At 60.0% G+C, this 86253-nt stretch carries 72 protein-coding genes and 3 pseudogenes; 24 read left to right on the forward strand and 51 right to left on the reverse strand.

The features are described 5' to 3' along the window. Positions 1 to 61: 61 nt before the first annotated feature. From DIE23_RS25975 to DIE23_RS26050, 16 genes and pseudogenes are all read right to left on the reverse strand, one after another. A pseudogene (locus DIE23_RS25975) lies at positions 62 to 1504 on the reverse strand (AAA family ATPase); the annotation flags it as partial. 408 nt (positions 1505 to 1912) lie between these two features. After that, positions 1913 to 3007 carry a porin gene (locus DIE23_RS25980; RefSeq protein ID WP_124614737.1) on the reverse strand — a complete coding sequence of 365 codons (1095 nt, stop codon included), beginning with the start codon at positions 3005 to 3007 and terminating at the stop codon, positions 1913 to 1915. Between the two features lie 243 nt (positions 3008 to 3250). Further along, complete coding sequence (locus tag DIE23_RS25985; RefSeq protein ID WP_124614738.1) at positions 3251 to 4438, reverse strand: glycerate kinase; 1188 nt, start codon at positions 4436 to 4438, stop codon at positions 3251 to 3253. 55 nt (positions 4439 to 4493) lie between these two features. After that, complete coding sequence (locus DIE23_RS25990; protein ID WP_185646532.1) at positions 4494 to 5825, reverse strand: MFS transporter; 1332 nt, start codon at positions 5823 to 5825, stop codon at positions 4494 to 4496. 109 nt (positions 5826 to 5934) lie between these two features. Then, positions 5935 to 7107, reverse strand: coding sequence for a dihydrodipicolinate synthase family protein (locus DIE23_RS25995; protein WP_124614740.1), 1173 nt, complete (start codon positions 7105 to 7107; stop codon positions 5935 to 5937). 9 nt (positions 7108 to 7116) lie between these two features. Then, positions 7117 to 8733 (reverse strand): GMC family oxidoreductase, encoded by a 1617-nt coding sequence (locus DIE23_RS26000; RefSeq protein ID WP_124614741.1) that lies wholly within the window; start codon positions 8731 to 8733, stop codon positions 7117 to 7119. Between the two features lie 11 nt (positions 8734 to 8744). After that, positions 8745 to 9524, reverse strand: coding sequence for a 3-ketoacyl-ACP reductase (locus DIE23_RS26005; RefSeq protein WP_124614742.1), 780 nt, complete (start codon positions 9522 to 9524; stop codon positions 8745 to 8747). Next, positions 9517 to 11058 (reverse strand): GMC oxidoreductase, encoded by a 1542-nt coding sequence (locus DIE23_RS26010; RefSeq protein ID WP_260436160.1) that lies wholly within the window; start codon positions 11056 to 11058, stop codon positions 9517 to 9519. Before DIE23_RS26010 ends, DIE23_RS26005 begins: the two co-directional genes overlap by 8 nt. An 11-nt stretch (positions 11059 to 11069) precedes the next feature. Next, positions 11070 to 12176, reverse strand: coding sequence for an ABC transporter ATP-binding protein (locus tag DIE23_RS26015; protein WP_124614744.1), 1107 nt, complete (start codon positions 12174 to 12176; stop codon positions 11070 to 11072). A 4-nt stretch (positions 12177 to 12180) separates the two neighbouring features. Beyond that, complete coding sequence (locus DIE23_RS26020; RefSeq protein WP_124614745.1) at positions 12181 to 13074, reverse strand: carbohydrate ABC transporter permease; 894 nt, start codon at positions 13072 to 13074, stop codon at positions 12181 to 12183. A 15-nt stretch (positions 13075 to 13089) separates the two neighbouring features. After that, on the reverse strand, positions 13090 to 14055 hold the full coding sequence (locus tag DIE23_RS26025; RefSeq protein ID WP_124614746.1) for a carbohydrate ABC transporter permease: 966 nt from the start codon (positions 14053 to 14055) through the stop codon (positions 13090 to 13092). Positions 14056 to 14126: 71 nt separating this feature from the next. Beyond that, positions 14127 to 15383 carry an ABC transporter substrate-binding protein gene (locus tag DIE23_RS26030; protein WP_124614747.1) on the reverse strand — a complete coding sequence of 419 codons (1257 nt, stop codon included), beginning with the start codon at positions 15381 to 15383 and terminating at the stop codon, positions 14127 to 14129. Between the two features lie 79 nt (positions 15384 to 15462). Continuing rightward, positions 15463 to 17004 (reverse strand): aldehyde dehydrogenase family protein, encoded by a 1542-nt coding sequence (locus DIE23_RS26035; RefSeq protein WP_124614748.1) that lies wholly within the window; start codon positions 17002 to 17004, stop codon positions 15463 to 15465. A 1-nt stretch (position 17005) separates the two neighbouring features. After that, positions 17006 to 17788 carry an enoyl-CoA hydratase/isomerase family protein gene (locus DIE23_RS26040; RefSeq protein ID WP_124614749.1) on the reverse strand — a complete coding sequence of 261 codons (783 nt, stop codon included), beginning with the start codon at positions 17786 to 17788 and terminating at the stop codon, positions 17006 to 17008. Then, positions 17781 to 19352 (reverse strand): acyl CoA:acetate/3-ketoacid CoA transferase, encoded by a 1572-nt coding sequence (locus tag DIE23_RS26045; RefSeq protein ID WP_185646535.1) that lies wholly within the window; start codon positions 19350 to 19352, stop codon positions 17781 to 17783. The genes DIE23_RS26040 and DIE23_RS26045 overlap by 8 nt, the downstream gene beginning before the upstream one ends. Before the next feature lie 46 nt (positions 19353 to 19398). Further along, the gene (locus DIE23_RS26050; RefSeq protein ID WP_124614750.1) at positions 19399 to 20418 is read right to left on the reverse strand and encodes a Gfo/Idh/MocA family protein; all 1020 of its coding nucleotides are present in this window, start codon (positions 20416 to 20418) and stop codon (positions 19399 to 19401) included. Positions 20419 to 20534: 116 nt separating this feature from the next. Between DIE23_RS26050 and DIE23_RS26055 the strand changes: the two genes are divergently transcribed. Both DIE23_RS26055 and DIE23_RS26060 read left to right on the forward strand, forming a co-directional pair. Further along, a complete protein-coding gene (locus DIE23_RS26055; protein ID WP_124614751.1) occupies positions 20535 to 21578 on the forward strand; it encodes a LacI family DNA-binding transcriptional regulator in 1044 nt (347 codons plus the stop codon). Positions 21579 to 22423: 845 nt separating this feature from the next. Beyond that, positions 22424 to 23365: a LysR family transcriptional regulator gene (locus DIE23_RS26060; RefSeq protein WP_124614752.1), complete on the forward strand. Its 942-nt coding sequence runs from the start codon at positions 22424 to 22426 to the stop codon at positions 23363 to 23365. A 259-nt stretch (positions 23366 to 23624) separates the two neighbouring features. On the opposite strand, the gene DIE23_RS26065 is transcribed toward DIE23_RS26060, so the two are convergent. The 4 genes from DIE23_RS26065 to DIE23_RS26080 all read right to left on the reverse strand — a co-directional run bounded on the left by DIE23_RS26065 (position 23625) and on the right by DIE23_RS26080 (position 28791). After that, on the reverse strand, positions 23625 to 24743 hold the full coding sequence (locus DIE23_RS26065; protein ID WP_185646536.1) for a porin: 1119 nt from the start codon (positions 24741 to 24743) through the stop codon (positions 23625 to 23627). Between the two features lie 109 nt (positions 24744 to 24852). Continuing rightward, positions 24853 to 25968, reverse strand: coding sequence for a branched-chain amino acid ABC transporter substrate-binding protein (locus DIE23_RS26070; RefSeq protein WP_260436166.1), 1116 nt, complete (start codon positions 25966 to 25968; stop codon positions 24853 to 24855). 373 nt (positions 25969 to 26341) lie between these two features. Further along, positions 26342 to 27409: a pyridoxal phosphate-dependent aminotransferase gene (locus DIE23_RS26075; RefSeq protein ID WP_409364254.1), complete on the reverse strand. Its 1068-nt coding sequence runs from the start codon at positions 27407 to 27409 to the stop codon at positions 26342 to 26344. A 449-nt stretch (positions 27410 to 27858) separates the two neighbouring features. After that, positions 27859 to 28791: a LysR family transcriptional regulator gene (locus DIE23_RS26080; RefSeq protein WP_124614756.1), complete on the reverse strand. Its 933-nt coding sequence runs from the start codon at positions 28789 to 28791 to the stop codon at positions 27859 to 27861. Between the two features lie 71 nt (positions 28792 to 28862). Between DIE23_RS26080 and DIE23_RS26085 the strand changes: the two genes are divergently transcribed. Beyond that, the gene (locus DIE23_RS26085) at positions 28863 to 29894 is read left to right on the forward strand and encodes an aromatic ring-hydroxylating dioxygenase subunit alpha (RefSeq protein ID WP_124614757.1); all 1032 of its coding nucleotides are present in this window, start codon (positions 28863 to 28865) and stop codon (positions 29892 to 29894) included. A gap of 2 nt (positions 29895 to 29896) precedes the next feature. Next, a complete protein-coding gene (locus DIE23_RS26090; protein ID WP_124614758.1) occupies positions 29897 to 30883 on the forward strand; it encodes a PDR/VanB family oxidoreductase in 987 nt (328 codons plus the stop codon). A 53-nt stretch (positions 30884 to 30936) separates the two neighbouring features. Here DIE23_RS26090 and DIE23_RS26095 read toward each other — a convergent pair whose 3' ends face one another. Next, complete coding sequence (locus tag DIE23_RS26095) at positions 30937 to 31461, reverse strand: SRPBCC domain-containing protein (RefSeq protein ID WP_124614795.1); 525 nt, start codon at positions 31459 to 31461, stop codon at positions 30937 to 30939. A 413-nt stretch (positions 31462 to 31874) separates the two neighbouring features. Continuing rightward, positions 31875 to 32743, reverse strand: a pseudogene (locus tag DIE23_RS26100) (alpha/beta fold hydrolase). A 145-nt stretch (positions 32744 to 32888) separates the two neighbouring features. On the opposite strand from DIE23_RS26100, the pseudogene DIE23_RS26105 reads away from it, so the two are divergent. The 7 genes and pseudogenes from DIE23_RS26105 (at position 32889) to tnpA (ending at position 40100) form a co-directional block, all read left to right on the forward strand. Then, positions 32889 to 33682, forward strand: a pseudogene (locus DIE23_RS26105) (DNA-binding transcriptional regulator). A 548-nt stretch (positions 33683 to 34230) separates the two neighbouring features. Next, complete coding sequence (locus DIE23_RS26110; RefSeq protein WP_124614759.1) at positions 34231 to 35244, forward strand: ABC transporter substrate-binding protein; 1014 nt, start codon at positions 34231 to 34233, stop codon at positions 35242 to 35244. 714 nt (positions 35245 to 35958) lie between these two features. Then, positions 35959 to 36378 carry a cupin domain-containing protein gene (locus DIE23_RS26115; RefSeq protein ID WP_124501121.1) on the forward strand — a complete coding sequence of 140 codons (420 nt, stop codon included), beginning with the start codon at positions 35959 to 35961 and terminating at the stop codon, positions 36376 to 36378. 207 nt (positions 36379 to 36585) lie between these two features. Then, positions 36586 to 37641 carry an Ldh family oxidoreductase gene (locus tag DIE23_RS26120; RefSeq protein WP_124614760.1) on the forward strand — a complete coding sequence of 352 codons (1056 nt, stop codon included), beginning with the start codon at positions 36586 to 36588 and terminating at the stop codon, positions 37639 to 37641. A 16-nt stretch (positions 37642 to 37657) separates the two neighbouring features. Next, on the forward strand, positions 37658 to 37960 hold the full coding sequence (locus DIE23_RS26125) for a putative quinol monooxygenase (RefSeq protein WP_124614761.1): 303 nt from the start codon (positions 37658 to 37660) through the stop codon (positions 37958 to 37960). Positions 37961 to 38018: 58 nt separating this feature from the next. After that, the gene (locus DIE23_RS26130) at positions 38019 to 39410 is read left to right on the forward strand and encodes an aldehyde dehydrogenase family protein (RefSeq protein WP_124614762.1); all 1392 of its coding nucleotides are present in this window, start codon (positions 38019 to 38021) and stop codon (positions 39408 to 39410) included. Between the two features lie 300 nt (positions 39411 to 39710). Beyond that, a complete protein-coding gene (gene tnpA, locus DIE23_RS26135; RefSeq protein ID WP_260436161.1) occupies positions 39711 to 40100 on the forward strand; it encodes an IS66-like element accessory protein TnpA in 390 nt (129 codons plus the stop codon). 187 nt (positions 40101 to 40287) lie between these two features. Here tnpA and DIE23_RS26140 read toward each other — a convergent pair whose 3' ends face one another. Both DIE23_RS26140 and DIE23_RS26145 read right to left on the reverse strand, forming a co-directional pair. Further along, the gene (locus tag DIE23_RS26140) at positions 40288 to 41589 is read right to left on the reverse strand and encodes an MFS transporter (protein WP_124614763.1); all 1302 of its coding nucleotides are present in this window, start codon (positions 41587 to 41589) and stop codon (positions 40288 to 40290) included. 132 nt (positions 41590 to 41721) lie between these two features. After that, positions 41722 to 42723 (reverse strand): GntR family transcriptional regulator, encoded by a 1002-nt coding sequence (locus DIE23_RS26145; RefSeq protein ID WP_260436162.1) that lies wholly within the window; start codon positions 42721 to 42723, stop codon positions 41722 to 41724. A 246-nt stretch (positions 42724 to 42969) separates the two neighbouring features. Here DIE23_RS26145 and DIE23_RS26150 point away from each other — a divergent pair, with 246 nt between their 5' ends. Together DIE23_RS26150 and DIE23_RS26155 are read left to right on the forward strand one after the other, a co-directional pair. After that, positions 42970 to 44043 (forward strand): lactonase family protein, encoded by a 1074-nt coding sequence (locus tag DIE23_RS26150; RefSeq protein ID WP_185646533.1) that lies wholly within the window; start codon positions 42970 to 42972, stop codon positions 44041 to 44043. A gap of 233 nt (positions 44044 to 44276) precedes the next feature. Then, positions 44277 to 45623: a 2-hydroxycarboxylate transporter family protein gene (locus DIE23_RS26155; RefSeq protein WP_124614766.1), complete on the forward strand. Its 1347-nt coding sequence runs from the start codon at positions 44277 to 44279 to the stop codon at positions 45621 to 45623. 253 nt (positions 45624 to 45876) lie between these two features. On the opposite strand, the gene DIE23_RS26160 is transcribed toward DIE23_RS26155, so the two are convergent. The 10 genes from DIE23_RS26160 to DIE23_RS26205 all read right to left on the reverse strand — a co-directional run bounded on the left by DIE23_RS26160 (position 45877) and on the right by DIE23_RS26205 (position 55881). After that, positions 45877 to 46578: an SDR family oxidoreductase gene (locus DIE23_RS26160; protein ID WP_124614767.1), complete on the reverse strand. Its 702-nt coding sequence runs from the start codon at positions 46576 to 46578 to the stop codon at positions 45877 to 45879. Positions 46579 to 46625: 47 nt separating this feature from the next. Continuing rightward, positions 46626 to 47075: a PaaI family thioesterase gene (locus DIE23_RS26165; protein ID WP_409364252.1), complete on the reverse strand. Its 450-nt coding sequence runs from the start codon at positions 47073 to 47075 to the stop codon at positions 46626 to 46628. Between the two features lie 3 nt (positions 47076 to 47078). Next, positions 47079 to 48260: an acetyl-CoA C-acyltransferase gene (locus DIE23_RS26170; protein ID WP_124614768.1), complete on the reverse strand. Its 1182-nt coding sequence runs from the start codon at positions 48258 to 48260 to the stop codon at positions 47079 to 47081. A 75-nt stretch (positions 48261 to 48335) separates the two neighbouring features. Beyond that, positions 48336 to 49604 carry an MFS transporter gene (locus tag DIE23_RS26175; RefSeq protein ID WP_124614769.1) on the reverse strand — a complete coding sequence of 423 codons (1269 nt, stop codon included), beginning with the start codon at positions 49602 to 49604 and terminating at the stop codon, positions 48336 to 48338. Positions 49605 to 49641: 37 nt separating this feature from the next. After that, a complete protein-coding gene (locus DIE23_RS26180; RefSeq protein ID WP_124614770.1) occupies positions 49642 to 50403 on the reverse strand; it encodes an Asp/Glu racemase in 762 nt (253 codons plus the stop codon). Continuing rightward, the gene (locus tag DIE23_RS26185; RefSeq protein ID WP_124614771.1) at positions 50400 to 50879 is read right to left on the reverse strand and encodes a thioesterase family protein; all 480 of its coding nucleotides are present in this window, start codon (positions 50877 to 50879) and stop codon (positions 50400 to 50402) included. Before DIE23_RS26185 ends, DIE23_RS26180 begins: the two co-directional genes overlap by 4 nt. Further along, positions 50876 to 52033, reverse strand: a complete 1158-nt coding sequence (locus tag DIE23_RS26190; RefSeq protein WP_124614772.1) for an FAD-dependent monooxygenase — start codon at positions 52031 to 52033, stop codon at positions 50876 to 50878. Before DIE23_RS26190 ends, DIE23_RS26185 begins: the two co-directional genes overlap by 4 nt. Next, complete coding sequence (locus tag DIE23_RS26195; protein ID WP_124614773.1) at positions 52030 to 52899, reverse strand: VOC family protein; 870 nt, start codon at positions 52897 to 52899, stop codon at positions 52030 to 52032. The genes DIE23_RS26190 and DIE23_RS26195 overlap by 4 nt, the downstream gene beginning before the upstream one ends. Positions 52900 to 52902: 3 nt before the next feature. Next, positions 52903 to 54597 carry an AMP-binding protein gene (locus tag DIE23_RS26200; protein ID WP_260436163.1) on the reverse strand — a complete coding sequence of 565 codons (1695 nt, stop codon included), beginning with the start codon at positions 54595 to 54597 and terminating at the stop codon, positions 52903 to 52905. Positions 54598 to 54633: 36 nt separating this feature from the next. Continuing rightward, entirely contained in the window at positions 54634 to 55881 is a 1248-nt protein-coding gene (locus DIE23_RS26205; RefSeq protein WP_185646537.1) for an alpha/beta hydrolase, read from the reverse strand. Between the two features lie 145 nt (positions 55882 to 56026). Between DIE23_RS26205 and DIE23_RS26210 the strand changes: the two genes are divergently transcribed. Beyond that, entirely contained in the window at positions 56027 to 56848 is an 822-nt protein-coding gene (locus DIE23_RS26210; protein WP_124501105.1) for a TetR/AcrR family transcriptional regulator, read from the forward strand. A 127-nt stretch (positions 56849 to 56975) separates the two neighbouring features. On the opposite strand, the gene DIE23_RS26215 is transcribed toward DIE23_RS26210, so the two are convergent. The 6 genes from DIE23_RS26215 to DIE23_RS26240 all read right to left on the reverse strand — a co-directional run bounded on the left by DIE23_RS26215 (position 56976) and on the right by DIE23_RS26240 (position 65360). Continuing rightward, positions 56976 to 58205, reverse strand: coding sequence for a porin (locus tag DIE23_RS26215; protein ID WP_124614775.1), 1230 nt, complete (start codon positions 58203 to 58205; stop codon positions 56976 to 56978). Between the two features lie 465 nt (positions 58206 to 58670). Next, the gene (locus tag DIE23_RS26220) at positions 58671 to 59507 is read right to left on the reverse strand and encodes a DNA-binding response regulator (protein ID WP_124614776.1); all 837 of its coding nucleotides are present in this window, start codon (positions 59505 to 59507) and stop codon (positions 58671 to 58673) included. Positions 59508 to 59650: 143 nt separating this feature from the next. Beyond that, positions 59651 to 61621, reverse strand: a complete 1971-nt coding sequence (locus DIE23_RS26225) for an acyl-CoA synthetase (protein WP_124614777.1) — start codon at positions 61619 to 61621, stop codon at positions 59651 to 59653. Next, the gene (locus DIE23_RS26230) at positions 61618 to 62574 is read right to left on the reverse strand and encodes a fumarylacetoacetate hydrolase family protein (protein ID WP_124501101.1); all 957 of its coding nucleotides are present in this window, start codon (positions 62572 to 62574) and stop codon (positions 61618 to 61620) included. Before DIE23_RS26230 ends, DIE23_RS26225 begins: the two co-directional genes overlap by 4 nt. Positions 62575 to 62609: 35 nt before the next feature. Further along, positions 62610 to 63680, reverse strand: a complete 1071-nt coding sequence (locus DIE23_RS26235; protein ID WP_124614778.1) for a VOC family protein — start codon at positions 63678 to 63680, stop codon at positions 62610 to 62612. A gap of 9 nt (positions 63681 to 63689) precedes the next feature. Next, entirely contained in the window at positions 63690 to 65360 is a 1671-nt protein-coding gene (locus DIE23_RS26240) for a bifunctional 3-(3-hydroxy-phenyl)propionate/3-hydroxycinnamic acid hydroxylase (RefSeq protein WP_124614799.1), read from the reverse strand. A gap of 162 nt (positions 65361 to 65522) precedes the next feature. Here DIE23_RS26240 and DIE23_RS26245 point away from each other — a divergent pair, with 162 nt between their 5' ends. Then, positions 65523 to 66269, forward strand: coding sequence for a TetR/AcrR family transcriptional regulator (locus DIE23_RS26245; RefSeq protein WP_124614779.1), 747 nt, complete (start codon positions 65523 to 65525; stop codon positions 66267 to 66269). A 45-nt stretch (positions 66270 to 66314) separates the two neighbouring features. On the opposite strand, the gene DIE23_RS26250 is transcribed toward DIE23_RS26245, so the two are convergent. From DIE23_RS26250 to DIE23_RS26285, 8 genes are all read right to left on the reverse strand, one after another. Beyond that, on the reverse strand, positions 66315 to 67040 hold the full coding sequence (locus tag DIE23_RS26250) for an OmpW family protein (protein ID WP_124501098.1): 726 nt from the start codon (positions 67038 to 67040) through the stop codon (positions 66315 to 66317). A gap of 55 nt (positions 67041 to 67095) precedes the next feature. Beyond that, positions 67096 to 68142 carry an amidohydrolase family protein gene (locus DIE23_RS26255; RefSeq protein ID WP_124614780.1) on the reverse strand — a complete coding sequence of 349 codons (1047 nt, stop codon included), beginning with the start codon at positions 68140 to 68142 and terminating at the stop codon, positions 67096 to 67098. A 134-nt stretch (positions 68143 to 68276) separates the two neighbouring features. After that, a complete protein-coding gene (gene dmpG / locus DIE23_RS26260) occupies positions 68277 to 69290 on the reverse strand; it encodes a 4-hydroxy-2-oxovalerate aldolase (protein ID WP_124614781.1) in 1014 nt (337 codons plus the stop codon). Positions 69291 to 69301: 11 nt separating this feature from the next. After that, on the reverse strand, positions 69302 to 70249 hold the full coding sequence (locus tag DIE23_RS26265; RefSeq protein WP_124614782.1) for an acetaldehyde dehydrogenase (acetylating): 948 nt from the start codon (positions 70247 to 70249) through the stop codon (positions 69302 to 69304). Then, a complete protein-coding gene (locus tag DIE23_RS26270) occupies positions 70246 to 71055 on the reverse strand; it encodes a 2-keto-4-pentenoate hydratase (RefSeq protein WP_124614783.1) in 810 nt (269 codons plus the stop codon). Before DIE23_RS26270 ends, DIE23_RS26265 begins: the two co-directional genes overlap by 4 nt. A gap of 25 nt (positions 71056 to 71080) precedes the next feature. Then, on the reverse strand, positions 71081 to 72844 hold the full coding sequence (locus DIE23_RS26275; RefSeq protein WP_124614784.1) for a bifunctional 3-(3-hydroxy-phenyl)propionate/3-hydroxycinnamic acid hydroxylase: 1764 nt from the start codon (positions 72842 to 72844) through the stop codon (positions 71081 to 71083). Continuing rightward, positions 72841 to 73851, reverse strand: a complete 1011-nt coding sequence (locus DIE23_RS26280) for a VOC family protein (protein WP_124614785.1) — start codon at positions 73849 to 73851, stop codon at positions 72841 to 72843. Before DIE23_RS26280 ends, DIE23_RS26275 begins: the two co-directional genes overlap by 4 nt. 15 nt (positions 73852 to 73866) lie before the next feature. Next, a complete protein-coding gene (locus DIE23_RS26285; protein WP_260436164.1) occupies positions 73867 to 74730 on the reverse strand; it encodes an alpha/beta fold hydrolase in 864 nt (287 codons plus the stop codon). A 153-nt stretch (positions 74731 to 74883) separates the two neighbouring features. Between DIE23_RS26285 and DIE23_RS26290 the strand changes: the two genes are divergently transcribed. Continuing rightward, the gene (locus tag DIE23_RS26290; RefSeq protein ID WP_124614787.1) at positions 74884 to 75591 is read left to right on the forward strand and encodes a TetR/AcrR family transcriptional regulator; all 708 of its coding nucleotides are present in this window, start codon (positions 74884 to 74886) and stop codon (positions 75589 to 75591) included. Between the two features lie 59 nt (positions 75592 to 75650). Here the strand turns inward: DIE23_RS26290 and DIE23_RS26295 are convergent, their stop codons facing one another. Further along, on the reverse strand, positions 75651 to 76529 hold the full coding sequence (locus DIE23_RS26295) for a GntR family transcriptional regulator (RefSeq protein ID WP_124614788.1): 879 nt from the start codon (positions 76527 to 76529) through the stop codon (positions 75651 to 75653). Positions 76530 to 76918: 389 nt separating this feature from the next. Between DIE23_RS26295 and DIE23_RS26300 the strand changes: the two genes are divergently transcribed. The 6 genes from DIE23_RS26300 to DIE23_RS26325 all read left to right on the forward strand — a co-directional run bounded on the left by DIE23_RS26300 (position 76919) and on the right by DIE23_RS26325 (position 82690). Further along, positions 76919 to 77842, forward strand: a complete 924-nt coding sequence (locus tag DIE23_RS26300) for an amidohydrolase (protein ID WP_124614789.1) — start codon at positions 76919 to 76921, stop codon at positions 77840 to 77842. Further along, positions 77839 to 79248, forward strand: a complete 1410-nt coding sequence (locus tag DIE23_RS26305) for an NAD-dependent succinate-semialdehyde dehydrogenase (protein WP_409364255.1) — start codon at positions 77839 to 77841, stop codon at positions 79246 to 79248. Before DIE23_RS26300 ends, DIE23_RS26305 begins: the two co-directional genes overlap by 4 nt. 27 nt (positions 79249 to 79275) lie before the next feature. Continuing rightward, on the forward strand, positions 79276 to 79701 hold the full coding sequence (locus DIE23_RS26310) for a cupin domain-containing protein (RefSeq protein WP_124614791.1): 426 nt from the start codon (positions 79276 to 79278) through the stop codon (positions 79699 to 79701). A gap of 15 nt (positions 79702 to 79716) precedes the next feature. Continuing rightward, a complete protein-coding gene (locus DIE23_RS26315; protein WP_124614792.1) occupies positions 79717 to 80790 on the forward strand; it encodes an isocitrate/isopropylmalate dehydrogenase family protein in 1074 nt (357 codons plus the stop codon). 174 nt (positions 80791 to 80964) lie between these two features. Then, positions 80965 to 82263 (forward strand): MFS transporter, encoded by a 1299-nt coding sequence (locus tag DIE23_RS26320; RefSeq protein ID WP_124614800.1) that lies wholly within the window; start codon positions 80965 to 80967, stop codon positions 82261 to 82263. A 133-nt stretch (positions 82264 to 82396) separates the two neighbouring features. Further along, complete coding sequence (locus DIE23_RS26325) at positions 82397 to 82690, forward strand: antibiotic biosynthesis monooxygenase (RefSeq protein ID WP_124612774.1); 294 nt, start codon at positions 82397 to 82399, stop codon at positions 82688 to 82690. 100 nt (positions 82691 to 82790) lie between these two features. Here the strand turns inward: DIE23_RS26325 and DIE23_RS26330 are convergent, their stop codons facing one another. Both DIE23_RS26330 and DIE23_RS26335 read right to left on the reverse strand, forming a co-directional pair. After that, the gene (locus tag DIE23_RS26330) at positions 82791 to 83075 is read right to left on the reverse strand and encodes a hypothetical protein (protein ID WP_409364253.1); all 285 of its coding nucleotides are present in this window, start codon (positions 83073 to 83075) and stop codon (positions 82791 to 82793) included. A 235-nt stretch (positions 83076 to 83310) separates the two neighbouring features. After that, complete coding sequence (locus tag DIE23_RS26335) at positions 83311 to 84039, reverse strand: hypothetical protein (RefSeq protein ID WP_260436165.1); 729 nt, start codon at positions 84037 to 84039, stop codon at positions 83311 to 83313. 126 nt (positions 84040 to 84165) lie between these two features. On the opposite strand from DIE23_RS26335, the gene DIE23_RS26340 reads away from it, so the two are divergent. Both DIE23_RS26340 and DIE23_RS26345 read left to right on the forward strand, forming a co-directional pair. After that, positions 84166 to 84393, forward strand: coding sequence for a hypothetical protein (locus DIE23_RS26340; RefSeq protein WP_124614793.1), 228 nt, complete (start codon positions 84166 to 84168; stop codon positions 84391 to 84393). A gap of 379 nt (positions 84394 to 84772) precedes the next feature. After that, the gene (locus tag DIE23_RS26345; protein WP_124614802.1) at positions 84773 to 86068 is read left to right on the forward strand and encodes an IS701 family transposase; all 1296 of its coding nucleotides are present in this window, start codon (positions 84773 to 84775) and stop codon (positions 86066 to 86068) included. The last annotated feature ends 185 nt before the right edge of the window (positions 86069 to 86253 follow it).

The following is an 86253-nucleotide window of genomic DNA, read 5'->3' on the forward strand; positions in this document are numbered from 1 at the left end:
CGGCTACGCCGCCTCCGACTCCTCACCACCGGCCAAAACAAACGTCAACGACCGGCCAACATAATTGTCGCCCCCCAGCCATGCTCTCGCTGAGAAAATCGAGAAAGGCCTCGGTCTCGCTGTCGAGCCACTGCAGATCCTCGATGATCAGCTCAATTGGCTCGTCCTGGCTCACACGCACGAGCAGCCGCCTGATCGCCTCGAAAGTGCGCAGCCGGCGGATCTGGGGATCCATCTGGGCCAGCGCCGCAGCCGGTTCCTCCCCCCCTAGAAGATAGAAAAGATAGGGCAGGCAGTCTTCCAGAGCACGGTCGAGCGTCAACACCTTGCCAGTCACTTTCTCGCGCCGACGGCGCTCGTCGTCCTGGGGATCGATCTGGCAGTAGCTTTTCAGCATTTCAATAAGCGGCAGATACGGATAGGCCTTGGCATGCGAAACCGAGACCGTCTCCAGCACCAGACAATTCTGCGGTGCCCGCAGTTTGAATTCATGAAACAGCCGGGATTTTCCGACCCCGGGCTCGCCGACCACGCCGACGATTGTCCCGTGTCCGGCCATGGCCTGCGAGAGCGCGTGCTGCAGGTGGCTGAGCTCCGCGCTGCGGCCCACGAAGCGGGCCAGTCCGCGGCTGGCCGAAACCTGCAGACGGGTGCGCAATGGGCCGAGACCGAGCACCTCGAAGACCGCCAGAGGCTCCGGCAGCCCCTTGACCGGCGTCGCGCCGAGAGCCTTGAACGAGAAATAACCCTGCGTCAGTTTGTGCGTGTATTCGCTCGCGACGATGGAGCCGGGCAACGCAACGCCTTCCATACGCGAGGCGATGTGGATCGTGTGCCCGACCGGGTCGTAGTCAGTGTGCAGGTCGTCGGTGCGGATCGCACGAACTACCACTTCGCCGGAGTTGATTCCGACGCGAATCTGCAATGCAATCCCCTGTGCCAAACGCACACGGTCGGCGTAGCTGCGCACCTCGTCCTGCATGCGCAGTGCCGCATAGAGGGCGCGTTGCGGATGGTCTTCATGGGCGATGGGTGCGCCGAACAGCGCCAGGATGCCATCGCCCATCGACTTGGCCACATAGCCTTCGTAGTGATGCACGGCCTCCATCATCAGGGCCAGCACGGGCTCGATCAGGGCGTGTGCGTCTTCAGGATCTAGGTCGTGAATCAGCGCGGTGGAACTAACCAAGTCCGCGAACAGCGCCGAGATCGTCTTGCGCTCACCGGCCAACGCCCCTCGCGCTTGCATCGCAGCCTGTTCCGCTCGAATCCGTGCGGCCAGGTAGGGCGGTGTGTATTCGACCGGTGACCTGGGGGCAGGTTTGGTGCCGATGGGAGCGTCCACGGGCGGTCGCGTCAACGGAGCCCCGCACTCGCTGCAAAACTTGGCAGTCGCGCTCATTTCGTGCCCGCAAGCCGGACAGGCACGCATCTGGCTTGCTCCACATTCCTCACAGAATTTGGCGCCTGTCGGATTCTCGAATCCGCAACTTCCGCAACGCATACAATTGGCCCCAAATCTCAGGGCTCTTCGCGGTAGATTATTTTAATCCTATCAGTTCGCCTCGCGCTGGCCGGATTTGCCCAACAACGCCGCCTATTTGTTCGAATATATCATAGTGTTTTACAACCAAGGTCGCCGTCACTTGTCGCTCGACTTTGTTTCTTCGAAGCGAGTCCTTCGGAACTGATTCAAAGCTCAGCAGACCAAGGAAGCGGCTGCATAACTCGGGACCGTTAGAAGACAAAATACCAGGGAAGCCTCACTGCTTCGCAAGGAGCGCATCGGATTTCATCTCCCTTCGAGTGCCGATCGAGGGGAAAAAAGTGCGACACCCTTACGAATGCCGCACGAATACGCGCTCTCGCAGCACGTGGAAAGCGTGGTGAATCTGTCCTCGAACCATCCAGCTTAGAACAAGTGCTGAATGCCCACATACACGCCAGACTGGCTATGACCCGGCAGCGGGTTGTCGTTCGTCGGCCCGCCCGGGCCGGCAGCATTCGCTTCTAGACCAAAGTTCGCGGTCTTGCTGTTTCGGACAGTCGCGACCTGGAAGTCGAGCAGCGTGCTCTTCGACAAGTTGTACGTACCGCCGACCGTGTAAATCGTCGCATTGCCGCCGCCGTTACTTGCGTTCACATGATAAACGGCGCCGGTCAGTGCCGCCGCCGGAGTGGCTTGCCACGTGACGCCGCCCCAGACCTGCTGAGCGGAGGTCGTTGGCGAGCCGTTCGCCGGCGAACCGTTCGCGTGCACGGCTTCATAAGCGGCTGTCACCTTGAACTGACCGAGGAACACGTTAACGCCCGCGAAGTAATCGCGCGAGAAATTGTACGCGTCGTCGAACCGGCCGTTGGCCGGATCGCGAATTTCGTCGTAGATCCCGCGGGCCTGGAACAGCTGATTCGTGTAGGTGATCTGCAAGCCAGCCTGGCGGCCCTGGCCGGCCGGATTGTAGTTCCAGTGCGTGCCGTTCGACAGCGAGTACTGGCCGTAGACGTCGAACCCATAGAACTTCGGCGACTGATACGAAATGGCGTTACTGGTTACCGGCCAGTTACGGCCGCGCAGTAGCGATGCCGCAGACCAGCTCGTATAGCCGAACGGATCGAAGTCCCAAATTCCAGTGTTGGTGATGTAAAGCTGCTGACCGAGCTTCAGTGTGCCGAGCCGATCATTTGCGAGGCCGACAGTAGCGCCGCGATTGAAGATCTGGTTCGCACCGCCAGTCATGGTTCCATTCATTGTGTTGAGGCCGCCCTCGAGGTGAAATACGGCCTTGTTGCCACCGCCGAGGTCTTCGACGCCGTTCATTCCCCAGAGGCTCGTGCCCCAATCACCGCTTTCCGCACGCCAGCGGCTCGTCGAGCCGCCGTTCGCGTTAACGAGTCCGCTCATGTATTCGATGCCGGCGTCGATTCGGCCATACAGCGTAACACTGCTTTGGGCATGAGCAGTGGCGCCAATCGCCAGCAGCGATGCAATCATCAAGGGCTTCTTCATATCTTCCTCCAAACCTATGGGCGTAATTTAGACAAATTTAAATTGAATTACCGTATTCAGCCCTCTGGATCAGAACTCTCAAGTATCACAAACCTACGAGGATCCGATGTTTTTATTTCGCACTACTAATACATAACTAAATTTTTACACCGACATTATGATTTAATGGCTACTTACCTCGGTTGTTTCGCTCTATTTTCATGCTTTATTCGAAGCCCGCGTGTGCCTCGCACGCTTGTATCATTAATTCGATACATTTGCGGTTGATCCCTCGTCGCTCGCCCTCAAGCGTCGTGTATAACGCATACGTACGAGCTGTTCTGACGCTTGCTCCAACAGCGTAGGTGCGCATTCGATCGCGCGTTGCAGTGTCATGGGCCCACAAATGGGCGAAAAGCACCCAGAAAAATGCTCATTCAATGCCGGCAATGATTCGGGATCGAGTGAGCCGGAAAGCAACGTCGCAGGCACATTCGCCGCGCCTGCGATACCGCAACACACGAACGGAGTCTTCCCACCCAACGTTTGTCGATCCGAACGGCCCTCCCCTGTTATCAACCAATCGGCATCTTCGAGCGCGGCTTCCAACGCGATTTCGCGCGCCACGATTTCCGCGCCCGATTCGAGGCGGCCACCGATCATCAACAATGCGAACCCAAGCCCGCCTGCTGCACCGGCGCCCGGCTCGTTTCGGCGCGAACAGCCAAGGCCAGCCTCCACGAGATCGGCAAAACGGGTAAGCGTGAAATCGTGGGCCGCAATTCGGTCGGCTGCCACGCCCTTTTGCTGTCCGAACACCGCCGTCGCACCACGCTCACCGGTCAGTGGATTGTCCACGTCGGACATCCCGACGATCGTTGCATCACGAAGCCGTTCGTCGAGCCCGGAAAATTCCGCGCGCTCGATTCGTGACAACTGGCTCAGCGTAGGCTCGAGCACAGTGCCGGCCGAATCGAATAACCGCATTCCCAACGCCGCCAGCATGCCTGCGCCGCCATCATTTGTACTCGTGCCGCCCAATGCGACGCAGATTCGACGAATGCCGAGATCGAGGCATGCATGAATGGCTTCACCCACACCGTATGTACTGCGCTCTTCGACAGTCGCCGACATCCCGACCGGGTCTGTGATCCCCACAATGCCCGCGGTTTCGACAATTGCGACACCGCTCGGCGTAATACCGATATCAGCCGTTTTATCTCGCCTACCGGCACCGCGCACAATTAAGTGCTTCCTTGTTCCGCTACAGCTCAACATCGCGTCCAGCGTGCCTTCTCCGCCGTCTGCCATCGGGCAGATTCGAACAACGGCGTTCGGCAGCGCACGATGAACGCCACGCGCCATCGCCTCTGCGACCGCTTTCGCATCAAGCGATCCTTTGAACGAATCCGGCGCAATGACGATGATCGGGCCTTGCGTGATTTCCGGCATGCGGGCTGCTCCTTTGTAGTCAGATGTTCGAGTCGCAACAAAAACCGTTTGCCGCTCAGGGACGCAGGCTGATCCCGCGCGTCTCCGGCGAGAAGAATGTCGCGACGAAGCTGATGCCGGCCAGCGCCGCAATATACGTCGCGATCGGCCAATACGCGCCCTGCGCCCATGCGAGCAGCGCGGCGGCAATGAACGGCGCGATACCGCCTGACGCGACCGCCGCGAACTCTTTGCTGACCGCGATGCCGGTGTAGCGGTAGCGGGCATTGAACAGTTCGGGGAAATACGCGCCCTGGATGCCGTACATTCCGAACACGCCGATGCCGATCGCGACCGACATGCTGACCACGATCAGCACAGGATCCCTCGTCGTGAACAGCCAGAACGCGGGAAATGCCCACAGGCATGTGAACAGCGCGACGACGCGATACATCAGACGCCGGCCGATCCGATCCGACAACCACCCCATCAGCGGAATCGTGAACACCGCGAGCGCAGCGGCGACGGTCAGGCCGATCGTGCCGACCGACTTGTCGACGAGCATCACCTTGGTCAGATAACTCAGCGCGAACACCTGATACAGATACGACGAGCCGTTCTCGCCGACGCGCAGGCAAAACGCGACCGCCAGCGTGCCACGCGCTTCCGTCATCAGATCTCTCACCGGACGCTTGCTCGCGTGCCCGGACTTCGCGATCTCCTCGAACACCGGGCTCTCCTTCACGCGCATCCGGATCACGATCCCAGCCACGATCACCGCCGCACTGAACAGGAACGGAATACGCCATCCGTACGCAAGAAACTCGTCTTTCGGCAAGCACTGGACCCATGTGAAAATTCCGTTTGCGAGCAGGATGCCGATAATGCAGCCGGCGAACGGCAGCGCCGCATAAAAGCCGCGGCGCTCCGGCGGTGCAAATTCCGAAACGATCAACGACGCGCCCGCCTGCTCCGCGCCGGCGCCAAAGCCCTGCAGCAAACGCAGCACAACAAGCAGCACGGCAGCCCATACGCCGACGTGTTCATAGGTCGGCAGCAGCCCAATGCAGAAAGTCGAGCCGCCCATCAGCAGTACCGTCGCGACAAGCACGCTCTTGCGGCCGTACTTGTCGCCGAGCCAGCCAAAGAACAAGCCACCAAACGGGCGTGCGAAGAAGCCTGCCGCATACGCGCCGAAAATCGCGAGCAGCCCGGCGGCCTTGTCCAGCCCCGGGAAGAACAGATCGGAAAAGATCAGCGCGGACGCGGTACCGTAAATGCTGAAGTCGTACCATTCCATCGCACTGCCCGCGACACTCGCCGCGATCACCCTGCGAAGATCCTGCGCCGTCACGCCCGCGGCGATGCCACGAGTCGATGCTATACCGTGTACTGCCTGCGTCGACATGTCTGCCTCCTTGTCCTTCAAACTTCCAAAACGTCCAAAAACTGGTCGCATCCCGTGGCCAAGCCGCGCCGCCCGGGCATCCCGGCGGCTCGCGTCGGCACCTCCACGCTCAGTCACCGATACCAGCGGTCACGCTCAAGAACGCACGCATCCGTGCCAACGCGAGCTTCGGTCGAATCAGCACCCCGGCCGCATCGGCCTTGCGAAACACGTCCGCGTAGTGCATGACGGAGCGTGCCGACTGCATGCCGCCCGCCATCGAGAAGTGCTGCTGATGGCCGTTCAGCCAGGCCAGAAACACGACGCCCGCCTTGTAGTACTGCGTCGGTACCGCGAATAGCTGGCGCGACAGGTCGACGGTTGGATCGATCAGGGCGCGGTAGCGATCGACCTGCCCGTCGGCCAGCGCTGCGAGCGCCTGCGATGCGACAGGAGCAATCGGGTCGAAGATGCCGAGCAGCGCGTGCGAAAAGCCGCTGTCGTCGCCGACGATCAGCTCGCCGTAGTTGTAGTCGTCGCCGGTGAACATCGCAACGCCTTGCGGAAGCCGCGACCGAAGCTCGCGCTCGTAGCCCGCATTGAGCAGCGACATCTTGATCCCCTCGATCTTGCCCTGATGCGCGCGAATGATATCGAGCACGGTATTCATCGCTGTCGGGATGTCGCGGCTACCCCAGTAGCCGGTGAGCGACGCGTCGAATGCATCGCCTAGCCAGTGCAGCAACACCTTGCCGCGTGCGCCGGAGATCACTGAGTCGTACACGCGCTTGTAGTCGTCCTCGGATCGCGCAGCCGCGCACAGCGCGCTGCTCGCCATCATCACCGGGCGGCCACCCGCCGCTTCGATCACTTCGAATTGCTGCTGATATGCGTGCACGATGTCGTCGAGCGAATGCACGCGTGACGAGTCGAGCTGGTCCGTGCCCGCGCCACACGCGAGGTCGGCGCCCGGGATGCTCCGCGCATGTGCGACGCTACGGCGGATCAACTCAGCTGCGGTCGGCCAGCCGATGCCCATCCCACGCTGCGCGGTGTCCATCGCCTCCGCGATCTTGAAGCCTAGGCTGTACAAATACGTGCGGTATGCGAGCGTCGCGTCCCAGTCGATTGCGGGCGCCGAACCGCGCGGCTCGTACGCGGCTGTCGGGTCGACGACGACATGCGCGGCGGCATACGCAATGCGGTTGAATTCAGGCGCGGCAACGGGTACGGGTGCATCGTCGCACCGCCGCATCGCGTATTCGCGGATCGAACTGTCGAGATCGGGCAGATTGATCTTCATGAAAGCCTCTCAATGTCTGGACTTGATGATCATGTCGGCCGCCTTCTCCGCGACCATGATCGTTGGCGCATTCGTATTGCAGGACGGGACAAACGGCATCACCGAAGCGTCAACGACGCGCAGCCCGTCGAGGCCTATCACACGCAGGTCCGGCGTCACGACGCTGTCGGGATCGTCGGCGCGCCCCATTCGGCACGTGCCGACCGGATGGTGATCCGTCTTCGCATTCGCACATGCGTACTCGAACAGTTCCTGATCGGTGTTCGCGCGCGGCCCCGGAAGCACCTCGCTCTGCACGTAGCGCCTCATCGCGGGCGCGCGCATGATGTCCCGCGCGAGCCGTAATCCCTTGATCGCCATCTCGCGATCGTGCGGATCGGACCAGTAGTTCGGGTCCAGCAGCGGCGCCGCCGCCGGATCTGCGCTCGAGAGCCGCACGGTGCCGCGCGAGCGTGGCCGCAGATACGCGGTATTGAGCGTCACGCCCGCGTTATTCAGCTTCGCCATGCCGGCCTCGATGCCGGAGCCGAGCCCGAGGTGGAACTGGATATCCGGCGAGCGATCGCGCGTGACCTGATCCGCATACCAGAACCCGCCAGTCTCGAACAGGCTCGACGCGACCGGTCCTTTCTTCAGCAGCAGGTACTGGAGCCCAGCCCATGCCGCGTGATGCGGCTTGTTGTACTTGTCGTACGTGTGATCGCCGGTGCATTCGGCGATCACGAACAGATCCAGGTGATCCTGCAGGTTTTCGCCGACGCCCTTCAGATCGTGGATAACATCGACCCCGACGGAGGCCAGATGTGCAGCCGGACCGATGCCCGATTGCTGCAGCAGTTTCGGCGAGCCAATCGCACCGGACGACACGATCACGTCGCGCACCGCACGCACGGTCTGCACGTTGCGGCTATTGCCGGTGACGTATTCGACGCCGACCGCCCGCGTGCCCTCGACGAGCACGCGCAGCGTCCGCGTCTGCGTCCAGACGGTCAGGTTCGGCCGGCCGAGCACCGGCTTCAGGAAGCCGGTCGCAGTGGAACTTCGGCGTGCGTCGAGCTGCGTGAGCTGGTAATAGCCGAGCCCTTCCTGGCACGCACCGTTGAAGTCCGGATTGAACGGGATACCAAGCTCCTGTCCGGCCTGAAAAAACGCCTCGCAAATCGGCAGTGGGCTGATCGGATTCGATACACCGAGCGGCCCGCCGTACGCGTGATATTCGTTCACGAAGCGCTGGTTATTTTCCGACTTCCTGAAGTACGGCAACACGTCTTGGTACGACCAGCCCGTAGCGCCGGCCTTCCGTTCCCAGTCGTCGTAGTCGGCTGGCACGCCGCGGGTATAGAGCTGCGCGTTGATCGACGAACCGCCGCCGATCACCTTCGCCTGCGTGAAGCGCAGCACCCGGTCGTTCAGATGCTTTTGCGGCGTCGTGTACCAGCCCCACGAGCCGATGCCCTTCGTCATCTTCGCGAAGCCGGCCGGCATCGCGAAGAACGGGTGACGATCGGAGCCGCCCGCCTCGAGCAACAACACGCTGACAGAGGGATCGGCGCTCAGGCGATTCGCGAGCACGCAGCCTGCCGAGCCGCCGCCGACGATCACGTAATCGTAACTTTCGGATTTCACGACGATCACCTTCAGAATGCAGATATCGAAAGGCCGCCGTCCACGTGCAGCACGCTGCCTGTCGCGAACTGAAGGCCACCTGCGGCGAGCTGGCCGACCGCTCGCGCGATATCGTCTGCTTCGCCCCAGCGCTTCATTGGAACGAGTCCTTCTTCAAAGCGCGCTTCGTATTTCGCGGCGACGCCGGCCGTCATCGGCGTGCGGATGATGCCCGGGCGCACCTCGAATACCGGAATGCCAGCCTCGGCAAGCCGCAACGCAAAGAGACTCGTCATCATCGGCAACGCCGATTTCGACAGGCAGTACTCCGCGCGCTCGGGCGACGCCATCGTCGCCGACACTGACGACACAGTGACGATCGCTCGGGGCTGTTTCGCCGACACGTCGAGCATGTGCCGCGCCACCTCCTGCGTCAGAAAGAACGTGCCGCGCAAATTGATGTCGAGCACCGAATCGAACCCCTCCGGCGTGACGTCCAGCAAGTCGCCGCGCGCCGGCGAGCCAATGCCCGCGTTGTTCACGAGACAATGAAGCGCACCGCACCAGTCAGTGACCGTCCGCAGGGTCGCGGCATGCGATGCCACGTCCTGGAGATCCGAGCGCACGAACAGCGCGCGCGCACCCTGTTTTTCGACTTCGCTCACCGTGACGCGCGTCTCGTCGTCGACGACGACGTCTGTGAACGCGACGTCGAATCCGAGCCGCGCGAGTTCGACCGAAATGGCCCGCCCGATGCCTCTGCGTCCGCCGGTCACCAGTGCCGCGCGGCGCGCGATCGTCCGATCAACCATGTCCGCCTCCTTCCAACCCCTGATCGATAGGCGATCCCGTCTTGCCGACGAGATGCGCGCGAATGTGCTCGCCAACGCGCAGCGCCTGCGCGGCGACCGTCAGCGCCGGATTCACCGCGGCGGACGAGGGAAAGAAACTCGCATCCACGACATAGAGGTTTTCGTGGTCGTATGTCTTGCACAGTGGATCGAGCGGAGCGGCGCCTGGATCGTCACCAAAGCGAACCGTGCCGCACTGATGCGACGGCGTGTCGTCACCAAAGCGACGGCTCACGACGATGGGATAACCAGCTCGCTTCAGAATGCGCTTCGTCAATTGCACGAATCGCTCATGCGGCTTCAGGTTCGTGCGATGCCAGGTCAGTTTGATCTCGCCGGAAGGCATCACCTCGACCCGACTGTCCGGGCTCGGCAGGTCTTCGGACATCGTATAGAGATCGACGCTATGTCGGCTGACGTACTCGAGCACACGCCGCGGCACATGGGGAAGCACGCCCCGAAGCATCGGCTCGCGGATCTTTCCGAGCATCTGCAGATTCCCGAGCGGCCAGCGGTCGTCGGCTCCGCCGAAGTAGAAGTCGTTGACCGAAAGCGTCTTCGGAAAACGCGTATCGTTCACGCGCCACGGATCGATCGCGAGCACCGCCGTGCAGTTGTGGTTCATGAAGTACCGGCCGACAGCCCCCGACGAGTTCGCCAAACCTCGCGGAAACTTGTCGTTCGCGGAGGCCAGCAACAGTGCCGCGCTGTTGATCGCGCCGGCAGACAGCACAAACGTGCCGCCCGTCACGGTGACGGACCCATCTTTTGTCCGCACTTCAGCTGCGTAGATCCGGCGCCCCGTTTCGTCCGTCAGCAGCCGCGTCACGCGAGCGCCCGTCATCAGGGTCACGCCGCCCTTCTGTATAGCCGGACGCAGCAGACACATTTCCGCATCGCCCTTCGCATCGATCCGGCAAGGAAACGCATCGCACGTTCCGCAGCGCACGCATTTTCCGCCGTCGCCATAATCAACCGATGCCGGCATCGGAAACGGATGAAGCCCCTGCGCCTTCAGCTTGTCGCGCAAACGCGCGATCACCGGCTCGTCCGGAATCGGTGCATGCTGGTACGGGCGCGATCTTGCGGGATCGGTCGGATCCTGGCCGGCCGCGCCGCGCACGCCAAACAGCACTTCAGCCATGTCGTAGTACGGTTCGAGATCGCGGTACGAGATCGGCCACGCAGGCGAAATCCCCTCCTCGTGCTCGAGTGCCCCAAAGTCCGCTTCCCGCAGCCGGAACATCGCGGTACCGAAGAACTTCGTGTGCCCGCCGACGAAGTAATACTGTCCGGGCCGGAAGCGCTCACCTCGCCCGTTCAGCCAGGTGTCGCGCGTGCGATAGCGCAGTTCTCCGAAAACCGCCTCGGCATCCCAGTTCTGCATTTCACGAGGCAGGTTCTCGCCCCGCTCGATCACCAGAACCTTGGCTCCCGTGCCCGCGAGCTGGTAAGCAACCGCGCCGCCGCCGACACCGGAGCCGATCACGACCACGTCCGCATGCATCACGCGATCCTCTCTTCCGTTTGCGCGTCGAACAGCACGAGCTTCGACAGATCGACGCGCAGCGTGCAGATTTCGCCCGGCATATGCGGCACGTCGGCAGCGAGGCGTGCATCGACTTCGACGCCGCCCATCTCGACCACCGCGTACACGTCCGGGCCGGTGGGCTCCATCACGAGCACCTTCACACTGACGTCCCGCAATGCGTCAGCGGCCCGCGAACCCTCCACGCCGATCGCTTCCGGACGCAGCCCCGCGATCACATCCTTGCCGACATACCGTTCTACCGCAGCCGACTGTTTCGGCAACTCCAGCCGCGCCGCCGCGTTGCCCTTGCCGATCGCGAGCACCAGCTTGCCGTCGCTGCCCGTCAGCTTCGCCGGGATAAGGTTCATCGACGGCGAACCCATGAAGGTCGCGACAAATGTGTTTGCCGGCGTGCCATAAATTTCCGCCGGCGTGCCGAACTGCTGGATGATGCCCCCCTTCATCACAGCGATGCGCGTCGCGAGCGTCATCGCCTCAATCTGATCGTGCGTCACGTAGACGATCGTCGCACCGAGGCGCTGATGCAGCTTCTTGATCTCGGTTCGCATGTCGACGCGCAGCTTCGCATCGAGATTGGACAGCGGCTCGTCGAACAGAAAAATCTTCGGATCGCGAACAAGCGCCCGCCCCATCGCGACGCGCTGACGCTGTCCACCCGAAAGCTGCGCCGGGCGACGATCGAGCAGATGCTCGATCTGCAGCAGGCGCGCGGCGCCGGTCACGGCCTTCTCACGATCGGCCTTCGGAACCTTTCTGATCTCGAGCCCGAAGCTGATGTTCTGGCCGACCGTCATGTTCGGATACAGCGCATAGCTTTGGAACACCATTGCGATGTCGCGCTCGCTCGGATGCCGGTCGTTGACCCGATCGTCGTCGATGCGGATTTCTCCATCGGTGATCGTGTCGAGGCCGGCGATCAGAGACAGCAGCGTCGACTTCCCACACCCGGACGGGCCGACCAGCACGAGAAAATCGCCGTCCGACACGTCGATGTTGATGTTCTTCAGAATTTCCGTCGGGCCGTACGCCTTGCGTACGTTCGAAATATGCAGAGAAGCCATTTGATCACCCCTTCACAGAACCGGCCATCATGCCGCGCACGAAGTAGCGGCCACCCACGACATACACGAGCAATGTCGGCAATGCGGTAATCACCGCGGCGGCCATTTGGACGTTGTACTCACGCACACCCGTCGACGTATTCACGATGTTGTTCAGCGCGACCGTGATCGGCGCGCTGCCGCCGGTCGTGAACGAAGCCCCGAACAGAAAGTCGTTCCAGATATTCGTGAACTGCCAGATCACGGTCACGGTGACGATCGCGCCCGAGCACGGCAGCAGCACGCGCAGGAAGATCCGGAAGAACCGCGCGCCGTCGACCATCGCGGCCTTGATCAGTTCGTCCGGGAAGACCATGTAGAAATTGCGGAAATAGAGCGTCGTGAAGCACAGGCCATAGACGACGTGAACGAAGATGAGCCCGGGAATCGACTGTGCGAGACCGACCTTGCCGAGAAACGTTGCCATCGGGATCAGTACGATCTGAAACGGAATGAAACATCCGAACAGAACCAGACCGAACAGAACGTTGTCGCCCTTGAAGCGCCATTTCGTCAGCACGTAGCCGTTCAGCGCGCCGATGAACGTCGAGATCGACACGGCCGACACGACCAGCACTGTCGAATTCCAGAAGAAGCCCTTCACGCCCGAACAGTCGAGACCGACGCACGCGCCGCCCCACGCCTTCAGCCACGGCTGGATCGTCCAGTCGTGCGGCAGCGCGAGAATGTTTCCGCTGTACACCTCGGTCAGCGGCTTGAACGACGTCAGCATCATGACCAGCAGCGGCACCAGATAAACGAATGCGCAGACGATCAGAATCGTGTAGATCGCGATTCGCGATACGTAGTTGTGCTTCCCCATCACCATTTGCGGGGAATCCCATCCTTTGAGCGCCATGATTGCCTCCTCGCGTCAATGGCTCTTGCCGCCGCACCGGGGGCGCAGTTCGGAATACAAATACGGGACCATGATCGCCGCGACGGTGCAGAGCATCATCACCGCGCTCGCGGCGCCCATGCCGAGCTCGTTTCGTGTAAATGTGAACGCGTACATGAATGTCGACGGCAGCTCCGTCGAATAGCCGGGGCCGGCACCCGTCAGCGCGACCACGAGCTCATAGCTCTTGACGGCGAGGTGAACGAGGATCACGAATGCGGAAATGAACGCGGGCTGCAGTTGCGGGATGATGATGCGGCGGTAGATGGCCGGCATCCGCGCGCCGTCGATCGACGCGGCCTTCAGCATTTCCTGATCGATGCCGCGCAGCCCGGCGAGAAACATCGCCATCACGAAGCCCGACGCCTGCCAGACGGCGGCGATCACGACCGTATAGATCGCCATGTGGTCGTCGATGATCCAGTCGAACTGGAAGCCCGTCCAACCCCAATCGTGAAAGAGCTTCGTGAGGCCGAGCCCGGGATTCAGGATCCACTTCCACGCAGTGCCCGTCACGATGAACGAGATCGCCATCGGGTACAAAAAAATCGCGCGCAACGTGCCTTCGGTGCGAATCCGCTGGTCGAGCAGGATCGCGAGCATCAGCCCGATGGCCATGCACAGGATCACGTAGAGCGTCGCGTAGGTCGCGAGGTTCACGATCGCGACATGCCAGCGCGGATGCTCCCAGACGCGAGCGTATTGCGTGAAACCGCCCCAGTTTAGGTTAGCGAACGCGCGTGAGCGCGTGAACGAAAGAACGGTCGTCCAGCCGATGAAGCCGTAAACGAAAATCAGCGTCGTAATCAAGGTCGGGGAAAGCACCAGTTTCGGCAGTACTTTCTCGAGCCGGTTCGCCCACGCGGACGGATTCTTCGCCGCGGCCGCAGGTGGACCGATACGCGGTACACGCGCCGGAGGTGTCCGAGGTGTCGTGTTCATGGCAACGTCTTCCCTTCGAGAATGTCGGGATGTCGGCGGTGCCCACCGGGCACCGCATGAGAGTTCGATGCTTACTTCGCGCCGTTGACCGCCTGCACGAGCTGCTTGACGGCGTCGGCGGACGACTGATTCGAATTGAAGAAGTGCGTGACGACGTCATAGACAGCGTTCTTCGGACCGTCCGGCATCGCATGACCATGCGCGAAGCTGCCGACCATCGTGCCGCTCTTGAGCGCGCCCCGCAGATCCGCCATCGACTTCTTGCCGCATTCGTCGAAGCCGTCTGCAGGCACGTCGAGCCGAGCGGGAATCGATCCCTTGATCTGATTGAATTTGGCTTGGCTCGTCTTGTCCATCACACTCGACGCAAACGCGTATTCGCCCGGGAGATCCGCATCGCTCTTCTTGAACGTGCCGAACTGATCCGTGTTGAAGATGAAATCGCCCTGCGTGCCCGGATACTGGAAGCACAGGTAATCGACGTTCGCCTTCTTGCCCGCATTGACAAACTCGCCCTTCGCCCAGTCGCCCATGATCTGCATCGCTGCCTTGCCGCTGATGACCATCGATGTCGCCAGGTTCCAGTCACGCCCCGGGAAGTTCGGGTCCACCATGCCGCGCAGCGCGCGCATTTGGTCGAACGCCTTTTCCATTGTCTTCGAGCCCAGCGCCACCGGATCGAGATTCACGAGCGCCTGTGTATAGAACTTCGGGCCACCGGCGGACATCACCGCGCTGTCGAAAATCGTCGCTTCTTGCCACGGTTGGCCACCATGCGCGAGCGGGATGTAGCCCGCCTTGCGGATCGCGGCCGCGTCCGCGACCAACTGATCGAACGTCTGCGGCGGCGTCAGGTGCAACTGATCGAAGATCTTTCTGTTCGCCCAGATCCAGTTGGTGCGATGAATGTCGACCGGCACCGCGACCCAGTGGCCGCTCGCCTTCGAGAACCGCTGGATCGGAGCGGGCACGACCTTGTCCCAGCCCTCTTTCGCCGCGATCGGGTCAAGATTAGTCAGGAAATCCTGAGACGCGTAATCCTGGATCGTGAAGCCGAGCATCTGCATCGCTTCCGGCGGATTGCCCGACGCGACGCGCGCCTTCAGCACGGTTCTCGCAGCCTCGCCGCCGCCGCCCGCGATCGGCGCGTCCTTCCACGCATAGCCGCGCTGCTTCAGCGCGTCCTTCAGCACGCCGAGCGCCTTCGCTTCGCCGCCGGACGTCCACCAGTGCATCACTTCGACCGTCTTGCCGTTATCGGCCAAGGCGGCGGTGCTGCCGCCGAGCGCGATCGTCGCCGCAATCGCCAGGATGGCTTGCTTCATCATGTCTCACTCCGGGTCTTCTCAGGTTGTCCCGGCGGTGGATTCCGCCGAGTTATTCGGATTGCTATCGTGTCCGATGCACTTATTTCCTCGCCGGCAGCCATGCGCCGCGACGATCCCCGATATGCAGTTGAACGGTCTTCGTCTCCGTGTATTCCTCGACCGCTTGCTTGCCGAGTTCACGACCGACGCCGCTCGCCTTGAACCCACCGAACGGAAGTTCCGGATAGCCGTCGAGGAACGTGTTGACCCAGATCGTGCCGGCGTCCACGCCGCGTGCGACCCTCAGGCACGTATTGATATCGCGGCTCCAGACGGACGCGGAAAGCCCATAAGCCGTGTCGTTTGCAATCTCGATCGCGTGGTCGACGTCGCGGAACGTCAGCACGCTCAGCACCGGCCCGAAGATTTCCTCACGTGCGACGGTCATCTCGGGCGTGACGTCGGCCAGTACAGTCGGCTGCAGATAGAGGCCTGCGGCGCCCTCGTAGCGGCCACCGCCGATACGCACGGTCGCACCCGCCGCGACGCCATTCTCGATATGACCGAGGATGTCGTTCATCTGCTGCTCGCTGACGATCGAGCCGACCTTCACATCCGGATGCAGCGGATCGCCGACCGCGACGTCGCGCACGCGTTCGATCACAGCATCGACGAACCTTTCCGCGATCGACTCATGCACGAGCACGCGACTACCGCTGTTGCAGCATTCGCCGGCATTGAAATAGACGCCGTACACGACCGCGTCGACGGCCGCTTCCCAATCACAGTCGGGGAACACGAGCTGCGGATTCTTGCCGCCCAGCTCGAGCGAGACCTTCTTCAGCTTGCTCGATGCCACACCGGCCAGCATGGAGCCGACCTGCGTCGAGCCGGTGAACGACAGCATGTCGACCAGTGGGCTTTCCGCGAGTGGCTGTCCGACGCGCGATCCGCGGCCGGTCAAAATGTTCGCGACACCGGCCGGGACGCCAACGGCATCGAGAATTTCGCCGAGCATCACCGTCGTGCCGGACGTCAGTTCGCTCGGCTTGATCACACTCGTACAACCGGCCGCCATCGCGAACGGCAGCTTCTGACACAGAATCAGGAACGGGAAATTCCATGGCGTGATAATGCCGACGACACCGATCGGCTGGCGCAGCACGAGGCCAAGCATGTCGTCGCCGAGCGTGTTGTACGCATCGCCGCTCGTCGTGCGTGCGAGGCTCGCCGCGTAGCGCCATAGCTCGACGCTGGCGGCAATTTCACCGCGCGCCTGCGCGAGCGGCTTGCCGTTTTCCAGCGACTCGACGAGTGCGAAGCGCTCGAGTTGCTCGTTGATGCCGTCCGCGATCCCAAGCAGCATCGCGGCGCGGTCCACGCCTTTCATTTTCGGCCACGGCCCTTGGTGGAACGCATGATGCGCGGCGTCGATCGCAGCCTGAACGTCTTCAGTTGCGGCAACCGCGTACGAACTGACGAGCGTGCCGTGCGCCGGGCTCCGGCGTTCGACGCGACTACCGTCCGCCGCTTCGCGCCACTTGCCGTCGACATAGAGACGTCCGTGATACACATCGATTCGGGGTTTTTCGGTCGCCGTCAGCAACGGCGGCAAAGCGGTGTTGGTATTTGCAGTTGCCATGTCATTTCCCCTCAAATTGCGCGCTTCGCTTTTCGCGGAAGCTCAACATGCCCTCTCGAGCGTCGGAAGTAGATGCCGCCAGTGCACCGGCCATCGCCTCGAGCGTGACCGCCGAGCCTTCGCCGTTTGCGGCATTGATGAGTTGCTTGGTCAGTTGCACTGATATCGGTGCGAGGCGGGTGATCTGCTCCGCCATCTCGAGCGCGAGGTTCAGTGCTTCACCAGATGTCGCGACTTCATCGACGAGACCGAACTCGAATGCGCGTTGTGCGTCGATGCGCCGGCCGGTCAGTGCGAGCAGCTTCACGCGGCTCGCGCTGATCATCGACACCAGACGCTGCGATCCGGACCATCCGGGGCATGTCGCGATCCCGGCCTCCGGGAGCGCGAAGGTCGCAGCCTCGTCGGCGATGCGAAGATCTGCGGCAATCGCGAGCTCGAGACCGCCACCTAGCGCGTGCCCGTTGACTGCCGCAATCAGCGGCGCGCGAAGCGCGGCAAGCCGGTTGAACACCCGATGCCCTCTCGGCACCCATTGACGCCACATGTCGAGCGGTTCGAGCGCCGACCATTGGTTGATGTCGGCGCCGACGCAGAATGCCTTCGACCCGGCACCGGTCAGCACCACCGCGCGCACGTCGCTCAGCGCTTCGAGTTCGCTCGCGAGCGTTTCGAGACGCTCGAGCATCGCGGGCGTCAGTGCATTGAGCTTGTCGGGGCGTTGAAGCGTCACGACGGCGATAGCGCCGCGGCGCTCGAACTGAATTTCGGCGATATCAGCCACGGCGGGCCTCCTTGAGCAGCATTCCCATAGGGGCGTCTGTGAAGATCGCGGCGTCCATGGTCTTCAGATCGGACGCGACCCGCAGCGGGAAATCCGCCTGCTCCAGCACGTCGCGATTCAGATCGACGCCGGGCGCGATTTCGATGACTTCGAGCCCCTCGTCCGTCAGTTTCAGCACGCAGCGCTCGGTGACGTAGAGCACCTCCTGCCCGCGCTCGAACGCCATGCGCCCACTGAACGTCACGTGGTCGACATCGCCGACGAACTTGCGCGACTTACCCTCTTGCAGGATCTGCAGACGACCGTCGCCGACGTGCAGCTTCGCGCCTGCCGTGAAGAACCCTGAGAACACGATGCGCTGCGCGTGCGTCGTGATGTCGATAAAGCCACCGCATCCGGCCGTCAGGTACGGTTTGCTCAGCAACCGGGACACGTTCACGTTGCCGAAGCGATCGATCTGCAGGAACGACAGCAGCGACATGTCGAAGCCACCACCCTGGAAGTAAATGAATTGCGAAGGCGATGGCATGATTGCGTCCGCATTAGCGGAACAGCCGAACGCGAATCCGAGTAGCGGCATTCCACCGACCGCACCCTGCTCGATGACCCACGTCGTGCTGCCGTTGAGCCCTTCCTCGAGCAGAATGCGCGGGACGTTGGCGGAAATGCCGAAGCCTAGGTTCACGGCGTCGCCGTTGGCAAGCTCCATTGCCGCGCGGCGGGCAATCACCTTTTCCGCATTCCACTCCGCGACTTCAAACGCGCTTTCCGGCACGCGGATTTCGCCGCTTATCTCCGGGTCGTACTGAACCTGCGTCGTTTGCTTCTGGTCCGGATCGACGACCACGTAATCGACGAGATTGCACGGGATATGAACCCGCTGCGTACCCAGCGAACCGGCCTTCACGACGCGCTTGACCTGCGCAATCACGATGCCGCCGTTGTTGCGCACCGCGAGCGCCTGATCACGCCCACCGAGCAAAGCGCCTTCATGCTCGTAGGACAGGTTGCCTTGCTCATCCGCCGTGGTCGCACGCACGATCGCGATGCGCGGCACGATGTTCGGGAAGTACAGCCACTCCTCGCCGACAAAGTTCACCTTCTCGACGATCGGCTCGGCTTCCGACAGCGAATTCATCGCACCGCCCTGCCGGTCGGGGTCGACGAACGTGTCGAGGCCGACCTTTGTCAGCACGCCCGGACGCTTCGCAGCCGCGTCGCGGTGCATGTCGAACATCACGCCGCTCGGCAGGTTGTATGCACGAATTTGGTTGTCGACAACCATCCGCCAGATGTCCGGCATCGGTAGGCTCGACGGACCGCTCGGAAACGAGCCGGCGACGATCGCCCCGATCAGCCCGCGCTTCGCGATGTGATCGACGCCCTTGATCCCGTACATATCGCCGGCCGCAATCGGATGCAGCAGCGTCAGATTGCGCGGATGCGCTTCCGCATCGAAGCGCGCGCCGATGGCCGCGAGCATAGCGTCCGGGCAGCCGAGGCCGCTCGAAGAGCTGACCGTAACGACATCGTCATCCCTGATGAGGCTGGCCGCCGCCGCCATCGATATCACTTTGCTGGAACGCACAGTCCTTCCCCTTGCAGTATGTTTAGTCCACGAACTTGGTCGACACGGCGACCTGCTTTCCCGTCGATGCCGCCTGCTCCAGCGCAAGCGCGGTGACGAGCGAGCGATATCCGTCGATCCCGGTAGCGGCTACGTCGCCACTGCGGAGAACGGCATCGTGGAATTGCGCAACCGCGGTCGCGTAGAGATTCTTGTGGTCGATATCGATCACCTCGAGACCCTTCGCGGAGCGAAGCTGAATCTCGCCGACGGGATGCTGCGTCATGACATCGCGAGCGAAAAGCGAGCCCTCGGTACCGTGCACCTCGAGGCCGGTCGGTGCGAACGGGACCGTGAACGCGTCGTGGATCTGCGCCAGCACGCCATTGCTGAATCGGATGATTCCCATGACGCCATCGGCCAAACCGGCACTGGACATATCGCCTGACGACGTCATCGCCACGACTTCGACCGGTTCCGCGTCGAGCAGGAAGCGAAGCGTGTCGGCGTCGTGAACGGAGATATCGAGTACGACGCCACCGCCGGCGTCGGGACGATCGATGCGCCAGCCGCGCAAATGCGGCGGCAACGAAACGGCGTGGAACACCCGGACATAGAGCGGCTTGCCGACCGCGCCGGACCGAATGAGATCGCGCATGCGTCGATGCGATGCTGCGCAGCGAAGGTGGTGATTGGTTCCGAGAATGACTTTGTGCTGAGCACACGCTTCGATCATGCGGCTCGCGTCGGACTCGGACAGCGCGAGCGGCTTCTCACAAAGGACGTGCTTCCCTGCCGCCGCCGCGGCCAGTGCTTGCGGAAGATGCTTCTCATTCGTGCTGCTGATATAGACCGCGTCGATACCGGGATTTGCCAGCAGAGCATCCAGGTCCGTGTAGACGGAAGGGATCGAATGCTTCGACGCGAATTCGCGAGCACGCTGCTCGCTGCCGCTCATCACCGCTTCAACGACACCATCCTGTTGAGACCAGATCGCGTCGACCATCCACTCCTCAGCGATGGTGCTCGCGCCGATCAACGCCCAGCGAATCTTAGGGTTCATGTCTCTCTCCATTGGAACGTTCCAATTTATGTATATTGGAACGTTCCACCAAACTGTAGTAGACTGAATTCGCACTGTCAAATACTTTTTGGAACGTTCCAATTGTGCAAAGCAACATGAAATCCGGTCCGACCATCCAAGACATCGCTGCAACTGCCGGCGTATCGAAGTCAACGGTCTCGCTCGTCCTGCAGCAAAGCCCAAAGATCAAGGCTGAAACCGCGGAAAAGGTTCGTGAGGCAGCTCAACGGCTGGGCTACGTTTACAACCGCGGCGCAGCAAGTTTGCGGGGTGGACGCAGCACAACGGTGGGTATGGTCATCAACGATCTCACGAACCCTTTTTTCGTCGAGTTGCTCGTTGCGATCGAACGTGTGCTCGCCGAAGCCGGATACACGACGCTGATGGCTCATACGGCGGAGAGTGTTGCCACCCAATCGCGCGTGTTGCGATCAATGCGCGAACAGAACATTGCCGGTCTAATCATGTCCCCCGCGCTCGGCACCTCTGCTTCGTTGACCGACGAAATCAAGTCGTGGGGAATCCCGCTCGTCTTGGTCATGCGTCCGATGGGCAATGACGTTGATACCGTGGGTGTCGACAACAATTATGGATTTGCCCTTGCGACTGAACACCTGATTGCGAATGGGCACACGCGCATCGCGTTTGCCGGTAACCGAAGCGGTTACTCCGTGGCTAACCAACGTCGTCAAGGCTATCTTGACAGCATGGCAAAGCACATCCTCCCGGCTCCGGACGAATGGATTATCGATGTGGAACTCACGCCCGAAGGCGGCCGTAAAGCAGTACAAGCCATCTTTGCAATGCATCCGCGCCCGACGGCTGTCGTTTGCTATAACGACCAGGTCGCGATCGGAGTACTGCATGAACTCGATAGAATGGGCAAGCGAGCGGGGAAAGCGCTTGCAGTCGTCGGATGTGACAACGTCATCGCGGCCGAGCACACTAATCCGCCGCTCACAACACTGTCGGCCGGCGCCAACACGTTGGGAACGATAGCTAGCGAAACGCTTCTAGCCCGCCTGAATGAAGGAGCCACGAACGGAAGGCCGCCGGTGCAATATTTTTCGATTCCACAACTTGTCGTCCGCGAATCCAGTACTGGATCACGGGTGAATCCGAATAATTCACAAGAGTAAGTTTATCGTCCAACGATCTTGACCGTGTGCCCCGACAAAGTTGGGATCGCGCGCATTAACGAACAATTGAACAACTCGTAATCGCCTGCGTTCGTTCTATCCATCGTTGCCGAGGTGATCGCAGAATAAATCGAATGGCCCCGCGTAGCGCATGCTGCACGGTGGCTTGCTTCCCGACTTGGTGCATGCGCTGGCCGATGGCGGTGCGGTGCGGGGGAACATGTCTATTGCTGCGGACCGAGTGGTCTAATGCATGCCGTAGAGCAGGCAGCAGATTCCAACCACCGCTTGCACAGGCCCACCAGGTAAGACTCCCTCGATCGCAGATGGCTTCCTCCCCACGATCCTACCCATACTTGCCCCGGCGGCAATCCAATATCGGCCGCGATGTCACGCCGGCAAAGGGACTCAGAGCAAATTCGCTACAGCCCCCCCCAAAGTCGCCCTAACCGGCTCTGTTACGTTCTGGCACGCGGCAGCGCGCGGCCGCAGATGACCCAGGCAGCAACCAAAGGCCGCTCCGACGAGAGAGTTAATTATGTAAAGTAAAAAATATGCCGCGTCCGTGCCTTCGGCTTTCTAGCATGCAATGGCACTACCGAAACACGTCACACGCAATGCCCCCAGAGGTCGCCCTCAACATAGAGTCGGAAATATCGACGGCGCCGACGATTGTCACGTGGTTCGTTCGGGCGCCAGAGCCGGATAAATGCGCTACCACGAGTCATGGCCGGCCCAATCACGTCACCGGTGCGCCCCCCTGTCACGGCTCAAACTTGCACGCGGACAAAGATCGACACGCGTACCGGAAAACCACGTTAGTATTCCACTTTTTCCCGATAAGTATGCGTGATATCAGGAATCTCGATCTCAATTTGCTCAAGGCGCTGGACGCCTTGTTGGACGAGCGCAACGTGACGCGTGCTGCTGCCAGAATGGGTGTCACGCAGCCGGCGATGAGCGGGATGCTGACGCGCTTGCGGGTCACCTTTGGAGATCCACTGTTCGTCCGGGCCCAGCGCGGCATCACGCCCACGCAAAGGGCATTGGGACTTTCAAAGGCTCTTAAGCAAGTCATGAACGAGGTCGGAGCTTTGCTGAGCCATCCGGACTTCGACCCGCAGACCGCGGAATTTACGCTGACCATCGCGGCAACTGATTATGCGCAAAGTGCGATCGCGGTCCCGTTCCTTTCAGCACTAAAAGAGCGTTCTCGACGTATCCGCGTTGCGCTAGTGCAGGTTGAAGGTGGCGACCTACAGACGCGACTCGAACGTGGCGACGTAGACCTTGCGCTGATCACACCGGAAATGACGCCACCCGATCTCCACGCGCGCCGGCTTTTCGATGAACGATACGTCTGCGTGATGCGTACCGACCACCCGGCGACTCGATCCAGGCTGACACTTAACCGCTTCTGTGCGCTCGACCACGCGATTGTGTCCTACTACGGCGGGAGTTTCAGCGGCGTCACAGATGAGGCGCTTGCCAAGTGCGGCAGGCAGCGCCGCGTCAGCCTATCGGTAAAAAATTTCCTGGTTCTGCCGAACATTCTGCGCGCCAGCAATCTAGTCGCCGTCGCGCCCGAGCGCCTCGTCGCTAGCGAAGCTGGGCTGACGCTGCTAGAGCCGCCGTTGGAGATTCCGGGATTTACCAAACTCGCTGTTTGGCATGAACGTAGCCACCGCGACCCCGCACAAAAGTGGCTGCGCGAGCTGATGTTCGAGACGTGTCATGACGACACGACAAAGTCGCCGCGGAAACGAGCCACCAACAGGAACACTTGAAGTACTTAGTCGGACCAGCATCTGCGTATCAGTTGATCACGAGCCGGCCTGCGCATGGGTCCTGCCCGATTTGATGAGCGATCTTGATCTCACATCAACAGAGTGCTGCAATCGCGCGTAGCGGCGATCGTTGGAACTGCGCTCAACTCCTTGGCTCAAAAATGCCGGAAATCCGAAGGGGCGCAGCGGCCAAGCTGCGCCCTTCTCCGACTAAGAACAACGTTCACCGCGAGTCAAGACTACTAAGATATTCCGGCGGTCAAAAGACGTTGCGAAGTCCCACCGCAACGCCGGTCTGGTTGTTACGACCCGGGAAGTCCGCCGTCGCCGCTCCCGTCCCGCGCGTGTAGTCAACCGTGCCGTACACCTCAGTCCGCTTCGAAAGCGAGTATTCCGCAAGCAGAGCAGCAGAGTATCGAGTTCCGCGTCCGGGCGTTGCGCCGTCACGAGTGAGCGCATTGCGCGAGTGATCGTAGTAACCGGCTGCAGTGAGGAGCAACGGAGACGTTACCTGCCACGTCGCCCCAACATAGAATCCATCATCAATTCGATTCGTCTGCGTCTTCGGTGTCCAAGTAGAAGCCGGAGAGCCTGCCGAACCCATGTAAAGGTCTACAATCCCCGTATTGTCCTGCGCGTGTAACCAGCCTGCGTACGCCTTGACCGAATTGAACGAATAGACTGCGCTCACATTGACCACACGGAACTTGTTGTTGGTGCTATCGCTGTTCTGCTGGTAGCCCACGTCGAGCGAGAGGCCATTAACGACATACGACGCCGTCAGTCCATACATACTGCTGGCACCGAGGCTCCCCGGCACGCCACCGACGCCGTACATTGCCTCGACGTTCAGATTGCCAAATTGTCCGTTATATTTGATCGAGTTGTTCGAACGCAAACCGTAGCCGAGGGCACCAGGGAGCCAACCATCCTGGTCAAAATTGCCCACCGTGAGCGGGTCATACACATTGCCAAGCTGATCGAAAAGCGGCGTATTTTGGCGACCGAGCGTCACCGTGCCATACTGGTTGCTCGAAAGACCGACATAGGCCAACCGGTTGAAAAGAGTATTGGAACTCCCCAACTGACCGTTCCAAAGATTGAACCCATTCTCGAGCCGGAAGATTGTTCGCAGACCCGACCCGAGGTCCTCGCTCCCCTTGATCCCCCACCGGCTTCCCGTAATAGGACCTACACCCATAGCTAGTTGACCGGCGTTGTTTGAGTCGGCATTCGTCAAGTAGCGCAGACTCGTATCCACGATCCCATAAAGGGCAACCGAGCTCTGCGCGCTAGCGTACGGTGCGATGCCAGCCAGCATCGCGCCGGAAAGGACTCCAACGATTGCGCAATTTTTCATTCTGGTTCTCCTCTTAATCACCGATTTTGATTTAACGTCTCTCAAATGCACGATTCATTTATTCAAAATACGTTATAGATATCTAAATACATTAAAACTGAATTTGACCGACTGATGCGCTTCCCCTCTACATGCTTACCGAGTCGAGCAACGTCTTCTTTCCCGATACATATCGATAGAGCGAAATGACGCCGTGTTTCAGGTCTCCCTTCGTATCGAATTGGGTCTCGCCAGTGACGCCGCGATAATCCGTTTTGGGCATCACTGCCAGAATTTTTTTCGGATCCGTAGAGTTCGCTCGCTTCATCGCATCGACGATTATGTAGATCGCGTCATACGTCTCCGGCGAATAGACCAGTGGTGGATGGCCGAACCGCTTCGTGTACTTTGCAGTAAATACCGCCCCCTCAGGCATCGCTTCCAATGGTGCCCCGGCCTCTGAGCAAACGACACTGTCCGCAGCTTCACCAGCGAGATTCGACAACGTCGGCGAACAAACACCATCCCCAGCGAGAAACTTCGCGCTCACACCAAGTTGGCGCGCCTGCTTGGCGAATGGCCCCCCCGTTGCATCCATGCCACCGTACATGATGGCGTCCGGATTCTCGCCTTTGATCTTCGTCGCAACCGCACGGAAATCAACCGCCCGATCGTTGACTGCGTCATGAGACACGATCCTCATCCCGAGGACAGCCGCACGTTTTTCGAACTCCATCGCCAAGCCTTGTCCGTACGCGGTGGAATCGTCGACTACAGCAACTGACTTAATCTTCAGCTTCTTTGCCGCAAACTCGGCCAGTGCCGGTCCCTGTTGCTCGTCCGTTGCAACCAATCGGTATGGCGTTTTAAAGCCCTGTCTGGTGTACTGAGGGTTCGTCGCCGACGGTGAAATTTGGACGATTCCAGCATCGCTGTAGAGCTTCGAGGCAGGAATCGTTGTTCCCGAATTCAAGTGGCCAACAACCGCAACGACGTTTTCGTCAACCAGTTTTTGTGCGATCTGAGTTGCAGTCTTGGGATCTGCTGCGTCGTCCTGCGAGTCAAGGACTAGCTTGATCTTCTTCCCACCGATCGTTATTCCCTTTGCGTTGATTTCCTCAACTGCCAGGGTCGCGCCGTTCTCGTTGTCCTTACCGAGATGCGCAATGCCTCCGGTTAATGGCGCGACATGACCAATTCGGACCACCTCGTCCGCATAGGTCAAGCTCCCCATTGGCAGAGCGCACGTCGCGAATGCGACCATCTTTGCTATCGCCTTGCAAATACTTCTCATCTCATCTCCTATACAAAACGTTCGCTTCTAATTTTAAAAGTCCAGCCTTCTTGCATCCCATTAAGCCAAAATCGCCCCCCCACGCGCAAGCACCATCAATTTCCGCAAATTCAAAAACATCCAACGTATTTATAAACACAAATTATTAAATTTGATTATAAATCCGCCTATATTTTCAATGCAGAATTAGAATTGAAAACAAGTTGATGGAGATGCAAATATCACGAGCATTGACAACGAGTGGCATCAACGTTCCGTTCGCGAGATGAGATCGGTTTTGTACTACGTCGTGCGATTTCTCATCGGCCGCCATCGCAGTCCAGGCTTGGGTCCGTGATCGTCATCAAGCTTCCGTGACCGCGCGCTTGAGCGTAAAAAGAAACAACTCGCTTTCATCAGGCATGCCCACTGAGATGCGCAACCAATCGCCTAGTCCATAATCATGGACAGCAGCCACCATAATTCCATGCCGCAGAAGGTATGCGTTTATCCGGGCGGTGTAGGAACCAAATCTGGCGAGAACGAAATTTCCGCACGACTCTAGACATGGGATAGCCAACTTCCGAAAACCTCTTGCGAATTGCTCGAGACCATTCATGTTGATTCGGTACGTTTCCTCCTGGAAGGCTTGATCTTCAAGTGCTCCAATCGCGGCGGCCTGGGCCACGTTGCTCACACTGAGATTCGTTCTATTGCTGTGCAAGCAATTAGCCAACTCTGGGGAACTGATGGAGTACCCAATCCGGAACCCTGCCAACCCGTAAGCCTTTGAAAAAGTACGAGTCACAACGAGATTAGGATATCGTCTAACCCAAGCGCTGCTGTCATACTGCATCTCTGGGGCGAGATACTCGTTGTAGGCTTCATCGAGAACAATAACGACGTCGCTTCGCACGCGAGCAATGAACCTTTCGAGTCGATCTGGAGGAAGATACGTTCCGGTTGGATTATTCGGATTCGCAACGAAAATGACCGATGTGTCGATACGAATGGCTCGACACATTGCATCGAGGTCATGTGAGAAATCCCGTGCATCGACCACTATCCCATGCGCACCGGCTCTGAGCGTTGCGTGCGCGTAGGCAAAGAACGCGTACTGCGCACACACAGCCGATCGACCCACCGCCAAGAATGCACTCGCTATAAGTTCGATTATCTCGGCCGAGCCGGCCCCGAGGGTAATCCACGATCGCGGGACATCGAATTTTCGACCGATCGCTCCTTTTAAGTCGAATCCAATTGAATTGGGATGCAGTGCCGCGGTCATGGCATTGAGTCGAGCCTTCTGTGACATCCCCAAAGGATTTTCATTAGATGCCAACTTCACAATCCTAGATGGATCGTTCTCGCACCAGCGTGCAAAATCGTTAGTTGGCGTCCAATTCAATGTTCTCAGCTTTGCTAGATGCATATCGCGACACCCTGCAAAGCTCGCGGGTACGCTATGTTCCGAAATTTTCATGAGGCGCTCCTCTGGCGCGTGCTGGCCAAAGAGACAACGCCGCTGCCAACGAGTGCATTTGACCTACACAAAATTCGTTTGCCAACGCGGCACCGCTCATAGACATCATGAGCGTCCTTCATGCCTCACGAGCCACCGGCTTGTTTTGAACAGGCGCTGGCCTCCTGGGGTCCTCAGAGCGAGGAAAAGGCTCGAAAGCACAAATTAGCTAATCGCTTGCGCGGGCCGACAGGCAACGCGCGTGCAGATGCAAGTGCGGCGAGCACGCACCTGGACACTGCTTCGTGATTGTTGCCGCAGTTCGCGAACGGAGCACCTTGGAGTAAACGAGTCGAACGTCGTAGTTCCCGCCAGTATCGAAGGCTCGCTGTCGGTTACTTTCGAGCACGGAGGCGCTGTTATCGCGTCTCGGGATAGTCACCCATCAGATCGAACAACGTCTCCCTCAGCCAGCGATGGCCGGGATCCTTGTGCCATCTTGGATGCCAGACGGACTGAAGTCCATAAGGTTTGATTGGCTCGGGCATCTCAATCTGCCTGACTTTGGCGGCCTCAGTGATGTCTTCGCTCAGGCGCGTGGGAACTGTTGCAAGATACTCGGTGCCCTGGATTAGCCAGGGAACGGAGAGAAATCCGCTGACAGTCAGAAAGACGTTCCGCTTGATGCCGCGTGGCGCCAGCGCCTTTTCCTCCAGATTAAAGTCCAACCCGGACTTGACGACAATGTGCTGCTCGCGCGCATAGTCCTTCCATGTCAAGCGCGACCTGATACGTGGGTGCTCTGTCGACGCCAGCACGACGTAGCCATGCTGAAACATGGTCTGGCTGTAGAAGTGACCATGAGCCTCCGGAAGATTGCCCAGTGCAAGTTCAGCTTCTCCGCGCTCTAACGCGTCCAGCATTGCTTCATTGCTCATTCTCTGGACACGTAACGTGCAGTTTGGCGCATGTGCCCGGAAATGGCGTATCAGCGGCGGAAGAAACACGACCTCCGCCATGTCCCCCATCGCCAGCGAAAACTCGCGTTGAGCGACTCCAGCATCAAACGTCGATCTGGAGAGGACCTGTTCAGTGAGCGTCTCCATGATCCGATGCACGGGCTCAAACAATTGCTGTGCACGGATTGTGGCCACCATTCCGGTTCCAGAACGCACGAACAGTTCGTCATCGAAGAGTTGTCGAAGCTTGCGCAGGCCATGGCTGACCGCGGACTGCGTAAGTCCGAGCTGCTCGGCGGCGTTACTGACGTTCTTCTCGATGTAGACGGAATGGAACACGCGCAGCAGGTTCATGTCCATCGAGGGAAAATGAACATTGTTCATATAGTTCATTCACAAAATGATCTTGTTGAATGTTCGAGCATGCTGTCCAATGTTGTCAAGCTCAACAAAGGAGACGAAACGTGTTCGTGCGGAATTGCTGGTATGTTGCGGGATGGGACAACGATGTGCCTGGCGATGGGTTCCTTAGTAGAACGATCATCAATGTGCCGCTCGTGTTCTGGCGCGACGCCGCTGGTAAGGTCGTCGCGCTGGAAGATCGCTGTTGCCATCGCGGCGCGAAGCTGTCTATGGGGCGCAAGGAGAACCAAGGAGATTGTGTCAGGTGCATGTATCACGGCCTGGTATTTGACCGGACCGGTCAATGCATCAGCGCGCCAGCACAAGATAGATTGCCTCCGCGAGCCAAGGTCAGAAGCTTCCCGATTGTCGAAGCGCACCGTTGGATCTGGATCTGGATGGGCGACCCAGAGCGGGCGGACGAGTCACTGATTCCTGATACTCGCTGGCTCGATCATCCGGACTGGCGTTCGCAGGACGGCTATCTCCACTACGACGTCAACTATCTGCTCATCGCCGATAACCTGCTCGATTTTTCCCATTTGCCGTTTCTGCATCCGACGACAGTGGGCGGATCGCCCGACTATGCCTCCGTATTGCCGAAGGTCGAGCGCGGTGAGCGCGGTGTTCGTCTGACGAAATGGGTGAAAGGTACACATCCGCCGGCCTATTCCGCCAAGTATTCGAACTATCCGGAAGGCGCTTTGGTGGATCGCTGGATGTACTACGATTTTCTTGCGCCGGGCGTTCTTCTTATGGATTCCGGAATGATGCCAGTCGGAACTGGAGGAAATGATGACAACCGGGAAAACGCGCTCGCGTTTCGCGGTTGCCAAGCTTTGACGCCAGAGACGGACACGTCAACACATTATTTCTTCGCACACCCGCACAATTTCTTGATAGATCGGCCGGAAGTCACGAAGGAAATCCACGCAGGCATCGTCCATGCGTTCGAGGAGGATCGCCAGATGATCACCTCCCAACAGCGGAATATCGAACTGGATCCGTCGTTCAAAATGGTACCGCTTGGAGTCGACGCCGCACTCTCGCATTTCCGCTGGGTCATCGATAAATTGATCCGCGAGGAGTTTTGATCATGAAGAAAGATGAATCGATGATGCTCGTCGTAACCGGCTATCGTGCGGAGGCACTCGATGTCGCATCGTTCGAGCTCCGAGATCCGAACGGCAAGGATCTGCCTCAGTTCTCTCCGGGGGCTCACCTGGAAATCACATTGCCTCAATACGAGGGCACCCCGGGCACCCTAATTCGTCATTATTCGTTGTGCAATGATCCAAGCGAAAGGCATAGGTATGTTGTTGCGGTTGGACGTGCGGCGAACAGTCGAGGCGGATCGCTAGCGATGCATGAGCACGTGCGCGTCGGGTCCAACTTGCGAGCGAGTTCGCCGCGCAACAATTTTCCGCTTGTCGGGGATGCGAGACATTACCGCTTCATCGCAGGAGGAATCGGGATCACACCGATTCTTTCCATGATCCGATGGTGCCAGTCGTATCAGAAGAGCTGGTCGCTGCTGTATTGCACGCGTGGCCGGACACGCACTGCGTTCTACGAGACCTTGAAAGAATTTGGTGATTCGGTTCGGTTTCACTTTGACGACGAGTCCGGTGGCTCGCTTTCCGACTTGGTGCGTGAGCTGGCCGATGGCGGTGCGGGAGAACATGTCTATTGCTGCGGACCGAGTGGTCTGATGCATGCCGTAGAGCAGGCGTGCGCAGATCGCTGTCCGGAATCCGTTCATTTCGAATGGTTCGCAACCACGGACCGTTCGACTAGCGAGCGCGCCTCAGACGAGGCAGCCTTCGATATCGTGCTGCAATCGACAGGGCAGCGACTTCACGTGGAGCCTGGAACAAGCATTCTCGAGACGCTCGAGCGACAAGGCATGAGCGTGCCGTTCGCTTGCCGTGAGGGCCTTTGCCGAACGTGTGAAACACCGCTATGCGGGGGCGAGGCAGATCACCGAGACTACGTGTTGTCAGAAGAGGAACGCCGCACCCAGTCATCGGTAATGATCTGTGTTTCTCGCGCGCGGAGCAGCACCCTCACGCTAGGGCTCTAGCACGCTGGTTCAGCGCGCGGCAGCGTCCTTGCACGTTGCCGCGCGTGGACAGCTTACGGCTTGCTTCCTTTCGCCTTGTGCGCCGCTGCAACGATGCCGTCGAGCCAGTCCTGATGACCATTGATCATCGGGTTCGGCCTCGTGTCGCGCAACTGCAGTGCCGGCTTGCCCCTCTGCGTCTCCTGAGTAAGGATACGCACGCGCCCGCCGTTAAGGTCTTCCACCAGCCACGCGTGGTGCACGTCTAGGCGGCCGTCGGAGCCCACGTCGCCGGCCCAACCATGCCATGCTATCCGGCCGGGCTGCCCAACGGCTGGCGGTACATATTCGTTGCATTGGGCTTCAACAGGGAAGCCAAACGTTTCGAAGTAGAAGCGGTCACCGTCGGCTAGTTCCGGGCCCTTGCTGTCATAGATGCGCACGTTAGCCGAATTCGCATAATAGGTGGGCCACAGAGAAGGCGTGCTGAGCAAAGGCCAAACGTCAGCAGCACTTAGGCCAGCAACTATGGTCTCGTTGGAGGCAAAGTTCTCGGTATGGCCTGGCGCGTAGTCTTCAGGCCAGGTAATGGCGTTCATTTTCACGCTGACATTCCTGATTCGGTTTGGTGGTGAAATCATGACATCGGCCAAGAGATAAATCCAATGCTGTATTTTTATAATTCATATCACGCGGGCTGATACCAGTAAGTGCGCACAGGAAGAGGGCTGGATGGTCGCAGACATCGCAACCCGGCCAATGGAAAGTCACCAGATCCGTCGCTGATATCACCGCTCGCGTTCGCTTCGCATCAGCCGATCGCTTTTGGGTTCGTCTGTAGGTTTGCACGGCCCTGCGCGCCTGCAGCGACGAGATCTCGCCTGCGGCGCCAACCATAGATGCAAAAAGGTACAGCACAGCACTGCCCCTTTGTTTCGCCTGCCGCATCGTGAGCCACGCACGACGCGGCAGGAGCAAACTTACACAAAAAAGGCATGCCTGATAATGACAATTACGGGGCAAGAAACTCGATGACCATCCGGTTGAATTTTTCTGCGTGCTCCCACTTCGCCCAGTGCCCGCAGCGGCTGAAGATGTGAAACTCAGCGTTCGGCATTCCACACACGAGCCTCAGGCCGACATCGAGTGGCACCAAGCGATCATCGCGTCCCCCAATTACCAGGGCCGGCGCCGATATCTCACCGAGGCGCGGACCGTAGTCGGTGAACTGCTTCGGATTCGCAGCGAGACTCTTCACGAAGTTCTCCAGATGGTCGCGACGCGCAAGAATGTTCGCGAGACGCGCCTGCATCAGCTCGTCGGTCAGGCTCGTCGTGTCGTACACGAAGATGTTCAGCATCTGCTTCAGGTTGTCCAGCGTCGGCTCGCGGTACACCTTTTGCAGCAGCTGATACCTTCGGTCGGCATCGGCACGAACTGACTGGGTCCTCCTGTTCCGCCGCCCATCAGTACAAGCTTGCCGACCTGATGTGGGAACAGCAGTGCGAATGCGACCGCGCTATGACCGCCCATCGAGTTGCCCACGATATGCACGCGTTCGATGTCCAGAGCATCGAGCAGCGCCTTCAAGGCGTGCGCGTTCAACTCGGAGCGCGACCCCGTGCTGACAATCGAGTCACTCTTGCTCCAACCCGGACAATCGAGCAGCACGACGCGATAGCCAGCGTCGACGAATGCATCGACGTTGCGATGGAAATTCGCCCAACCACTAGCGCAGGGCCCAGATCCGTGCAGCATGACGACCGTCTCGCTACCGCGCCCCGCGTCGTTGTAATGCAACGTCAACTCATGCTCGCCGATTTTCAATCGAACGAACCTGCTCGTGCTCTCGTCCGTCAATGTGATTCCCTGTTGCGTCATGTCTTCGCCGACGCCATCCACCGGGCCATCTCTGCCGCCCATGCATCCGCTTTCGAACAAAGTCTAAGGAGCGCGATATCGCGCCCCAACAATTTGAGTGGAATGCATCACCTGATGCACGCCATTGATTTAAAAGGACTTTGTCGTGTCGAAATTCACCAGCGTGCGCGGTCTCGCGCGCAGTCTGCAGGTGCTGCGCGCGCTAAACGCGATGGAGAACGGCCGCGCGAGTAGCCAGCAAATCAGCGATGCCACTGGGTTGCACAGAACTACGGTGCGGCGGCTCTTGGAAACCTTGGTCGAAGAAGGATGCGTGCGCCGTAGCCCGTCCGACGACAGCTTCAGGCTAGCGCTCGGCGTACGCTCGCTGAGCGAAGGTTTTACGGATGACGAATGGATTTCAACGGTAGCCCCGCCAGTGATGGCGCAACTGACACAACGTGTCGTCTGGCCGTCTGACCTGACGACACCCGATGGCGACGCGACGATCATTCGCGAAACCACGCACCGATTCAGTCCGCTGTCATTTCACCGGTCGATGGTCGGACGCCGGCTCCCGATGCTGTTGACCGCGGCAGGCCGCGCGTACTTTGCTGCCTGTTCCGATGCCGAGCGTGCTGACATCCTCGCACTGTTGCGCACCAATGCCGGCGACGAGGAGCAGCGCCGCCTCGCATTCGATGATGCGTATGTCGCGAATCTGGTCCGCCAGACTCGCTCGGACGGATTTGGCCTCAATGCGAGCGACTGGGGTGCCCAAAAAAGATCGGCGCCGTCGCGGTGGCCATCTCTGCGCGCGGGCACGTGCTCGGCAGCCTGAATGTGATCGATCTATCGAAGGCGATAACACCAACCGAAGCAATCCGGCGTTTCGTACCCGAACTTCAGGTGGCTGCTCGAGAAGTCGTCACTGCGCTTGAGGGCGCCGACGCAGGCTAACGATTGGGATTGCCGTCCTCTTGTTGCCGTTGTCGGCTATAGCAGCCAGCAGACATCGGCGGGCGGTGGCGCCCACACCTTATTGAGTTCCATTTGGATCGATCGTTCGCATACTCGTCTTGCACGCTGCGGCATGGCTGTGGCGAAGTGATACGAACTCAAGTCGACCCCGCTCAGGGTATTCCCCGGGCATCGATCGGTTTACTTATTGCGTTTTGTGACCATAAAATGCATCGAAGCGCCACGTTAAGTTCGGTCCTTCGCCTCCGGTAACGCTACTGCTGTCCATCAAATAGACAAAGCCAGCAAACGACAACGGGCGCTTCAGCGTGTGCGTGTACTTCGGCGAAGGAGTGAGATTGATTGGGGATGTACGAAGGTACATTCCAATGATTCAACCGGACTAATAGTAGTACCTAATGTAAGTTCATAGTTTGACGCCAGACCGTTCAAGGCCACGAAAATGGTCGTCCATTTGATTCGGACTCGATCAGATACAGGTCCAAAAAAAGCGCTGGCTCAACGAGCAAGCCAACAAGGAGACAAGCGTGCAAGGAACCGTTCGGAAAATTGCAGGAGCTGCATCGATCTTGCTTTCACTGTGCGCAGTGGATGCCACCGCCGCAGAAAAGATCACTATCATCGTCGGCGGTATCAATAAGCTTATCTATCTACCTGCGAAACTGACTGAGTCTCTGGGCTACTTTCGCGATGAAGGCCTGGATGTCGACCTGCAATCGCAGCAAGCTGGCGTAGACGCAGAAAACGAGCTCGTCGCCGGCGCAGCGCAGGCGGTCGTCGGCTTCTACGATCACTCGATTGATCTCCAAGCCAAGGGGAAAGAGATCGAGAGCATTGTGCTCTTCGGCCTCGTACCAGGCAGCATGGAAATGGTTCGCAGCGACATGGCGACACAGATTCGGAACATGGGGGACCTCAGGGGCAAGACACTCGGCGTTACCGGACTCGGTTCATCGTCGGCCTTCATCGGGCACTTCCTCGCGGCAAGGTATGGTTTGAAGATGTCGGATTATTCAACGCTGCCGGTAGGTGCGGGCAATGCCTTGCTTGCGGCGGTAAAGCAACGTCGAGTCGAGGTTGTATGGAGCACGGAACCCACGACTTCATTGCTGCGCGCGACCGGGGACGCACAGGTGCTTGTCGATTTGAGCAGCGTCGACGGCACGAAGGCGGCTCTTGGTGGCTTGTACCCGGCATCGAGCCTCTACGTCCAACGTACATGGGCCGATAGCCATCGGGATGACGCACAGAAGCTTGCGCGGGCGTTTGTCCGGACGCTTCGCTTCATCCAGACCCACTCGGCGGAAGAGATTGCGAACAAGATGCCCGCTGACTACTACGGCGGCAGCAAGAGCCTTTACGTGAAGGCCCTTCAAGCATCGATGCCGATGTATTCGCCGGACGGAAAAATGCCTGCCGGCGGACCCGAAACCGTCCTGAAGGTATTGAGCGAGTTCAATCCGAACATCAAGGGGCGACACATCGATCTCTCCAGAACGTTCACCAACGACTTCGTCAATCGGGCGCAAGCACCTCGCTGATTCCCCACTTCTCTAGGCCAGTAAGGTAGCAATTGATTCAGCCCAGGAGGATGCAAAGTACTTCCAGTATTCGCTCGGCCCGGGCTACTTCCGTTCGAAGCGTACCGACGTATATGCCGTCGCCATATATCAACCACGCATCCGGAGTCGGCTCGACCGGCAATGCAGTTGTGTCCGAGATCAACACCCAATCGGCCTCGGGCAACAGCAACCAACTGCTCGCTCGCATCGGCATTCGCCCCAGGTTCTGATCGGCTCGATGATTAATCCACCTCGCTGGCGCGGAAACGCCAGCGAGTGGCGCACTCGACGATACATGCTCTACCGACGCACCGCACTCGCCGGACGCCGCGACAGGAGGAGCGTGAGTTCTAGCGCCAGCCTACAAAAATGGGCGAATCATATGATCGCACCTGCCGCACCGTCCTGCAGCAGATCGCACCACATTGAACGCGAAGGCATCCGATAGCAAATGCAACCATGTCCTTCAAACCTGTAAGGAACAGCGTTCGAGACGGTGTAAACACTGAGCAGTCGCATATCCGATTGCGTTTTATGATCATAAAACGCTATACTCAAATCTCACAACGGGCTTCGTGCTAGACCCCTATCGGAAAGCGGCGTCATGTGGGCCGCGCACTGGATGCCCGTCTCCCCATATCAGCCTTGGCGTCGGCATACGCGGCGCCCCCATTTTTTGATCGGAGAGGCAGCATGACCATGAAGACCCCCTCGGGCGCGGCCCTTCTCAAGCCGGAAACCCTGCTGACGCATGAGCGCGGCGGCGGCGCCCGCACAACGCCCCTCGTGTCGCGCGACCTGGGCACGACAAGCTTCATCACGGGATACACCTCGTTTGATCCGGGCGTGGAGATCCCCTTCCATAGCCACAACTGCCAGGAAAGCGTGGTCCTCATGGAGGGTGATGCAATTCTCGACATCGATGGTCTGGAGTACCAGTTGAAACCTCACGACGTCACGTTCATTCCGCCCAACGTCAATCACCGCTTCCGCAACCTCTCGAAAACGAATCCGATGAAGATTCTCTGGATTTACGCCACACCGGAAGCGACCCGCACGCTGACGGCCACGGGCCAGACGAATCCGGTCTCTGCGGAGCATGGTAAGCACTGATCGAGTGCCTCGAGATAACCGAGTCCAGGCTCGATAGTCACCCGTTGCGTCGTGCGTCGTGAATTCTCGAACCTGTTCATTTCTGCACAGCTATACGACGCGTCGCGGCTTGCTGGGCGCCAATTGGCGCTCCCAGGCACGCGACAGCGACTTCCCCCTCGGGTCCAGCATTGCCACCTAGATTGTCGGCATCATCAGGAGATTCAAATGCCATTCACCGTTCAAGCAGAAGAGCTCACCGAATTTGGTACGGCAATTCTGGAAACCTTGGGCGTTCCTCGACAAGACGCGCACCTGCTGGCCGACAGTCTCGTCACGGCGGAGCTTTGGGGTCACTCTTCTCACGGGATGTTGCGCCTTCCCTGGTACGTTGAGCGCCTTCGCGCCGGCGTAATGACCGCCGTGACCGCACCTGAGAAAGTGCTTGATGGCGGTGCTGTCTCGATTCTCGATGGGCGTCACGGCATCGGTCAGGTGCTGACGGCGTCCGCCATACAACTCGGTATCGAGCGTGCGAGCCAATACGGTATTAGTGCGGTCGGCATACGCAATTCAAACCATTTCGGCACGGCCGCGTATTTCACGCGAGAATCCGCCAAGGCGGGGTGTGTTGCATTCCTCGCAACCAATGCCAGTCCTGCGATGGCGCCGTGGGGGGGCCGCGAAAAAAGTGTCGGCACCAATCCGTGGTCGATCGCTGCACCGGGAGGCCGCCGTGGTGTCGCGGTGATGGATATCGCCAATACCGCGGTCGCTCGAGGCAAAATCTACCTCGCCGCGGAGCGTGGAGTGCCAATCCCCGACAACTGGGCTGCCGACGAGCAGGGTGTACCGACGACCGATGCCAGCAAGGCGATTCACGGCCTCATATTGCCGATGGCCGGGCATAAAGGGTACGTCATTTCGTTCATGATGGACGTGCTTGCTGGCGTTCTTACCGGTAGCCACTTCGGGTCAAACGTCGTTGGTCCATACGACGCCACGAAGCCAAGCGGCTGTGGCCATTTGCTGATCACGATCGACATCAAATCGATGATGCCGGTCGCAGAATTTGAACGTCGCATGGAGACCCTGATCGATGAGATCAAGGACGTGCCGAAAGTCCATGGCGTAGAAGAAATCTTCTTCCCGGGCGAGCTTGAGGACCGCAACACCGAGAAACTGCGTGAGACCGGAATCACGCTTGCGGACAATACTTGGCAAAGCATGAGCAGACTCGCCGAAGAAACTGGCACCCCACTGCCCATTTCCGCGCACGCTTAACACCCAGGAGCATTGAATGATCGCGCTTATCGTTTCCCTGAAGGTCCATCCGGAACGCCTCGAAGACTTTCTCGAAGCCATCAAGGAGAACGCGACTCGCACGTTCTCCGACGAGCCCGGCTGCAAGTATTTCGACGTGACGCAGGACATCAAGGATCCTCTCCATTTCATGTTCTACGAACTTTACGAAGACGACGCGGCGATTGACGCGCACCGAGCCGCACCGCATTTCGCCAAGTGGCGCGAAGCAGCCGACCGATGCGTGGTGAAGGGTAGCCAGGTCAACACGCTGTGCACCCAACGCTTCCACCACGCTTAATCATGCTGCCGCGTGCAAGCAATGCGTGCGGTCATAGAAGAATTTGAAGGATCAAGTCATGACACTCGAAATCACTACCGTTAATCCAGTCAACGGCGAGGCGCTCGAAACCTATCAAAGCTGGAGCGCCGAACGCATTGACGATGCCGTGGCAGCTGGCCATGCCGCGGCCCAGTCTTGGGGCAAAGCACCGCTCGCTCAACGCGTCGCTGCCGTCCGGCGGCTCGCCGAGGAACTCCGACGCCAAAGCGCTTCACTTAGCCAACTCGTAACCATCGAGATGGGCAAAATCGCGGCGGAAGCTGCGGGCGAAGTAGAGAAATCCGCCGTTACTGCGCTCTACTACGCTGACAATGCGGAACGCATTCTCGGCGACGAGCAAGTCAACATCGAGGGAGTCGACGCGTGGGTGAGCTACGAACCCATCGGCCTCATACTGGCAGTCATGCCGTGGAATTTCCCCGTATGGCAAGTCATGCGCTTCGCGATCCCGTCGCTGACCGCTGGAAACGGTGTGGTCCTCAAGCACTCGCCGAACGTAACGGGTTGTGCGTTGGCCCTCGAGCAGCTTTTCGTCGACGCTGGATTTCCGAAGAATCTCGTCACCACCTTGGTCGTCGCCGAACCAAACGTTCCCCAGGTCATTGACACCCTTATTCGTGACGACCGCATCGCTGCTGTGACCCTGACCGGCTCAAACCGCGCTGGAGCCGCCGTCGGCGCCGCGGCGGGGCGCGAATCCAAGCGGTCGGTACTTGAGCTCGGTGGCTCTGACGCATTCGTCGTACTCGATGATGCGGACGTCCCGCGGGCGGTCGAGGCGGCTGTCAAGGCTCGTTTCAACAACGCCGGCCAGAGCTGCGTGTGCGCAAAACGCTTCATTGTTTCGGAGGCGATTGCCGAGACCTTCACCGAGCAGTTCGTGAAAAAGGTTGACGCCATCGTAGTCGGCGACCCAACCGACTCGGGCACCCACATGGGGCCCCTCGCTCGAGCAGATCTGCGAGATGCGCTCGATAGCCAAGTCAAGCGTTCGCTCGAAGCGGGCGCGAAGTTGCTTACCGGCGGCAAGGCAATCGACGGCCCGGGATATTTTTACGCGCCCACGGTCATTGGTAACACTGCACCAGGCGTCGCGGCGTTCGATGAAGAAACCTTCGGCCCGCTCGCCGTTATTGCTGTCGCTAAGGACGATGGCGATGCAATCCGTTTGGCCGACGCGACCAATTTCGGTCTGTCGATCAGCATCTGGTCGGCGTCGACAGATCGGGCGCTCGCTATTGCCAAGGGTGTTACGACCGGCGCAGCGTTCATCAATGCGATGACAGCATCCGACGCCCGCGTACCGTTCGGTGGAACGAAGAAGTCTGGGTATGGCCGAGAACTTGCAACGGCGGGTATTCGCGAGTTTACGAATACCCGAACCTACTGGACGGTCCGGCCCAAGTAAGCCGCGCGTCGTCTCAAAGAATCCCTGCCGACGAGGCAGGGATCCTTCCATTTCCCTCAATACGACCCTCGATCCGTCCCGTTCCATCACCTGACGCTGCGCATTCGCGTATGCGGTCTTCAAATCCCCGTGTCGCTCTGCGATTGCCTTCACGGCCCCTCTCAAAGAAAAGTTCATACGTTCGACTTTCGAAGTCCGACGGGCTTGACCGTACGTACGAAGTAAGCGGCCGGGCAACCCATCTTGAAGTTCGGTAGAGCTCTTGGGAGTATCGTGTCCACCTCACGAATAAGCGGACACGTGAACACTATCGTCGAAGAAGGAATGCGCTCTGAACGCCGCCGGCGGCGACGCTACAACGAGGAATTCAAGGCCAGAGTCGTAGCTGCCTGCCACGGTACCGGAGTATCGGTCGCAGCAGTTGCGCTGGAGCACAGGCTCAACGCGAATCTGCTGCGACGCTGGATCAATCAAGCAGAAGGCAGGCTTCCGAAAGGCCTGCCCGGCCGTCCGGCAGATTTGCAACCGACAGCTGCACTGGCATTTATGCCGATTCCACTGGAAGCTCGGAACACGCATTCGGCAGAGATTCGGATCGAAGTACGCCGGGGAGATCAGACGGTCGCGGTAAGCTGGCCGATATCGGAGGCAGCCCAGTGTGCAGCCTGGCTGCGCGAGTGGCTGCGGTGATCCGGATCGACGAGATCTGGTTGGCTGTCGATCCGCTGGCTAGACGCTTACGGACATCAGGGGCATCGGGAGACTCCGCAAACGGAAATTGCACGTCGCTTCAGCTCTGTAGGGCCGGTCACCAGAGAGCGCGCAGATCTTCCGGCGCTGAAATGAGCGGACGTCACAACTCGCCCGCCCCTGCAGATCACGAGTGTGCGGAAGCTGGAGCCTGCGTGTGGGAACTCTGGCCAACTACCGGCGAACGAGTCATAGTCATCACAACTACCGCACCAACGAGGAGGAGAAGCCCGGCAATCCCAAACGCCCAATCGTAGCTGCCCGTGGCCTGAATCACGTAGCCCGTCGCGATCGGAGCAATCATTCCGAAGATATTTCCCCCAACCACCACAAACGCCATTGCTTTGGCGACGTGCTTGGCACTCGGCAGCAGATCGTTCAGCAGCGCAAAGTTCAGCGAGGTCGTCGATGCAATCCCTGCCAGCGCGATCGAAAAAATTAGCAGGAGCGTGGCGAGACTCGAGATGAACGGGACAGCCAGGATTGCAGAGCCGGTGAGCATCGCCATTGCAACCGCGTTGCGGCGCCGACCGGATCCAACACCGCTCTTTTTCAGGTGTCGATCGCTGAGTCGGCCGACACCGATGCACAACAGCACTGCCGCGGCATAAGGAACCGCTGCGAGAGCGCCCGTGTGGGCCAGCGTCAGATGTCGCGTTGACTGCAGATAGCTCGGCAGCCACGTCAGGAAAAGATATTGCGTATAGACATTACAGCCTTGCGTGATCGCCAAACCCCAAAGTGTGCGCGACCGGAGCAGCGTGCGCAGGCCGCCGGCGGTACTCGCGTCCTCTTCGTCGACAACGACCGGGGTCGAGCTGCGCTCGCGAAGAATCTTCGCTCTCTCGTCTGACTGCAACCACCGCACCTTTTCCGGCGGATTGAAGAAGACGAGCCACGCCGCGAGCCACACGAAGCCGATGCCCCCAGCGATAACGAACGAGAGCCGCCACCCGAAGGCCGCAACCAATGCGCCGAGGAGCACCGAACAGATGGCCGGACCGGCATACGAGCCGCTATTGAACATCGACGTGACCATCCCGCGTTCGCCTGCCGGGATCCACTGGCGAATGACCTTGCCACCGACTGGGTTGCTGGTCGACTCACCCGCCCCCATCACCAGGCGCGCGGTAATCAGGCTCGCAAAACTCGTCGCGGCGCCGGTCAGAGCTGTCGCTGCGGACCAGACGAAGATCCCGATCCCAGCCATTCGCTTGGTACCAAATCGGTCGACCAGGAAACCCATCGGCAGAAGAAATAGTGCATAACTCCAGATAAACGAAGAGAACAGGTAACCCATGCCCACCGCGGAGAGGTGGAACTCGTGTTCGATCGGCTTTGCCGCGATCGAAAGAGCAATGCGATCCATGTAGTTGATCATGGAGAGGGAAAACAGGAAGACGGCGATCCATCCTCGGCGATACGACATGATTTGTCTCCAGCTGCTATGGCGGTATCGAGCCTGCCGTCGAACCCGCCTTAAGTGTTTTATGAGCACAAAATGCACTTTGGGTTTTAAAAAAACGCCGCAGATCTCGCGGCGTCTCTTACCTGTTCAGATTCACGATTCTTCGGGGAAGACCTCCTGAGCCCGCACCTTCGCCCGGCGCGCGCCATCGATATGCTCCCGAAGCAGCGTCGCGGCCTTAAGCAGATCGTTTTGGGCGATTGCATCCAGGATCGCAAGGTGTTCCTTCGCTTGTCCCTGGCGCGGCTTGCGAGCTCTTGCCTGCCGATACTCGACAAGGCGACGCAAGCGGTCCATGCGACGGACGGACTGAACAATAAAGCGGTTGCCAGACCATTTCGCGATCGTTTCGTGAAATTCGCTGTTGGCCTCGAAAAGCTCGACCGAGTTCATCGTGAGGTAGCCGGAGCCGGCAATGAACTCCTGCCGCCGGCGCAACTCCTCCAGTTCCACGCGATCTGCTTTGAACATCGGGGACATAACACCGGTCGGCTCGATAGAGGCGCGGAACAAGTAGCTCTCTTCATACGCGTCTACCGAATCAATCATCGGCATGAATTGCCAACCATGCCCGACCTGCCGCTCCAGCCAGCCCTCTTCTTGCATCCTCGACAACACACGCCGCAATTCGCTACGCGAAACTTCGTACTGGCGCATCAGGTCGGCCTCCGTGACCACATCAGGAACCCGGCGCGAAAGACGATCGTCGGCGATCTTCAGGTACAGCGGATCGTCGGGTTCGTTGAAAAAGTGCTCGGCGACCGCCGTCACATCGCGGGCTGGCTGCGCCATGAAAAATCCGCGATTCGCGTCGTAATAAACGACACCGAGCGTCGCCAGATGGTGGAGTGCTGCATTCACCGGCGTGCGGGACGTGCCGATTTTTTCGGCAAGCAGGGATTCCGCCAATCGATCCCCAATTGCCAGATCTTCGCGTCTGGCAAGGGCAATGATTTCGCGGGCGACACGCGTCTGCAAGGGGGTAAGGATCGGGCTTTCGAGAGAGCTGTCCATATGTTGTACGGGCGACAAATGGCCGTTCACCACGGCTGCGTGAGCCGAGGCCAAACTGGTGTGAACAACCGATTTTGCCATTGCCGCTCTCCTCGTGAGTCTCCCTGGCGCTCCGCTCAGGGTAACCACCTGCCTCAAATGCATTTGCTTATTGCGTTTCATGATCATAGAATGCACAAACACGAAACGCAAGCAATGCCTGCTTGCCTTGGAGAAAACCCCGATGTTCGGCCTTCTCGGTTACCAGATGCCCCCACGGCCGGCTCGACCGGCCACTCCCGGGATACTGCTTCCGCAGGTGGCCGTCAGCGATCAGGCTGGCTAATCATGGAACGCACTTTCGCTTTTGTAGGCTGTCGAACGACCCGCGCACGCAACGCCGAAGGAACTGGCATCTCTGTTTTCGAGATCGACCCGTCGGGTGGCTGGCAGCATTGTCAGACACTTGAGCCATTGGTCAATCCGAGCTTTCTTGCGTTAAGCGAGGCACAAGACCGGCTTTATGCGGTGCATGGTGACGAAAGCGAAGTGAGCGCCTATCGGTTCGATTCTGTCTCAGGGCTACTCAGCGCCTTGAATGTGCGTTCTGGCGTTGGACGCAACCCTGTGCATGTCGAATTTTCGCGCGACGGTTCGTCGCTCGTCATCGCAGGCTATGCGACCGGATCCTTGACGCCGGTGCCGATCGCCAGCGATGGCTCGCTCAATTCTCCTTCGCTTCCCGTTGTGCTCGAGGGGCGTCCAGGCCCCCATCGCGTTGAACAGGTATCGTCCCACCCGCATCACGTACCCCGCTACAGCACACGCTTCGTCGATAGTGATTGGTACATCGTACCGGACAAGGGACTGGACACTGTCTTCGCCGTAAGATGGTTGTCCGATGGCTCGTCTGTTGTGAAATGCGCCCGGGCACGAGAAGGCGCTGGTCCACGTCACGCGGCGTTCCACCCCTTGCGGCCATACGTTTATGTCGTCAACGAGCTCGATTCGACTTTGACGAGCTGGTTGTTCAACCATTCAACGGGTGATCTGACGGCAGTAAACACCGTCTCGGTAATACCGGGTGACTACCACGGTTGGAGTCGTGCAGCAGGAATCGCCATCGCGGCCGACGGCCGGTCGCTGTATGTCACGAACCGAGGCCACGATACGATCGCAACCTTTTGTCTCGATCCAATCACATGCCTCCCCACCGACATTGCGTGGACGCCGACCGGAGGATCGTTTCCGCGGTTCCTCTGCCTGGGCCCAGACGGCAAGACGCTGTATGTAGCAAATGAAAACTCACATTCGATCGTTCAGTTCTTGCTCGAATCTGGTAGCGGGCGGCCCGTTGCAACGGGCCGCCGCGTCGAAACTGGAAGCCCAGTTTGCATTGTCTTCGCTCGCTTCGGTACGTAGATGTCGGTGAAGAACCGCACCGCGGGGTTCGAACCAGGACATTGTTTAAGCTTGACTGGCGAGAGGCGTCGCTCATGAATTCAGGCTGCTGACAATCGCAAACGGTGGGAGTCATCTGAGTCGCGCATCGAAAAGAATGGCAATTTAAGAGAATTTCACCAATATATTCTGCACACCTTATTTAATATCACGACGGTTTCTCGTTAAACTTGAGATTACATAGGAGACATTACATGCAACAAACGAGAGAACTCTCTTCAGATAATGCAGGCATCCGTAGAAGCAGTTTCTGGCCTTATGGTTGGTGGGCAATCGTTGAACTGCGCATAGGCATTGTTCCGCTGCCGATCTACCTTCTCCTGATCGCGCTCGTGGCGGGCTTCGTTACGACGGGCAAGGTTCCCGGTGAGATATCGATGGCGATCGCGGTCCTGGTGCTTTGCGGCTTCACTTGTGCGGAGATCGGTAAACGCATGCCTATCTTCAACAAGATCGGCTCCGCTGCGATCGTCGCCACGTTTCTTCCCTCGTTTCTCGCGTTTCATCAGTTGCTTCCTGCCAAGTTGATCGGCATGGTGACAAACTTCACGCATGTGAGCAACTTCATGTATCTGTTCATCGCGTCGATTATCGTTGGCAGCATCTTCAGTATGGATCGCGAGGTGCTGATCCGAGGATTTGCCAAAATATTCTTTCCACTCGCTGCCGGGTCCATCGTTGGTGGAATCGTCGGAACCATCGTGGGAACCGTGCTCGGCCTCGGCACCAAGCACACCCTTCTCTACATTGTCATCCCGATCATGGCCGGAGGCGTAGGTGAAGGGGCGATTCCCCTTTCCGTCGGCTATTCGGAAATTATGAAGATCCCGCAAGGTCCGGTATTTGCGGAAGTCCTACCGGCGGTCATGATCGGAAGCTTGTGTGCCATCCTATTCTCGGGTGTTCTCAATTGGGTCGGTGAAAAGCGACCGCACCTGACCGGACGCGGTACGCTGCAGCCGGCTGCCGAACTTCCGACGACGCCGGTCGACGAATCGGCGCCGTCCACTCCCGACGTAAATACTGTCGCTGCAGCTGCGATCACCGCCATCTCCCTGTACCTGGTGGGCCTCCTGGGACATCGGTTGCTCGGATTGCCTGCACCCGTGGCGATGCTCTTCATTGCCGTCTTCATCAAGGTCTGTCGGCTTGTTTCTCCGAATCTTGAAGGCGGCGCGCGGGTTGTCTACCAATTCTTCTCGACCGCGGTCACTTACCCGTTGCTGTTTGCAATCGGAACTGCAATGACACCGTGGGACAAGCTCGTCGCTGCCATTAATGTCGCAAACATCGTAACCATCGCGAGTACTGTAGCGGCCCTGATGGGCACCGGCTACCTTGTCGGCAAGTGGTTGAAAATGTATCCGATCGACACCGCAATCGTGAATGCCTGTCACAGCGGCCAGGGTGGTACCGGAGACGTCGCCATACTCACGGCCTGCAACCGTATGAACCTGATGCCATTCGCGCAGATTGCGACACGGATTGGAGGAGCAATCACAGTTACGGTGACCCTTCTCCTTCTGGCACATGCGTTCTAACGTGTGACCGAAGCAGACGGGAAAATAGTCGTGACGAGCAACATGCGTGAGCTCCTCCGCACACGTCAACCCGGCTACGCAGCACCGGACCGACACAAGCGGCGCCCCCAGCGGCTACAAGCGTACGTCCGTCCACGTGCTGCGTTTTCAAGCTGGTCCCAACACGATTTGGATCTTGAATCCGAAACGGAGAAACCGGCGACCGGCAACTTTCCTGTTTCCGGTGTCGGCTGGAGGTTGTAACGGTATTGCTTTAGATCGAAGCAACACCGACGGTCATGCCGCCACAAACATACAAGGTCTGTCCCGTAACAAAGCCACTGGACGGTTCTAGAAAGAAAGCGATTGCTCGTGCAACGTCCTCCGGCACCCCCAGCCGCTTGACCGGAACGCTCGCAATAATGGCCCGTGTCCGCGGGGATTCCGGAGGATTAGCTGCATCGAATAGCTCCGTCCGAATCGGGCCAGGACCAACTGCGTTAGCCGTAATTCCCCAGGTACCGAGTTCGAGTGCCCATACGCGCGTCATCCCCAACAGAGCCGCCTTACTCGCTGCATATGCCGTGCGCAATTCCTTTCCTAACGCAGCTCGAGACGAGACATTCACGATACGACCGAACGCAGCCTCCTTCATTCCCGGAAGAAGTGCCTGCATACACTGATGCGCGCACCGGACATTCAGATCCAAGACCTTTCCGAGATCCTCCAGCGTCTGGGTACTTGCGTCGGCCGGCGCTACCATTCCGACGTTATTCACTAGCCTCGTTATTGGCCCCCCTGCCAAGGCGTCCGCAAGGGCATTGGCACAATCCGCAGGATCCGAAAGGTCCGCAATTATTCCATCTCCTACTTTGTCGATTACAACCACGTCATAACCGTCTTCCCTGCACCGGCTGACCACGGCGGCACCAATACCACTCGCTCCCCCGGTTACAAGAACCCGCTCTTTCATCATAGCCCCTATGTACGTCGCACCTGTCGGAAATCAAAAAACTGACTGACTCAACGCTTCGTCGCGTACTTGAAGGTCCCAAGAGACTTCGCCACCAACAACCCACTGCCGTCGACAATCTCGCCTTCACAGTAAGCCATCTTCGCTGACCTATGTAACAAGCGGCCGCGCGCGTAGAGCTGTCCTCGACCGGCCTGGATGAAGCTAATCTTCAATTCGATTGTCAGAACACCTGTATCCGAGTCTGCCACACTGCGTGCGGCCAACGCGAGTGAGATGTCAGAAAGCGTCATACTGATGCCACCATGGGCAATACCCCATGCGTTCATATGCGCCGATCTCAGCGGCAACACCACTTCGCATGTCCCGGCCGAACACGTGACGCGTTCAATTCCGAGTGCGTCAACGAAGGGACTATCGAAACACGGGGCCTCGCTCACAACCACGGAGGAATCCCCCTCGAGTCCGCTTGATGCTCCGTTTCTTGAAGGCATCGCCATCCCTCAGTAAACCTCGAAAAGAGCAGCAGCTCCCATACCACCAGCGACACACATCGTCACAACGGCATAGCGGATTCCTCGCCGTCTTCCCTCGATCAACACGTGTCCCACCATTCGGGTGCCGGTCATGCCAAACGGATGTCCAATCGAAATCGCACCGCCGTTGACATTTAGTCTCTCAGAATGTACTCCGAGCCGACGCTGGCAATAAATTGCTTGTGACGCAAAAGCCTCATTGATTTCCCACAGCCCAATGTCGTCCACGGTCAATCCATGCCGGGCCAAGAGTCGCGGTACGGCTAACACCGGACCAATACCCATTTCGTCTGGCTCGCATCCAGCGAGTGCGAGCCCACGGAAGGCGCCAAGTGGCGACAGTCCATAACGTTCCGCTTCGCGTGCCTCCATCAATACACAGGCAGCAGCACCGTCAGAGAGCTGTGAAGCGTTTCCTGCTGTCACGAAACGATCAGGCCCGTTAACCGGCGCCAGCTTCATTAGTGCCTCCGCCGTGGTGCCCGGCCGGTTGCATGTATCCCTTCTAACCGTTACGGCACGCCTTTCGAATGTTCCGGAGTTCTTGTCAGCAACAGACATGATGGTCGAGACGGGCACAATTTCTTCGTCGAACCGACCCGTTGCCTGCGCAAGCTCAGTACGGCTCTGGCTCCGGGCAGAAAATTCGTCCTGGTCCACGCGGCTAATTTCATAGCGCTTGGCGACAATGTCAGCTGTCTCGATCATCGACATATAGAGATCGGGCTTTCGCTCCATGATCCACGGATCGACACCAGACGCACTATCTTCCCGCGTACGAATCGACGAGATACTTTCGACGCCGCCAGCGATCATTGCCGGCGCGCCATCAACGACGATTCGCCCGGCAGCGAATGCTATTGCCTGCAGACCGGAGGCGCAAAACCGGTTGACGGTGGTCCCCGCGATTGAGATCGGGAGCTCGGAGCGAACCACAGTCTGGCGAGCAATGTTCCGTCCGGTCGCGCCTTCGGGATAGCCGCAGCCCAAGATCACATCCTCGATCAAGCCCGGATCAATGTTAGCGCGCTCGACGGCCGCGCGTACGGCATAAGACGCCAATGTGGGTCCCGGTGTCGCGTTGTACTCGCCCCGATGAGCCTTCGTTATCGGGGTACGGGCGGTCGAGACAATTACAGCTTCTCGCATGATGTATCGGATATGAAGTGAAGATTAGTCGGGCGACGAACCGCATCCATCGCGTCGCCACCAATGATTCAAAGATTACTTGCCGGTGACGGCAAATCTAGAAAGAGAGTCATTCGAATGCTCCCCCGGCTTCGTATAGCGCCCCAGGCCAAGAAGGAAAACGCAAGACGCTAAAAGAAGGAACGGAGCCATCTGCATTGGCAGATCGTATGACTTGTTGACGTCGAAATAATAGCCCGTTGCCATCGGCCCGATCACTGCCCCTAGTGAGTAACCCGAAAAGACGATTCCGTAAAACAAACCGAATTTTTCCATTCCGATGTAAGCACGTGTGAGATACGAGAGCAAATCACCCTCTGCACCAATCGCGAGTCCAACGAGGATCGAAGCGGCCATCGCACCATAGTAGCTATCGATCTGGCGAAGCAAAACGAAGCCGATGGCTCCCGACGCAAAGTATACGCACGCAACAAACGGGGCATGAATTCGATCGACCAGTAGACCGGATGTGAGACGACCAATCAGAATACCGAACCCGACAAACGATGCGCAGCGCGCCGCATCGATAGCGGATATCCCTCGATCCATCAGCAGTGCAGGAAGGTGTGGAACCAGTGACAGTACGGCGGTAGAAGCACATAGAGCACCCGCAAAGATCATGAGTACCTTCACGCGTCGCCCTCGCGTGGATCCGACCCCGGCATCGACGGCGCCGGATGTCCCGCGAACATGAACCACGCGCCGAGAACCACGCTTCTCGCGCATCAGAAGGAATGCAACGAATGCCCCTGCACAAGAGACAATTGCTAGTACCTGATAGGCCTCGCGCCACCCGACGTGTGCGATCAACCGTGCCGATAGTGCCGGCATCGCGACCGTTCCGATTCCGAAGCCGACCATCGCGATGCCAATTGCCAAACCCAGGCGACGGTCGAACCATTGTGGAAGGATAGCGAGGTAGCCGAGCACGGAAGTAGCCGCACCCGACATACCGACAATCAGAGACAGTGCCACCCAGCTCACCGTATTGCCTTTCTGGGATGCCATGCAGGCCATCGCAATCGCAAATACAATCGCAGAGACAAAAACGACTCTTTTAACTCCGAAGCGGTCCATCAGGACGCCGATGAGGGGACTGACAAACGCCAAACCAAGCATCGAGGCTGAATACGACTGGGCCGCCTGCGCCCGCCCCCAATGAAACTCCTTGACAATCGCCGGGCTGAAAACGCCGCTGGTTGCGATGAAAATGGCCGCAAATCCGAACGCCATTCCCAATGCCGCACCAAGTACGTTTCGAATGTAAATGCCCTTCGACGTTCCGTCATCAGTTGCGATTTCCATGCCATGTCTCCTTGTGACTTGTTATCGATGTTTTCCGTCAGTGCCCCAACCCGCCAAGATCACCGAGGTAAGCACCGGCACCCCTGACCGTAACCGGAAGCTCTAGCAACCGCAGCATCTGCCGGGCCGTGCACACTGCTGTAGAGGTGACCGGAATGCCCAACATCTCTTGTGCTATCTGAATTGCCGGCAGCGACGGCATCTGAACACAGGCCGAAAGCACTACGGTATCGGCGCCACGGACATCCAATCGTTTAACGTCTTCGATCAGACGCATCGGATCACGTGCGCCAACCTCAAGGTTGTCTTCGATAGAAAAATTGATAGCATCGTTGACTTCGATGCCTTCTGCCTCGATATAGCTGACGACCCGCTTCGTCAAGGCATCGGAATACGGAGCCATAAGCGAGATGCGACGAGCGCCAAAGCTCTTCAACTCATCCACAAGTGCGCCTGCGGACGTCATCACCCCTGGGGATGTCTGATGACTCTCGAGCGCGTCCAACAGCGATTGCGTAGCCGCGCGGTGATACCCCTCCCCCATACACATGATTGCGACAAGGCACGCGGTACTCAGCACGTCTACCCGCGCATCCGCGAGTTCGATAGCGCAGCGCCCCATATCGCGGTTCATGCGCTCAAGTTCCTCGGGAACAACGCGATGCATACGAACCCGGCTCGAGTGAAAAGTGAACTGATGCTCCGGGTACGCCTGCATATATGCCCCGAACAATGCAGGGATCTCCTTCTCCATCGTGATATTCGAGCTGGGCACGATTTGCCCAATGCGATAATTCATGTCGACTCCGTTTGTTGTAGCGTCTTACGCGCAAAGCCTTCAAGGATCCTTCTCAACGCATCGGGAATTTCAGTCCCGATGCGCGCGTCGGTGCGCACGCATATGGGTGAGAATTTCGAAAGAAAGATGGGTTGCCGATCGAGCGACTTTCCTTCGAGCAGGATGTCGAACGATCGGCTTCGAATATCGCCTATGCTGCATTCGATATCGACGCTATCGTTGGGCCAAAGCGTTCCGCAAAAGTCGAATGTCATGCCGCGACACGGCAGCCCGACATCGAAGATTTCGCCAAGCGGCCGATGTCCACCGCCACTCGACTCTGAGACAAAATCCTTGAATAGCGCCACCGCACTAAATACGTACTCGCTGAGCCGACCGGTATATACGACACCAGCAGGATCGCAGTCTGCCCAGCGAACCGTACGCCGGACGGTAAAGGGCTCCTCATGAAGCACGTACTCGTAACTATGGATCATGAGAGCCCCTCGATGCTGGGAATCGCCCCGGCCACTTCCAATTCCCGGACCAACGCGGGATACTGCTCGCGCAATCGCCCTGCATCGACACGTCCCGTTCTCGTCATGAACTGGTACACGAACTGATGCGGGCTGAGATCGTTCATCCACTCTCGGATGTTTTCGTACCACATATAGGAAGCTTCCGATGCCTTGATCAAGCGGTCCTTGGATTCCCTACGCCGCGCGACATAACCGGCGAGCGCCGCAACGACATCACTGTCGTTTTCGACAATCGCCTGTGCCAAGGCGATCGAATCCTCCATCGCGATACGTGTCCCCGACCCGATCGAGAAATGGGCACTCGCGAGAGCATCGCCGACAAGCACACGGTTTCCACTGAACCAGTTTGCGTTGCGGATGACCGGAAACTGCCGCCAAATGGAATTGTTTGAAATCAATCGGTAACCGTCGAGCTCGGTCGCGAAAACTTCTTCGAAAAGCGCCTCTCTCTGTTCAAGAGTCATCTCTTCCAGGCCAAGTTTGATCCACGTCTCGTGGTCACACTCCGCCACAAACGTACTCATGCTCTCCGAATACGGATAGTAGTGAGCAACGAAGCATCCGCCACAAAACTCCCGAAATACGAGGGAAGGATTTTCGAACGCCTTTCCGACGCCGAACCACGCAAAATGGTTTGTCAGTTCTTGCTTAGTAGTGCCGAATCCGATCTCGTCGCTCGATCGCACTTTTGAATTGACACCATCGGCACCGACAATGATGTCGCCGTCGAGACCATCGATGTCGTTGATTCGCGACGCATAGGTCACCGGAATGTTAAGACGTGTCGCGTGTTCCTGAAGGATCTGCAGGAGCTTCAGTCTTGGGATAGCGCCACCGCCTTGCCCAGGCCGCTTCACGGTTACTGGACTTTCTTGGGTGATGATGGTTTGCCGCGTGGTGAACTTCATGGCCGATATCAAATCGGTGCAAAGCTCAGGCGCCGCTTGATGCAGTCGCGTGAGCCCCGTGTCTGCGAGCACGACACCGAAACCAAAAGTTGCGTCAGCTTCATTCTGCTCGATCACTTCCGTCTGGATATGCGGGGCGTGGCGCGCGAGGAGGATGGCAAGAAACAGACCGGAGGGACCGCCTCCGACGATATCGACCTTCATGCTTGCCTCACGGGCGCGATTACCAGCTTTTCCATATCGAACTGCTCGATGGTCCCAACCAGTCCTCCCGTTAACGCGCCGTACCAGACAGCCGGCTTGAACCCCAACTCCTTTCGCTCAAAGGCAAGGCCCGGCGCCCCGTCGATTCTCACGTAACCATCGCTTACTCGCACGGCTTCGTAACCGACCCGTTCTTCAGCCGCGTCGACGAGAGCACGGAACTCCGGCACATCGAGGACGAACACGGACGCAACCGACAAACTCCCGAAATCACTGAATCCGGCCCCTTTTCGTTTCCAGACCGGTTCGATGCCCGCAAAGGGACTGCCGGCGTAGCTTGCACGTTCGAGTTCGATGGCCGCTTCGATTGTGCGAGTCGCATCACCCTTATCCTTGTCGTCGAACGGACGCGTCTGGTACGTGATCTCGATGGGATAACCGTTGGGATCATTGAAATAGATTGATTCAATTACTTCGTGGCGAACCTGGTATCGCAACGGAATCCCAACTTCCTCGACGCGAGTTCGCCATTGAGCCAGTTCCGTCTCGTCACGGACAAGCCACGCGGTATGAGTTGCTCGGTCCTGGTAATGATCGGTGGGAATAAGTTTCTCCGGACGTTCGGTACCGATGTAGTAGAAAAACGCGATTGTGCTGCCATTTCCGCTGTCGAAGAAAAAATGAAGGAAGTCCGCGTGGTCGGCCGGCCCCCAGCCTCGCGCGGAAATTGCATGGACCAGCGGCAAACCGAGAAGGTCACGATAGAAACGGACCGTCTCTTCAAGCTTCCATGTCGGACGCGCGGTGTGATGAACACCACGCAACACCGGATTCGCGACGAGTACCTCACGTTCTGAACGGTTCATGATTTAGCCTTGGGTAGCAGTTGTTGATGCACGCTCTTCGTTGAGGCGCTCGGTAATGCACTTTCGGAGCAGAGCCTTGCTCAGCTTCCCGGATGCGGTGACGGGAAATTCGTGGATGATTTCCACGCGCTCCGGCCATTTGAATTTGGCTAGACCCGCGGCATCGAGGTATTCGGTCAACTCGGATAGCGTGATGGGCTCAACTCCGGGCTTAGGTACGATGAACGCGCACACCTTTTCGCCATAAACCAGATCTGGCATTCCGACAACTGCGGAGGCATGCACACGCGGGCACGCATTGATGAGATTCTCGAGTTCCTCGGCGTTGATTTTCTCGCCGCCTCTGTCGATGACGTCTTTCGTCCGTCCGCGGAAGAAGAAATAGCGCTTGCCGTCGATCACTTCGGCCATCATCAAATCACCTGATCGGTAATAGCCGTCAGTGGTAAAGCGATGAACGTCTTCCCTTTCAGACTTGAAATATCCGCGGATCGTATATGGTCCGCGGAACAACGCTTCCCCAACCTCTCCGTCATCAACGTCAATTTCTGTTCCCGGTTCAACAATCCGGACCTCGTCATATTCCGACACCGGTCGACCGACCGACTCGTCGAGGATGCGCTGCGGGTCACTAGGATGAGCGAACATGATCACTCCTTCGGTCATCCCAAAGATGTGGTAGCAAGGGGAGCCGAGCGCATCTCGCAAACGCGCTGCATTCTTTGGGCCGATTAGCTTGCGACGCTGCTTCTCCTCTACAGATGCCCTCCGCATTTGGTCCGCGACCCGAGAAAAGATCGGACCGGCAAGGCCAAACCAGGTAGGGCTGTAGCGCTCGATTACGTCGCAGAGCGTTTCCTGCCTGATGTCTGGACACACCGTCACGGCCGCACCGTTCAACATCATTGGCCCAAAGAAACAGACCATGTTCATGTTGTGCATGAACGGCGTGGGCATGAAAAGGACATCGTCACGGTGGTAGCCGTTTCGGCTTGCGACCGCCCGCATATTCAGCAAGTACTCGTTCTGAAAACGCGGAATTATCTTCGGGACACCAGTAGTGCCTCCCGACAACTGATACACCGCGACTTGAAACGGATCGTCCTCGACATCAGCCAGCACGGACCGTGCGTCGTTCGTGCCGATGCTGTCAATCAGCGACCACAACGTGTTCGCACTGCCACGTGGGGTCCCACGGGCCTGAATGAGGAGTTTCAGAGAAGGGACGTAATCGCACATTTCCTCGCCGAAAGCGACGTCGTCGAATCTTGCATCGTCACCTTGTACGACGTGTACGACTGCTTCGCAGAGATTGCCGAGATAGGAAATCTCGTGCTTACGAAACGCCTGAAGCGCACAAAGAGGGATTAGCGTTGCCTTGAGGCAACCGACAAACGCGATGAGGAGTTCGTTGCAGTTTCCGCACTGCAAGATGACAGGATCAAGCGGCCGGGCGCCTTCGCGCAACAGCGCCGCGCCAAACCGGTCGGTAAGTTCATCAAACTCCTCGTAGGTGAACTCGCCCTCTGGGCCGACCAGAATTTTTCGCCCGGCATGCTCGCGAAAGGACTCACAAAGCGCGGCACGCAGCGATTGCTTTTGAAGGACGCCGGCATCGACGTAGCGGGCCAATCGTTCGATGTCGGGATAACGGACGCCCGGCAAAGCTCGCTTGGGCCTGAACTCTCTTTCGTTCAACTGTGTCTCCATCTTGTAACTGTGGTGGTGCAATGCTCAAACGGTGAAGCGTGCACCCAGCCACTCAGCGATATGCTCACCCGCGACCCGTCGGCCGGAAGGCTCGTCCTTGCTCAAAGCCATGCCATGGTGGTTTCCACGAACCTTGATTCGCGTCTTATTTTTCGACGCTATGTCGTTGTAGATGCATTCGAAATCCTCTGGGAAAGCACACTGATCACCCGAGTACTCCAGCAAAAGCGTCGGCACATCGATCGCGGACGCACACTTCGCGAATGATGCGTTACTCGTCAGGCCGGACCATGTGGACAACCACGATTCCGGAGTGACTACACGTCCGAATGCGACGCTGCCCCAGTTCGATGTGAATGGATCGTTGCCCCACAGAGAGCCTGCCTTTCTGTCCGATGGGTCTATCGACGTATCCCAGGCACGAAGATCAGCGTCGGTGCGCCATACCTGGAATATCGGGGCATAACCCGCAACTCGGTGATCGATAGCGGTCCCGCCCCCTTCCTTGACACGCTTGCGCGCATCTTGCTTCCGCGCGAGCAAAGCCCGCGCATGCACGTCCAGGCGTTGCACTCTCGCAAGTTGCGCCGTCCTGTATCGCGTCGAAAATTCGCGAGAATAGCGCGCTGTTCTGGTTGCCGCGTCATAGCCGTTATCTGCACTGAACGGATCAAGTGCTGGATCGACGGACATAGGATCGTTTTCGTCGACCACACTTGGATCGACGCTATTCAGGAGAATCACCCCTTGTCCAGGATGCGGAGAAACCAGAATCATCGCGTCCGCTATCGGCATCGCGACGTCACCAAGGCCAGTGAGGCGCCCCCCTGGAGTGCGCTTGATGCGCTGTTCGGGAGCCAGACGCGACTGCTGATGATAGAACGCGTAGAGGGCACCGCCACCAGAATTGCCAAGCAGAACGATGTTTTCGAATTCCAGTGAGCGCAAGTGGCTCATGCCGGCTGCAACGTCCAACAGCGCAATTTCGTGCTCCAGTCGCAGATCGTTGCCGATGGATCGGGGGCCCTGTACCCAGCAGGCGCACCCGGCATCGAGCACGGAGGGAACGAGGTAGTGCGTCACGGACATTTCTCTCGGATGCATGATCGAGACAACCGTCCGCTCCTCGCCGGTCCGCGTAAAAAGGAACCCCAACGTCTTCTGACCGTCTGCAGTCTGCAGCGCATACGGGACCACCTTATATGGGCGCGTCATAAGGGCCGGGTCCCAGTTAGCACCCCGCAGCCCTGCGGTCACGATCGCCTTTTCCATTTCAGCCACTTCGTCTCCTGATCGGTTCAAGCACTTGATCGAAGAGTAGAAATTTATTGAGATAGTGTCAATTATATTTTGGAGGTAGACTGTCGGTACTTTCCCGCAACAACTTTCGGTCCCCACACGAACCATCGCGCTGACCATGACGGATGCACCCCGAAACAAAACCGAATCCGCCGGCGAAACCGTCCCGCGACGGCGAGGCCGGCCGCCTAAGACGGCATCAGCGATCGGTACCGAGCCACTGCTGTCCCGGAAAGTGATCATCGAGCGCGCCAGCGAGATGGCTCGATCGATGCCTCTTGACCAGGTTTCGATGGTGCAGCTCTCAAAGGAATTTGGCGTCGCGCCGGGCCTGATCCACTATTACCTTGGCAGTCGCGACGACCTGATCTCCGGGGTACTGAACGGTTACTATCGTCAACGGCTTGAAGCGTTGCCGGCGTTAACCGGAGACTGGCGCCCGGACGTCGAGAAAATCGCCCGGATCTCGTATGCGTTCGCGCGTGAAATGCCGGGTGTCAGCCTCTATATCGCATCGCACAATCGTTTCAGGCTTTTCCAGGCTGTCGGACCAGGCGAGACGGACTACGGCCTGGCGCTGTTCAATCACACGACCTCGGCATTTCTGCAGGGTGGTTTCACTGCGGAAAAGACCGCGCTCGCGTACCATTTGCTTGCTCAATACCTCTTGTCTTCAAGCGTGGCAGCTGCGGGGCGACAGAGCCCCGCCGAGCACTCGGACTACATACGCGACAAGTTTGAAGCCGCCTCGGACGATCGATATCCAGCAGCCAAGCTGGTTGGGTCGGCTTTCTCGAAGCTCAGCGCCGACTGCGCATTTGATGAGGGCCTGCGGCTGCTGCTGGATGGATTCGAACAGTGGCCCCGATCACATGGAGAAGCGCTGGAGTCTTCCCTTCCGCGCACGTCACGGCGAAAGCGCGTGGCAAATAACAACTGATCGCCCCATCGATTCCAGCCGGTTGCTCCGCACCGATTCGAGGCTTGTTGCTATTTGGAAGTGTGGCGCCGTACGATTGCCATCTCTATAGAGCGGCGCCACACGTTACCTCAGCTTGGCGGCGACATCAAAACTTGTGCCGGATGCCGAGCCGAACGCCGATCTGTTTATCCGTCGCCGACGGACTGAAGCCAGCAATTGATGCGACGGCGGGTTGTCCGAGCGAATCATGACCCATCGCACGTTGAAGTACCGCCAATGCATACAAATCCGTGCGTTTCGAAAGGCTGTAATCTACGCCAAAATCCAGCTGCAAGTATTTTGCCCCCTGGTCGCCCTTCACCGCGTTCCGATGCGTGTAGTCAACGCCTGCGCCGAGTTGGAGCATCGGTGATGCACGATATCGAACGTTGAGATCGACACTCGTAAATACAGCGTCCCCGGTATAACCCAACGGATTGGGCCCCGACGACGATCCCAGCGAGCCAAATCGAACGTTCGTACCAACCAGAGAAAGCGTCGTGTCTTTGAGCGTATAAGAGGCTCCCGCCCCGAAGATCTGCAGCGTCTTGGCAGATGCATAGCCAGCATAGACAGGATTGGACTCGGGTGCTGTTGAGCTACCTCCGGAACCGATGTTGTTCGCCGCAGCGGTGCCTTTATTCGGAGTGTTGCCGTAAAACGATACATTCGGATCGCGCGCGTTGAGGTACCCGAGTCCCATGACGAAACGCTCTCCGGTGTACCCGGCGCCGAGCCCCCATATCTGGTTCTGTGCCTGACTCCCTGGCACACCACCAAAACTATAGAGGGCGCTGGCCCTGAAGCCGCCGTAGGACGCCGAGGCGAACTTCACAGAATTGTTGATGCGGTTCGTATTCGTCAGGTTGTCGAGATCGTCCGGATGAGAACCCATGTATCCAGCGAATGCACCCGACGCAGCGAACTGTTGCACATAATCCACCAACGGATCGTACTGACGGCCCGCAGTGACCGTGCCCCAAGGGCTGGCCAGTCCTACCCAAGCCTGGCGTCCAAACTCCGCTCCGCCCTGAGCCAATGCACCGGTGTTCGCCATGAACCCGTTCTCCACATTGAAAATCGCCTTCCAGCCACCACCCAGGTCCTCGACGCCCTTGAGGCCCCAGCGGCTACCGCTGAGACCGGTAGTATGGGCGTCACTCAACGCAAACTGTGAGGCACCGTGCGGCTTCCCGTCGATCTTTGAGGTCTGCGCGTTATTCGCGTAGGTCACGCCGACGTCGACGATTCCATAGAGCGTAACGGTACTCTGGGCGTACGCAGGCACAGCAAGAATCGCAGCGGCCGAGCATGCCGCGGAACATGTCCATTTCATTGGGGCGTCTCCATTAGGTAGTTGTACTGATACATTATTCATGCGGACCCAGCGCACACCTCCGCTACGCCCGACACAATTGATACACCGTCAATTTATGGGGAAAATTTAGCAGATTTGTGAGGGGTGTCAATAAATGTACGGCAGCTTTCTCATCAGCGTTTACCCCGCGCCGGCGAAACAATAACGCGAGTCCGCCCCGGATCGACTTGCGAAGACAATGAATTCGTTACGAGGCGACCATCGGACAGATCTGGCCGGATCGCTCTCGTTATGTGCTCAGCACGGCGGTGATCGCATCGCGGCAGTACCGGTAACGTTTGCGGCCGGCCTCACAGACCCGACTGGCGGTCCGCGCAGATCGCAGTCGCGCTCGCCCCCTACTCTTGTCGATGGCAAGCAGCGCGTAAAGCAACAGGCGTGTGCGGTCGGACAAGACGCATGCTCGCCGGTGTTCCGGGGCTACTACTTTGAGTCCTTGCCCACCCGCATTTCGTCGCTTGTTCCGCCACAATCCTGCCCAAGGTGTCTCTTCCGCCAACGCGATGGGCTAACGCCAAGTTGTTCCCGAAATGCGGTGGCAAAATTGGCCGCGCTCGAGAAGCCAATCTCGTCGGCTACATCCGAGATACTCATCGATGTCGTCGAAAGAAGGTGCATAGCGGTGCGCAATCGCGTCTCGCGCAAATACTCGAATACCGTCTGCCCCAAGCAATCGCGAAAAATCCGGGACAAGCGCTTTTCGTGGGTGCCGACGAGGTGTGCCAGTTCGTCAAGAGCTGGTGACTTACGCAAATCATGCAGTAGGATTCCGATTGCAGCGCGTACCAAATTGGAGTCCGGATTATCCGGTAGTTCGGGCACGTTTCGAGGCTGCCGATCGCGACTGGAGCGCTTAATATGATTTCGAATTCGAACGATGACCTCTGCCGGCTCGAACGGCTTTACGATGTAGTCGATTGCTCCCGTTTCAAGCCCGGCAAGACGGTCCTCGAGCGCACCCGCGACGGTCAGAATTACAACTGGAATAGTCTGCGTCGACGGCGTCGAGGCCAACAATCGGCAGACGGCGAAGCCGTCCATCCGGGGCATGCGGACATCCATCAGTATCAGGTCCGGCGAGACTGCCTGCGCACGGTGATAGGCCTGTGAACCATCAAAGGCGACACTGATCCGGCAACGGGTAACTCGCAAGAGTTCGATCAGGAGCCGCAAGTCGCTCGGACGATCGTCGACGATAAGGATGTGTGCTCCGCTGAGGTCCATCACCGAGCGAAGTGAGATTGACCATTGTGAGGACATGGTTTGCCAACGGGCGTGGAAAAACAGTTATAGCGGTCGCCGGCGCCCTGAAACGGGAAGTGCTATCGGCTTCCGTCAGGCCCGCCTAATCGCCTCACCGACCTCCAACTAGAAACGGCCGGTGCAGCGAAAGGCGGCCGGCATCATTCGGTCCTACTCGTCAGATCCACGCCTGACCCAGCCGCAGTTATCGAAAAACGAAACGGGAAGCGTCCGAGAATCGATTTCGTTTGTCCAGCGTTCGATTCTTCAAATAGAGAGAGACATAGCGAGCCATCTTCGCTAATACTCAGCTCTACGGGATTGATCCCATTTGCGGCTAGCGCATCCCGGACGGCGTCGAGAGTCTCGCGTCGCTTCAACTCCGGCTTGAAAGTCTTACCTACAGCCGTTAGCGGTATTGCATCGACGATATGGATGCGTTTGGGCAACGCTGCCCGTTCGCCGATGGATTCCCGCATGAAAGCAACCAGTTCGTCCTCGGTTGCGCGCATACCCGCCTTCAATTGCACGTAGGCGACCGGCAATTCCCCCGCGTGAGTGTCTGGCCTCCCGACCGCCGCCGCGATCTGCACGGCGGGGTGGCGATGCAGCGGCTCCTCGATCGTGGCTGGATCGATGTTGTGGCCGCCGCGAATGATTAGTTCCTTTCGCCGTCCAGTCATCCAGAAATAGCCTTCTGCATCGCGCCGCGCCAGATCGCCTGTATTGAGCCAGCGCGCACCGTCGCCGAGGTCGAGCCATAGGCCTTCGTTTTGTGCGGGTTGCGTATAACCGGCAAATACGTTCGGCCCCGAGATCAACAGCAGCCCGGTCTCGCCTTCCGCGCAGTCCCGTACGTAAGCGCCGCGGTCATCCACGATCACGGCTTTCATCGCTTGGCCCGGAATCCGCAGGCCGATCGACCCGAGCCGGCGTTCTCCGGCCGGAGGGTTGACGCTGCTGACGCACGCGCCCTCGGTCAGCCCGTAGCCTTCAAGGACGCGCACACCAGTACGCGCCTGGAACGTGCGAAACACCTCGACAGGCATCGGCGCCGCGCCGCATAACCCGTACTCCAGCGAACGAATGTTGCGGCCCTCGACCGGCACGTCGAGCAGCGTCGAATACAGCGTCGGCACGGCGCTGAAGAAGTTGATCCGGTGATGCTCGACGATTTCCCAGAAGCGGGAGATCACACCATCGCCGCGATAACCTTGCGGCGTGCCGAGCACGACATGAGCGCCACGCGAGAAAGGGACGAGCCCCGTGACCATCGCCGCGTTCACGTGAAACAGCGGTAGACCGCAAAACAGCGTCTTGCCGGGGCCGATACCGGTACCCAGGACCTGCCCCATGCTCCATGCATTGGCAACTTCGTTGCCGTGTCGCCGCATCGCGATCTTCGGCAAACCCGTCGTCCCGCCGGTGCAGAAGAACGATGACAAGTCGTTCGCATCAAATTCGCGACGGCTCCCCAGCGACGCGCCCGATTCTCGAGCAATCGACGTCGCGAAATCGTGAATCTCGATGTGTGCTGGCACGGCACCGCGCACATCGTTGCGCCCGTGAAGTCGCCGACATTCGCGGCGCTGCATGACTCGTGCGGCAATACCGCGCCAGCCTCGCACCTGCCCCGCGAGATCGACGAGCAACAGATGCCGCAACGACGGCACCTGCTCCAGCACTGGCTGGATCTTCGGCCAAAGGTCCGTGCCCGGGAACGGCGCCAGCGTAACCAGTACCCGGGCGCCGGCGGCGTTCAGCAGCGATGCGATCGCGGCCCCTTCCAGCAATAGGTTGATCGCACAGACGATGCCTGCGGCCTCGCCGCCCCAGATCACGAAATGCGTTTCCGGCAGATTCGGCAGCACGTAGGCCACGACCGACTGGCGGTCGATGTCGAGACGCGCGAACAGGTTCGCGGTTCGCGTGATGTCGCGCAGCAGTTCCGCATAGGTCCAGCGCAACGGCTTGCGATGGTCGACCGTACGCAGAAAGAACGACAACGCCGGCGCAGACGGATCGATCGCCGCCCCCTGACGGATCATCTCGTAGGTGCTGGCAGGCAGATCGGCCGGTGGCCCCTGCGTTTCGATCGCAATGACGTCGGCTTCGGTAGCGATCGGGTTCATGCGACCTCGTCGACGACACGGTTGCGTTGTACACCGAGGTCGATCGAACCGTCGTGGCTCGCAATCCGTGCTTCCACCAGATCACCCGGCTTGAGGTACTGGCGCCTGCCGGCCTGCACCTTCGTGAACATTCGCCATTTCATCGGCTCGGGCAGAAGTGCCGCGACCCGCTGCTTTGCCGGCGACGGGATGCTGAGTGCGCACCCCGACGGCGTTCCGGTCGCGAGCAGATCGCCGGCGTGCAAATCGTGAAGGCCGGACAGTTCAGCAAGCGTCTCGGCCGGACCATAGACGAGATTTGCGGTCGAATCGTTCTGGCGCACCTCTCCATTGACGCTCAGAGTCAGCTCCAGGTTGCGCAATTGCGCCATATCGCGCGCGTCGAGCAGGCACAGATACGGACCGACCGGGCCGAAGGTCCGATAACTTTTGCCTTTGTAGAACTGCATCTGCGGAATCTGGACGTCGCGTGCCGAATAGTCGTTGACGATAACGGCGCCGGCGACGTACTCGTGCAGATTGCTGGCGGCAATCTTTTCGCGTGACGTGATGTCGCGCCTGAGGACGAGCCCCAGCTCGATCTCGTAGTCGAGAAAACGCACGTGCACCGGCCGCACCACGTCCGCGTTCGCCGGCACGATACAGCCGGGCGCTTTCGTGAAGATCATATTGAACGCCTTCACGTCCGGATCCATCCCGGACTCGATCATGTGTTGCCGGTAGTTCGCACCCTGGCAGACGAACTGCTGGTTGCGCGTGACGGGCGACAGCCACTCGACGTCAGCCTCGGCGATCGTTTCACCACTCAGGCGAGCCAGATCGTCGATGCGGCATGCGCGCACGAACGCGGCCGTCGTCTCGAACGCGCCTGGTATTGGAGTGATCCAGCCACTTCTCACCACGCCCCAACGTGCACGACCTTCGTGCAGGTAATGTAAAACATGCAGTGCCATGAAAACGCCTCGCTCAATATGTCTGAAATCGAATGTCACGCGAAGAGCTTTGCGAGAGTGCGCAATTTCGCGAATGTCAAATCGGGGCTTCGGCGCAGATTGCGCACGAGCGCCGCGATGCTTGACGGCGTCAGCTTCGGCTTCGTGAAGCTGCGTGGCATCGCAGGCCCCCACTGCGCCATTGCCTCCCGGCTGACTGCATGGATACCCATCGGCATGTCGGCCGTAAACAGGTCGCCGTCACAATAGTGTTCGTGCTTGTCGCCCCAGGGGTCCTGCCAGTAATCGAATATCTGGCTGCCAAGAATGTGCCGGCCGATTCCCCATGCATGTTCCCAGCCGCTCTCCCGCAGCACGCGTTGACCACCGCCGATCGCGTCTGCGTCCACCAACTCGAACGCACTGTGGCTGTACAACGGCGCGAACCCCTGAGCGAGCGCAAGCGTATGGTGATCGGCAGGTCGTGCGCCGAGGTCGAGCCGCATGAAGGTGACAGCCGGCGACCCGTCCGGCAGCACCTGCACGTCGCTCGGAATGAAGCCGAAGTGGTGCGTATACCACGCACATGTGGCCTGGAAATCCGCTAGCTCGAGCACCACGTGCCCAAGGCGAATTACTTCGGATGGGCCAGCGGGAGGGCGCTGCGTCTCATTGATCCGCACGGCGGCATCCACGGAATTCACCGCAAGCGGCGGGCGGTGCGACAAAGCGCCCGCGAGCGCCCGTCCGGCGACCGCGTCGACACGAAACCCCGACGGATCGGCGAGCTGCACGCGATAGCCACCACCCGGCCACAATGCCCGCTCGATAGCAGACGCACCCGGCACGCATGCCAGCCTTTCGAGCGCCGACAATCCGTCGACTTCGAGACCGAAGCCGACGAAGCGAGGCTTCTCGGCCCATCGCACCGCATAGCAGAACGGTGTCGCCGCGGTGCCCCTGAGAAAGATCCACTCGCTGTCCCGCGATACGGTGCGCAGCCCGAAGTCGTTCAGAAATTTCTCGGCCCGGTCGAGATCGGGACGTTCAAACAACAGGTAGGCCAGTGCCGACGCCTTGGTCGTCGGATTCGAATGGCGAGCCGGCTGTGCGGTCGTGAGCTTCATGCGTAACCCTCAGGCGGACGGAAGGGTGGACGGAATGGACGAGGCCGATACACCGGTCGGTGCGCCGATCAGCGACAGCGCCTCGCGTACGATGCGGTTCGCGTCGGACGCGGGACCGTCGTGCAGGATCGTCTTGTCGGGTCGCACCACCGTCGCCCAGCCAAATGGCACCGCGCGCGGCATGAAGACCCCTTCGAGATCCTCCCAACAACACCGTTCAGCGCGATGCAAGCGCTGCCCTCGATGCGCGATCTGGACGACCGCGCCGCCCGCGGCCTTCAACGCCGTAAGCACCGCCGGATCAAGCATGGCACCCACGTCGGCACCGAACCCGATCAGCACGACACGCGCGCCGAACACATCGTCGCTCAGCCTAAGGTCGCCATCGCGACCCCGCACCCAGCCCTGGGGAAGCACCGTGCCTCGCGCGAGTCGCGTTTTCGAACGACCGGGAACGAACAGGCCGCGACGAAATGCGTTCTTCGGCTTGATGCCGAGTTCATCGAAATGCGCACGCAGCGGCGGCACGAGCCGCATCAGCCGCATCAGGCCATGCGTCGCCAACGCAACGCCCGCGTTGCGCGGCATCACCAGCTTGCCCATCAATTTCGCGAGGCCGATCATCGCCGTCACGTGCGGACGCCGCTCCTGATCGTACGTATCGAGAATGTGTGGGGCGGCACGTCCCTGAATCACCGATGCGAGCTTCCAGCACAGGTTCGCGGCGTCGCGCAGCCCCGCAACGAGCCCCTGCCCGACGAACGGCGGCGTGATGTGCGCGGCGTCGCCGGCAAGAAACACGCGCCCCTGGCTGAATGCCTTTACCGTCCTGGCGTGGAAGCGATAGACGGCCTTGCGCTCGATCTCCATGTCGTCGAGGCCACCCCATGGGGCGAGCAATTCGCGAATGCGGGTATCGGACTCCATCTCGGCACGCGTTTCACCGGGACGCAGCATGAACTCCCAGCGCTCGCGCGCGCCGGGCGCCATCATATGCGGCGTCGGCCGCCGGTGATCGCAGATGAATTCGACGTGATCGATCGGCATGCGCACGTGACGCGCATCGACGATCAGCCAGTCTTCCGCGAACGTCTTGCCGTCGAACGCCTGGCCGATTAGTTGCCGTACGAGCGAGCTCGCGCCATCAACGCCGACGACGTAGCGTGCGCGCACGTGATGACGATTCGCCTCCGCGGTTTCCAGCGTCGCAACGACATGTTCGCGCTGCTGATCGAGCCCGACGAGCGTCGTACCGAATGCAGTCTGCACCGTATCGCAGGCGGCGAGCCGCGCTCGCAGACAACGCTCGAGATCGGGCTGGTAGAAGGTGACCAGCTTTGGGTGGCCGTCGAGACTGCCGAGCGTGTTGACTCGCCCGAATTCGCCGAGCCAAGGCGACCTCATGCGCACGTACGGGATTGCAACGGTCTCGAAGTCGGTATCGGCGACTCCGGCGAGCTGCAGAATGCGCAGCGCCTCGTTGTCCAGCGCGATCGCGCGCGGCGCCGTGAATATCCCCGTGGCCTTGTCGATCACCAGCACGCGGACTCCATCGCGCCCCAGCAGGTTAGCGATCGTCGCGCCCACGGGCCCGCATCCCACGACCAACACATCGACGCTCGACGGTAGCGCACAAGCCCCCGCACCCGCCGTGCCGACGTCGCCACCGTCCCGCCCCATCCCGATTGCTGAACCCGCTGCCACCATCGCTCCGTCTCCGTTCGACACAGACCGCGACAGTGATTCGCCGCTTACATGACATTAAAGTCATGGTTGATACTTTTGTCAATTATGATGCTTGAACGTATACTCCAAACCAGATCCAATCTGGCGGAATACCCTATGTCGAATGCTTTATCCCGGAAGACCGGCACCTCGCCTGCTGAGGTCACGGCCGACAAATCCCCCCCGGCACGCGAACCTCGCGGCGCGCGGCGCAAACGCGAAACTCGGTTGCGGCTACTTGAAGCCGCACTGCGGCTGATGGCGGAAAAAGGCATGGAGGGCGTGGCGATCAATGAAATCACCGAAGCGGCAGACGTCGGGTTCGGCTCCTTCTATAACCACTTCGAATCAAAGGAAGCGATTCACGCTGCATTGTCCGAGTGGGTGTTCGACGAATTCGCCGATACGCTGGATCGTCTCGGTGCCAACCTGACCGATCCAGCAGAAGTGATTGCTGTGTCCGTCCGGCACACGCTTCTGCGCGCGCGGCGCGAGCGGGTCTGGGGGCGTTTCCTGATCCGCGAGGGCTTGTCTGCCCGAATACTGACACGAGGTTTAGGCCCCCGACTCGAGCGTGATCTGCAAAAGGGAATCCACGCAGGCCGCTTCGGCGTGGACGATCCATTGATGGCACTCGTTTCGGTCGGCGGAACGGTGCTTGTGGCAATTGCCGCCGAACTGAATTTCGGCGCGGGCGACGAATCGGCCCCGGACATACTCGCAGCGATCGGCTACAGCAGGGATCAATTCGCGGAACGCGCTGCAGCAGCGGTGCTGCAGACGCTAGGTATTTCGCGTGACGAGGCGGTTCAAATTGCGAATCTGCCGCTGCCAAACGTGGCAGTGGAGTCCGCACCCGAGTAAAAAGCTCGCCAGAGCGCGGATGTTCCCTCAAACGCAGGGCTTCTGTCAGAAGCGATAGCCAAGCGACACGAAAGTGATGATCGGATTGATCTTCACTTTCGTCGTGCTCGTGACGGTACCGACCGGGGAACGTGTCGTGAGCGTAGCTTTTGTGGACAGCCACACGTATGCAGCCGACACGCCGACTGACCAGTGCGAATCGATGTTGTACGTCAGCCCTGCATTGACTATCGGCGCAAACGACTTACTGAGCGAGACAGAAGTCGGTCCTTCAAGGCGCGTGCCGAGCGTCGGCGAATAGAGGAATTGGCCGGTTGCAACCTGATTGCTCAAGTCGATGCCCTTGAACCAGACGTACGCTCCACCCGCGCCGACATAGGGCCGGAAACGTGCTGACGGTTCACCAAAATGGTATTGTGCAAGGATCGTTGGGCTCCACGCGTGTGCCGTCCCGAGCTCTCCGAGTCCCGCGAGCGTCCCGGTACCGTTGAGATGCAGCTTCGGCGGAACACCCAGTATCGTCTCTAGCGCAATATGATCCGTGATGAAATAGGTTGCCGTGAAGGCGGGCGTATCGGCATCCGACACGCTGGCGCCGCTTCCCGCGACCGTGCTCGAGTGACCGAGCGCATTGACCGTCATCGGCTGACTGGAATCCTGGGGGGCAAGGTGCAGCCAGCCGGCATTAATCATCCATTGCCCTGCCGATTGCGCATGTGCTGCGGGAATAGCCGCGATCGACAAGAGAATTGCCGCGCTCGTACGCTTCATGACGTCTCCGAATGTTGTAATAAGGGTGCTTCTGTTTTTGTGGGGCCGACAGCGCTCAGCGATTCCTGAGCCGGTCGATCAGTCGGACGCTCGCGCCAACGGCGGCCCGCCTCAGTGATATCAGTGGCCCGACCTCGCGCGTCGGCGCGCCGGCAACCGTTCCACCCAGGCGGGAAAACAACCGAAGCGCATTTCCGGAATCGATCTCCAAACGCGCGTCGGCATGCCAGATGGGAGAGCGCTCAAGGGCTGCGCATTGCATTGCCGTCGCCGGTGCGGGCGCAAACGGGAAGTCGCTTCCGAACAGGATTTGCGACGGGCCGACCAGTTCACGCAGCGCCGCCTGCGGAAACTCAGCGGGTGAAAGCGCGGTATCGAAATGGAATCGACGGATGTAGGTCAGCATCCCGGCCGGCATACCCGATACGAACTCTGGAAGCAGATTGGCGAGCGAGAGTCTCCACGCGACGTACGGAAGAAAGCCGCCCGCGTGCGCGAGAATCCAGCAGATATTCGGGTAACGTTCGATCGTCCCGGTCAGGATCAGGTTCAGCGCCGCCCGTGTCGTGTCGCACAGGAACTCGATCAGAAAACCAGGCGCGATCAGTCCGAGCTCCTCGCTCGACCGGTGCAAGTTCGGATGCACGAACACGACCGCACGCCGGCTGTCGAGCTCCGCCATCAACTCGTCGAATTCGGGCGAGCCCAAGAACCGGCCTTCCGTACTGCCGAGCAGGACCACGCCATCTGCTTTCAGCACGTCGAGCGCATGGATGGCCTCTTTGCATGCGTGCTCGGTGAATGGCATCGGCAGCACGGCAAATGAACCAAAACGATCGGGGTGCCGCTCGCGCAATTCAGCCGCGTATTCATTGCACGCACGAGCAAGCGAACATGCATCTTCAAGGTTTCCGAAATAGACACCCGGTGCCGAGATCGACAGCAATGCGACCCGAATCGCGTTCGCATCCATCACGTCCAGAGACGCATGTTCGCTCCATGCCGGCAACTCGGCGCCCGCAACCTTTTTCAGGCCATGCCTGGACATGGCTGCCTGATAGACCGGTGGCACGAAGTGGTGATGAACATCGATACGGTTCATCTGATTCTCCAATTATTTACCATTAGATACGCACTCCGAATCAATTTCGATGCTTCGTGTGTTCACGATCGATCGTTGGCGCGCGCCTGTCCGATCGCGCCGCCCATATGAGCGGGCTGCATGAACCTATGCCGCTAAACGGATTCCCTCAAAAGATCCAGTGCGACGTCAACGATCATGTCCTCTTGGCCGCCGACCATTCCGCGGCGGCCGAGTTCGACGAGTATGTCCACTGTTTTGAGGCCGTACTTCGCCGCGGCCCGTTCCGCGTGGCGCAGGAAGCTCGAATACACGCCGGCGTAGCCCAGTGCGAGCGTCTCGCGATCCACGCGCACCGGACGATCCTGGAGCGGTCGCACGATGTCATCCGCCGCGTCCATCAGACGGTAGATGTCGGCGCCATGCCGCCAACCGAGACGGGTTGCGGCCGCGACGAATACCTCAAGCGGTGCATTTCCGGCGCCAGCGCCCATGCCAGCGAGGCTTGCATCGATCCGATCGCAGCCCTCTTCCACCGCGACAATCGAATTCGCGACACCGAGGCTCAAGTTGTGATGCGCGTGGATGCCCGTCTGCGTTTCCGGCTTCAGCGTGTCCTTGAATGCCCGCATCCGGTCGCGGATGTCATTCATGTTCATCGCGCCACCGGAATCCACCACGTAACAGCATGTCGCGCCATAGCTCTCCATCAGCCTTGCCTGCTCGGCCAGCGCTCGGGGCGCCTGCATGTGGCTCATCATGAGGAAGCCCACGGCCTCCATCCCGAGTTCCCGCGCATACTCGATATGCTGACGGGAAATATCGGCTTCGGTGCAGTGGGTGGCGACACGAACGATTCGCGCACCGGCATCGTATGCGGCTCTCAGGTCGTGTACGGTGCCGATTCCTGGTAACAGCAGTGTCGCGACCTTCGCATGCGTGACGACACTTGCCACGGCGTCAATCCATTCAACGTCGGTATGCGCGCCGAACCCGTAATTGAAGCTGCCGCCTTGGAGTCCGTCTCCATGCGCGACTTCGATCGAATCTACACCGGCCGTATCGAGCGCCGCGGCGATCTGTCTGGCTTGCGCGAGGCTATACTGATGACGAATTGCGTGACTGCCGTCGCGCAACGTCACGTCCGAGATATAGAGCTTCTTGTCCATCAGGTCGGAACTCATTGTTGATTGGCCACTAGACGGGCCGCGACCCGTTCTGCCGTGGCCTTGGCTGCACTCGTCATGATGTCGAGGTTGCCTGCATAAGACGGCAGGTAGTGCGCAGCCCCCTCCACTTCGAGAAGAATCGAGGTCTTGAGGCCGACCATCCGTTCGCCTACGCCGGGTATCCGGATTGGCCGGTCTGCCTCAATGCGATCGAACTGAACACGTTGCTTCAGGCGATACCCGGGAACGTACGACTGAACAGCTTCCGCCATCGCCGTCACCGAGTCTTCGATCTCCCGTTCGTCAGCAAAATCGCTGAGCGTGTATACCGTATCGCGCATCATCAGCGGCGGCTCGGCCGGATTGAGCACGATGATTGCCTTCCCTTTGGCCGCACCGCCGACCACTTCGATTGCCCGTGACGTCGTCTCGGTGAATTCATCGATGTTGGCACGCGTGCCCGGTCCAGCGCTCTTGCTCGAGATGGATGCGACGATCTCGCCGTAGTGCACTTTCGCGACCCGCGATACCGCAGCGACCATGGGAATGGTGGCTTGACCACCGCAAGTCACCATGTTGACGTTTAGCTCATCGAGCCGGTGCTCTCCGTTCACAACCGGAATGCAGTACGGCCCGATCGCCGCCGGCGTCAAGTCCACGACGCGAATGCCGGGTTTGACGGTGCGCAGGAATGCATCGTTATGCGTATGTGCCGTGGCCGACGTCGCGTCGAAAACTATATCGATTTCGCTGAAAACCGGCATGCGAGTCAGCCCTTCGACACCCTCATGCGTCGTCGCAACGCCCAGGCGTGCCGCCCGCTGCAGTCCGTCCGATGCCGCGTCGATCCCCACCATGGCGCCCATCTCGAGATGGGCGCCATGGCGCAGAATCTTGATCATCAAATCGGTGCCGATATTCCCGCTGCCGATAATGGCAACTTTCAATTTCTTGCTCATCGATCCAGCCCTCGTCCGATATGGCAGCTAACGCTGCCCAGCGCACCGATCTGCGCATGAATCGCGTCTCCTGCAACTACTGGGACCATCGGCCCCAGCGCACCCGACAGAATCACATCGCCCTCGCGCAAGATTTGCCCGCGCCGCGACATCATTCGGGCCAGCCAGTACACTGCACGTACCGGATGGCCAAGGCATGCTGCACCCGTTCCGGTCGAAACGGTCTGTCCGTGGCGGGTCATCGACATGCCAAGTTCCCCGAGGGAAATTCCACCGAGTGAGACTGGCTGATTCCCGAGCACGTAGAGACCGCAGGATGCGTTGTCGGCGACGGTATCCTCGAGTGCGATGCGCCAATCCGAGATCGCGCTGTCGACGATTTCCAGTGCAGGCAGTGCATAGGCGAGTGCCGAAAGCACTTGCCCATAACTCGGCGCTTCATCGGCTATGTCCCGCCCGACAACGAACGCCACTTCCGCCTCGATCTTCGGTTGCATCAGTCGGCTCAGCGGCACCTCGTCGCCATCCAGATATTCCATGTCATCGAACAGCACGCCGAAATCGGGCTGATCGACCCGTAATTGCTGCTGTACCGCAACCGACGTCAGGCCAACCTTCTTGCCGATGATTCTCCGGCCATCGGCAACCCGGGCCGCTGTATTGAGTTCCGCGACTGCATACGCCGCTTCGAGTCCGGCAATACCGAACCGCGCGGCGATCGGGTCGATCGGCGTACTTGCTTCGCGTGCATTACGCAGTGCGTTCGCAGCCGCCTGGATGGCTGCTTGGTCGAATGAATGAGACATGGCAGGGGAAACCTTAAACCGTGGATCAAGCCGCTCGTGCGACGGCCGGCGAGGTCTTTGAAGTGCGGGCGAACTCGTCGCCTGCTCCGGATCGGAATCCGAGCTGATCTCGAAGCTGCCGAATGGTCTGGTCGAGCTCGCCGATGGGAATGACGGCAAACGCGAAACGGTCGGGCCTCAAAACGGCAACGGCTTCCGTTTTGAAACCTGCCTTCCCGAACCACGCGATCATCTCCCCTCCGATATCCTCGACTTCGGCGCCCCCGATCGTGTTGTCCCGATTGACGCTCTCGAGCCCTTGCGGGCGACCGCCGTACGGGTACATCGTGACGCTGCGGGCCGAGAGTGCACTGAGGGTCGCCCGTGACACATCATTCATGCAACGGGATGGATCGACGTTCAGTCCGATCAGCGAAAAGCCATTGCCTAGAAGATCATCCAGTTTTCTCCGGTCTCCGTTAAAAAGGCGCACTTCGGGTTGTGGAACCAACGCGCCCTCGGGGCCACGCCGGTGACGACGCGGCAAACCCAAGTAGGCGTTCTTTCGATAAACGGGCATCGGCTTGAAGCCGCCTTCCTGAAACCAGCGCCTGAGCGGCGGAATGGCCCGAATGATGCCGAGCGAGGCGTCCCGCAGCAGCGTTGCGGACAGACTTCGTGCCGACACGACGTCCTTGAGAAGGACGGACGTATCGATCATTGCCTTCGCATGCGCATGTCGTTCCGACTGGTACGTGTCGAGCAACGCTTCGGCCGCGAGACCCCGCAATACAAGGTCTAGCTTCCAGCCGAGGTTGTAGGCATCGCGAACGCCCGAACTTGCACCCTGCCCCATGAACTGCGGCGTCATGTGGGCGGCATCTCCGCCGAGCAACACACGTCCGACCCGCCACTTCGACGCGATAAGCGCGTTGAACGTGTAGACGAGTTTGCGCTTGACCACGAACTGGTCGGGATCGACAAACATGGAAAGATACTTCCTGACCGTTTCCGGTCGCTCCATGTTTTCCTTCGTTTCACCCGGCATCAGCATGAATTCGAACCGGTGGAATTTACCGGGCTGAACACAGCTCACGACTGGCAGCTTCGGATCGACTACAAAATTGAAATACGGCAGGTGACGCAACGCGTCGGTTCCCGGCTTGCGTTCAAGGTCCACCACGAGCCACGGTTCCGGGAAGCTCTTGCCGGACATCTCGATGCCAAGCTTCGTGCGAACGATGCTCCGGCCTCCATCGGCACCGACTAGATAGCGCGCCCGCAGCGTCCTGATATCGGACTCGCCATCCACGCGCGCCAGGGCGTCAGTACTGTCACTGAACCGCGCTTCACGTGTCGCCTGATGCGTAACGCTCACACTGTCAGTGTCCTGTACGAAGTCGACGACCTCTCGGCCACGGCGTACCTCGACGTTGGGGTAACGCGCGAGTGTCTCGGCCAGCGTCGTCTCCAGGTAAGGCTGGTAAAAGAAATTGATCACCGGCCAGCCGAATGGACGCTTGCGCGGCATGTACTGAGTAAGCGGCGTTCCGTCGCGTCGAACGAGCTGGACCGGTGTCTCCATCATCATCCGCGACTGCACCTCGTCGACCACATTGAGATGCTGAAAGATCCGCATGCACTCGTCGTCTGTATAGACGGCTCGTGCGTTGCCGTAGAACACGGGTTCACGTTCGAGCACGACGACTTGGTGACCGGCCTGGCCAAGCATGTGCGCGAGGATGAGGCCGGTCGGCCCCAATCCTACGATCGCGACATCGCACGCATCATTCGGATGCGCTCCGTTCATGACTGCTCTCCTTGTACAGAAAATTCCGGACGCACCAGGGAAGCGAGCGCGCGTCGAACGCGGCCGAGCCTAACTCCCAGGCTGAGGTTTTCGGGACGATGCCCCCACAGACTGATGCCCTGATAAACCGTCGGGCGCCACGTCCGCTCGTCGACGACGATCGGATTCCATCCGAGTTCAATCTCGAAACCCGATGGCGTCTCGACATAGAAAGAAAGTTCGCGATCGTTTGGATGCTGGCCGATCGCATTGGCGATTGGATAACCCATCGCACGGCACCGCAGATAGGCCTGCGTCACATCGTCGATCGACGCGCACTGGAGATTCATGTGGTGAATCTGCGTGCGCAGCGGATTCAGGCGAATGCCGCGCGTCGATGCGGTCGCGAACGAATGGTGTCGTTCGTTGAATCGCAGGAAAGCGAAATCGAGGTTCAGACCGTCGATCTTGTCTTCAATTTCGTCGGACAGGCGCGCATCGAACACCTCCTTCCAGAACTTCTGCATCACTTCGGGTTGCCTGGTCGTCACGGCGACGTGCCCCATCCCGGAAGCGCCGGTCACGAAACCCGTAGCCTTCATTTGCAGAGGTTGTTCGCCAAGCACGGCGATCGTGAACAGTTCGGTGCGCAGTTTCTTCGGACCTGCGAAGTACCAGAACCGCTCCACGCCACGCACCACGGCTTCTTCCCGGGTCCCTTCGTCGACGCGGATTCCCCGTGCGGCCATTCGGGCGATGGCAAGCTCGAGCGCAGCCTCGTCATCCAGTTGCCACCCGATCGCGATGACGTCCTCGGCCGCGCCATCGCGAATGATCAGGCGACGCAGGTGCGCATCGATTCGGCATGCAACCACGCGCGGATCGGATCGATCGACATGCAGGCCGAGCCCCTCCGATGCAAATGTCGTCCATTCGCGAAGCCGGGCCGATTCGGCCAGCAGGTAACCCATCCGGACGCGACCGAACAGGCTGTCGATCGCTGAGCGCGGACTCACGATAGTCTGCATGGCGTCACACTCCGTTTATCGAGCCGCGGCAGCGCGTGCCTTCGCATCGCCCTGCGCGAGGAACGCCAGCACGGCGGCATTGAATTCGTTCGCCCGCTCCCACTGCACCCAGTGGCCGGTATTGCTGAACATGTACACATCGCAGTTCGGCATGCGCTGCTGCAGCGCATGCGCGCCGCTGGGGCGGTTGACCTTGTCGTCGGTCCCCCACAACACGAGTGTCGGGTTGCGGACCGACGCCAGCCGCGCGTCACGCGTGAAGTCGATCTTGCTGAACTTCGGAATGCCCTTCGGGCCGAGCAACGGCGGGCTCGCGACGACCTCCGGGTCGATGCTGGCCTGAAAGCGCTCCTGGATCACGGCTTCCGGTACGAGGCTGCCGTCAAAGACCAGATCACCGCGGATGAACGTCGTGAGTTTCTCAAGGCTCGGGCCGGTGCCCTTGTAATAGTTCAGCAGTCGCTTGAGGCCAGGCGTCGGAATCTGCCGCGTCGTATTGACACCGCCGGGCCCCATCAGAACCAGCCGACCTATCGCATCGGGCCGCTCCAGCGCCATGCGCAGCGCGCACGCACCGCCGAGCGAATTCCCGATTGCATGCGCGTGCCGGATCCCCAGCGCATCGAGCAACCCGAGCATGCCACCGGCCAGATCCCCGAACGGGTCGTTACGGTCGACACCTTTGGTGGACCTGCCGTATCCGGGCATGTCCGGCACCAACACCCTGTAATGGCGCGCAAGCGCTTCGATGTTGCGCGCGTAGTTCGACACGCCCGACGCGCCCGGGCCACCGCCGTGGAGCATCAGGACGGCGGGCCCTTCGCCCGCTTCCGCCAGAAAAATTCGCCGGGCACCGACCCGGACGGTGCGCTGGTTCATTGCATGCGTGATGGGCGGGATATCCATGGCGTCGACTGCTCCTGATTTTGCTAGGGTTGATCCATTGTAATGAGATATCTGTCATTATGACAATACTATCGTTTTTACCTAGCGCCGGCCGAACGCCGGACACCCGCACCGTATAATCGGCACATGAGTGAATCCACGACCATTGACCATCGGACCCGCGTGGCGGCGCAACGCCGCGAGCGGATGCGCGCGCGGCTGATCGAAAGCGCGATGCTCGTTTTTGCCGAGAAAGGGGTGGGTGCCAGCGTCATCCAGGACGTCATTGCGGCAGCCGATGTGTCGCAGGGCACCTTCTACAACTACTTCCGAACGAATGAGGAACTGCTCGAGGCGGTGACGCAGGAACTCAACGACGAGCTGCTTCGCCTGATCGAAACGGAAGTGGGCGCCTATGAAGATCCGGCCCGAAGAATCGCGTGCGGCGTCCGGATGTTTCTGCATGCCGCACGTGCCTATCCGCTGCTGGGCCGCTTCATTTCAGCGGCCGGCCTGCATGCAGCAGGCCCGAGCAGCCTGATCTACGTGTACCTGCCGGTCCACATCCAGCAAGGACTCGCCACCGGCCGGTTCCGCGGCGTCACGGTTGAACTGGCGCTCGACGTGATCGCCGGCATCGCGCTGACGACGATCCAGCGCTTCGCCGACCACGGTGAAATGGCCGAAGCGCCCGAACAGATCGTTGCAGCGATCCTGCGAGGTCTGGGTGTCGATGGAGGGGAAGCGCAGACGCTGGTGCTTGGCGAACTGACGCCGATCACGCCGCCTGAAACGTCGCTGCTGGAGCGCGGACGCATGCGTGCGGCGAAGGAGCCCGACGCCCGGTCAGCCTGAGCGACCGGGTGCCTTTGCGCTGACGAGTGGCGGTTGATCTCGATGCCTGACCGCCCACCTCAATCGCTCGTCTTCTCCCGCACCGCATTATGCAGGTGCAGCTTCATGAAATCGGCCGCCGCCTCGCGCTGATCGGTGGTCAGCAGATCGATCAGCGTCAGGTGTTCGTGACACCGGCGCTCCGCCTGGTCGCGATCGACCGCCTTGCGATACTCCATCAGGCGACGCAGCCGATCGAGACGACGCAGGCCGTCGAGAATGAACACATTACCCGAACACGCGGCGATCGTTTCATGCAGCCGGCTGTTCGCATCGAACAGCGCGGCCGGCGAGGCCGTGCGCGCGCCGCCGTTCGCGAGCGCTTCCTGCTCGGCGCGGCAGCGCATCAGCGCGTCGCGGTCGAGCCTGAAGGTCGGCTCGAGGATCCCCGCCGCCTCGATCAACAGCCGGTACCGGTAACCCTGCCGATAGGTCTCCGCGGACGTCAGCACGGACTGGAACATCCAGCCGTGCCCCGGCCTTCTTTCAATCCACCCCTCCTGCACCATCCGTCGCAGGATCGCGTTCAGCTGCGCGCGCGTCACGCCGTAGCGACGCATCAGCTCGTTCTCGGTCACGCGGTCGGGGAGCTTGCCTGCGAGCCGGTCCTCCGCGATCGACAGGTAGGTGTCTTCGTCTGCAACGGTGTCCGCCAGCTCGGGTGACTCGACCGGGCCGAGCGGTGCCGCATGGTCAGCGACCGCGTAGCCGCCATCGGGATGCGGCGTGACGACCGCGCGCGCGGCCAGCCGCTTCAGCGCCTCTCGCACCGGCGAGCGCGACACGTTGAACTGCTCCGCCAGCGAGCGCTCCGGCAGACGCGTGCCGGGCGCCATGCCGGAGCTGGAAATGTGCTGATGAATGTTCGACGCGAGCACGTCGGCGAGAGCGCGGGTCATGGCGAATCGGATCACGAAAGACGACCGCATCGTACCACAGCCTCCACATGGTCTTATGCGCACACACCAGACCACAAATCCCACCATGTCGGCAGCGACAAAACGAGCGAAACATCCCCCCTTGCCCGCCATATTTCTAAATACTTCCGGGCCATATCGAATCGGCACAGGAATCGGCGTTTACCCTCACTGGTACTTTGGAACATCAAAAAACACTTTACATGGTCTTTTGAGTTCGTAAAATACCAACCGTTCCAACCGGCACATCGATCAAGGAGACCCATGTGCAGCGCAGGCATCTACTCGGCGCAAGTCTCGCGGCAATCGGCGGCCTTGCGCTGTCACGCGCAGGTTCGGACGCTTCGTCATCCGACCGCGCGGGAGCAGCAATGAACGTCGATCCGCAGGACTACCCGACTCGCCCGCTCGCGGCGCTGCCGTCGGGAAGTTGCGACTGCCACGTGCATCTGTTCGACGCGGCGCGCTTCCCGTTCGCGCCGAACCGCTCGTACACGCCGGGGCGCGCCCGCGTCGCGGATCTGCTCGCGTTCGAGGCGCGGCTCGGAATCGAGCGGATCGTGCTGGTCCAGCCGAGCGTGTACGGCACCGACAACGCAGCCCTGCTCGCGGGCCTGCGGGAACTCGGGCTGCATCGCGCACGCGGCGTCGCGGTCATCGATCCTCACACCGCGACGCATGCGGAACTGCAGGCACTGCACGACCAAGGCGTGCGCGGCATCCGGCTGAACCTGCAGGTACGCGGCGAGCGCGACCTGTCCGTGGCGTCGGCCCAGTTGCGGCGTGCGTCCGATGTGGTCGCGCCGCTCGGATGGGCGGTCCAGATCTATGCGGACCTGGACGTCGTCGCGGGCCTCGCGTCAGACATCACCCGACTCGATGCCCCCGTCGTGCTCGACCACTTCGCGGGCGCGCGCGCCGACAAGCTGCCCGGCCAGCAGGCCGCGTTCGCGACCGTCGCCGATCTTGTGAAGCACGGCAACGCCTACGTGAAGTTGTCCGCGCCGTACCGCGCGTCGCGCCAGGCGCCGCGGTTCGACGATCTCGCGTCCATCGCACGCGCGCTGATCGACGCGCGCCCCGATCGCATGCTGTGGGCGTCGGACTGGCCGCACACCGGCAGCGCCGGCAGCCGCGATGGCGATCTCACGCGCATCGAACCGTTTCGCCGCGAAGACGCCGGCGGCGCGCTGAACCAGTTGCTGGGATGGACGGATGCCGCGGCGCTGCGTCAGCGGATCCTCGTCGACAACCCCGCGCGGCTCTATCGATTCGCCGAACAACCGGCCACCTGAACCCTTCCCCCTTCACGAACCCGGACACGAACACCATGTTTCGCACCTTGAATCCCGCCACGGAAACCATCGTGGCCACCTTCGACGCCGACTCGCCCGCACGGGTCGAGCAGGCACTGGCCGACGCGAGTGCCGCACAACGCCGCTGGGCACGCGAACCGCTCGCGGTGCGCGCGGCGACCGTTGCGCGGATCGGCGACGTGCTGCTGCGCCGCAAGGGCGAGCTGGCCGCGCTGATCACGCTGGAAATGGGCAAGCCGATCGCCGAGGCGGAAGCCGAAGTGGACAAGTCCGCGTGGACGTGCCACTTCTACGCCGAACACGCGGCGCAGTATCTCGACGACGAAGCCGTCCCGAGCAACGCGAGCGAGAGCTTCGTCGTGTACGACCCGCTCGGCGTCGTGCTCGCGATCATGCCGTGGAACTACCCGCTGTGGCAGTTCACCCGTTTCGCGGCGCCCGCGCTGTGCGCGGGCAACGGTGCGATCCTGAAGCACGCGGGCAACGTGCCGCAATGCGCGCTGGCGATCAACGCGGTATTCGCCGACGCGGACGTGCCGGCCAGCCTCGTCGCGTCGCTGCTGATCGAGCCGGACCACGTCGCTCGACTGATCGACGATCCGCGCATCGCGGCGGTCACGCTGACGGGCTCGACCGCGGTCGGCAAACTAGTCGCGTCGCAGGCCGGGCGCGCGATGAAGAAGCAGGTGCTCGAGCTCGGCGGCTCCGATCCGTTCATCGTGCTCGCCGACGCCGATGTCGAGGCGGCCGCGAAGGCCGCGGTGAAGGCGCGCTTCTCGAACACCGGCCAAAGCTGCATCTCGTCGAAGCGCTTCATCGTCGACCAGAAGATCGCGGATCGCTTCGTCGAGCTGTTCTGTGCCGGCGTCGCGCAACTGAAAGTGGGCGATCCGACCCAACGCGACACCACGATCGGACCGATGGCGCGCGCGAACCTGCGCGACGAACTGCATCGCCAGGTCGAGCGGACCGTCGAGGCCGGTGCAGTGCTGAAGGCAGGCGGCGAGCCGCTGCCCGGCCCCGGCTTCTTCTATGCGCCGACGGTGCTCGACCACGTCGCGCCTGACATGGCCGCCGCGTGCGAGGAGACGTTCGGCCCGGTGGCCGCGATCCTGCGCGTCGACGGCATCGAGCAGGCGATCTCGCTCGCGAACGCGACGGAATTCGGGCTCGGCGCCGCGCTGTGGACCACCGACCTCGACGCCGCGCGCCAGCTCGTGCGCCGGATCGAAGCGGGCGCGGTGTTCGTCAACGGCCTGGTCGCGTCGGATGCGCGGCTGCCGTTCGGCGGGATCAAGCAGTCGGGCTACGGCCGCGAGCTCGGCGCAGCCGGCATTCGCGAATTCACCAACATCAAGACGGTCTGGTTTGGTCCGGCCCGCTGATTTCACGATTCGACTCAGGAGTCCTTCATGACGATCATGACCCCTTCCGGCGCAGCGCTGCTGCAACCCGACAACCTGCCGACCTACGACCGCGGCGGCGGCGCGAGCACCACGCCGCTGGTCGGCAAGTCCGTCGGCTCGGACAGCTTCATCACCGGCTACACGTCGTTCGCGCCGGGCGTCGAAATCCCGTTTCACAGTCACAACTGCCAGGAAAGCGTCGTGCTCGTCGAAGGCGACGCGATCCTCGACATCGACGGGCTCGAGTACCGGCTCAAGCCGCTCGACACCACGTTCATCCCGCCGAATGTGCCGCATCGCTTCCGCAACGTGTCGAGCACCGCGCCGATGAAGATCCTGTGGATCTACGCCCGCACCGATGCCACGCGCACGCTCGCCGACAGCGGCGAAACGCGAGCCGTATCGGCCGAACACCAGACCTCTTCGAAATAACCCGAGCGAACCATCGTGCGCATTCTCGTTCTCCCCGGCGACGGCATCGGCCCCGAAATCATCACGGCGTCGATCGACGTCCTTGAACAGGCCGACCGCCTGTTCGATCTCGGCCTGCAATACGACTACGAAGACGTCGGCTTCGCCAGCCTCGACAAGCACGGCACGACGCTGCGCCCCGAAGTGCTGGAACAGGCTAAACACTACGATGGCCTGATCCTCGGCACGATCTCGCATGCCGACTATCCGCCGCCCGCGCAAGGCGGCCGCAACGTATCGGCCGCGTTCCGCTGCGATCTCGACCTGTACGCGAACGTGCGCCCGTCGCGCACGCGGCCGTTCCTGACGTCGAACATGCGCGAAGGCAAGCGCATGGACCTCGTCATCATGCGCGAGGCGACCGAAGGTTTCTATCCGGACCGCAACATGCGCCTCGGCTGGGGCGAAATGATGCCGTCGCCGGACATGGCGCTGTCGGTACGCAAGATCACGCGCCATTGCAGCGAGCGAATCGCACGGCGCGCGTTTGAGCTCGCGATGAAACGCAGGAAGAAGGTCACGGCGATCCACAAGGCGAACAGCTTCCACATGACCGACGGCCTGTTCCTCGAAGCGGTGCGGCACGTCGCGAAGGATTTCCCCGAAGTCGAACTCAACGACCTGCTGGTCGACGCGTCGGCCGCGCACCTGGTCCGCGCGCCCGAGCGTTTCGACGTGCTCGTCGCGACGAACTTCTACGGCGACATCCTCAGCGACCTCGCCGCCGAACTGTCCGGCAGCCTCGGTCTCGGCGGCTCGATCATGGCCGGCGATGACCTGTGCTGCGCGCAGGCACAACACGGCTCCGCGCCCGACATTCAGAACCAGGACAAGGCGAACCCGACGTCGATGATCCTGTCGGTCGGCATGCTGATGCGCTGGATCGGCGAACACCGGAGCAAGCCGGCGTTCATCGCCGCGGCCGATGCGATCGACGCAGCCGTCGATGCGGTGCTCGCGAACCCCGACACGCGCACCGCGGATCTCGGCGGCACGATTGGCTGCAACGCGTTCGGCAAGCAGGTCGCCCACGCACTGCGCGCCGCCTGAGCCGACGGGAAGCCAAGCGGGCCGTACGACCGCGGCCCTGATGACAACACACCGGAGACACATTCGACGATCGCCGCGACCGGGCCGATGCGCATGCGATGCCGCATCTCGCCCGGCAGCGCTGCGCCTGTGCACGTCGGGATCGTCGAAGAATCGATCATGCATTCCGAATCAATGACGATGGACACGGCATCCGTTCCCGACGCGAACCGGCAAGCCGTCCGGCAGCGTGCGCTGCGCAAGAACGCATGGCGACTGCTGCCGCTGCTGACGCTCGCGTTCGTATTCAACTACATCGACCGGACGAGCGTCGGCTTCGCCGCGCTCACGATGAACCACGACCTCGGCCTGACACCCGCGCAATTCGGCTGGGGCGCGGGCATCCTGTTCACCGGCTACTGCCTGTTCGAGATTCCGAGCAACCTCGCGCTGTACCGCTACGGCGCACGCCGCTGGCTCGCACGGATCATGATCACGTGGGGCATCGCGGCGACCGCGACGGCGCTCGCGCAGGGGCCGGCCAGCTTCTACGTGCTGCGCCTGCTGCTCGGCATTGCCGAGGCCGGCTTCTTCCCGGGCGTCACGTTCTTTCTCGCATGCTGGTTCCCCGCGCAGTACCGCGTGCGCGTGCTGGCCATGTTCATGCTCGGCGTGCCGCTGTCGTCGGTCGTCGGCGGGCCAATGTCGGCAGCGCTGCTCAGCCTGAACGGCGTCGCCGGGATGCACGGCTGGCAGTGGATGTTCATCGTGCAGGGCCTGCCCGCGGTACTCATCGGCATCGCGGTGCTCGTCTGGCTGCGCGACGATCCAAAGGATGCGTACTGGCTCACGTCCGACGAGCGCAGCGAACTCGTCGCGATGCTCGCCGAGGAACCGCGCGAGAAGCCGAAGAAGGCGCTGTTCGCCGCGCTGAAGGACGGCCGTGTGCTGCTCCTCGCGGCGATCCAGTTCGGCTTCGTGCTCGGCTCGTATGGCGTCGGCATCTGGCTGCCGATCATCCTGAAGAGTCACGGGCTCAGCCTCGCATCCATCGGGTTGCTGTCGACCGTGCCATATATCGCCGCGGTGGCTGGAATGATGATCTGGGCGCGCGCGGTCGACCGCAGCGGCCGCAAGATCTTCCATCTGTGCAGCGCATGCCTGTTGGGTGGGCTCGGTCTCGCGCTGTCGGCCGTCGCGAACGGCGTGGTGCTGGAGATGGTCGGGCTGAGCCTCGCGGTGGTTGCCGTTAGCTCCGCCCGCGCGATCTTCTGGACGATTCCGACGCGATTCCTGACCGGCGTCGCAGCAGCAGGCGGGTTCGCGTTCATCAACTCGATCGGTACGCTCGGCGGCTTTGCCGGCCCCTACCTCGTCGGCTTCCTGAAGCAGTCGACCGGCTCGTTCTCGGCCGGTATCTGGGCGATGGCAGCGATTCTCGCGGTGTCCGCCGCGTTGTCCGTGTCGCTGAAGCTGCTGATCAGGAAGGCGTGACGTCACTTTCGGCTTCGCGGGAACTGCATGCGACCACCGCGCAGCCGACTTCCGGTATGGTTGCCGGATGCGCCGTCCACGGCGCACGTCGCATCACGATCCGTTCGCATCATTCAAACCCTATGGAGCATCAATGATTCTGGAAATGGCATCGCTCGAAATCGATCCGTCGCAGGCCGAGCCATTCGAGGCGGCGGTTCGCCAGGCCCTCCCGCTGTTCGCCCGCGCGCGTGGCTGCGGCGGCGCCGAGCTGCACCGCGTGATCGAGCGCAGCGGCGGCTACCTGCTCGTCGTCAAGTGGGATACCGTGGACGACCACATGGTGCATTTCCGGCAATCGGACGATTTCCAGGCGTGGCGGCAACTGGCGGGTCCGTTCTTCAAGAGCCCGCCGCAAGTCGTGCATACGGAAGTCGCGGTCAGGTAATCGCCCCAATGGAAACGGGTCGGGCAACCGCCCGGCCCGTGTCACGGGCGCGCTGCCGAAACCCGGCGTTACGCGCGCCACGCGAGTTTCCCCCGCCCATTCAAAACCTGTGCCGCATCCCGATCCGCAATGAAACCTGTTTGTCGGTCGCGGACGGCGTCAACCCGGTGATCTGCGCAACCGCCGGCTGCCCGAGCGAATCCGTCCCGCTTGCCTTCTCGAACACGGCAACCGTATAAACGTCCGCGCGCTTCGACAGGAAATAATCGACACCCGCGCTGAACAGGTTGTAGTTCGCGCCGCCCTTGCCGCCGGCACCGCCGTTTGTGATCCGGAAGGGCAGGAACTTGTTCAGGTAAACGACAGCGGGTGGGTTGAGCGGCACATCGCGGAACAGCGATTCGATGATCGCGCACTCGAACGGTTTCTCGCCATTCCCATTCCACGTGTGGGCGGCGCTCCGTCCTACTGGGCAATAGCCACAAACCGTGCATTCCCCCAGCCCTGCGCGAAATTGGCTGTCGTTGTGCCATAAGGATGCGTGCAGCGGTAACGTTCTCTCGGGTCATTGACGCCTCCGTGAAAGCTTCTGCCACGCACCGGGGCGGACAGACCAACCATCAGGCAACGTACTCGCCATGTAGGCGCCGCGCGGCATCGACAATGTCGTCACGCCGATCAAGGGCATCCAAAGGCGCAACAGGCTGTCCCTCACGCTCGCCGGTGCCCGCGATCCATCCATTCGGAAAATGGAACCAGGCCGCAATCTGCCAGGTATCGCTCACCGGCCCAAGTGCCTCCAGTATCGCCTTGATGACTGGCAGTGGCTGGCACATCGCGTCGAACTGATAGCCTGCAAAGTATTCCTTTCCGCCGAAGGTCACACCAAAGATCCGACCACGCCGTTTCCAGTCACTCGCCGGCTGAGCCTTGTTGGCGGGCGGCGCGACCTGCAGTGCATTGATCTGCTCGGCCGCGAGCCAGTCCCCTCGTTCGAACACCATGCGCATGGTTTCCCGGCGCCGGATCCGCTCCTCGATCAAGGAGGTGTCCGGTGCCGCCAGGCGGGTGAACGCGGCGGCGAGATCGTCCGCCCGGTCGAGAATGCTTTGCTCGAACGACGGACGGGTCAGGACGACCGCCACCAAATCCTTAATCCCCCGCTGCAAGGACGGCACGATGGCCGGATTGACCCCGGCAGGCAAGGACAGGCGCAGTTCGAAATCCGAGGTTTGCTTATCCGTGGTCGGCTTGTCATGAACACTGATCATGGCGACCTCAGCTTGTTGCGACATTGCCGTCATTCTATGCTTTGTCGTCAATTTCGCAATCTTTCCGACGAGATTCATCAAGTTCCTGCAGGAGTACGTTGGTCGCGCCCCCTCCCATGATCGCCATAACTACCAATCGAACAATTTGGCTATTTTTCCAACCAAGCTACTGTAGTAATTAATTAGCTCATATGGTGACAATTAATGATGAAGACCACCACTCACGGCGCCGACATCCGGCGGACCCGCGAAGCACGTGGCATGAGCACCAGTGACCTCTCAGAGCAGCCGGCCGCTCTGCCGCGCGACCTTCACCAGTTGCCGGCAAATCGCGCCGCGCCCGCTTCGCTAAAAATCCGCGACGGCGACCCCGCAACACTCGATGATGCTCGCGGCACTCAGGAGATTTACCTTGATTCATTAGACTATTAGCCGACACTGCCGATGAACGTCACCACAGACAGAAGCGTCCTTGGAAGGCCGGACAACAGGTTGGCGAATTGAAACGCAATCGCCGGCGCGCCACTACCACCGGCCCAGGAAAAATTCGGCGCATGCCCGGGCGGAGTCCGACGCATGGCTGATTTCTTACGGGTACGCCCACGAAATCAATAAATTCACGGAAAAATCGGCTAAAAAGCACACTTTCATAATCAAAATTTTATCGACTCATTTAAATGGCGTCACCCGCATGCGCTCACCTAAAATCCACTCCCCATAAAGTCATACCACGCCGCCCGATTCCTTAATCTTACTGTGTCAATAAATTCATGCCATTATAGGAACTTCTTCATTCACGGCGTGAGGAATGATGGACTGGGAGACGTCATTCGAGGCATATCTGGAACATTTGTGCGGGGCGCTTGGGCATAACGACCGTGAATCAGGATTGAAGGGTTATTGCCAAGGGCTAATGCTGCCAATTCGGCGCAAGAGCGTCGAGCCGCTGGCCGCACATCTGGAGCCGGAGCATGTGAGCGCGCGGCACCAGTCGCTGCATCATTTCGTGGCGAAATCGGAATGGTCCGATACGGCGCTGCTCGAGCAGGTGCGCCGCTGGGTGCTGCCGCACATGGACCCGGCGGGCGGGTTGTACTGGATCATTGACGACACGGGCTTTCCCAAGAAGGGCAAACATTCGGTCGGTGTGGCGCGGCAATACTGCGGTCAACTGGGCAAGCAGGACAACTGCCAGGTGGCGGTGAGTCTGTCGGTAGCGACGGAAGAGGCAAGCTTGCCGGTGTCGTATCGACTGTATCTGCCGGGTGAATGGAGCGACGATCCTGCGCGACGACAGAAAGCCGGCGTGCCTGAGCAAATCGAGTTTGCAACCAAACCGGAGATTGCGGCCGGGCAATTGCGCGAAGCTCGGCAAAGCGGTGCGCCCGACGGTGTCGTTCTGGCCGATGCTGGCTATGGAGACGACACCTCGTTTCGCGAGGCCGTCAGCGAGCTCGGATTGCAGTATGCGGTGGGCATTCGCTCAAACACCCGCGTATGGGCGCCGGGTACTGCACCTCTATCGCCGGAACCTTCCGTGGGGAAGTCGGGCCGGCCGCGCAGCTTATTACGGCGCGCGCCGGGGCATGAGCCGATCGGAGTCAAAGATCTGGCCTTGACACTCGATGCCTCGCGGTATCGCACGGTGATATGGCGTGAAGGCACGTGTGCCGCACTCAGTTCGCGCTTTGCCTCCGTGCGTGTGCGTGCTTCACACCGCGATTACTGGCGCTCCACACTACGCGATGAGGAATGGCTGCTGATCGAATGGCCTGAAGGTGATGCGGAGCCGCTCAAATATTGGCTTTCGACTTTGCCCCCAGACACGACGCTCGAACGCATGGTTCATGTCGCCAAGATGCGCTGGCGTATCGAGCGGGACTATCAGGATCTCAAGCAGGAATTCGGACTGGGACACTTCGAAGGACGTGGCTGGCGTGGCTTCCACCACCATGCATCATTGTGCATTGCTGCTTACGGGTTTCTTGTTGCTCAACGCCTGATACAAGGCGGCAGTAAAAAAAACTCCGCGAACCGCAATCCATTTGCCTTACCCTCGGATTACGTGCCACGCGGGTCCCCAGCGCGCGCAGCGCCACGTGGCTGATTCCATCACCACGCTGCGCTGGCGTATCGCTGCATACATCGCGCGCCGGCTCCAGCGATGTCCGTTTTGTTCAGCTTTCAATGCTAATTTACTGACACAGTAAGATTAAGAAGCTGTTGCGAAATTAATCGGATGCCGCCTTGAGTTGGCTCCAGCAAATCAAGCTGCACGCGAGCGAGAGGAAT

The organism is Burkholderia sp. Bp9143 (genome assembly GCF_003853645.1).
Classification (GTDB): domain Bacteria; phylum Pseudomonadota; class Gammaproteobacteria; order Burkholderiales; family Burkholderiaceae; genus Burkholderia.

What these genes read in the sequence shown, in the direction of transcription:
- DIE23_RS25985 (WP_124614738.1), bottom strand. Translation starts at nt 4,438, where the DNA reads ATGCCGGAAATCACGCAAGGCCCGATCATCGTCATTGCGCCGGATTCG.
- DIE23_RS26070 (WP_260436166.1), bottom strand. Translation starts at nt 25,968, where the DNA reads ATGGTCGCATTCGCGACGTGCGCTCTGCCAATGGGGAGCTTGACCTAT.
- DIE23_RS26050 (WP_124614750.1), bottom strand. Translation starts at nt 20,418, where the DNA reads ATGAACCCTAAGATTCGCTGGGCGTTGATCGGCGCGAGCACCATCGCT.
- DIE23_RS26310 (WP_124614791.1), top strand. Translation starts at nt 79,276, where the DNA reads ATGACGATCATGACCCCTTCCGGCGCAGCGCTGCTGCAACCCGACAAC.
- DIE23_RS26180 (WP_124614770.1), bottom strand. Translation starts at nt 50,403, where the DNA reads ATGAATTATCGCATTGGGCAAATCGTGCCCAGCTCGAATATCACGATG.
- DIE23_RS26160 (WP_124614767.1), bottom strand. Translation starts at nt 46,578, where the DNA reads ATGATGAAAGAGCGGGTTCTTGTAACCGGGGGAGCGAGTGGTATTGGT.
- DIE23_RS26230 (WP_124501101.1), bottom strand. Translation starts at nt 62,574, where the DNA reads ATGGCACTGCATGTTTTACATTACCTGCACGAAGGTCGTGCACGTTGG.
- DIE23_RS26215 (WP_124614775.1), bottom strand. Translation starts at nt 58,205, where the DNA reads ATGAAATGGACATGTTCCGCGGCATGCTCGGCCGCTGCGATTCTTGCT.
- DIE23_RS26130 (WP_124614762.1), top strand. Translation starts at nt 38,019, where the DNA reads ATGACACTCGAAATCACTACCGTTAATCCAGTCAACGGCGAGGCGCTC.
- dmpG (WP_124614781.1), bottom strand. Translation starts at nt 69,290, where the DNA reads ATGGACAAGAAGCTCTATATCTCGGACGTGACGTTGCGCGACGGCAGT.
- DIE23_RS26235 (WP_124614778.1), bottom strand. Translation starts at nt 63,680, where the DNA reads ATGAAGCTCACGACCGCACAGCCGGCTCGCCATTCGAATCCGACGACC.
- DIE23_RS26345 (WP_124614802.1), top strand. Translation starts at nt 84,773, where the DNA reads ATGGACTGGGAGACGTCATTCGAGGCATATCTGGAACATTTGTGCGGG.
- DIE23_RS26185 (WP_124614771.1), bottom strand. Translation starts at nt 50,879, where the DNA reads ATGATCCATAGTTACGAGTACGTGCTTCATGAGGAGCCCTTTACCGTC.
- DIE23_RS26055 (WP_124614751.1), top strand. Translation starts at nt 20,535, where the DNA reads ATGAAATCCGGTCCGACCATCCAAGACATCGCTGCAACTGCCGGCGTA.
- DIE23_RS26190 (WP_124614772.1), bottom strand. Translation starts at nt 52,033, where the DNA reads ATGAAGGTCGATATCGTCGGAGGCGGTCCCTCCGGTCTGTTTCTTGCC.
- DIE23_RS26090 (WP_124614758.1), top strand. Translation starts at nt 29,897, where the DNA reads ATGAAGAAAGATGAATCGATGATGCTCGTCGTAACCGGCTATCGTGCG.
- DIE23_RS26265 (WP_124614782.1), bottom strand. Translation starts at nt 70,249, where the DNA reads ATGAGCAAGAAATTGAAAGTTGCCATTATCGGCAGCGGGAATATCGGC.
- DIE23_RS26325 (WP_124612774.1), top strand. Translation starts at nt 82,397, where the DNA reads ATGATTCTGGAAATGGCATCGCTCGAAATCGATCCGTCGCAGGCCGAG.
- DIE23_RS26075 (WP_409364254.1), bottom strand. Translation starts at nt 27,409, where the DNA reads ATGCATCTAGCAAAGCTGAGAACATTGAATTGGACGCCAACTAACGAT.
- DIE23_RS26095 (WP_124614795.1), bottom strand. Translation starts at nt 31,461, where the DNA reads ATGAACGCCATTACCTGGCCTGAAGACTACGCGCCAGGCCATACCGAG.
- DIE23_RS26255 (WP_124614780.1), bottom strand. Translation starts at nt 68,142, where the DNA reads ATGAACCGTATCGATGTTCATCACCACTTCGTGCCACCGGTCTATCAG.
- DIE23_RS26220 (WP_124614776.1), bottom strand. Translation starts at nt 59,507, where the DNA reads ATGTCCTCACAATGGTCAATCTCACTTCGCTCGGTGATGGACCTCAGC.
- DIE23_RS26015 (WP_124614744.1), bottom strand. Translation starts at nt 12,176, where the DNA reads ATGGCTTCTCTGCATATTTCGAACGTACGCAAGGCGTACGGCCCGACG.
- DIE23_RS26245 (WP_124614779.1), top strand. Translation starts at nt 65,523, where the DNA reads ATGTCGAATGCTTTATCCCGGAAGACCGGCACCTCGCCTGCTGAGGTC.
- DIE23_RS26125 (WP_124614761.1), top strand. Translation starts at nt 37,658, where the DNA reads ATGATCGCGCTTATCGTTTCCCTGAAGGTCCATCCGGAACGCCTCGAA.
- DIE23_RS26145 (WP_260436162.1), bottom strand. Translation starts at nt 42,723, where the DNA reads ATGGCAAAATCGGTTGTTCACACCAGTTTGGCCTCGGCTCACGCAGCC.
- DIE23_RS26195 (WP_124614773.1), bottom strand. Translation starts at nt 52,899, where the DNA reads ATGAACCGTTCAGAACGTGAGGTACTCGTCGCGAATCCGGTGTTGCGT.
- DIE23_RS26320 (WP_124614800.1), top strand. Translation starts at nt 80,965, where the DNA reads ATGACGATGGACACGGCATCCGTTCCCGACGCGAACCGGCAAGCCGTC.
- DIE23_RS26285 (WP_260436164.1), bottom strand. Translation starts at nt 74,730, where the DNA reads ATGAACCAGCGCACCGTCCGGGTCGGTGCCCGGCGAATTTTTCTGGCG.
- DIE23_RS26155 (WP_124614766.1), top strand. Translation starts at nt 44,277, where the DNA reads ATGCAACAAACGAGAGAACTCTCTTCAGATAATGCAGGCATCCGTAGA.
- DIE23_RS26295 (WP_124614788.1), bottom strand. Translation starts at nt 76,529, where the DNA reads ATGACCCGCGCTCTCGCCGACGTGCTCGCGTCGAACATTCATCAGCAC.
- DIE23_RS25980 (WP_124614737.1), bottom strand. Translation starts at nt 3,007, where the DNA reads ATGAAGAAGCCCTTGATGATTGCATCGCTGCTGGCGATTGGCGCCACT.
- DIE23_RS26030 (WP_124614747.1), bottom strand. Translation starts at nt 15,383, where the DNA reads ATGATGAAGCAAGCCATCCTGGCGATTGCGGCGACGATCGCGCTCGGC.
- DIE23_RS26165 (WP_409364252.1), bottom strand. Translation starts at nt 47,075, where the DNA reads ATGGCGATGCCTTCAAGAAACGGAGCATCAAGCGGACTCGAGGGGGAT.
- DIE23_RS26175 (WP_124614769.1), bottom strand. Translation starts at nt 49,604, where the DNA reads ATGGAAATCGCAACTGATGACGGAACGTCGAAGGGCATTTACATTCGA.
- DIE23_RS26300 (WP_124614789.1), top strand. Translation starts at nt 76,919, where the DNA reads ATGAACGTCGATCCGCAGGACTACCCGACTCGCCCGCTCGCGGCGCTG.
- DIE23_RS26280 (WP_124614785.1), bottom strand. Translation starts at nt 73,851, where the DNA reads ATGCAGACTATCGTGAGTCCGCGCTCAGCGATCGACAGCCTGTTCGGT.
- DIE23_RS26115 (WP_124501121.1), top strand. Translation starts at nt 35,959, where the DNA reads ATGACCATGAAGACCCCCTCGGGCGCGGCCCTTCTCAAGCCGGAAACC.
- DIE23_RS26020 (WP_124614745.1), bottom strand. Translation starts at nt 13,074, where the DNA reads ATGGCGCTCAAAGGATGGGATTCCCCGCAAATGGTGATGGGGAAGCAC.
- DIE23_RS26170 (WP_124614768.1), bottom strand. Translation starts at nt 48,260, where the DNA reads ATGCGAGAAGCTGTAATTGTCTCGACCGCCCGTACCCCGATAACGAAG.
- DIE23_RS26025 (WP_124614746.1), bottom strand. Translation starts at nt 14,055, where the DNA reads ATGAACACGACACCTCGGACACCTCCGGCGCGTGTACCGCGTATCGGT.
- DIE23_RS26140 (WP_124614763.1), bottom strand. Translation starts at nt 41,589, where the DNA reads ATGTCGTATCGCCGAGGATGGATCGCCGTCTTCCTGTTTTCCCTCTCC.
- DIE23_RS26250 (WP_124501098.1), bottom strand. Translation starts at nt 67,040, where the DNA reads ATGAAGCGTACGAGCGCGGCAATTCTCTTGTCGATCGCGGCTATTCCC.
- DIE23_RS26005 (WP_124614742.1), bottom strand. Translation starts at nt 9,524, where the DNA reads ATGGTTGATCGGACGATCGCGCGCCGCGCGGCACTGGTGACCGGCGGA.
- DIE23_RS26060 (WP_124614752.1), top strand. Translation starts at nt 22,424, where the DNA reads ATGCGTGATATCAGGAATCTCGATCTCAATTTGCTCAAGGCGCTGGAC.
- DIE23_RS26210 (WP_124501105.1), top strand. Translation starts at nt 56,027, where the DNA reads ATGACGGATGCACCCCGAAACAAAACCGAATCCGCCGGCGAAACCGTC.
- DIE23_RS26080 (WP_124614756.1), bottom strand. Translation starts at nt 28,791, where the DNA reads ATGAACTATATGAACAATGTTCATTTTCCCTCGATGGACATGAACCTG.
- DIE23_RS26120 (WP_124614760.1), top strand. Translation starts at nt 36,586, where the DNA reads ATGCCATTCACCGTTCAAGCAGAAGAGCTCACCGAATTTGGTACGGCA.
- DIE23_RS26035 (WP_124614748.1), bottom strand. Translation starts at nt 17,004, where the DNA reads ATGGCAACTGCAAATACCAACACCGCTTTGCCGCCGTTGCTGACGGCG.
- DIE23_RS26150 (WP_185646533.1), top strand. Translation starts at nt 42,970, where the DNA reads ATGGAACGCACTTTCGCTTTTGTAGGCTGTCGAACGACCCGCGCACGC.
- DIE23_RS26340 (WP_124614793.1), top strand. Translation starts at nt 84,166, where the DNA reads ATGATGAAGACCACCACTCACGGCGCCGACATCCGGCGGACCCGCGAA.
- DIE23_RS26275 (WP_124614784.1), bottom strand. Translation starts at nt 72,844, where the DNA reads ATGAACGGAGCGCATCCGAATGATGCGTGCGATGTCGCGATCGTAGGA.
- DIE23_RS26290 (WP_124614787.1), top strand. Translation starts at nt 74,884, where the DNA reads ATGAGTGAATCCACGACCATTGACCATCGGACCCGCGTGGCGGCGCAA.
- DIE23_RS26225 (WP_124614777.1), bottom strand. Translation starts at nt 61,621, where the DNA reads ATGAACCCGATCGCTACCGAAGCCGACGTCATTGCGATCGAAACGCAG.
- DIE23_RS25990 (WP_185646532.1), bottom strand. Translation starts at nt 5,825, where the DNA reads ATGTCGACGCAGGCAGTACACGGTATAGCATCGACTCGTGGCATCGCC.
- DIE23_RS26240 (WP_124614799.1), bottom strand. Translation starts at nt 65,360, where the DNA reads ATGGGGCGGGACGGTGGCGACGTCGGCACGGCGGGTGCGGGGGCTTGT.
- DIE23_RS26270 (WP_124614783.1), bottom strand. Translation starts at nt 71,055, where the DNA reads ATGTCTCATTCATTCGACCAAGCAGCCATCCAGGCGGCTGCGAACGCA.
- DIE23_RS25995 (WP_124614740.1), bottom strand. Translation starts at nt 7,107, where the DNA reads ATGAAGATCAATCTGCCCGATCTCGACAGTTCGATCCGCGAATACGCG.
- DIE23_RS26045 (WP_185646535.1), bottom strand. Translation starts at nt 19,352, where the DNA reads ATGGCGGCGGCGGCCAGCCTCATCAGGGATGACGATGTCGTTACGGTC.
- DIE23_RS26335 (WP_260436165.1), bottom strand. Translation starts at nt 84,039, where the DNA reads ATGAATCTCGTCGGAAAGATTGCGAAATTGACGACAAAGCATAGAATG.
- DIE23_RS26205 (WP_185646537.1), bottom strand. Translation starts at nt 55,881, where the DNA reads ATGGAAAAGGCGATCGTGACCGCAGGGCTGCGGGGTGCTAACTGGGAC.